Here is a 114,688-nt window from a genome sequence, read left to right on the forward strand (position 1 = left end):
GGGTCCTGGAAGTCGCCGACCCTGGGCACGATCCAGTTCCTCAAGGACGGTGCGCTCGGAGAGGTGAGCCTGCCTCCCAGCGTGTGTCACAAGGGGTCGTGGTCAGCCGACACGAAGTTCACCGGTACCTGGCGACCCTGGCATCTGGACTCCGTCGGGCCGGCTACGGAGGTCACGTTGACGGCCGCCGCCGGTGGCCCGACGTGCGACCTGTTCTTCCTGTACTCCACGGATCAAAGTCAGGCAGAGCTGGACCTGGCCTATGCCCCGGAGGGTAGCGAGCCCTTCGTCCGGCAGTAGACCAGCAGACCGGTCATCGCGGAGAACCTGAGCCTCCTTGACTCTGTCGGGGATCTTGGAGTTCCCCGGTGTGTCAGCATGATCAGCGGGCATGCTCGAGGCTGTTTCGAAGGCGGCAACGGCGAGCAGCAGTTGGGCATCGGATGTCACGGGGCTGGTCATGAACTGTGCTGGCGGTGTGTCGGTGTGGTGCTCGCGGTCCGGACCGTTACCTTTCCCTTCAGCAGGGGGCCCTGTTCCTTGAGGGCCACGCCGCACGCATGCCCCAGCCAGGCCCCGGCAGCAGAGTCCGGGGTGCGGGTCGGAAATCCGACCCGCACCCCGGACCCCCGGAAGCCCCCGGCTTACGCCCCGGCCCTCCTCAGCGCGCGGACCAGCACCCACGACAGGTCGTCGGCGTCGATGTCATCGACGTACGCCTCGGCCAGGTACCCCTCGATGGCCTGGAGCAGGACATCAGCCTTCTCGTCATCACTCACAGCCCGCATTCTGCCCGGCCCCGGCCCGGGCAATGGTCGCTTCGCGCCGGCTGCGGCGCAGTGCGGTGCAGCGGATGCCGCCTCCGGGGTGCCACTCCATCCGGGGCGCGATGCCCCCGTGTTCCGGGCACCACATCACCGGGGCGATGCCTCCGCAGTCGTGCCGCTCGCACTGGCACTCCTCCCCTGGGGCGGTGTGCGACAGGCCGTGCCGGATGACACCCTCCCCAGCCTCGGCCGTGCCCCGCACGCGGGACGGCCAGGACAACTCGACCCAGGCCCGGCCCGCCGTCGGGTTGCCCTGCTCGGATACCCGGACATCGCCCAGCACCGCAAGCGGTCCGGCCCCGGGCACCGGCGGCGCGAAGGTGTCCGACCCCACGATGCTCGCCATGGCCCTGCACCTGCCGGACGCCGAGAAGCTGAGCCTGCGGGACATCGCCCACCGGCTCGTCATCACCAGGGGCAAGAAGAAGGGGCAGCACCCCAGTCCGGCGACCGTCCTGCGGATGCTCCGGGACCACGACGAACAGATGGCCGCCGATGCCGAGATGCAGACGCAGCCGACCACGCCGTAAGCCTCCAGGCGCACATCAGCCCCTGTTAGGTCCAATGGACCTAACAGGGGCTGATGTGTGGTTCAGACGATCGGCGCGTCGGCCTCGGTGGCGTACTGGTACTGCATCCCGCGATCGCGCCACGCCCCACCGCCGACAGCAGGGCCTACGGGTGACACCGGAGGCAGTGTTGAACGCGTTCAATACCTCTGACAGTATGGCTTCCGGTGAACCTGCCGGAGCAGCGGAGTCGGATCCGCCTGCCCTCGCGACGGGTCGCCACGAGACCGGAGGTGGGCACGACATGGGCCTGATCCTGCTACTCCTCGCCCTGATAGTCGCCCTCGCCATCGCCCTTGTGGCCCTGGCCGTGATCCTCACGGCGAGCGCGGGCCTGGGCCTCGCGACCGCCGCGGTGAGCCGCAGGCTGCCGCTCTGGGCCAGGATCACGCTGCTGCTGACCCTTGCCGCCGCTCCGGCGGCGGCGCTGGTGAGCACCCTGGACGTCGCGGCCGTCTGGCAGCTGGCCGCTTGGGCGCTGCCGTTCCTCACGACGGTCGCCTCAGGAGCCGCCTGGCTCGCCTTCGAAGCCCACAGGCGCCGCGCGCCCAGGCTCCCGAAGCCGGCATGGCCGGTCCGCCACGCACCGACCGCCGGTCGCTGAGCACGCACCACTCACCCGCGGTCGTACACGGCCACTTCCACATCGCGCGCACACGACGCCCCGGTGACCGGCGGCTCGATCCGCGACCACGTACGGCCCACGAGCCCGCACCCGATGCGCGGCACCCAGCCCGAAGTCGTTCCCGCCGCACCCCCGGCGCCAGGCCCGGCACGCGGCCTCGGGCTCGCCCCACCGCCGAACACCATTCGCGAGGAACGACAGGCAGGGAGGGCGGGGGCTTCGGGAAGCGGGAACTCTGGTTGCGGGCCCGGGTGTGAGTAGTTGCGTTACAGAAAGCGCCGCTGAGATCTCTGTCGCTGCGCCATACGCATGATGAGCGGCGGCGATTCGTGGGCATGGCGCAGCCGGGTGGAATCCATAGGGCATGAGGACTACTGTGGCGCGCTGCCGACGAGGGGTGGGCAATTGCCCGTACCGCCTGGGATCTTGCTCGGCCCTCCGGGGAACGCAATGCGCAGGCGGGGTGGTTGCCGTGCGCGATGATCGGCCGGTCATTCTTGTCATGCAATCCGGTGACGCCATCTTGCGACTAGAGGCTTACGGTTCAGATTGAGGCCTGGTGCGACGGCAGTCTTGAGGCCATTGGGGTGGCTGATGTAGTTGAACTCACCAATACACTCGAAGGGGGATCTACGCCCAAGCGTCTGGTTGCCGTGGTGGCAGAGCCCGCCCTTGACGCTGACCAATGGGATGGGCTTGCCGAGTTCATTCTGGCGTTGCACCCGAAGGCGAAGCTGGAACTGCTGCCAGAGGCCGGGGCATTCAACACTGGACCGGATGAGGATATTTTCGTCGATAAGTTTGCGAAGAGAGCCTTTGAGGAGACCATTGAGCGCCTGTTCTACGAATGGGATCCGGACGATCCAGAAGTCGTGTTCAGCGGGGATCCAGAGAGCTCCTGGGCGGCGCATCTAAAGAGGTTTTTGTTCCTGCACGGGATCTCCTATCACTGGACCGACGACGGTGATGACAAGATCAAGGCTTGGCATGCGTACGACCTCGTCGTTGTGGCGGCGGGGCCGGCCGGCCTGTCCGCCGCAGTGAGTGCCGGCGCGAACGGTCTGAGCACTCTGGTGATCGAGGCCGGCAGGCCGGGTGGCAGTGCCGCGACGTCCATCAACCTCATCGAGAACTATCTCGGTTTCCCTGGAGGGGTCACTGGCACCAAGCTGCTCAAGCTGGCTGTCGAGCAAGCGAAACGGGTGAAAGAAGTCGATATCCATCCCACTATCACGGCAGAGAACCTCAGGAGGGATGACCGTCCCGGCCAAAAAGCCCGGTACATCATCGAGGTGACGGGCGCAAAAAACGGGGTGAACGAGGTGCCCGGGGGAATGGCCGCTGGCGGGACATCCAGCTCGCCGCGAACACCGGATCTGGCTCGGGAGCCGAAGAACCCTCGTGACCCGATCCGCTCCGGTCCACGATTCTCCTCGAGCGGGGCCCGGTTCCCTGTGTTCGGTGCGTCTCCGTGGCGCGGGGGGGTTCTCGGGAGAATCGTTCTGAGCGAAGGATCGAACACCCCTGCATGAACGCAGACGCCCTGAACGCGACGCCAAAACTCTGGAGCATGACGAAGGGCCGCCACCCGTCGGTGGACGCTTGATGGTGCCCATGCCCGGTCAATGCCGGGACCGCGGAAGCGGACACGGCCCTGACCCGAAACCGCCTCGGACGAGCGACCCCACGGCCCCGGGCGTCGAGCGCACGTCCCGTGCTCACGCGTCGCCGAGGAGTACGGCGGCCCGGCCGTCCAGCTCGGCGACGACGGGAGCCTTGCCGTACCGGGAGACGCGGACCCGCATGTCCGTCAGGTCGTCGGCGATCTTCACGGACTGGACACCGTCCGCGCAGTCGATGAACTCGGACCACACGGTCAGGGCGCCGTCCAGGTCGCCCTGGCGCAGGTGGACGTCCCCGAGGTCGCCGAGAACGATCGCCCGGGACCGTCGGCGGTCCAGGCCATGGACGTCGAGTGCGTGCTGGAGATGCTCGTGGGCGTCGTCCAGGTCGCCGAGACGGGCGAGGATCATCCCGGCTTTCGTCCAGGTGTCGGCGTAGTCCACGCACCGCTCGGACAGCCGCAGGGCGACGGCCCGCCCACGCGGGCCGAGGTCGATCGCCTGGGTGGCCATCCCGCGCAGGGCGGTAGCGGCCAGCTCGGCGGCGCCGGCTTCCTCGGCGAGGGCGAAGGCGTGCGCGTAGTAACGCTGTGCGAGGCCCTGGTGGTGGTCGTCGCCGCCTTCGTCCTGGGCCATCCACCCGCACAGGTGGACCAGCTCGGACGTGGCGGCGTACAGGCCCCGGCCGGTGGCCTCGGAGTACCGGCCATCCAGCCACGGCCCGACGCTGCTGGTCAGGTACCGGACGGCCAGCTGACGAACATGAGCGCCGCCATACTCGGCGGCCGCGTCGCCGAAGGTACGGGTCATGGTCCGGATCGCGGCGACCTCGCCGGCCCCGACGCGTACGGCCCCAGACGGCGCGGTGGATACCCGGCGGGTGACGGCCTCGGCGTCTGGGAGCCCCAGCGCCGACAGGGCGAACGAGGCCGTGGCAGCCAGCACCGTTCGTGGGTTTCGTGCGCGATGCGCCCAGGTGCGGTGGCCCTGAGGCTCACGATCACCGATGGGATGCGCCTCCGGCCCCGCGTGATCTCCTGTCGTGTCGGTCGTCGTGCGCACGATCCGTGTGGGCACGACGACCGCGGAAGATCCGTTCGCGGAGGGTAAGGGCCTGGGTGCCCCCTAACCCGTCCGGTCCCGATCGCCCCCCCAATTCTTCCCACTGCAGCCGCATGACCCGAGCTGGCGCCCCCACACCAAGATCCGGACCATTCCCGGACCAGCCGTCTCCAAGGAGTCGCGCGTACCATCGTTTCCCCTGGTCAACACGGGTGTCACTGCTGTACCACCAGGAGACGAAGAACCTCCTGATAGCCACGCCCTCACGGCAGGACAGGCCTGCCCGCGCTCTCTTGCGGGTTCGGGAGCGCCGTATTTGCTCGTGCCTACGACGCACTGCCGTGCCTTCGATTCAGCGTTCGGATCGCGAAGGCGCCCCCTCTGTCACAAGCGACGCTGCTTGATTATTACGGCGCGGCGAGACTCGCTCCTCGCTACAGAGCGTTACGCCGAGCAGCGTCAGGTCTCGATCGCCACTGCGACCCAGACAGCAGGACGGCAACAGAATTGACGAACCGTCACCAAAGTCAGCATTGGGTCAGCATTGGTCCTGGCAAAGCTGACCCCAGCTGGTCATACCTGGGAAACGGCGAGGGCCCGGAGAGACCCTCTCGGAGCCCCCCGTTGCTCGCCCTGCAGGAACGATCTCGGCACGGGATGCGACCTCTCCTTGGCTGATCTCGACCGCTCAGGCTGCTTCAGAAAAGCGCAGGTCAGCGCACTCGTCCGCGTGCCTTCAGGGGCACCGGCGGGAGTTGCGGAGCGGGGATCGGAGGGCCGTCGTAGCCCTTTACTTCGCCGTACCGGGTGCCCTCCATCCAGTCCTGGCGGGCCTGTACGATCTCCTCGTTGGAGCGCCCGATCCAGTTCCAGAACATGACGATCTCCTCCTCGAACGGCTCGCCGCCCAGGAGCATCAGGCTCGCGTCCGAGGCTGCCCGCAGGGGGAGTTCGGTGCGGCCGCAGCCGAGGTAGAGCATCGAGCCCGGGAGGACCGGGACGTCGTCGACGTGGGCCTCGCCCGACATCGACAGGACCGCGTACTCGAAGTCCGGGTCGAGCGGGAGCCGGGTCTCGGTGCCCGCCGCGAGGGAGAGGTCCGCGCCGACGATCGGGCTGTACGCCGTGCCCGGCGAGGTGGCCGTGTCCAGGGTGCCCAGGATGACCGTCGCGGTCAGGCCCGGCGAGGTCACCCGCGGGAGCTCCGCGTGGTGCTGGAAGTGCGGTTCCACATCGCGGTGGGCGTCCGGCAGGGCCACCCACAGCTGGGCGCCGTGCAGGAAGCGGGCGTGCGGGCGCGGGCTCTCCTCGGAGTGGCTGATGCCGCGGCCGGAGGTCATCAGGCCCAGCTCGCGCGGGCGGATCGTGGCAAGGCTGCCCACGCTGTCGCGGTGCAGCACCTCGCCCTCGTGGAGCCAGCTCACGGTCTGGAGGCCCGAGTGGGGGTGGGGGGCGACCTGCATGCCCGGCTCGTCCGCGATGTCGTCCGGGCCGTAGTGGTCGACGAAGCACCAGGCGCCCACCATGCGGCGGCCCAGGTTCGGCAGGAGTCGTCGGACCTCGGTGGACTCCCCGAGCTTGACCGTGCGGGGGCTGAGGAGCTCGCGTACCGGTTCGGCGACGACGAACCCGCGGCCGCCGCAGACGGAGAGTGCGGGCTGGCGATCGAGATTGCTCATGCGGACAACCTAACGGCGGGACGGCGGCCGCGGTCAGTGGAATGTTCCCCCGGCCTTGCGTGTTGGAGGCACCGGACAGAGACACGACAGCGGGAAAGGCGGAAGGGACGCGATGAGCACGCCGTACTTCGAGCACGGGACGGCAGCCGAGCGCTGGGCACGGGCCCGGCTCTTCTTCGACGCGAAGGAGTACGCGACGGCCGCCCGCATCCTGGACACGCTGGCGGGCGAGGCCCCGGAGCAGCTGGCGCCCCGCCTGCTGCTGGCCCGCGCCTACTACCACTCCGCCCAGCTCTCCCGCGCCGAGCGCGAGCTCCGCGCCATCCTGGAGCGCTGGCCGGTGGAGGACTACGCACAGCTGATGCTCGGTCGCACACTGGAGCGGAGCGGCCGGGCCGCCGAGGCCCGCCCGTACCTGCGGATGGCCGCCGCGATGGCCGGTGAGTTCCCGGAGTAGGGCCCGCTCGGCCCGGCGCATGCGGGGCCCGGGCTCCGGCTCGGATAGCCTGGGTCCCATATGAACCGCCTGACCACGCCTTTCGGCTCCTACGAGCTCACCCGCTTCCCCGAGGACCCGCGCGACCGGCTCCGCGCCTGGGACGCCGCCGACGAGTACCTGCTGCGCCATCTCGACGCCGGTACCGGCGAGCGCGGGCCGGTGGACCTGGCCGGCGCCGGGCAGATCACCGTGCTCGGGGACCGCTGGGGGACGCTGACGACAGCGCTCGCCGCGTACCGGCCGACGCAGATCACCGACTCCTCCCTCACCCGCTCCGCCACCGCGGCGAACCTGGACCGGAACGGGATCGGGACCTCCAAGGCGACGGTCACGCTGCTGACCACCCAGGATCCGCCGCCCGGGAAGATCGACGTACTGCTGGTGCGCGTGCCCAAGAGCCTGGCGCTGCTCGAGGACCAGCTGCACCGGCTGGCCCCGCACGTGCACGCCGGCACCGTGGTCGTCGGCACCGGCATGGTGAAGGAGATCCACACCTCCACCCTGCGGCTCTTCGAGCGGATCCTGGGCCCGACGAAGACCTCGCTCGCCGAGAAGAAGGCGCGGCTGATCTTCTGTACGCCGGGCACCCCCGGCGCCACGCGGCCCACGACCCCCGGGCCGTGGCCGCTGACGTACACGGTGGACGAGGACGCGGGGTCCGCTTCCGGGCTGACCGTCGTCAACCACGCCGGGATCTTCTGCGCCGACCGGCTCGACGTCGGCACCCGCTTCTTCCTGCAGAACCTGCCGACCAACACCGACGGCGCCCGGGTCGTGGACCTCGGCTGCGGCAACGGCGTCGTCGGCACGGCCGTGCAGGTCCACGACCCGGACGCCGAGGTCGTCTTCACCGACGAGTCCTACCAGGCGGTCGCCTCGGCGCAGGCCACGTACCGGGCGAACGTCCGCGAGGGCCGGCGGACGGCCGAGTTCCTCGTCGGGGACGGGGTCGCGATGCTGCCCCCGGCCTCCGTGGACCTGGTGCTCAGCAACCCGCCGTTCCACTCTCACCAGGCGACCACGGACGCGACGGCGCTGCGGATGTTCGCGCAGTCGCGCAAGGTGCTGCGGCCCGGCGGCGAGCTGTGGATCGTCGCCAACCGGCACATGGGCTACCACACCCACCTGCGCCGGCTGTTCGGCAACAGTGAAGTCGTCGCGAGCGAACCGAAGTTCGTGATTCTGCGGGCAGTCAAGGAGGACCGGCCGCGGCCCATGTGACCTGCCGGTATCCCCGCCGGTATCTCCTACACTCTGGCGCGTGACCAACCAGGCAGCCGGCGGCGAGGACACGGGCGGCGACGAGGCTACGGGCGGCGGGCGCTACCGCCGGGAGGACGTGGCCCGCGCGGCCGGCGTCAAGGTGCGCAACCTGCGCTACTACCAGGAGCGCGGGCTGCTGCCGCCGCCGCGCCGCGAGGGCCGGATCGCCTGGTACTCCGAGGACCACCTGATCCGGCTGCGGCTGATCAGCGACCTGCTGGGGCGCGGCTACACGGTCAACGGCATCGCCGAACTCCTGCAGGCCTGGGAGGACGGCGGCGGCCTGTCCCGACTGCTGGGCCTGGAACGGGAGATGACCCGGGACTGGGTGCGGGAGGAGCCGGTGACGATGACCCGGGCCGAGCTGCGGGAGCTGTTCGGTCCCACGGCCACCGCCGAGGACACCCGGCGGGCGGCCGAGCTGGGGTACGTCACGGTCGACGGGGACCTGGTCACCCACCCGAGCCCCCGGCTGCTGGACGCGACGCTGGCACTGGTGCGCCAGGGCGTGCCGCTCACGGAGATCCTGGACGCCGGGGAGTTCGTACAGGCGCAGGCGGCCGCCCTCGCGGACCGGTTCGTCGGACTGTTCCGGCGGCATGTGATCGGCCCGGAGGGGCTGGAGCAGCTTTCGGCCACCCAGCTCCAGCACATCACGGCGGCGGTGACGGCCCTGAGGCCGGTGGCCGGGGACGTGGTGGCCACGGAGTTCGCGCGGGCGATGGCGCGCCGGGTGGATGCGGAGGTCTCCGAACTGCTGCGTACGGAGCAGTAGGAGTCGGCCGAAAAGGTGCGCTCGCACAACCTTGCCAACCGTCATTGGCACTCTTACATTCAACTCGTCGGTAACAACGGCGCACAGCCGAAATAAGGGACGATCTCATGACGGATTCCCCGCACTTATCCGACCCATCCGACTCAGCCGGCTCATCCAGTTCAGCCGACTCAGGCGGCTCATTCGACTCATCGGGTGACGACAGCGGCTCCGGCCGTGTCCGCTGGCGGCGGTTCGCCGTCCTGACCGTACCCGCCGTGGCCGTGACCGCCGGCCTCGGCATCGCCCTCGCGCAGGGCGCGCTCGCCGCCTCCTTCGCCGTGTCGGGGCAGCAGTTCAAGGTGTCGGCGAAGAGCCTGGAGGGCGAGGGCTTCGTCCAGTACGGCAGCGTCGACGTCAACGCCCGCGAGGAGCTCATCCCGGTGGCCGTCACCGCCATCCGGGAGGCGAAGCTCAACAGCCTGTGCCAGTCGGTGGTCACCTCGCTCCCGGTGATCGGTGACATCTCGCTCAACCTGACGGCCGGCCAGAAAAGGCCCGTCGAGGCGAGCAACCTGTTCGTGGACGCGACACAGCTCTCCGGTGACGCGGTCTTCACCAACATCGAGATCGGGCGCGACGCCTCCACCCTCGACAAGGGCCCGGCCGACGCCCAGGGGATGCAGGACCTGTTCGCGCAGCAGGCCGACACGGTCAGCATCACCGATCTCCGGCAGACGGCGTGGGCGACCAACGCCGGCACCTTCAAGCTCTCCGGGCTGAGCATGGACATCAGCAAGGGCAAGAAGGAATGCTTCTGAGCCGACGGCGGTGGCGGCGGTGGCGGCGCGGCAGACCGTTCTGGGGCGGACTGTTCACGATCCTGGCCGGGGTGTGGATCTGCGTCCTGCCGCTGGCGCCGCTGAAGATCATGCTCCAGCAGGGGGTGGCGGGGATCCCGTCCGTCCTGATGGGCATCGTGATGATCGTGCTCGGCCTCACCGCCTGGTTCTCTCCCGCCCAGCGCGGTCTTGCAGGCGTCCTCACCACCCTGATCGCCACCGCGGCCCTGGTCCTGTCGAACCTCGGCGGGTTCCTGATCGGCACCTTGCTCGGCATTCTCGGCGGCGGCCTGATGTTCGCCTGGCAGCCGTACGCCGCCGCCCGCTCCGCCGCTCCTTCCACCGCACGTTCCGCCGCCCCGTCCCCCACGACATCCCCCATGGAATCCCCCACGACGCCCGCGCACCACGATCCCCAAGGAGCACAGCCATGAGCCGTACACGCACCGCGCTCGCCCTTGGAATGGCCGCCGCCGGAGCCCTCTCGCTGGCCTCGGTCACCGCCTCCGCCGCGCCGTTACCCGTGGCCGGGTCGACGACCGTCACCCCGGCCGGGCACGCCTTCAAGGCCACCCTCAGCGGGAAGGCCACCCTCAAGGCCGGTTCGGTGACGGTGACCTGCACGGTCTCCGTCGCCACCGGTACGGTGCCGGCCGCCCCCGGCAACCAGAACGCGGCCGGGCCGGTCTCCGCCCCGATCTCGGCGCCGACGTACAGCTCCTGCACCTCCAGCATGTGGGGCGTGACCCCGACGGTCACCACCAGCGGCGCCTGGACGGTGTCGATGCAGGACGGCTCCCCGATCACCGCGACCATGACCGTGCCGGTCGGCGGCCTCGTGGTCAAGACGACCGGGCTCGCCTCCTGTACCGTCACCGCCGCGCCCACGGCCGCGGCCGATGTCGGCGGCAGCTGGGCCAACGGCGCCCCGCCCAGCCTGACCTTCACCAACGCCTCCGTGCCGGTCAAGGTCACCGGCGGGTTCGGCTGCCCGACGAGCGCGACCTCGTCCACCTTCAACGCGGTCTACCTCGTCACCGACTCGACCGACCCGGCGCAGCAGATCACCGTCGGCCCCTGACCCCCCACGTGCGACAGGGCCCGCCGCCCCGGAGATCGTCCGGCGCGGCGGGCCCCTGTCGTGCCACGGCCTCAGCGGTGTGCCGGGAACTCCACCACCTGCTGGTACGTCGGCCTGTTCTGCCAGTTGATCTGCGGGTGGGACAGCCCGCCGACCGGGCGCTGGACGATCGAGTCAGCGCACCACTGGTTGCCCGCCGCGCAGGTCCCGTCGGCCGGGTACACCGCCGCCGGGGTGGCCGCTGCCGCCTGCCCGAGCGTGGCGGTCATGGCCTCGCGGCATGCGGCGAGCGAGCCGCCGCCGCAGTACACCTGGGGCGGCGGATCGGCCACCGGCCGGCCGAGGACCATGCGCAGGTCCTCATCCGCGTAGCTCCACCAGCCGTACTGGAAGGCCGACCCGGCGTGCGAACCGGTCGGCCCGTGGCCCGCGTTGGGTGCCTCGTCGACGGTCAGCGAGGCACGCAGGGCGTCGTACAGCGGGGCGCCGAGGCCCGGCTTGAACTCGGCCTCGATCAGCAGCGGCCACCAGGCGTCCATGATCCGAATCGCGTCGGCGTGCGCGTACGTCTTCGAACCCTGGGCGGTCTCCTTGCGCTTGGTACCGCTCGTCTGCCACGCGGCCAGCTTGTCGACCGCCGCAGCGACCGCCGGGTCGGCGATCGGTCCGCTGCGCAGGACGGCGAGGAGTTCGGGCAGCAGGTTCTCGGCGCGCAGGTCGGTGACGGCGGCTTCGGCCATCGCCTGCGTGAGCGTGGCGCGGGTGACCCCGCCGGCGGTGACGAGCTGCTTGACCCGGCGGTCGAGGAGGTCGCCGCGGTGGACGGCGCCCATGCCGAAGCCGGCCGCGCTGTAGTCCTTGGCCTGCTTGTTGTTCCAACTGATGTAGTAGTCCTGTCCGATGGACTGCGGGTGCTCGGCGGGCGGGGTGTAGGCGGCGGTGTTCGCGGCCGGGTCGAAGCCCTGCCACTCGTACTGCTGCCGGGCGTGCACGGGCAGGGCCGCGTCCACGCCCGCCGGACGCACGGGGTTCAACCCGCTGTTGTAGTAGGCCGCTTCGCGCGAGTCGGCGTAGAACCAGTTGAAGGCGTAGCCGATGTGCTGGGCCGCCTGCTGGAAGGTGCGGGCGTCCTTGACGTACGAGGGGTCGTTGAGCATCTGGAAGCCGATGATCGAGTCGGCTTCGTGACGGTAGGTGGAGCGCAGCGCGGTGTAGGCGACGGGCTTTCCGGCGACCGTGGCGCGGTGGGTCACGATGCCGTAGTGCGTGCGCCAGACCTGCATCCGGTAGGAGCCGTCGGGGGTGGGGTCGGCGACCGACTTCTTCCAGGCGTTGGTGTGTTCCAGCTTCTCCATGGGGGTGCAGGTGCCGCGGTAGAGGTACGAGGTGCTCGACTTGGTCGGTGTCCCGCCGCCGGGCTCGCACAGCTCGGCGGCGAAGGTGTCGGTGATGTCCTGGCCGGCGGAGGTGGCGCTCCAGGCGTAGTCCTGGCCGCGGCCCAGCTGCACGTACATGCTGACACCCGCGAACGAGGCGCCGCGGGCGCTGATGCCGGGGCCCTGGAGCTCCTGGAGCATGAGGAGCTGGGGCGCGAGGTAGCCGGTCTGCGGCCCGAAGACGGCTACGGGATGGCCGCTCGCGGTGCGGGCGCCGGAGACGAGCAGGGCGTTGGACATGCTCTGCTTGACGGGTTTGGGCGGGCTCGCGGCCTCCTTGGCGGTCGCCGCGCCCGTACGGTCGTACACGAGCTGTTCGGCAACCACGGATCCGGCGTCGGGGAGGGCGGCGCCCTGCGGGTTCGCGGGCTTCTGGGCGTACGGGAAGCTCGTGCCGTCGTGGACGGTGAGCACGGCCTCGGCGTCGTTGCGCTGGCGGAAGGACTCCCAGACCCTGGTCCCCTCCTCCAGGCCGTACTTCTGCTGCGCGGACAGCAGGGACAGCGCGGCCTGGACCTCACCGCCGCCTCCGCCGCCGAACAGGCCGCCGACGACGGAGGCGAGGGCGATCAGGTCGGTGATCTTGAAGGGCTGGATCTCGCCGGCGTTGGTGATCGAGTCGATGTGGCCGGTGAGGACGTACTCGCCGGGGAAGTACCGGCCGCTCTTGGACTGCGTGCGGTAGAGGTTGATGCCGTCGACGTAGGCCTGCGCGTCCTCCATCGCGAGCCGTCCGCGCTCGCCCTCGGTGGTGCGGATCCGGTCCACCTGGGCCTGTAAGTCGGCCTCGGTGTACGGGGCCTGCGGCCAGAACTGCTGCTCCAGGCCCTGGTTGGCGAGGGCGCCGCCCGCGAAGGGGGTCAGGTCGCCGCGTCCCACGTGCCGGAAGAGGTCCATCTGCCAGAGCCGGTCCTGGGCGGCGGCGTAGCCCGCGCCGAAGGAAGTCCCGTAGCGGGTGGTGCCCTTGATGTGAGGGACGCCGGTCTTCTTGTCGCGGGTGATGGTGACGTCGGAGCGCGGGCTGGCGGTGGATTCGACCTGGTCGGCGGGCACGCCGAAGGCCGCGTTGTTGAAGAAGTCGTTGACCTTGGCGTCGGTCAGACCCGGATACCCGGCCACCAGCGAGTCGTAGCGTGCCAGTTGGTCCGAGGTGTGGGCGGGCATCGTGCCGAACGCCTTGTGCAGCAGGATCTGCGCGAGCGTGGCGTTGCCGTTCTGGCCGGGTGGCAGGACGTCCGAACACTGGCCGCCGCAGTAGTCGGCGATCGGGAGCGGCACCGGGTCGGCGGCGCCCGCGGCAGCGGCGACGGGCGGTGTCAGCAGGGGCGCGCCGAGGGCGATCAGTGCGGCGGCGAGGGCAGTTCTCAGGCGAGCGGTGGGGCGTCGCATACGTGCTCCTCCGTGGGGGGCAGGAACCGGTCACGGGGGAGGGTACTGGCGGATCTACCGCTCAGTAAGATGAACGACCGTCACTTTTTGCGGAGGCGCCGGGCATTCGAAATTGCGTTGCCTGGCGGCGGGGGCTGAGGGAGGCTCCCTGTCATGTCACAGAGCACCGAGCATCAACAGCCCGCCGTCCGAACCCACCGGGACGTCTCCGACCTCTTCTCCGGCGGCCGCCTCACCTCGATCCCGCGCAAGGCGGCCCGGCGCGAGCAGTTGCTCGTACACCTCACGGAGACCCTCTTCACGGCGGACCGGGCGTACACCGAGCCCGAGGTGAACGACGCGCTGCGCACGGTGCACGAGGACTGCTCGGCACTGCGGCGCTATCTGATCACCTCGGGCCATCTCACCCGGACCCGGGACGGCAGCAGCTACCGGCGGGCGACGACCACCCGGTAGTGGGTCGTCAGCCGGCCATCGTCACCGATGACGTGGAAGGCGACGGCCGGCGGCTCGTCGAGGTGGACGTGTTCGGAGGTCCCGGTCGGCGCCTCCCACGGGAGCCGGACGGTGGAGACCACTCCGGGCGCGACCAGCAGCGGCCTGCCCGCGAAGGTGGTGGCCGCCGCGGTGTGGGCGTGCCCGCACAGGAACGCGGTCAGGTGCGGGTGCCGCTCGACGAGAGCGGCGAGCCGCTCCTCGCCGAACTGGCGGATCGTGTCCACGTAGGGAACGTGCAGCGGGACCGGCGGGTGGTGGAAGGCGACCAGGACCGGGGTCTCGCGCGGGGTGTCGGCGAGGACTCCGTCCAGCCAGGCCAGCGTGGACTCCTCCAGGAGGCCGTGGTCTTCACCGGGGACGGACGAGTCACACACCGCGAGCACGAATCCCTCCCCGCGCAGCACCTGGTCGACGGGCTCCGCGGAGGGGGTCTCCTCCCCCAGCAGCCCCTGCCGGAAGGCGACCCGCTCGTCGTGGTTGCCGGGACATACGACCACCGGGTGCCGCGAGCGCAGCAGCTTGGCCGCCTCCTCGTACTCGTCGGCGGCGGCGTGGTCGGCTATGTCCCCGCTCACCAGCACGGCGTCCACGTCGTGGGGCAGGGCGTCGAGGTAGTTCATGACGGCGCGGGTACGGTCGGCCGCCCGCGGGCCGCCGTCGAGATGGATGTCGCTGAGGTGGGCGATCACGATCACCGGCGATTGCTCCTTCATCTGGATGAGTCTTTGATCGGTCTTTGACGGCGTGCGCACGCCCTTGGCCGCCCTTGGCCGCCGACGTGCGCGCCGTTCCCGCTAGCCCCGGTACGTCTCCAGCAGCCTGAGCCAGATCTCGCTGATCGTCGGGAAGGCCGGGACCGCGTGCCACAGCCGCTCGACCGGGACCTCCCCCGCGACGGCGACGGTGGCCGCGTGCAGCAGCTCGGCGGCGCCCGGGCCGACGAAGGTGGCCCCCAGCAGGATCCCGCGGTCCAGGTCGACGACCATCCGGGCCCGGCCGCGGTAGCCGTCGGCGTAGAGTCCGGCGCCCGACACCTTGGACATGTCGTAGTCGACGGCGCGGACCCGGTGGCCCGCCCGTTCGGCCTCGGCCAGGCTCAGGCCGACCGCGGCGGCCTCCGGATCGGTGAAGACCACCTGCGGGACGGCCCGCGTGTCGGCGGTCGCCGCGTGCGCGCCCCAGGGTCCGGTGTCGAGCGGGGCTCCGCTGGCGGCGCGCGCGGCGATGGCGGCTCCCGCGATCCGGGCCTGGTACTTGCCCTGGTGGGTCAGGAGCGCGCGGTGGTTGACGTCCCCGACGGCGTACAGCCAGTCGTGCCCGGGCACCAGGCAGCTGTCGTCGACGCCGATCCACTGCCCCGCGGGCAGCCCGACGGTGTCCAGCCCGATGTCCTCGGTCCGCGGCGCGCGGCCGGTCGCCACCAGCAGCTCGTCGCCCTCGAGCATCTCGCCGCCCTCCAGCACCACCGTGACCGGGCCGGTGGATCCGTCGCGTACGACGGCCTCGACGGCCACGCCCGTACGGACCACCGCGCCCGCCTCACGCAGCGCCTCGGCGACCAGCTCGCCCGCGAAGGGCTCCATCCGCGGCAACAGCCCCGAGCCGCGGACGAGTACGGTGACCTGCGATCCGAGGCCCTGCCATGCCGTGGCCATCTCCGCGGCCACCACCGAACCGCCCACGATCAGCAGCCGGCCCGGCGCCGCCTGGGCAGAGGTCGCCTCCCGGCTGGTCCAGGGACCGGCCCCGGCCATCCCCGGCACGTCGGGGATCACAGCCCGGGTACCGGTGGCGACCACCACCGCGTGGCGGGCGGACAGCACGTGGTGCTGGCCCTCGGGGCTGGTGACGGCGACCTTCCGGACCCCGTACAGCCGGCCGTGGCCCCGGTACACATGGGCGCCGACCGAGTCGAGCCAGTCGATCTGGCCCTCGTCCTTCCAGTTCCCGGTCCAGTAGTCGCGGTGCGCGAACACCGCCGCCGTGTCCAGCGGTCCCTCGGCGGCGCCCGCCAGGCCCGGCACCCGGCGGGCATCGGCCCGGGCCAGCACCGGGCGCAGCAGCGCCTTGCTCGGGACGCATGCCCAGTACGAGCACTCCCCGCCCACGAGCTCGCTCTCGACCAGCGCGGTGCTCAGCCCGGCGGCGCGGGTCCGGTCGGCTACGTTCTCGCCGGCCGGTCCCCCGCCGAGCACCACTACGTCGTACTCCACGGCCTCAGTCATACGGGTCAGTGTCACCGCCCGGCGGGGGCGGCGTCACGCACTCAGGCCTCCGGCGTGCCGCCGTCCTGCGCGCGCTTCTGGTCCGCGGCGATCTTCGCGCGCACCTCGTCCATGTCGAGGGCGCGGGCCTGCCCGATGAGGTCCGTCAGTGCCGCCTCCGGCAGGGCGCCGGGCTGGGAGAAGATGGCCACCTGATCCCGGACGATCATCAGGGTCGGGATCGAGGTGATCTGGAACGCTCCCGCCAGCTCCTGCTGCGCCTCGGTGTCCACCTTGGCGAAGACCAGGTCGGGATGGGCCTCCGAGGCCTTCTCGTAGACAGGGGCGAACTGCAGGCACGGCCGGCACCAGCCCGCCCAGAAGTCGATCAGCACGAACGGGTTCTCGCTGACCGTCTGGTCGAAGTTTTCCTTGGTGAGCTCGACTGTAGCCACGGTGTCCTGACCTCCTGATTGAGCGTTCTGCTCCTTGAACGAACGACCTGTCCGCATCATTCCGCCCGCGATCATCGCGCCCGCGACCGGACGACTCCTAGAACGGATGCCCTGCGGGAGTGGAGCGGGTGGTGGTCCAGCGAAGCTCGGTGAAGGCGTCCAGGTTCGCCTCGCCGCCGAATCGGGCACCGGTGCCCGAGACGCCGACCCCGCCGAACGGGGCGACGGCCTCGTCGTTGACCGTCTGGTCGTTGACGTGCGCGATCCCGGTCGGGATCCGGTCGGCCAGGTCCAGCCCGCGCGCCGCGTCCCGGGTGACGATCCCGAGGGAGAGCCCGTACGGACCGGCCGAGGCCAGCTCCACCGCCTCCTCCTCCGTCGCGAAGGACCGTACGGGCGCGACGGGGCCGAAGACCTCCTCGGCGTAGGCGGGGGTGTCGTCGGAAACCCCCGCCAGCACGGTCGGGCGGTAGAAGAGGTCCCGGTGGGTGCCGCCCGCGACGAGCTTGGCGCCCTGTGCGGTACTGGCCTCCACCAGGGCGTGTACGCGCTCCACCTGGGCGCGGTCGATGAGCGGGCCCAGGTGGACCGGCTCGCGGTACGGGTCCCCCACCGCCAGTGCCTCGGCGCGCTCGGCGAGCCGCTCCACGTACTCGTCGTAGAGCGAGGCGTGCACGAGGTGGCGGCCGGCGGTCATGCAGATCTGGCCCTGGTGGAAGAAGGAACCCCAGGAGGCCTGCGCCACGGCGGCCTCGACGTCCGCGTCGCGGAGCACGACGAGAGCGGAGTTGCCGCCCAACTCAAGGTGGGCACGGGTGAGATGACGGCCCGCCAGCTCGCCGACGGACCGGCCGGCGGCGGTGGATCCGGTGAAGGAGACCACCCGGACCCGGGGGTCGGCGACGACCGCGGCCCCCGTCTCGGCACCGCCCGGCAGAACGTGCAGCAGCCCGCCCGGCAGTCCCGCGGCAGCGAAGACGGCGGCGAGGGCGAGGCCGCCGCAGACGGCGGTGCGCCGGTCCGGCTTGAGCAGCACCGCGTTGCCGAGGGCCAGCGCGGGCGCCACCGAGCGGATCGACAGGATCAGCGGGGCGTTGAACGGGGCCACGACCCCGACCACCCCGGCCGGCACCCGGCGGGTGAACGAGAGCCGGGGCGCCTCGCTCGGCAGCACCTGCCCGGTCGGGCGGGAGGCCAGCGCGGCGGCCTCGTAGCACTCCTGCGCGGCGACGTGCAGCTCGAAGTCGGCCTTGCCGGGTATCGAGCCGGACTCGCGCACCAGCCATTCCCGCAGCTCTTCGGCGTGCGCGGTGAACAGGTCCCCGGCGCGGCGCAGCACGGCCGCCCGCTCGAGGTGGGTGGCGTGCGCCCAGTCGCGCTGCGCGGCCAGGGCCCGTACGGCGGCCTCCGCGACATCGGCGGGCGCGGCCAGGTCGATGGTGGCGAGGGTGCGGCCGGTGGCGGGTTCGACGACCGGGGCGGCGCCGCCGGTGAGGGTGGGTCCGTCCTGCCAGAGCGTCGGATCGAGGAGCGGCATGGCGCGGGGCCTCCGGGTGGGGATGGCGGGTGCGGGGGGCGGCAGCACGCGCCATCGTGCCAGACCGAAGGCTCCACTTCTGTTCAGTTATTGGGCAGTTGACATGTGACCGTGACCGGAAACGATCGACACTCCCGAGCCAGGGGCAGGTTCAGCGTTCCAGGACGAGCGCGATGCCCTGCCCGACCCCGATGCACAGCGCCGCCATGCCGGTACCGGAGCCCGCCGCCGCCAGCTGGTGCGCGACCGAACCGGCCAGCCGGGCACCCGACGCGCCGAGCGGGTGGCCGATGGCGATGGCGCCGCCGCGCGGGTTGACCACGGCGGGGTCGAGCTCCGGCCAGGCCGCCAAGCAGCCCAACGCCTGGGCGGCGAAGGCCTCGTTGAGCTCGAAGGTGGTGAGATCGGCGAACTCGCGGCCGGCCTTGCCGAGCGCCCGCTGGACGGCGTCCACCGGGCCCAGCCCGAAGAGCTGGGGCTCGATTCCGGTGACGGCGGAGGCGCTGATCCGGGCGAGTGGCTCCCGGCCGGTGGCGGCCAGTCCCGCCTCGTCGGTCAACAGCAGTGCGGCGGCCCCGTCGTTGAGCGGGGAGGCGTTGCCGGCCGTGACCGTACCCCGGCCGTCCGTACGGAAGGCGGGCTTCAGCCGGGCCAGCGCCTCGGGCGTGGAACCCTCCCGGATGCACTCGTCCCGTACCAGGTCCACGCCCTCGTACGGCACGACCTCGTCGTCGTACAGACCGGCAGCCCAGGCGGCGGCCGCGTTGCGGTGGCTCTCGAGGGCGAAGGCGTCCTGCGCCTCGCGGGTGATGGCGTACTTGTCGGCGACGAGTTCGGCGCCCTCGCCGAGGGAGACGGTCCACTCCGCGGGCATGCGCGGGTTGGTCATCCGCCAGCCCAGGGTGGTGGACCACATCTGCTGGTGGCCGGCCGGGAAGGTGCGTTCGGGCTTCTGCACCACCCAGGGGGCGCGGGTCATCGACTCGACTCCGCCCGCGATGGCGACGGAGGCGTCGCCGAGCGCGATGGCGCGGGCGGCCTGGATCACGGCTTCGAGGCCGGATCCGCAGAGCCGGTTGACCGTGACCCCGGGGACGCTTACCGGGAGGCCGGCCAGCAGCACCGCCATGCGGGCGACGTCGCGGTTGTCCTCGCCCGCGCCGTTGGCGTCACCGAAGACGACGTCGTCGATGCGCGCCGGGTCGAGGTCGGGCGTACGGTCCACCAGCGCGCGGACCACGTGCGCGGCGAGGTCGTCCGGCCGGACTCCGGCGAAGGCCCCGCCGAACTTGCCGATCGGGGTGCGGACGGCGTCGACGACGTAGACGTCGCGGACGGTGCGGATGCTCATGGGGTCGCTCCTGGGCGGATCCGTACGGGCGGTGGCGCTTCGGTGCGTGTGTGGGCACCTCAAGACGCCGCCGGGCGCGCCCGGTGGGACGCGCCCGCAGTCTCCGTCCGCAGGTCACCGCCTGTCAACGGCCCCCCGGATTCTGTCGTGCCCCGGACTCTGTCGCGAAAGTGGTCTCGGCCGCCGGCCGTCAGGTCGACTCGCGCTGGACGGCCGCGGCCGCCATCAGGTCGTGCCGCTCCGTGGCCTCCGACGGCTCCCGCACCGCGCGGTCCACCAGCGAGGCCAGGTGGTCACCGGTCGGCAGCTCGATCTGCACCGTGCTCAGCCGGGGCCGCAGCAGCCGTCCGATGAGCAGGTCGTCGGCGCCGATGACGGCGACGTCCTCGGGGACCCGCAGCCCCTCGTCCTGCAGGGCCCGCATGAGCAGCATCGCGTACTCGTCGTTGTACGCGAAGGCAGCGTCCAGGCCGAGTCCGCGCCAGCGGGCCGCGAGCGCCGCGGCCGACTCCTCGGAATAGGCCATCGGGAGGGCCTCGATCTCCGCCCCGGCCCCCGCCGCAGCCCGCACCGCCGAGCGGGCACCGCTCAGACGGGGTACGGAGAACAGCCCCAGCCCGTCCTCCTCGGGCACGATCACGCCGATCCGGCGCCGGCCGCGCTCGACCAGGTGGGCGGCGGCCCGGGCGCCGACCTCCTCCTGGTTCATGACCAGCGCGTGCGCACCCGGCACGCTGACCGGGCCCATGGTGATCACCGCGCGGGCCCCGGCCCGCTTGAGGGTGGCGACGTTGTGCGCCGAAAGCGTGATCTCGCCCAGCGAGATCACGGCCACCGGACGCAGCTCCGCCCAGGCGCGCGCGGCCTCGTCGCCGCTGAGGCCGAGACTCCCGTACTGGACCACGGTGTAGTCGAGCCGGCGCAGCGCCCACTGGAGCTCGTTGAGGAAGGTGCTGTACAGCGGCCCGATCGGCACGTGCGAGGTGGGCAGCAGCACGATCCGGGTGTGTCCGGCGCGCAGGCTGCGGGCCGCCGCGTGCGGTACGTACCCGAGTTCCTCGGCGGCCTCGCGCACCTTGCGGCGGGTCGGCTCGCTGATGCGCACGGCTTCCGCGTTGTTCAGGACGTACGAGACCGTCGCGCGCGACACGCCCGCGAGCCGGGCCACGTCGGCGCTGGTCGGCACGGGGGGCGGCGTGGGCGGCGCCGCGGGGGGCCCGGAGGCGGGTGCCGGTGCCGGCGGCTTCGGCGATTTCGATGACTGAGACATTGCCGTGGCATCTTTCCAGACCGGTTGGGGCCGGGGGCTAGCGGATGGCCGGAAACGAATGCTACACAGTGGTTACACGATTCATTGACACGTGTAACCCAGGCGTCACATCCCCTTCACCGGGCGTGCCGCTTGACGTGTCCTGTCGTGTCGTCGCCCTGTCGCGCTCCGTCGCACCCCTGCCGTCGCGACAGGGCGGCGCGCCTCATCCCTCGTACCAGCCCAGGAGGGCACCGTGGGCCTTTCCTCCCCCGACACCGGCACCGGCACCGGCACGGCCACCGGCACGTCCGGCCCGTCCCGCCCTGGACGCGGCCTGCTCCCGCTGCTGCTGGTCGGCAACAGCGCCATGTACGCGCTGTACGTCGGCGTGGCGGGCGTCCTGCTCGCGCTCCAGGTGGAAGACATCGATCCGGCGAACAAGGTCGCGAATTTCGGCCTGATCGCAGGGGTCTCGGCGATCTTCGCCACGGTGTTCAACCCCGTCGCCGGAGCCCTGTCCGACCGCACCGGACGGCGCAACCCCTGGATCCTCGGCGGCGGACTCGCCGCCGTACCGGCGATGTTCCTGCTCGGCTTCGCCGACACGATCCTGCTGATCACGATCGCCTGGTGCCTCGGCCAGGCCGTCATGAACGTCTACCAGGCCGCCATCACCTCCGTGGTGCCCGACCGGGTGTCGGTGAACGCGCGCGGCAAGGCCTCCGCGGCCGTCGGCCTGGGCCTGCCCTTCGGCTCCACGCTCGGCGCGCTGGTCGGCGCGGCCTTCTCCGAGGACTACCGCACCGGGTACCTCGTCTTCGGCGCACTCGTGGCGGGCTCCGCGGTCCTCTTCACCGCCTGCACCCGCGAGCAGCGGCTCCCGGCCCGCGCCCCGATGCCCGTCAAGGCCCAGCTCGCCGCCTTCGTGGGCGCGCTGCGCGACCACGACTTCCGGTGGGCCTTCATCGGGCGGGCGCTGCTCGTCCTCGGATACTTCGCGGTGAGCGGCTACCAGCTCTACATCCTCCAGGACCACACGGTGCTGCCCGAGGGCATGGCGCCGGAGGCCGCGGTGGCGGTGCTGATGCCGCTGACCAGTGTGGCGATGGTCGTCTCCACGGTCCTCGGCGGCTACCTCTCCGACCGGTTCGACCGCCGCAAGCTCTTCGTGGGCGCCTCCGCGCTGCTGTCGGCGGTGGCGCTGGTGATCCCGGCCGTGTCGACCAGCTGGACCGCGATGCTGGCCTTCTCGGTCGTCAACGGGCTCGCGTTCGGCTGCTACATGGCCGTGGACACCGCGCTCGTGACGATGGTGCTTCCCAAGGCCGAGGACGCGGCCCGCGACATGGGCGTACTCAACATCGCCAACGCCGGTCCGCAGATCGTCGCGCCGTTCATCGCCTCGGTCATCGTCTCGCTCAGCGGCGGGTACACCGCCCTGTTCGTCGTCGCGGCCGTACTGGCGGTGGCGGGCGCCCTGGCCGTGAAGCCGATCCGCAGCGTGCGCTGACCTCTGCGCGCCCTCCCGTTCGCCTCCTCCCGTTCACCTCGTTCCATTCACCTCGTTCCATTCACCTCAGAAAGGCACCACCTTGCTGCTGCACACCCAGAGCTGGGGCGAGGGCGACCGCATCGCCCTCCTGATCCACGGAATCATGGCCGACCACCGGACCTGGCGCCGGGTCGGTCCCGCCCTCGCCGACCGCGGATACCGCGTCATCGCCGTGGACCTGCGCGGCCACGGGGCCAGCGGCCGTGGCGAGTACAGCCCGCAGCTCTACGCGGACGACGTGGTCGAGACCCTCCCGGCCGGCGCCGAGCTCGCCATCGGCCACTCCCTGGGCGGCCTGACCCTGTCGCTCGCGGTGGACCGGCTGAGGCCGCGGCGCGCCGTGTTCTCCGACCCGGCGTGGTACCTCGCCGCTCCGGTGGAGGGGTTCGGGCCGGAGATGCTCGCGCAGTTCAAGTCGGCGCCCAAGGAGCAGATCCGGGCGATGAACCCGCGCTGGGAGGAGGCCGATGTGGACATCGAGCGGGAGACGCTGGCGATGTGGGACGAGGCCACCGCCCTGAGCCTCGGCCCGCTGATGGGAGCCGACCTGATGCCGGCGGCGCCGGTGGTCCCCTCGCTCGTACAGCTCGCCGACCCGAGCACCCTGATCTCGGAGGAGCGCGCGGCGGTCCTCAAGAGCCGTGGTTTCGAGGTGCGTTCGGTCGCCGGGGCCGGACACACCATCCACCGCGACGACTTCGACGGGTTCATGGCGTCTCTGGAGGGCTGGATCTAGTCACCCCCGACCACTCCCCACTACCGTCTTCCTACCGATCGGTAATGGGGAGTGGTCGCGGTGTCCGATACTTCAGCGTCAACAGTCCCGGCGGCCGGCCCGGTCGCCTGCGGCTCAGGCTCAGGCACAGGCTCCGCAGGCGGGCCCTCGGGCCTGGTGGAGATGGCGGTGGCGCTCGCCGAAGGCAGCGTCTCCGCACGGCAGTTGACCGAGCGCGCGCTGGACCGGATCGCGGACGCCCAGCCGGAGCTCAACGCCTTCCGGACCGTACGCGCCGAGGCCGCCCTCCTGGAGGCGGACGCGGCGGACCGGCGGCTGGCCGCGGGCGAGCGGCTGCCGCTGCTCGGCGTCCCGCTCGCCGTCAAGGACGACATGGACGTGGCCGGCGAGCCGACCTCCTTCGGCTGCGGCGGGAACTTCCCCGCGAAGACCACCGACAGCGAGGCGGTACGCAGGCTGCGCGCGGCCGGAGCCGTGATCGTCGGCAAGACCCAGACGCCGGAGCTGGGCCAGTGGCCCTTCACCGAGGGCGAGGCCTTCGGCGAGACCCGCAATCCGTGGAACACCGCCTACACGCCCGGCGGTTCCTCGGGCGGCTCGGCGGCGGCGGTGGCGGCGGGGCTGGTCCCGGCGGCGCTCGGGTCCGACGGCGCGGGCTCGGTACGGATCCCCGCCGCCTGGACGCACCTGATAGGCGTGAAGCCGCAGCGCGGACGCATCTCCACCTGGCCGGAGCCGGAGTCCTTCCACGGGCTCACCGTCAACGGCGTACTGGCCCGCACGGTCGCCGACGCGGCGCTGCTGCTGGACGCGGCGAGCGGCCCGCACCCCGAGGACCTGCACCGCCCGGACCGCATCTCGGCCGTCGAGGCGGCCCATCGCACCCCGCGCCGGCTGCGCATCGCCCTCTCCTTCGCGATGCCTTTCACGGCGACGCCCAAGTCCCTAGATCCAGAGGTTCGTTCGGCGGTTGAGCGGCTGGCCGGGCGGCTGGAGTCGCTGGGCCACGAGGTGGTCCCCGAGGATCCCCGGTACGGACCGATCGGCCTGACCTTCGTCCCCCGTGCGACCAGCGGCGTCCGGGACTGGGCGTCGCGGGTGCCGGATCCCGGGCTGCTGGACCCCCGGACGCACGAGGCCGTACGGTCGGGCCGGATCCTGGGCGGCCTGCCCCTGCGGGTGTCCCGACGGGCGGAGTCGGTACTGGCCCGGCGGGTCGGGGAGATCTTCGGCCGCTTCGACGTGGTCCTGACCCCGACGACGGCCACCCCGCCCCTGCGGATCGGAGCACTGGCCGGCCTGGGGGCGATGGCCACGGACCGGGCGATGATCGCCGCCTGCCCGTACGCCTGGACGTGGAACGTCCTGGGCTGGCCGGGGGTCAACATCCCTGCGGGCTTCACGGAAGACGGCCTGCCGCTGGGGGCACAGCTACTGGGCCCGGCGGACTCCGAACCGACCCTGCTGGGGCTCGCGGCGCAGGTGGAGTCGGCGGAGGGGTGGGCCGAGAGGCGCCCTCAGCCCTGCTCCTGACCCGTCACCGCGTCGATCTCCACCTCGACGAGCCAGTCGGGTTCGATGAACCGGGAAACCTCCATGAACGTGCACGCAGGCCGAGTGGAGGCGAACCGCTCCCCGTGCGCCCGCGCGGCCTCCTTCCACCGCGTCACGTCGGTCAGCATGACGCGGGTCCGCACCACGTCCTCGATGGATGCCCCTGCCTCCCGCAGTGCCGTCTCGGCGATGTCCAGGCACCGCACCGTCTGCGCATAGACGTCGCCGGGCCCGACGGTGGCCCCGTCATCCCCGATCGGAGCCGTTCCCGCAACGGCGACGTACTGCCCTGCCCGCACCGCACGGGAAAACCCGACCTGCGGCTCCAACGGCGACCCTGAACTGACGATCTGACGCACATCTCCCATCTCGCCATGGCGCCAGAGCTTTCAACGGACTGTTGAAGAAAGCCGATCTGATGTAAGTTCCCTTTGGGAACTCATGGGAGCGAGAGGGGATGCCAATGGCTCAGCAGACCTGGACGGCCGTCGACGCATACTTCGACGGGCTGTTGGTCGAGGAGGACGAGGCCCTGACGGGCGCCGCGGCCGACAGCGAGGCGGCGGGGCTGCCGGCCCATCAGGTCGCTCCGAACCAGGGGAAGCTGCTCCATCTCCTCGCCCGGATCCGCGGGGCCCGCAGGATCCTGGAGATCGGCACCCTGGGGGGATACAGCACCATCTGGCTCGCCCGGGCCCTGCCTGAAGGCGGGCAGTTGGTCACGTTGGAAGTCGACGAGCGGTGCGCGGAGATCGCCGCCGCGAACATCGCCCGCGCCGGGTTGCAGGACAGCGTCGACATCCGTCACGGCAGGGCCATCGACCTCCTCCCGCAGTTCGCGGGCACCGCGCCGTTCGACTTGGTCTTCATAGACGCCGACAAGCCGTCCAATCCCGAGTACCTCGAGTGGGCGCTCAAGCTCACGCGGCCCGGCAGCGTCATCATCGGTGACAACGTCGTCCGCGACGGCGCCGTGGTCGACGCGACCAGCTCCGACCCCCGTGTGCAGGGCGTCCGCCGCTTCACCGAGCTGATCGCGGAGCACCCCCGGCTGACGGCCACCGCCCTGCAAACCGTCGGCAGCAAGGGCTACGACGGCCTCGTCATGGCCCTCGTCACGCACTGACCGCGCCACTCGGGTCCCTGCTGCCGGGCAAGCGGAATCCCGACCCGCTAACCTCACCCGGATGACGGCTATTTCCCCCCACGGCAACCACCACACCGACCAGCCCGGCCGCGACGGAGCCCCCGCCACCACCGAGGCCGATCCGCGCGCCATCGGGCCGGTGCGGACCTCCTACGCCCCGGACCCCGACGGGGATCCCGACCCCGGCGAGATCGTCTGGACCTGGGTCCCCTTCGAGGAGAACGACGGCCGCGGCAAGGACCGCCCGGTGCTGGTCGTGGCCCGGGAACCGGGCGGGCCGACGCTGCTCGCCGTACAGCTGTCCAGCAAGCGGCACGACCAGGACCGGGAGTGGGTGCCCATCGGCACCGGTCCGTGGGACAGCGCGGGGCGGGAGTCGTGGGTGGACGTCGACCGGGTGCTGCGGGTGCACGAGGCGGGGATGCGGCGCGAGGCCTGCGCGCTGGACCGGGGACGCTTCCAACTGGTGGTCGACCGGCTGCGCGAGCGCTACGGCTGGCGGTAGCCGCCCGGGGGTCCCACCCGCCCGGCTCCTTCGCCGCGACGCCCTCTAGCCTGGGCCGCGTACGTGATCAAGGGGAGCGGGAAAACAGTGCGCATGGAACGACACCGGGTGGACGAGGCCGCGTTGTCGGCGGCCCGTGAGGACTTCGCCAACCGGATCGGCGGGCAGGTCCACTCCATGGCGAAGGCCGGTCCGGTGACCGGCCACGAATGGTGGCTGATCGCGAAGGAGTTCCTCGACTACCTGGGCGCGCTCTCCGTCGAGAACCCCGACCTCGACACCCCGGAGGCGAAGGCGGCCCTCGGCGACGCCGCCGAGGCCGCCGCCGGAGCCGTGGCGTACGCCGCGTACTACCCGCACAACCCCTTCGACGTCTTCCTCACCTACGCGGACTTCGGCCTGCGTTACGACCCCGAGGCGGACGGCAGCCCGGAGCCCGTCGGCGCGGACCGCTGGATCGAGGCCTTCTGTCTCGCGGTTCTCGTTGGCAAGACCGAACACCACGGCGAGGCCTTCCACTTCGCCCGCCCGGCGCCTCAGCCGGGAAGCCCTTCGGCCGAGTTGATCAATGGTCTGCTCGCCTGCGTGAGCGGTGACATCGGGAAGGAATACCAGAGGGTCCCGCCGTCCCGCGAGGAGAAGCTCGCCGCGCTCGACGCCGCGCTCGCCCGGATCGGCAGTCGGCAGGCCGGGAGCGGGGAGGACCTCGCGGGCCACCCGCACAGCGCCGGACTCCGCGCGCTGCGCGCCCTGACCCGTGGCGACCGGGAGGCGTTCCGCGGCGAGTTGGCCGCGCTGCTGCTCCCGTACGCCTCCCTGGACGGAGGCCCCGCCGCCGCGCCCCGCACCCTGCTCCCCCTCCTGCCCCTGGCACTGACCGCGCTCGCCCGTCGCCTCGAGGGCTGGCAGCCCCCCATCGACACCGGCTACCTGCCGCGGGCGCTGGTCACCGGATTCGAGACCGCGGGACCGCGGGTGGCGGCGTACGGCCGGGCCCGCCGGCCGGATGCGGTCGCCGCGCTGGCCGCCGGTCCGCTGACGGTCGAGCGGCCCGCGCGCCCGCGGCCCGTCGACCCCGAGGCGGAGGCGCTGGTCGAGCAGTACGCCCGGGAGGCCATCACCCCGGCGCCGGGGGAAGCCTCCGCGGTCTGGAATCTGGCGCAGGCCGTCGGCTACCAGAAGCTCCTGTTCAAGGCACGCGCCGCGCAGTCCGCGGACGCCACGGACGCGCAGTGGGAGGGCCTTCGCCTCGCGGCCCGGCTGAGCTCCACGATCTTCCGTGCGGCACTCGCCGAGCCCGGCACAGAGGTCGAGGTGACGGTCGACGGGCAGCGGCTCGCGGTCCCGGCCGACCGGAGTGTGGAGACGGGCCCCGGGCCGTGGCACGAGGGGGTGATCCTCGCCCTGATCACCGGCCACCGCGAGGATCTCGCCCCGTTCGTCCTCACCGGTCCCGCGTTCCACCAGGAGGACCGTTCCGCCTACGCCTCCTACCGCCGGGCCCTGCACGCCTACCTGCGCGCCGACGATCCCGAGCCCGCCACCGGCCAGGCGCTGGCCGACGCCGTGAAGGCCAGGGATTGGGGCTTCCCCGAGCCGCCGGCCGTCCTCCTGTCGCAGTTGGTCGAGGGGGACGAGGAGAGCTTCAACCTGGCCCTGCTGGACGCCCTCGAAGCCCATCGCGACCACTACCTCGTCGGGGACCGCGCCGAGCGCCCCGACGCGGCGGTCGCCCTCGACGTCCTGGCGCTGGCCTGCCACGCCCGCCGCCGGGGCTGGAACATCAACGTCTCGTCCGCCTACCTGCCGCCGCGCCTGCTCGAGGCCGCCGAACCGATCTAGCCGACGGTCCGCTCGAAGGCCCGCTCGAAGGCCTCCCGGGTCTCCGGCTTGCGGTCAAGGATCCCGAACACCACCCGGTCGAACACACCCGCGAAGCGGTCCGCCAGCAGCCCCCGGAAGGCCTCCGCCACCACCGCGGGCTCGTTCTGGAACACCCCGCACCCCCACGCGCCGAGCACCAGGCGCCGGTAGCCGTGCAGGGCGGCCACCTCCAGGACGAGCCCGGCCCGCCGTACCAGCGCCCCCGGGATCTCGGCGGCCCGCTCCGGCTCCTGGCGGCGGATCGTGCCCGCGTTCGGCGCCGGCGAGGTCAGGAAACCGACCTGGAACGGGGTCTCCAGCAGCTCGCCTCGGTCGTCGCGGAAAACGGGGACCCCCGGCGAGTGAATCACCCGGTCGGTGTAGAAGGTGCTGCGCTCCGCGCGGTGGATCTCGTAGTACTCCGGAGCCTGAAGCAGGGTCTCGTACAGGGCCGAGGCGCGGCACAGCGCCTCCTCCTGGGCCTTGGCGCCGCGGACGTAGCCGCCCCCGGGATTCCGGGCCGAAGCGAAGTTCAGCACCGCCACCGGGGCGCCCTCCGCCGCGAGCCTGCGGGCTGCGACCGTACTGCTCTCCCCGGTGACCTCGACGGCCGTCTCACCCCCCTCACCCGCGATCTCCCCGCCTGGAATGACCCGGTTTGGTCCATATATTCTGGTTCCTGCCTTGGCTTCCGCCAGGGCGGCGGCCATTTCGACCCGCCGTCCCGACCGCGTCCGGTATCCGCCGGCCGCCACGATCTCCGCATTTTCCCGCGCGATCTCACGCAATCTGCTGCTCACACCAGCATCCTGCGCATCACGCCCCCCAGAGGTAAAAGGATTTTGCAGGCGACAGACGGGTAGGCACGGGTGATGTCACGAGCGATGTCACGACCGACGACAGGAGAAGAGGACCCGGTCATGCCCATGAACTCACCCGCTCCCCCGCCCTCGCCCATATCCGAGAGCCAGGCCGAGGATCTGATCCACGGCATCTGTTTCAAGACCGGCCCGCCCCGCCTCCTCGGTGCCGAGCTCGAATGGCTCGTCCTGGACGCCGAGCGGCCCGGTCGGCCCCCGTCCCCCGAGCGGCTGCACGCCGCGCACGCCGCCGCTCGCGCCCTGCCCCTGAACTCCCGGGTCACCGTCGAACCGGGCGGCCAGCTGGAGCTCAGCTCGGCCCCCGCCACCTCCCTCAGCGGTTGCGTGGACGGCCTCCAGGCCGATCTCACCGCCGTACGGGCCGCCCTGCTCGCCCAGGGCCTGGTCCTGGAGGGAAACGGCCGGGATCCGCGCCTCCCCCATCGCCGGCTGCTGGCCAGCCCGCGCTACGACGCGATGGAGGCCTACCTCGACCGCACCGGCCCGGCCGGGCGCACCATGATGCGCGCCTCCGCCTCCGTGCAGGTGTGCGTCGATGCCGGGTACGAGGAGCCCGGCGCGCTCGGCCACGGCCGGCGCTGGCGGCTCGCGCACCTGCTGGGCGCGGTCCTGGTGGCCGCGTTCGCCAACTCCGCCGTGTCCGAGGGTCCGTACGCCGGCTGGCGGTGTGCCCGCCAGGGGAACTGGGCGGACATCGACAGCCGACGCTCGCTCGCCCCGCCGCTGGACGTCCCGCCGCGGGACGGCTGGACCCGGCATGCGCTGGACACCGAGGTGATGTGCGTGCGGTCGTACGACGGCGAGCCGTGGACGATCCCGCAGGGCCTGACCTTCCGCGACTGGCTGCGCACGGGCGGCGATCCGGCGTACCCGGGGCTGCGGCCCCCCACCGCGGAGGACCTGGACTACCACCTGACCACGCTGTTCCCGCCGGTGCGGCCGCGCGGCCACCTGGAGCTGCGGATGATCGACGCGCAGCCCGGCGACGACGGCTGGCTGGTCCCGGTGGCCGTCGTGCACGCGCTGTTCGACGATCCGGAGGCCTCGGAGACCGCGTACCGGGTGACCAAGGCGCTGGCCGACATGTACGGCTCCGCACCCGCGCCCCGCAATCCGCTGTGGCGGTCCGCCGCCCGGCGCGGTCTGAGCGATCCGGAGCTGCGGGCCGCCGCCAAGGCCTGCTTCCGGGCCGCTTCCGAGGCGCTGCCCCGGCTCGGCGCGAGCGCCCACGTCCGGGAGACGGTCGGTGCCTTCACCGAGCGCTTCGTGCTGCGCGGCCGCTGCCCGGCCGACGACCCGCCACGGCTGCAGTCCGCCGGCGCCGGGAAGGAGGCCGGCCGATGACCACCGAATCCCACCCCGGCCTGCGGGAGCGGGCGGCCGCCGCACTGACCGCCGCGCGGGCCCGGACGGCCGCGCTCACCGACCCGGTGACCGACCAGGACCTCACCGCGCAGCACTCGCCCCTGATGTCCCCGCTGGTCTGGGACCTGGCGCACATCGGGAACCAGGAGGAGCTCTGGCTGCTGGGCCGCGTCGCCGGACGCGAGTCGCTGCACCCCGAGATCAACCCGCTCTACGACGCGTTCGAGCATCCCCGCTCCGAGCGGCCGAAACTGCCGCTGCTCGGGCCCGCGGAGGCCCGCCGGTACGCGGCCGAGGTGCGCGGCCGGGTCTTCGACCTGCTGGAGCGCACCCCGCTGGAGGGCAGCGCGCTGCTCGACGACGGTTTCGCCTTCGGGATGATCGCCCAGCACGAGCAGCAGCACGACGAGACGATGCTGATCACCCATCAGCTCCGGCGGGGCGAGCCCGTGCTGACGGCTCCGGAGCCCGAGGCCCCGTACGAGGCGCCACTGGTGGCCGAAGTCCTGGTGCCGGGCGGACCGTTCACCATGGGCACTTCCACCGAGCCGTGGTCACTGGACAACGAGCGGCCCGCGCACCCCCGGGACACGGCGCCGTTCTGGATCGACACGGTGCCGGTCACCAATGCAGCGTACGAGGCGTTCATCGCGGACGGCGGCTACCGCGAGCCCCGCTGGTGGGCCGCGGCGGGCTGGCGGCAGATCCGCGAACACCACATCGAGGCACCGCTGTTCTGGCACCGGGAGGGGCCCGGGGACGGCCAGTGGCTGCGCCGCCGCTTCGGGGTGACCGAGCCGGTGCCTGGCGACGAACCGGTGCTGCACGTCAGCTGGTACGAGGCGGACGCCTATGCCCGCTGGGCGGGGCGCCGGCTGCCCACGGAGACCGAGTGGGAGAAGGCGGCCCGGCACGATCCGGCCACCGGCCGCTCGACCCGCTATCCGTGGGGAGACGCCGATCCGACGCCCGCCCACGCCAATCTGGGCCAGCGCCATCTGCGTCCGGCCCGGGCGGGCAGCTACCCGGCCGGGGCCTCCCCGCTGGGGGTGCGCCAGCTGATCGGCGACGTGTGGGAGTGGACGGCCTCCGATTTCCTGCCCTACCCGGGGTTCCGGGCCTTCCCGTACCGCGAGTACTCGGAGGTGTTCTTCGGCCCCGAGCACAAGGTGCTGCGCGGCGGTTCCTTCGCGGTCGACCCGGTGGCCTGCCGGGGCACCTTCCGCAACTGGGACCTTCCGGTGCGCCGGCAGATCTTCTCGGGCTTCCGCACCGCGAGGGACGTCTGATGTGCCGTCATCTCGCCTACCTGGGCCCGGAGATGGCGCTCGGACGGCTGCTGTGCGACCCGGAGCACTCGCTGGTGCACCAGTCCTGGGAACCGCGCCGCCAGCGCAGCGGCACGGTCAACGCCGACGGCTTCGGCGTCGGCTGGTACGCGGAGGGCGACCCGGTGCCCGCGCGCTACCGCCGGGCCGGGCCGATCTGGTCCGATCTGACCTTCGCCGATCTCGCCCGCGTGGTGCGCAGCGGGGCCGCGCTGGCCGCCGTACGCGATGCCACCCGGCCCGGGGCCGACGGGGAGGCCGCGGCCGCTCCGTTCGCGGACGGGCGGTGGCTGTTCAGCCACAACGGCGCGATACGGGACTGGCCGGACGCGGCGGCCCCGCTCGCGCTCGGCCTGCCGCCCGAGGAGCTGCTCCAGTTGGAGTCGCGCACCGATTCGGCGCTGATCTGGGCGCTGGTCCTGCACCGGCTGCGTGCCGGGGAGGAGCTGGGCGCGGCGCTGGCCGGGACGGTCCTGGAGCTGGCCGCGGCCGCTCCCGGTTCGCGGCTGAACCTGCTGCTGACGGACGGCGCGGCCATCGCCGCGACGGCCTGGGGCGATTCGCTCTGGTACCTGGTCGACGCGGATGCGCGGCGCACGGTGGTGGCGTCCGAGCCGTACGACGACGACTCCCGCTGGTACGAGGTACCCGACCGGACCCTGCTGACCGCCACCTGTACCCGGGTCGAGCTGACCCCCCTCAAGGAAACCCCGTCGGGGGAGAAGGAGCGCCCGTGAGTGACTTCCAGATGACCCGGACCCTCGACGAGCACGCCGCCGAGGCGGCGCTGCGCGCGGACGTGCTGCACGGGCTGACGCAGAATCCGAAGGTGTTGCCGCCGAAGTGGTTCTACGACACGCGGGGCAGTGAACTCTTCGAGGAGATCACCCGGTTGCCCGAGTACTACCCGACGCGCGCGGAGCGGGAGATCCTGCTCGAGCGGGCGCAGGAGATCGCCTCGGCGAGCGGGGCGCGGACGCTGGTCGAGCTGGGCTCGGGATCCTCGGAGAAGACCCGGCACCTGATCGAGGCGATGCCCGCGCTGGACACCTACATCCCGGTGGACGTGAGCGAGAGCGCCCTGGCCGGTGCGGCCGAGACGCTGCTGGCGGCTCATCCGGGGCTGCGGGTGCACGCCCTGCTGGCAGACTTCACGAGGGCGATGCAGCTGCCCGAAACGCCCGGACCCCGGCTGGTGGTGTTCCTGGGCGGCACGATCGGGAACCTGCTGCCGCCGGACCGGGCGGTGTTCCTGGCGTCCGTACGGGCGATGCTCTCGCCCGGGGACACGCTGCTCATCGGCACGGACCTGGTCAAGGACGAGGCCGTGCTGGTGGCGGCGTACGACGACGCGCAGGGGGTGACGGCCGAGTTCAACCAGAACGTGCTGGCCGTGATCAACAGGGAGTTGGGCGCGGACTTCCACACCGCCGACTTCGCGCACGTGGCGGTGTGGAACCGGGAGCAGGAGTGGATCGAGATGCGACTGCGTGCCCGGTCGGAGCTGCTGGTGAAGATCCGGGCGCTGGATCTGGTGGTGCCCTTCGCGGCGGGTGAGGAGATCCTGACGGAGGTGTCCGCGAAGTTCCGTCAGGAGGGCGTGCGCAAGGAACTGGCATCGGCAGGGCTGGAGTTGGTCCAGTGGTGGACGGACGCGGCGGGCCGTTTCGCGCTGTCCTTGTCGGTCGCCGACGGCGCGGAGCGCTGAGTCGGGATGCCGGGAAGGGACGCGGCTGAGGTGATCGCCGTCTGAGCCGCGGCAGCGAGGTCCCGCCGGTCCGCGTACCGGCCCGGCGGGATCCGCGGCAGCAGTGTGACCTCGGCCCGCACTCCCCGGGCCCGCGCGATCCGCCAGAGCGAGGCGGTCAGCGGGTCGTCCCCGACGAAGGCGGGCTCTCCGGCCGTGTCCCCGTCGCACCGCAGGTACGCGAGGCGAATGGGGTGTACGGGGATCCGCGCGTCCAGTGCCGACTGGAAGGCCGCCCTGCGGAAGGGCCCCTGGGCGCGCCCGCACCAGGTGGAGCCCTCGGGGAAGACGGTGACCCGGTCACCGGCCAGCAGCGCGCGGGTCATGGTCTCGACGGTGGCGGGCAGGGCGCGGATGCGCTCGCGTTCGATGAACAGGGTCCCGGACTGTCCGGCGAGGCGGCCGAGGACCGGCCAGGCCCGGATGTCGCTCTTGGCGAGCATCCGGCAGGGCATGACGGCGGCGACGAGCGGGATGTCCAGCCAGGAGATGTGGTTGGCGACGATCAGGCGCCCGCCGCCCTGGCCGGGGCTTCCGTGCACGGTGATGCGTATGCCGAAGGCCCGGACCAGCGCGGCCGACCAGGCCCGCACCACCGCGTGCCGGGGCCGGGCCGGCAGCAGCCGCACCGGCGGGGCGCCGAGGATCCCGGCCAGGATCAGGAACACGGCGGCGACGAGCCGGAGCACCGCGAGCGGGACGCTCGCCGTGCGCCCCTCGTGGCCGGCGCAGGCCTCGGGGGTGCAGGGCGAGGTGGGCAGCCAGACGCTCATGCGCCCGGGACGAGCGAGAGGAAGTGCTTGAGGTAGCGCGGGTTCGTGCGGCGCAGGGAGAGCAGCACGTACAGGTCGGCGCAGCCGAACTCGGCGTCGAGGGCGGGCTCGCCGCAGACCCAGGCGCCCAGGCGCAGGTAGCCGCGCAGCAGCGGGGGCAGTTCCATGCGCGCGGGGAAGGTGATGCCCTCGGGGTTCCAGGGGAGGTGGGGGGTGACCCGGTACTCCTGGGGGGCGGAGGCGCGGGCCAGGGCGGCCTCGCGGGTGGCGGCTGCCAGGGCCCCGCCGTCGGCGAGCGGTATCGAGCAGCAGCCGGCGAGCCAGTTGTGCCCGGAGCGGTCCATGTAGCGGGCGAGGCCGGCCCAGATCAGGGCGATGACGGCGCCGTTGCGGTGGTCGGGGTGGACGCAGGAGCGGCCGACCTCCACCAGGTCGGGGCGGATGGGGGCGAGGGCGGAGAGGTCGAACTCTCCCTCGGAGTAGAGGCGCCCGGCGACGGCGGCACGCTCCGGGGGAAGCAGCCGGTAGGTGCCGACGACCTGCTCGGTCTCCTCGTCCAGGACGAGGAGGTGGTCGCAGTACGCGTCGAAGGCGTCGATGTCGAGACCGGGCTCGGGCCCGTCCAGGCGGGCGCCGAGCTCGCCGGCGAAGACCTGGTGGCGCAGCCGCTGGGCGGCGCGCACCTCGCTCTCGTTGCGGGCGAGCCGTACGGCGTAGCGGGGGCCCTGGGCGGGGGCGGGGGCACTGCCGGTGGCGGGGGCGGTGGCGGTGCCTGTCGCGGTGACTGTTGCGCTGGCTGTGGCGGTGGGGGAAAGGGGGGACGGGGACAGGGGTGCGATGGTCATGGCGGCTCCTGATCCGGGCACGGAGAGCCAGGCCGGCAGGTGTGCGACCTGGCTCCTTTACTTCTTCCGTGACCGGCTGGATTCGACATGACCGCTCAGCGGCACCCGGATGTGCGGACGCTGAACTCGGTGGTGGAGCAGGTGGCGGACTCGGTGGCTCCGGGGGTGAGCGGCGGGTCGGCGGCGGCTCAGCGGTCGGAGCTGAGCACCTTGCTGATGGTCTCGGAGGCCGTCCGGGCGGCCTGCTTCGGGTCCTGCCCGGTCAGGACGGCCGTCATGAAGGGCTTGATCGGGTTCTTCGCCTCGATCTCGGCCCAGCGGGCGGATTTCGGGGTGGCCCGGCCCTGGGCGGCGCCCACGGCCATGGTGGCGGCGCCCTCGTTGCCCTCGACCACGTGCGCGAGGGTGGTCTTGTTCGGTACGTAGCTCATCGTGCGGGCGAGCTCGGTCTGCCACCTCTCGCTGACCAGGGCCGTGATCACGTCGACCGCGTTCCTGCGCTGCTTCGTGCGCTCCGGGATGATCAGGTCCGAGCCACCGGTGAACACGGCGCCCGCCTTGTCGGAGGTCTTGCCGGGGATGGGGAAGTAGCCGAGCTTGCCCTTGAGGGCGGGGTTGGCGGCCTCGATCTCGGCGACCTGGCCGGGCGGGGCGATGATCTGGGCGACCTCCCCGCGGGCGAACACCTCCGACTGCGGGGGCGTCTCCTCGTCCGCGTCCTTGGGCCCGTCGCCGAGGGCCTGGAGCTGCTTGTAGAACTCCATGCCGGCCAGGGCCTTCTCGTCGTCGAGGCTGCCGACCCACCGGCTGCCGGTCTCGACGGCGAGGTCGCCGCCCTCGTCCCAGATGAAGCCGGCGAGGACGTACCAGTTCTGGCCGGCCAGGTAGATGCCCTGCTGCTCCGCCTTGTCGAGCTTCTGGGTGGCCTGGATCCACTCGGCGCGGTTCCTGGGGGTGTTCTTGATCCCGGAGTTCGCGAAGAGTTCCTTGTTGTAGATCACCACCCGGTTGGCGGCGTACCAGGGGACTCCGTATTGGGCGCCGTCGATGCTCCCCGGGTCGGAGAGGCCCTTGAGCCAGTCCTTGCTGCCCCATTCGCGCAGCCCTTCGAGGGTGAGCTCGGAGAGGCCGCCGGTCTCGATGTACTGGGCGACCTGGGTGTTTCCGACCTCGATGACGTCGGCGCTCTCCTTGCTCCTGCCCTCCAGCACGGCGTTGACCTTCTCGCCGATGCCCGTCCACTCCTGGATCCTGACGTCCAGGTCGACGCCGGGGTGCTCCTGCTCGAAGGACGCCGTGAACTTCCCGATGAAGTCGTCCGAGGCGCTGCCCTTCATCAGCCAGAGGGTCACCTTCTGCGCACCTCCGGCCGGGTCACCCGACTGGCCGCAGCCCGTCAGGGCGGTCACGGCGGCAAGGGCGGTACACACGGCAAGGAAGCGCATCTTCACGAAAGGTCACCTTCTGGGGACGGATCTCGGATGGCTTGAAATTGGCATAGACCAATAGGCGGGTCAAGGGCCTTTCGCTCGGGACTGTTCACGCAAAGTTCGCGGAGCCGGACTTACTGGGGCACCGTAGAACGAGGCAAAAGCCACCCAGCGTCGGGAGACCCCCATGTCCAATCACACGTACCGGGTGACCGAAATCGTCGGCACCTCCCACGAGGGCATCGATCAGGCCATCCGCAACGGGATCGCCCGTGCGGGCCAGACCGTGCGCAACCTCGACTGGTTCGAGGTCGTCCAGGTGCGCGGGCACCTCGAGAACGGCGAGATCGCCCACTACCAGGTGGGGCTCAAGGTCGGCTTCCGCCTCGACGGCGAGGACTGACCCGGGCGTTCACCCGGGGCGCGCTCGCCCCGGGCCTTCCCGGCCGTGCTCAGGTCCGCCCTTCGCCCTCCTGGGCGGCCTTGAGCTCCGGTGCCTCGGCCGCCCAGTCGGCGAGGACCACCCGGAAACCGGCGGCGCGGGCGGCCTGGCAGACCAGTTCGTCGTCGTCCACGAGCATGCGCACCTCCCGGCCCCGGGCGATCCGCTTCAGCACCTCCAGCTTGGTCGTCCGGGCCGGGCGCCGGTCCTGGTTCCCGCGCATCCACACCCGGCCCTCGGGCAGCCCGTGCCGGGTGAGCCAGTCCACGGTGTCCGCCCGGCACCGCTCCGGGCGCCCGGTCAGGTAGACCACCTCGCAGTCGGCCGCGCTCTCCACCGCCAGGGTCACCCCGCGCCCCAGCGGCGGATCGGCCGGCGCCGCACCGAAGAAGCCGCTCCAGTCGCGGGGACGGCGCTCCAGGAAGTGCTGGCGGTGGCCGGTGTCCGCCAGGGTGTTGTCGATGTCGAAGACGGCCAGCGGCCGGTGGGTGTTCTCAGTCATCCCGCAACCCTAGGGAATCCTCGCGGGCCCCCGGCGTTGAGACCTGTGTGATCCGAAAACTCTTCCGACTCTCCATACTCGACCGCTCCCGCACCCGCGAGGGCCACCCGGCCCCCGAGGCCCTGCGGGACACCGTGGACCTGGCCCGGACGGCCGAGGAGCTCGGCTACCACCGCTTCTGGGTTTCGGAGCACCACAGCGTGCCCGGCGTCGCCGGATCCGCGCCGGCCGTGCTGGCCGCGGCCGTGGCCGGAGCCACCCGGCGGATCCGGGTCGGCACGGGCGGGGTCATGCTGCCAAACCACCAGCCGCTGGTGGTCGCGGAGCAGTTCGGGGTCCTGGAGGCGCTGTTCCCCGGCCGGATCGACATGGGGCTCGGCCGTTCGGTCGGCTTCACCAACGGCATCCGGCGGGCCCTGGGCCACGACACCGGGGACGCCGACCGGTTCGAGGAGCAGCTGGCCGAGCTGCTGGGCTGGCTCGACGGCAGCCAGCAGGCCCATCCGGAGGTGCACGCGTACCCCGCCGAGGGGCTGCGGATCCCGGCGTACGTGCTCGCCACCGGCGAAGGGGCCGGGATCGCCGCCCGGGCCGGGCTGCCGATGGTGGTGGGAGACCTGCGGGCGCGCGGCCGGGTCACGGACATCATCGAGACGTACCGCAAGGAGTTCCGGGCCTCCGCGTGGGGCGCGGAGCCGTACGTGGTGGTCTCGGGGACGGTGGCGGTCGCCGCCACCACCGCGGAAGCCCGGCGGATGCTGGTCCCCGAGGCCTGGTCCCTCGCGTACTCCCGCACCCGGGGCAGCTTCCCGCCGCTGAGGCCGGCCGAGGAGGCCGAGGCCCTGTCCATGACCCCGAAGGAGCGGGAGCTGTACGAGGGCGCGCTGGCCGGGCACATCCACGGCACGGAGGAGCAGGTCGCGGCGGAGCTGGCCGAGGTCGCCGCGCTGACCGGCGCCGACGAGCTGCTGGTCACCACCTCCACCTACGACCGGGCGGCGCTGCTGGACTCCTACCGCAGACTGGCCCGGATCGCGGGCCTCTGAAGGGCCTCTAAAGTAGGACGAATGCACCAGTCTCCGGATCCCCGTTCCGCCCGTGATTCCCGCGTACGCGTCCGGGGCGCCAGGGAGCACAACCTGCGCGGTGTCGACGTGGACATTCCGCGCGACGCGCTGACCGTGTTCACCGGGGTCTCCGGATCCGGGAAGAGCTCGCTCGCGTTCGGCACGATCTACGCCGAGGCCCAGCGCCGGTACTTCGAGTCCGTGGCCCCGTACGCCCGCCGGCTCATCCACCAGATCGGCGCCCCGAATGTGGACTCCATCACCGGGCTGCCGCCCGCCGTCTCCCTGGAGCAGCGCCGTTCCTCGCCGGGATCGCGGTCCTCGGTCGGCACGGTGACCCTGCTGTCCAACTCCCTGCGGATGCTGTACTCCCGGGCCGGCAGCTATCCGCCGGGGGCCGAGCGGCTCGACTCCGACGCCTTCTCCCCCAACACCGCTGCCGGGGCCTGCCCTTCGTGCCACGGGCTCGGCCGGATCCACCGCACCACCGAGGAACTCCTCGTCCCCGACCCGGAACTGTCGATCCGTCAAGGTGCCATCGCCGCCTGGCCCGGCGCCTGGCAGGGCAAGAACCTGCGGGACATCCTCGAGGTGCTGGGGCACGATGTCGACCGGCCGTGGCGGGAGCTGCCGGCCAAGGACCGCGAGTGGATCCTGTTCACCGAGGAGCAGCCGGTGGTGACCGTGCACCCGGTGCGGGACGCGGACCGGATCCAACGGCCCTACCAGGGCACGTACATGAGCGCCCACCGCTATGTGATGCGGACCTTCTCCGACACCAAGAGCGCCACCCTGCGGGCCCGCGCGGAGGGCTTCCTCACCGACTCCCCCTGCCCGGTGTGCGAGGGGCGTCGGCTGCGCCCCGAGGCCCTGGCCGTGACCTTCGCGGGGTACGGGATCGCCGAGCTGGCGGCCATGGCACTGACCGGCCTGGACGGCGTACTCGCCGCCGCGCCCGTGGAGGGCGAGGCGGCGCGGGTGCTCGCGCAGGACCTGCGCTCGCGGATCGGGCCCGTCGTCGAGCTCGGGCTCGGCTATCTGAGCCTGGACCGCGCCGCGCCGACCCTGTCCGCGGGCGAACTCCAGCGGCTGCGGCTGGCGACGCAGCTGCGGTCGGGGCTGTTCGGGGTGGTGTACGTACTGGACGAGCCGTCGGCGGGGCTGCACCCGGCCGACACCGAGGCGCTGCTCGGCGTACTGGACCGGCTGAAGGAGGCCGGGAACACGGTGTTCGTCGTGGAACACGACATGGCGGTGGTGCGGCACGCGGACTGGCTGGTGGACGTGGGGCCGCTGGCCGGGGAGCACGGCGGGCAGGTCCTGTACAGCGGGCCGCCGCGGGAGCTGGCCGGCGTCGCGGAGTCGGCGACGGCCCGGCACCTGTTCGCGGCGCCGGTGCCGGCCGGGGCGCGGCGCCCGGTGCGCGAGGCCACCGGGCAGGTGCGCTTGAACGGGGCCGACCGGCACAACCTGCGCGACGTACACGTGCCGTTCCCGCTCGGCGTGTTCACCGCCGTGACCGGGGTGTCGGGGTCGGGGAAGTCCACGCTGGTGGGCCAGGTGCTGGCCCGGGAGGTCGCCGGGCGGCTGGCGGAGCCGGACTTTCCGGTACGGCGGCTGGTGGAGGTGGACCAGAAGCCGATCGGCCGCACCCCGCGGTCCAACCTGGCCACCTACACCGGGTTGTTCGACGTGGTGCGCAAGCTGTTCACGGCGGCGCCGGAGGCGCGGGCGCGCGGCTGGAAGGCGGGCCGGTTCTCCTTCAACGTGCCGGGCGGCCGGTGCGAGACCTGTCAGGGCGAGGGCTTCGTCTCGGTGGAGCTGCTCTTCCTGCCGAGTACGTACGCCCCCTGCCCTGAGTGCGGGGGTGCGCGGTACAACGCCGAGACCCTGGAGGTCCGGTACGCGGGGCTGGACATCGCGGAGGTGCTGGGGCTGACGGTGGAGTCGGCGGCCGCGTTCTTCGCGGAGGTTCCGGCGGCGGCCCGCAGCCTGCGGGCGCTGGAGGACATCGGGCTGGGCTACCTGCGGCTGGGGCAGCCGGCCACCGAGCTGTCGGGCGGCGAGGCGCAGCGGATCAAGCTGGCCACGGAGCTGCAGAGGCTGCGCCGGGACCACACCCTGTACCTGCTGGACGAGCCGACGACCGGCCTGCATCCGGCCGATGTACGGGTGCTGCTGCGGCAGTTGCACGGGCTGGTGGACGCCGGGCACTCGGTGGTGGTCGTGGAGCACGACATGGAGACGGTGGCGGGCGCGGACTGGGTCATCGACCTGGGTCCGGGCGGGGGAACGGAGGGCGGCCGGATCGTCGCCTCGGGGACCCCGGCGCAGGTGGCCGCGTCGGGGACGGGCCGCACGGCGCCGTACCTGGCGCGGGCGATCGGGGGCCGGACGGGTCGTTAGGGGGTCTCCGCCCCCGGGCCCGGTCACCCCATGGTCACGCGTCGCCGGCAAGCAGGTGCTGCGGCAGTTCGCGGAAGCTCCACTGCCCCTGGCGGCGGGTGAACATCCAGACGAGGTCGTGGCGGTCTGGCCAGGTGGCCGGGACACCGAGGACCCGGTCGGCGCCGAGGGCGCGGACCAGCCGGGGGATGCCGCTGTGCTCCCAGCAGACCAGCACGGGCATCGGGGCGAGCAGCGCGGCGCGGACGAGGGCCGGTTCGGCGCCGACGGCGAACTCGGTGCGGACGGGGGTGCGCAGGGCGGTGGCCAGTGCCGCCACGGTCTGCTTGCAGCGGGCGGGGGCGGCGGCCTTCCCGCCGGCCGCGAAGACGGCGGCGGGGCGGGGCAGCGAGGAACCGCGGGCGGGCGGGAAGAGCCGGGTGAGCTCCTCGGCCCGGCGCCAGCCGCGGCCGGCCAGCGAGCCGGGGTCGTCCTCGCCCTCCTCGTCCCAGCCCGAGTCGCCGGCGTACGGCTTCTCGGCGTGCCGGATCACCATGACCAGGGCGTCCTTGGCCCCGGCCTGGGGGCCGGGGGCGGGGCCGCCGGGGTGGTCGTCCGTGGAGCAGCCGGCCACCGCGAGCGGGGCGAGGGCGGCGGCCAGCAGGCTGCGGCGGCACGGTCCGGACCCGGCGGGGGCTTCTGGCATGGGGCCACTGTCCGCCATGGGCCGTGCGCCGCCGGGACGCGGCGCGGCGTACGGCCCGTACGAGCGCCCGGTCGGCGCATCGGGTCAGCCGATCGGCCCAGACCGGGACCCGGTCAGCCCTTGCGGACCGCCCGCAGCCACTCCTTGTTCATGGCGGCGATGGACGGGAGCGGGATGCCCTTCGGACAGGCCGTGGCGCATTCTCCGGTGAGGGTGCAGCCGCCGAAGCCCTCCTCGTCCATCGCGGCCACCATGTCCAGCACGCGGGTCTCGCGCTCGGGCGAGCCCTGCGGGAGGACGTTGAGGTGGTTGATCTTGGCGGAGGTGAAGAGCATCGCGGAGCCGTTGGGGCAGGCCGCCACACAGGCGCCGCAGCCGATGCACTCGGCGTGCTCGAAGGCGAAGTCGGCGTCGGCCTTGGGCACGGCGGTGGCGTGCGCCTCGGGGGCGGCGCCGGTGGGGGCGGTGATGTAGCCGCCGGCCTGGATGATGCTGTCGAAGGCGCCGCGGTCGACGACGAGGTCCTTGACCACCGGGAAGGCCGCGGCCCGCCAGGGCTCGACGTCGATGGTGTCTCCGTCGGCGAAGGACCGCATGTGGAGCTGACAGGTGGTGGTGCGTTCCGGTCCGTGGGCGTCGCCGTTGATGACGAGGCTGCACGCACCGCAGATGCCCTCGCGGCAGTCGTGGTCGAAGGCGACCGGGTCCTCGCCGCGCAGGATGAGGTCCTCGTTGAGGGTGTCGAGCATCTCCAGGAAGGACATGTCCTTCGAGATGCCGTCGACCTCGTAGGAGGCCATGGCGCCGGGGGCGTCGGGGTTCCGCTGGCGCCAGACGCGCAGGGTGAGCTTCATGCGTAGCTCCGCTGGGTGGGGTGGACGTACTCGAAGACCAGGTCTTCCTTGTGCAGGACGGGGGCGGCGCCGGTGCCCTGGTACTGCCAGGCGGCCGCGTAGCCGAATTCCTCGTCGCGGCGGGCCGCTTCGCCGTCCGGGGTCTGGGACTCCTCGCGGAAGTGGCCGCCGCAGGATTCGGCGCGGTGGAGCGCGTCGAGGCACATCAGCTCGGCGAGTTCCAGGTAGTCGACGATGCGGTTGGCCTTCTCGAGCGACTGGTTGAACTCCTGGCCGGTACCGGGGACCTTGATCCGCTGCCAGAACTCCGCGCGGATCTCCGGGATCCGGTCGAGCGCCTTGCGCAGACCCTCCTCGGTGCGGGCCATCCCGCAGTACTCCCACATGAGTTCGCCGATCTCGCGGTGGAAGGAGTCGGGGGTGCGGTCGCCGTCGACGGAGAGCAGCCTCTCGAGGCAGGCGCGGGTCTCCCGGACGGCGGCCGCGGCCTCGGGATGACTGTCGTCGATCTCCTCCTGGTGCGGGTGGCGGGCCAGGTAGTCGTTGATGGTGGAGGGCAGGACGAAGTAGCCGTCGGCGAGGCCCTGCATGAGGGCGGAGGCGCCGAGGCGGTTCGCGCCGTGGTCGGAGAAGTTGGCCTCGCCGATCGCGAAGAGGCCGGGGACGGTGGTCTGGAGGTCGTAGTCGACCCACAGGCCGCCCATCGTGTAATGCACGGCGGGGTAGATCCGCATCGGGACCTCGTACGGGTTCTCGGCGGTGATCCGCTCGTACATCTCGAAGAGGTTGCCGTACTGCTCGGCGACCCTGTCGCGGCCCAGCCGGCGGATGGCGTCGGCGAAGTCGAGGTAGACGCCCTGGCCGCCGGGGCCGACGCCGCGGCCCTCGTCGCAGACGTTCTTGGCGGCGCGGGAGGCGATGTCGCGGGGCACGAGGTTGCCGAAGGAGGGGTAGATCCGCTCCAGGTAGTAGTCGCGCTCCGCCTCGGGGATGTCGGCGGCGGGGCGGGTGTCGCCCTTGGCCTTGGGGACCCAGATGCGGCCGTCGTTGCGCAGGGACTCGCTCATCAGGGTGAGCTTGGACTGGTGGTCGCCGGTGCGCGGGATGCAGGTGGGGTGGATCTGGGTGAAGCAGGGGTTCGCGAAGTACGCGCCGCGCCGGTGCGCCCGCCAGACGGCGGTCGCGTTGGAGTTCATGGCGTTGGTGGAGAGGTAGAAGACGTTGCCGTAGCCGCCGCTCGCCAGCACCACCGCGTCGGCGTAGTGGGTGGAGATCTCACCGGTGATCAGGTCGCGGGCCACGATGCCGCGGGCCACACCGTCGACCGTGATCAGGTCGAGCATCTCGGTGCGCGCGTGCATCTCGACGTTGCCGGCGGCGATCTGTCGGGAGAGTGCCTGGTAGGCGCCGAGGAGGAGCTGCTGGCCCGTCTGGCCGCGGGCGTAGAAGGTGCGGGAGACCTGGACTCCGCCGAAGGAGCGGGTGTCGAGGAGGCCGCCGTACTCACGGGCGAACGGGACGCCCTGGGCAACGCACTGGTCGATGATCTCGACGGAGATCTGGGCGAGGCGGTGGACGTTGGACTCGCGGGCGCGGAAGTCCCCGCCCTTGACGGTGTCGTAGAAGAGGCGGTGCACCGAATCGCCGTCGTTGCGGTAGTTCTTGGCGGCGTTGATGCCGCCCTGGGCGGCGATGGAGTGCGCACGGCGCGGGGAGTCGGAGAAGCAGAACTGGACGACGTGGTAGCCCTGTTCGGCGAGGGTGGCGCCGGCGGAGCCGCCGGCCAGGCCGGTGCCGACGACGATGACGGTGTGCTTGCGGCGGTTGGCCGGGTTGACGAGCTTGGCCTCGAAGCGGCGGCGGTCCCAGCGGTCCGCGATCGGGCCTTCGGGGGCCTTGGTGTCGGCGAGGGGCTCGCCGGTGGTGTAGCGGGCGTAGTCGTTTCCGAGGTCGCTCATGGTCAGTTCACCACTCCGGTCATGACGGCCACGGGGACGGAGACGAAACCCGCGAAGAGGACGAGGGCCAGGGCGTTGGCCAGGAACTTCAGCGCCCGCTCGCGGCGGGCGTTGCCCGCGCCGAGGGTCTGGGCGGCGCTCCAGAAGCCGTGCCGGACGTGCAGGCCGAGGGCGGCCATCGCCACGATGTAGATCGTGTTGCCGTACCAGGTGGAGAAGGTGGCGAGGACGTTCTCGTACGGGTGGCCGGCCCAGGCGCGCTCGTTGACGGTGAGCGTGGTGAGGTCGAGTACGTGCCAGACGATGAACAGGCCGAGGATGACCCCGCCCCAGCGCATCGTGCGGGTGGCGTAGCTCGCGCGGCGGCGCTTGTGGGCGTACTTCACCGGGCGGGCCTGGATGCCGCGGCGGCTGAGCTGGTACGCGGACACGGCGTGCGCGACGACCGCGGCGAGCAGCACCACGCGGACGATCCACAGGGCCCACTCGTGGTGGAGGAAGGGCGAGCCGAGGGTGCGCAGCCAGTGGGCGTAGCCGTTGAACTCCCCCGCCCCGAAGAAGATCTTGAGGTTGCCGAGCATGTGCACGACGAGGTAGCCGAGCATGATCAGGCCGGAGACGGCCATCACGGACTTCTTGCCGACGGATGAGTCCCAGATCGTGCGCGTGGTGGACGGCCGTCGACCCGTCCGCGTTGCCAGAGCCATGCCATTGACCGTAAGGACTAAGGTCCCGAAAGGTCCAAGACATGATGAGGCTGATCTCGATAGCCGTTGCCTATGAAGGGCGTATCCTGGGCCCATGCAGTTCCAGCAGCTTCTGTACTTCGTCGCCGTCGCCGAGACCCGGCACTTCACGCGGGCCGCGGAGCAGGTGCATGTGGCGCAGCCCTCGCTGTCCCAGCAGATCAGGGCGCTGGAGCGGGAGCTGGGTGCCGAGCTGTTCAGCCGGGCGCGGGGCAACATCGCATTGACGGACGCGGGCGAGGCGCTGCTGCCGCTGGCCCGGCGGATCCTCGCGGACGCGGACACCGCACGGCTGGAGGTCCAGGAACTGGCGCAGCTGCGGCGCGGGCGGGTCCGGCTGGGCGCCACACCGAGCGTCTGCACGGGCCTGCTGCCGGACGTGCTGCGCGCCTTCCACCGAGCGCATCCGGGGATCGAGCTGCTGATCGAGGAGAGCGGTTCGCTCGATCTCGTACGGGAACTGGCGCGCGGGGCCCTGGACCTGGCCCTGATCGCGCTGCCACTGCCGCCCTCGGCTCCGGCGCTGACCACGGTGGAGCTGCTGACGGAGGATCTGGTGGTGGTCTCCTCCGCGGAGTTGCCGGCGCCCGGCGGGGGCGGGGCGCTGACGATCTCCGGGTTGCGCGACGAGCCGATGGTGATGTTCCGGCACGGGTACGACCTACGGGAGCTGACGGTGGCGGCCTGCCGGGCGGAGGGCTTCGAGCCGGTGTTCACGGTGGAGGGCGGCGAGATGGACGCGGTCCTGGGCTTCGTACGCGCGGGGCTGGGCGTCGCGGTGGTCCCGGCGATGGTGGTGGACCGCGCGGGTTCCGGCCTGCGGGCGACCCCGTTGGCGGGCTCCCCGCTGCGCCGCACGATCGCGCTGGCCCACCGCACCGACGTGGCTCCCCCGCGCGCGGCCCGCGAACTGAAGCGGATCCTGCTGGGCTGACCGGACAGGGCGGCCGGCCGGCCCGGGCCTAAGCCTGGGCCTGGGCCTGGGCGGGGCGTATGGGCAACACCTGGTCGAGCCCTCCGGCCAGCATGCCGAACGCGGCCTCCGCGTCGGCGACGGCTGCCGGATGGGCTTCGTCGGCGCTACGACCGGCTTCGATCCGGCGCCAGTTCTCCCGGCCCAGCTCCTGGCGGGCGGTCACCAGGTGCAGCGCCGCCAGCCGGGCGGTGAGCGGCGGGGCGGACTCGGCTTCGAGGGCGGCGGCGAGCAGTTCCACCTCGCGGGCGGTGTAGAGGGCGAGGCGGGAATCCAGGCTGGCGGTGGAGAAGACCAGTCGCTCGAAGGCGAGGACGGCGGGGTGGTCACAGAGCCCGGTGATCGGGTCCCGCCGGTCGAGGGCTGCCAGGAAGTGCTCCCGCACGGCGCCGACGGGGCCCTGCCCGGCCGGCCGCTCGCGCACGATGCGCGCCGCCTCGTCCTGATGGTCGGCGAAGCTGTCCAGCACCAGGTCCTCCTTGCTCGGGAAGTACCGGAACAGCGTGGGTTTGGAAACCTCGGCCGCAGCGGCGATATCCGCCACGGAGACGGCATCGAAGCCCCGTTCCAGGAAGAGTTCAAGCGCCGTGGCCGCCAGCCGGCGGCGCGTACGGAGCTTCTTGTTCTCGCGCAGACCCGTCGTGTTGTCCATGCCTCACACCCTACCACGGATTCGTTACCGAGTTATTTTTTGTACCGAGTTATTTTTTTGACCGGGTTGCTTTTTTGCCGGGGAGCCGCTTTCCTTGAGTCATCGACGCGACGAGAGGACTTCCGATGACCGACGTACTGATCGCGGGCTCCGGCCCCACCGGACTCACCCTGGCCTGTGAACTGGCCTTGCGAGGCGTCCCCGTCCGGATCCTCGAGCGGCGTTCCCGACCCCACCGCGAGTCCCGGGGCAAAGGCCTCACCCCGAGCAGCCTGGGGGTCTTCGCACGGCTCGGTGTCGCCGAGCGGCTCTCCACGATCGGCACCCCCGACCTGGTCCTGCGCAAGTACTTCGACGGCGCTCACATCAACGACACGCCGGCCGGCAACGGCGGCCTCCTGATCGGCCAGTGGCAGGTCGAGGAGGTACTCCGCGAGCGGCTCGCCGGCCTCGGTGTCCGGGTCGAGTACGAGGCCCAGGTCGTCGGGATCGCCCAGGACTCCGCCGGGGTCACCGCGCGGCTGGCCGACGGCCGCTCGGTCCGCGCCGGGTACGCCGCGGGGTGCGACGGCGGCCACAGCCCGACCCGGGAGCTCCTCGCGATCCCCTTCGAGGGACACACGGAGGAGGCGCCGTCGATGGTGCTCGGGGACGTGACCGCGCCGGGGCTGAGCCGGGACTACTGGCACCAGTGGTTCACCTCGGACGGCGGCGGAATCCTGCTCTGTCCGATACCGGGCACGCAGACCTTCCAGCTTCAGGCCTCGCCCGAGCCGGACCGGCGAGGAGAGCCGCTGCCGCCGTCACTGGAGAGCTTCCAGCGGCTCTTCGACCGGCACGCCCGGGTGCCGGGGATCCGGCTGGCGGATCCCACCTGGCTCTCGTCGTGGCGGGCCAATGTCCGCATGGCTGCCCGGATGCGCGAGGGCCGGGTCTTCCTCGCCGGGGACGCGGCGCACGTCCACCCGATAGCCGGCGGGCTGGGCATGAACACCGGGATCCAGGACGCGGCCGCCCTCGCCCGGACCCTGGCCGCCGCCCTCACCGGCCCGGCTCCGGACGGCGTGCTCGACATGTACGAGGCCGAGCGGCTGCCGGTGGCGGCCGAGGTGCTGGCCGACACCACCCGGCGGATGGAGCGGGTGACGGCGGCGGTCCGCGAACCGGGGCGCGGGACGGAGGCGGGCATGAACTGACCGGCGGGCCCGCTCGCCACCCCCATCCCGGGCGGGCGAGCGGCCGGTGTCAGGACGGCGTGGGCACGGCGTCGCAGAGGGAGAGGGTGTGGATGCGGTCGGGGGCTCCGGGGCGGGCGTAGTACCAGCCCTGGGCGGTGTCGCAGCCGAGGGCGCGCAGCTGGGCGGCCTGGGCTCCGGTCTCCACCCCCTCGACGGTGACGGCGAGTTCGAGGCTGTGGGCCAGGGCGACGATCCCCTCCACGATCTTGACGTCGACCGGGTTGGCCGGGCTCTGCTGCATCCCCTGGGTGAAGGAGCGGTCCAGCTTCAGGACGCTGACCGGGAGGCGGCGCAGGTTGGCCAGGTTCGAGTAGCCGGTGCCGAAGTCGTCGAGCGCGATGTCGACACCGAGAGCGGCGAGCCGGCGCAGTGGTTCCAGGAGCTCGTCATCGGCGCCGATCAGAGCCGACTCGGTGACCTCCAGGCACAGCGCACCCGGGGCGAGGCCCGACTTCTCCAGCACGGCGACGGTATCGGCGACCAGGCCGGGGTGGTGCAGCTGGGTCGGCGAGAGGTTGACGTTGATGCGCAGGGACGAGCCACCGAGCTGGCGCTGCCAGTTGCGGGCCTGGCGGACGGCCTCCTCCAGGACCCAGCGGCCGAGCGGCACGATCAGTCCGGTCCGTTCGGCGAGCGGGATGAAGCGGTCCGGGCCGAGCACCCCGTACTGCGGGTGCGACCAGCGCACCAGCGCCTCCGCGCCGTGCACGCTGCCGTCGTGCATGTGGACCAGCGGCTGGTACTCGATGAAGAACTCGCCGCGCTCCAGCGCCGCCGGCAGGGCGTTGGTCAGTCCGTGGCGGGTGATGGCCCGGGCGTCTGCCTCGGCGTCGGCGAACTCGAAGCGGTTGCCGCCGGCCGCCTTGGCCCGGTACATCGTGATGTCCGCGCTGCGCAGCACCTCCGCGGGGGTGCGCTCGCGGGCCGGGCCCTCGACGATGCCGATGCTGCCCCGGACCGTCAGCTCGCGGCCCTCGATCCGGATCGGCGTCGACAGGGCGGACAGGATGCGGACCGCGAGGTCGGTCACCTCCTGCTCGGTGTCGGGGCCGGTGGTCAGGGCGACGAACTCGTCTCCGCCGAGCCGGGCGACCACCTCGCCGGGGCCGGTCGCGCAGCTCTGCAGCCGGTCGGCGACCTCCACCAGGAGCCGGTCGCCCGCCGAGTGGCCGAGGCTGTCGTTGACCGTCTTGAACCCGTCGAGATCCAGGTAGCACAGGCCGAAGCGGCTGCCCCCGGCCCCGCTCAGGGCCTTCTCCAGCCGTTCGAAGAACAGCGTGCGGTTGGGCAGCCCGGTCAGGGCGTCGTGGGTCGCCTCGTAGCGCAGGCGCAGGTTCAGCAGCCGGCGTTCGGTGGTGTCCTCCATCAGCGCCAGCTGGTAGCGCGGCACCCCGTCGGCGTCACGCAGCAGGGACACCGTCAGGTTGGTCCAGAGCACGGTGCCGTCGTGCCGGTAGTACGGCTTCTCCACGCGGAAGTTCTCACGCTCGCCGCGCACCAGCTCACCGTGCATCCGCCAGACGTGCGGGGTGTCGTCGGGGTGTCCCCACTCGCTGACCTTGCGGCCCCTGACGTGCCCTTCCAGGCCGCCGAACATCTGCAGCAGTGCGTCGTTGACCTCGAGGATGTTGCCGTCCAGGTCGGCGATGCCGATCCCGACGGCCGCCCCCTCGAAGACCGCCCGGAAACGCGACTCGCTCGCGTGCAGGGCCTCCTGCGCGTCGGCGCGGGCGGTCAGCGCCGAGCGGGCGATGGCCTCCTGCTCCTTGAGGGTGCGCTCGCGCAGGGCGCGGGCGAAACCCGCCGCGATCCCGTGCTGGAGGCGGGCACAGCGGGCCCGGTACTCCTCGGTGTCCTCCGCCCCGGAGCCACCGGAGCCCGTGGGCCCGCAGTAGAGCACCAGGTACGACTCGATCACCCCGAGGGTGCCCGACAGCGCCTCGGGGTCGGTGCAGTGCACGGCGACGAGCTCCGCGCCGACCCGCTGGGCGACGCCGGCGTCGAAGGGCCGGGCGTGCAGGGCCTCGGCAAGCGTCCGGGTGAGGGGGAGGAGGTGCCGTTCGAACTCGACGCGGGTCAGCGAGGTCGCCGTGACCGGAAAGATCGCCCGCCCCCAGATGGTCGCGAAGCGGGCGATCCGGTCCTCGATACCGCCTTTGGGAGCCGCCGGTGGCTCCGCCGCCGCGGATGGCGCTGCCCCGGGCCCGGGGGCCGGGGCTCCGGCGGGCGCCGCGGCGGCGTCCGGCGCGCCCGCCGTCTGTGCCGGGAGTCTCACGCCTTGCGTCCCACGCCGCCGTAGCCCGAGAAGGCGTACGGGTCCTCTTGAACTCCGCCGTCCTCCGCCGCCTCGGCGCCGTCCGGCCGCCACTCGGGCATGGACACCAGCCCGGGCTCCACCATCTCGAACCCGTCGAAGAAGCCGCGGATCTGCTCCCCGCCGCGCATGACGAGGGGGTTGCGGATGTCCCGGTAGACGCCGACGGCCCCGCCCGCGACCTCCTCCGAGAGCGGGATCCCCTCGAACGAGGCGTGCGTGAGGATCAGCAGACTGCCGGGGGCCAGCGCGTCGCGCAGCTCGGCCACGGCCGCGTACGGATCGTCCGCGTCCTCCAGGAAGTGCAGGACGGCTACGAGCAGGAGCGCGACCGGCCGGTCGAAGTCGAGCAGCCGGGTGACCTCCGGGGCGGCCAGGATCTCCCGCGGCTTGCGGAGGTCGGCGGCGACGACACCGCTGCGCTCGTCGCCGGCCAGGACGGCCTGGCTGTGCGCTACGGCCACCGGGTCGTGGTCGACGTAGACCACGCGCGCCTCGGGGCTGGCGGCCTGGGCGACCTCGTGGACATTGCCGAAGGTGGGGATGCCGGAGCCGATGTCGAGGAACTGCGTGATGCCCTGGGCGACAGCGTGCCGCACGGCGCGGCGCATGAATGCCCGGTTGGCCTGCATGATCTTGGGCAGGCCCGGCATGAATTCCATGGCACGGCGGGCCGCCTGGCGGTCGACCTCGAAATTGTGGGAGCCGCCCAGGTAGTAATCGTAGATGCGGGACACGCTCGGCACCGATATGTCGATGCCTGGCGGGGCCCAGGCGGGGCGCTCCATCGGGGTCTCCAAGCGTTGTTCCTGCTGTGGTCCGTCCACGGTCGGACTCCTGTCCGAGCCGAATGTACTGATCATTGCCCAACGGGGCGAGCAAAAGCGGAAATTGGCGATCCGTTCTTCGTCACACACCAAACACACCTGCCGCACCCCTCGGGCACATTGATCGATACCGACAAATCCCTTTTGGGAATTGCGCGGTGAGCGTCCGAACCTGCCCGCCGAGCGACCCATGATTGGCTCAAACCTTTCCAGTCGGCACTCCACCCGATCAGGCGAACCGAGGCGGACCCGCGCCTGCGCGGGCGCACGCGGGCCCATGCTCCCCGGGTGAACAAAGCCTGTGCCAGGCGCCTGCTGGTGGTCCCGGTCCTGCTGTGGGCGGCCCTCTCCGTCACGCCGGCCGTGGCTGATAGCTGCGCCTACGCGACGACCGACTCCGGCGACGGCGCTGCCGCCGTCACCCTGGTCGCGTCGGCCTCCGGCGGTGGCCGCGGAGGCGGCCCGGGTGGCGGACATCACGGCGGACATCACGGCGGCGGCCACCACGGCGGCAAGCCCGGCGGACACGGCGGGCACGGCGGGCACCACTGCCCGCCACCGCCACCGCCGCCCTGCCCGCCGAAGCCGTCGCCGCCTCCGAAGCCCACGCCGAAACCCACGCCGCCGCCGACGCCGACCCCACCGCCCAAACCCACGCCGCCACCCCCGCCCCCGCCCCCGCCCAAACCGGCGCCGAAGCCCGTACCCAAGCCGGTGCCGAAGCCCGTCGCGCCGAAACCTGCGCCGCCCCGGCCCGCCCCGCCCCGGGTGTTCACGACCCCCGCCCCGCCCGAGCCCACCCCCGTGACGCCACCGCCTGTGACCAGGCCGGCGGTAGCCCGCCCCGCCTATCACGCACCGGCCCGCAACCCGGTCGAACACCACGTCTCACCGGTGACCTTCACCCTGCTGACCGCGGCTCCCGCGGTCCTGGCGATCGTCGCGCTGCGCCCCCGGTAGCCCTTCTGCCCCACCTGTACCCGATTGGGAGTCATCTTGTCGGAATGGCTCGTCCTGACCATCGCGATGGCGGCGGCCTGCGCCGTGGTGCTGTCCATCGCCTTCTTCAACCACCGCAGGATCGGCGAGGACGACGATCCGAACGAAACCCCGGACGTCATCGAGTACATGACGATGATGATCGGGGTGATCTACGCGATCGTCCTGGGCCTGGCCATCGCCGGTGTCTGGGAGGGCCGCGGAGCCTCCCAGGAGTACGTGCGCCAGGAGGCGCAGGCCCTCCACGAGATCAGCGTCCGCTCCGAGGTCTATCCGGCAGAGGTCCGCAAGACGATCCGGTCCGACGTCGACGCGTACGTGACCTACGTGGTGGACACGGAGTGGAGGGAGATGGCCGACCACGGCAGGCTCACAGACCGCGGCGGCGAACTGCTGGAACGCATCCGCCGGGACGTCACCGACTACGAGCCGAAGACCGACCACGAGGGGCAGGCGTACCAGCCGCTGGTCGACCAGGTCGCCATGGTGGACGACGCCCGCAGTGCGCGCGGCCAGGGCGCCGGAGCCACGATGCCGGGGGTCGTGTGGTTCGGGCTCATTGCCGGGGCCCTGGTGACGGTCGGTCTGATCTTCACCCTGCAGATCCGGCGCTCGTTCCGGGAGCTGCTGCTGGCCGGTCTGTTCAGCGCGCTGATCGCCTTCCTGCTGTTCCTGATCTGGGACTTCGACGCGCCCTTCGGGAGGGGCATCTCGGCCACCGCCGAACCGTTCCTCGCGCAGTTCCCGCATCTGGGTCTCGGGGACTGACAGCCCTGCCGGAAGCCGGCGGCAGCTGTCGGCGGACGGCGTCCGGCAAACCGGGGACGGGCCTCCCGTCCCCGGTTCGGCCTAAGGTCATGCCCCATTCGCCCGTTCCTGATCGCGGGTCAAGGCACCGGGACCTAGCGTGGCGGACATCGAGGCGCACGACCCCCCACGTGCGGAAACCCCTTCCGCGGCTGCTCCTCGGGGATCCGGAGAATCAACCATGGGTGCGATACGTACCTCCGCCACAGCCCTGCTGAGCGCCGGCGCCACGGGCGCCGTACTCGTGCTCGGCGCCCTCGGCGCGACCCCCGCGACCTCCGCGACCGCCGCCGAGGCAGCCCGGCAGATCACCTCGTTCGGTTTCTCACTCACCCCGTCCACGGTCGCTCCCGGCGGCCAGACGGTCCTCTCGGTCACCGGATGCAACGCCGCCTACGCCACCGCCTCCTCCGGGGTCTTCGACACCGTGAGCATCGCCCGTGGCCAGACCGTACGGGTCACGGTGGACCGGGACGCCCGGCGCGGAGCCGTGTACTCCGTCTCGTTCACCTGCAACGGGGAGACCGGCTCGGCCGATCTGACGATCGCGGGCGGCACCACCAGGCCGACCACCAGTTCCACGCGGACCGCCACCATCGCCGCGACCGGCGCCATCACCTCCTCCGCCCGGGGCGTTCAGGGAGGCGTGGGCGGCAGTGTGGCCGGCATGGACCCCGTGGAGCTCGGCGCGGGCGCGGGCCTCCTGCTCGCCGCCGCGGCCGGCACCGCGTACACCCTGCGCCGCCGCCGCAGCGGCCGCGGCCACTGAAGCCCCCGCCATGCCTCGTCATGCCCCGCCGTGCCCCCGTTCCCGGACGGCACATGACCGGTCGCCGGTCGCCCCGGGTCCTGGCCAGGACCCGGGGCGACCGGCGGCGGGGGTGCGTTCCCGGAAGACACCCCCGAGGGGGGGACTGACCGGGGAGGTCGGCCGGTCAGGCCCGGCCGCGGATCGGGCGGCGACGGCGCAGCACGTGCGCTCCGGCGCCGAGGGCCGCCGCGCCGACGAGACCCGCACCCATGGCGGTCTCGGCGGTGGACGGGCCGATGGAGCCGCCGATGCCGCCCTGCGAGGGGTTGCCCTCGAGGATCCTGAAGCGGGCCGTGGCGACCAGGCTGTTGTCGTTGCACTTGACCGACAGGGTGTGGGTGCCCGGAGAGGCGTGGTTGAAGATCCGGACGGTGGCGAAGCCGATCGAACCCGCGGACAGGTTGGCCGGCGGAAAGTTGCCGTGCGAGGCGACGGTACCGCCGTGTCCGCAGCCCGACGCGCTCACCTGCATCGTGGATCCCTGGTGCACGGCGAAGGGGTTGACCGAAACATTGCTCGGGCCGCGACCGCCGTCCCCGCCGCGACCGCCATCCCCGCCGCGGCCGCCGTCCCCGCCACGGCCGCCCTCCCCGCCACGGCCGACGTCCCCGCCGAGCGGGGAGACGTTCGCAGCGGCGATTGGAGTACTGAGGCCGATCGCGGCGCAGGTTGCCGCCGCCACAATGAGAGCGCGCATAACACGCATGATGGAACCTCCAGCGGAAAGCGCCCCGGAGCGTCGGCCCCGGATGATCGACGAGAACGCCTCCCATCTCGAACCCTCGGGGCGGCCCGCAAGCTCCGCATTTCCGCCTTTGGGCCGCCCGGTTGAGCGACACGCCGAAGCGCGGGCCACGCAACTGACGGATCCGCAGGTCACGACCCGTCAGGCATTTATGTGACGATTACCTGGATGGGCGCACCCCTTCCGGCCCCCTTCCGGCGGCGCCACCCGTTCGCCCCTCCCCTCTCGCCGTCCTGCCCGGGCGGCCTTAGCGTGCGTGAAGTAGGGCGTACACGGGGTGGGACAGGATCGCGGGTCGGGACCCCCGCGTCGGGAAGGGAGAACGATGGGCGAGGACGAGACCGGGAAGTCACGCAAGTTCTCACCGTGGGGCGTACTCGCCCTGGTCATGCTGAGCGGCCTCGCCATGGTGCGCAACGGTGTGGGCATCGACGACGGGCCGCCCCAGCCCACCGCGGCCTCGGCCGTCGCGGTGACGGCCGACCAGTTGCCGGCGAATCCTCCGCAGGCGCCGACGGATCTGGAGGTGCTGGAGCACTCGTCGGTGCAGCGCATCCGGATCCCCACGATCAGCGTGGACGCTCCGGTGATGACGGTCGGGCTGGACGCGGAGGGCTGGATCGACGCCCCGCCGCCGCAGGACCGCAATCTGGCCGGCTGGTACCTGAACGGCATCTCGCCGGGCCAGCGGGGCTCCGCGGTGATCGTGGGGCACGTGGACAACGCGCAGGGCCCGGCGGTCTTCTACGGCCTGGGTTCGGTCAAGCCGGGCAACCAGATCGAGGTGGAGCGGTACGACGGGCGCACGGCGGTGTTCGAGGTGTACGGCGTGGAGGTGTTCTCCAAGGACGCCTTCCCCGGAGCCCGGGTGTACGGGGACACCGGGCACGCGGAACTCCGGGTGATCACGTGTGGCGGCGGCTACTCGAAGTCCCGGGGCTACGAGGGCAACGTGGTCGTCTTCGCCCGGATGGTGGAGGCCCGCTGAGCGGCGGCCGCGGCCGGCCGGCCTGAGCCGCCTCGCCGGGGAGAATCCTCCTCAGCGGGGCGGCAGCGTCGGCAGGGTCATCCGGTAGCCGCGCGCGAGCAGTTGGGGCAGGTACGAGGTGATGGCCCGGACGCTCTGCGACCGGTCGCCGCCCGCGTCGTGCGACAGCACGATCACGCCGGGCCCGGCGCCCGCCAGGACCCGGGAGACGATCGTGCCGGTCCCCGGCTCCTTCCAGTCCAGGGTGTCCACGGTCCAGGCGAGCGGCTCCATGCCGAGTTCGGCCCCGATCTCGAAGGCGGCCCGGTTCCACGCCCCGAACGGCGCGCGGAACCACACGGGCGCCTCGCCCACCGTCTGCTGTACGACCTCGCTGGTGCGGCCGATCTCGGAGACCAGGGCGGGCCGGCTGAGCTTGGGAATGAGCGGGTGGGTCCAGGTGTGGTTGCCGATGACGTGGCCCTCGGCGGCCATCCGGCGCAGCAGGTCGCGGTTCTCGGTGGCCATCTCCCCGCAGACGAAGAACATGGCGCGCACCCCGTACCGGGCGAGGGTGTCGAGGATCCCGGGGGTGTAGCGGGGGTCTGGCCCGTCGTCGAAGGTGAGCACCATGGAGCTGCCCGTTGCGGTGCCGGGCGGGAGTTCGAGGATGGGGCGGGTCCGTACGGCCGGTTTCGCGACGGGCGGCCGGGCAGGGGCCTCGGCGGTCATCGGCCTCAGCCGGTAGGACTTCTCGAGTCTCCCGTCCGGGAGCACTCCGGGGGGTCCCGCCGCCGGATGCGGCCCCGGCCCGGCCGCAGGAGCGGGCCCGGGCCCGGGCCCGGGCGTACCGCCCTCGCCGCCCGCGTCGATCAGCCCGGCGGCGGCCGCGACTCCGAGGAAGACGGCGGTACGCAGGAGCGCGCGCCGCCCTACTGTCGGCTCGTCATTTTTCATTATTACTACGTATCAACGACATCGCCGCGGATGTCGAGAGGCGCGGACGCGCCTCCTCCCCCTCACCCGATCAGCCGCGCCGTACCAGGGGGAACGGGAGGGTCTCGCGGATCGTGAGCCCCGTGAGGAACATGACGAGGCGGTCCACACCGATGCCCAGGCCGCCGGTCGGCGGCATCGCGTACTCCAGGGCGTCCAGGAAGTCGTTGTCGAGTTCCATCGCCTCCGGGTCGCCGCCCGCCGCCAGCAGGGACTGGGCGGTGAGGCGGCGGCGCTGCTCGACCGGGTCGGTCAGCTCCGAGTAGGCGGTGCCCAGTTCGGTGCCGAACGCCACCAGGTCCCAGCGCTCGGCGAGCCGCGGGTCCTTGCGGTGCTGGCGGGTGAGCGGGGAAACGTCGGTCGGAAAGTCCTTGTAGAAGGTGGGCATCTTGGTCCGCTCCTCCACCAGCCGCTCGTACATCTCCAGGACCACGTCGCCGCGGGTGTCGTCGGGGGCGTGCGGAACGGCCGCCCGGTCGCACAGCCTGCGCAGGACGTGCTCCTCGGTGTCGGCGTCGACCTCCTCGCCGAGTGCCTCGCTGATCGCCCCGTACATCGTCTTGACCGGCCAGGGTCCGGAGATGTCGTGGACGACGAGCTTCCCGTCCGGTCCCGCCTTGTGGGCGACGGGCGAACCGAAGGCGGCGGTGGCGGCGCCCTGGATCAGCTCGCGGGTGAGGTCGAGCATCACGTCGTAGTCGGCGAAGGCCTGGTAGGCCTCGAGCATCGTGAACTCGGGGTTGTGCTTGTAGGAGACGCCCTCGTTGCGGAAGGTGCGGCCCATCTCGAAGACCTTCTCCATGCCGCCGACGCACAGCCGCTTGAGGTACAGCTCGGGCGCGATGCGCAGGTACAGGTCCAGGTCGTAGGCGTTGATGTGGGTGCGGAAGGGGCGGGCGTTGGCGCCGCCGTGGATCTGCTGGAGCATCGGGGTCTCGACCTCCAGGTACCCGCGCTCCAGCAGCCCCTGGCGCAGGGCCTGGACCGCGCTGGAGCGGGCCCGTACGACGTCCCGGGCCTCGGGGCTGGCGACGAGGTCGAGGTAGCGGCGCCGGACGCGGGCCTCCGGGTCGGCGAGGCCCTTGCGCTTGTCGGGGAGGGGGCGCAGGCACTTGCCGGTGAGCTGCCAGGAGCGGACGACGAGGGACGGTTCGCCGGACTTGCTGGTGCCGGTCTCGCCGCTGGCGACCACGTGGTCGCCGAAGTCGACCTGGGAGGTGAAGGAGTCCAGTACGCCGGCCCCGGCCTCGTCGCGGGTGAACATCAGCTGCACGTCCCCGGACCAGTCGCGCAGGACCGCGAAGACCACGCCGCCGAGGTCGCGTACGACCATCACGCGTCCGGCGAGGGTGGCCTGTTCCCCGGAGCGGGCGCCGGGCGGGTGGTCGGGGAAGGCCTTCTTCAGCTCGGCCACGGTGTGGGTCCGCTGACGGATGCCCACCGGGTAGGGGTCGGTGCCGGCGGCCCGGATGCGCTCCATCTTGTCGTGGCGCACGCGCACCTGCTCCGGCAGCCGCTCGGCCTTCGCGGCCTCGGCCTCCTCCCCCACGGCCTGCAGGTTCAGGGAGGCGATGGAGGGCAGGCCCTCGGTGGTGGCGGGGTTGGTGAGGCCCTTGGGGTGACCGTTGCCCCACAGGGTGCGCAGGCTCGGTACCGAGACGAAGCCCTCGGCGATGCCGGAGGCGAGGCTGACGCGGGCGAGCGAGCCGGCGTCCTGGTAGCAGAGGAAGCGCGGGTACCACTCGGGGCCGTACTTGACGTTCGAGCGGTAGAGGGCCTCCAGCTGCCACCAGCGGGAGAAGAAGAGCAGCAGTCTGCGCCACAGCTTGAGGACGGGGCCGGCGCCGATCCGGCCGCCTTCCTCGAAGGCGGAGCGGAAGACGGCGAAGTTGAGGGAGATCCTGCGCACGCCCAGGCCGGGTGCGGCGGCGCACAGCTGGGCGACCATGAACTCCATGACCCCGTTGGGGGCGGTGCGGTCGCGGCGCATCAGGTCGAGGGAGATGCCGTCCTTGCCCCAGGGGACGAAGGAGAGCAGGGCGATCAGGTCTCCCTCGGCGTCGAAGGCCTCGACCAGCAGGCAGTCTCCGTCGGCGGCGTCGCCGAGCCGGTCCAGGGCCATGGAGAAGCCCCGCTCGGTCTCGGTGTCGCGCCACTTGTCGGCCCGGTCCACGATCGTCTGCATCTCGTCCTCGGAGAGGGCGGAGTGGCGGCGGATGAGGGTGGTGGCGCCGGTGCGCTTGACGCGGTTGACGGCCTGGCGGGTGACGCGCATGTCGCGGCCGTCGAGGTCGAAGTGGGCGACCTGCAGGATGGCCTCGTCGCCGAGCTGGAGGGCGCTGAGCCCGGAGCGGGCGTAGGCGGTCGCGCCCTCTTCGGAGGCGCCCATGACGGCGGGCTGCCAGCCGTAGCGGCCGGCCACGGCCAGCCAGCCGTCGATGGCCGGGGTCCAGGCGGCGGGGTCGCCCACCGGGTCGCCGCTGGCGAGGCAGACTCCGGCTTCGACCCGGTAGGTGACGGCGGCCATGCCGTTGGGGGCGAAGACGACGGCCTTGTCACGCCGGGTGGCGAAGTAGCCGAGGGAGTCGGCGCGCCCGAAGGCGCCGAGGAGGGCCCGGATGCGGGGCTCCTCGTCCCCGTGCAGGGCCGCGGTCAGGCGCTGGGAGCGGAAGAGCGTCGCGGCGGCGTTCAGCAGGGCGAGGGCGCCGAACAGGCCGAGCAGGAAGTACAGCGGGCGGGGCGGGTGGCCGTCGAACTGACGGGCGGAGAAGAGACCGCCGAAGACCTGCTTGGCGGCCCAGTCCAGCCACTGGCCCTTGGGCAGGGTGCCGGGGAAGAGCGCGACGAGCCCCCAGCCGACGAGGACGGCCGCGAGCAGGCCGAGACCGAGCACCATCAGGGCGCGCCACAGCGCCCCGGGCCGGGAGGCGGCGTAGAACTCGTCGCGGGCGGCGATCAGCAGTCCCATGGCGGCGACGGCCAGCGCCATGGACGAGAAGCCGACCCAGTAGTCGCCGACGGCGATGTCGATCACGTCGTCGAGGATCAGCAGGGCCAGATAGGTGACGACGATCCACCAGGCGACCTTCTTGCGGGTGCCGAGGGCCGCGGCGAGCAGGAAGAGGAAGACGGCGTAGGCGAGGTTGGCGCTGACCGGGACGACGACGAGGTCGATGAAGCGGACGACGTGCCTCAACAGGCGCCGCAGCGTCGGGGAGAGCGCCAGCAGGGCGCACAGCAGACCGAGCGCGCCGAAGAACGCGCCGAAGCCGTCCGGTACCCGGTTGAGGAAGCGGTTCCGGGTTCCGCGCGTCTGCTCCACGGTGACACTCATGGTTCGCACTGTAGGGAGGCCGACGGCGCTCCGCGCGCCGAGCCCGGTGTACGTCCAGCCGGTGCGCCTCGGAACAGGCGGGCCACCGCTTCGTGGGTTCGTTGGCGATCCGCCTGGTCAGGGCCTGCCGCCGGCCCGTGACCGCCGTCCCCTGAGGGACCCGGTCCGCTACTTCGCCATGGTGAGGCCGTCCTTGGCCGCGCCGCGGCTGAGGACGGCCTCGGTGATGGCGTCCTGGGCGGTCTCGTAGTCGCTCTGGTCGGGGTCCTTGGCCAGAGCGGCGGGGAGGTTGACGACCCGGCCGATGGAGAGGTCCATCATCTGCGGGACGAACTCGGCCTTGGTCACCTGCCAGCGCTGTCCTGCGGCGGCCGGCGGGGCGAAGGTGAAGCGGCCGATCGATCCGTAGTTGCCGCGCATGTCCCGCGCACCCGAGTAGTTGAACATCTCACCCGCGACCTGGTCTCCCATGCCGTAGATGATCCATGTCCCGTTGACCTTCTCGTACGGCTGCGGGATGTGCGCGTGGGTGCCCAGGATCATGTCGATGTCCGGACGCCCGCCCGTCTGCGAGGCGGTCAGCGCCTTGCCGAGGGAGAGCTGCTTCTCGTCCGGTTCGGTCTGCCACTCGGTGCCCCAGTGGAGGCTGACCAGCACCACGTCCGCGCCCGCCTTCCGGGCCGCCCGCGCGTCCGCGACGATCTTGTCCTGTTCCATCAGGTTGACCGCCCACGGCTGTCCCGGCGGCAGCGGGTAGCCGTTGGTGTCGTAGGTGTACGCGAGGTGCGCGACCTTGGCGGAACCGGCCGTGTACGTGGTCACCGTGGCCGCCTCCGCCGCCGTACGGGCCGAGCCGGCGTGCTTCAGGCCGACCTTGTCGAACCGGTCCAGCGTGCGGCGCAGCCCGTCGGCCCCGTCGTCCAGGGTGTGGTTGGAGGCCGTGGAGCAGCCGTCGTATCCGGTCTCCTTCAGCGCGTCGGCGACGCTCGGCGGGGAGACGAAGGCCGGGTAGCCGGAGAAGGGCCCGCCCTCTTCCCCGTAGATGGTCTCCATGTGGCAGAGGGCCAGGTCGGCCCCGGATACCACGGGCTTGACGCCGGAGAACATCGGCCGGAAGTCGTGCCCGTCGCCGTCCGCGTCGTTGGCCGCCCGCTGGATGACCGAGGTGTGGGGCAGTACGTCGCCGCTCGCGACCAGCGTGAACCCCTTGGCCGCGGGAGACCCGGCGGCACTGGAGGCAACCGGTCCGCCGGAGTCACCCAGGCGTGCCGGTGCCGATTCCCCCGCGGCCGAACAGCCGGCGGCCGCCGACAGCAGGAGGGCCGACAGGAGCGCGGCAGCCTGTCGGGTGCGCTTGGCCATCTTCCCCAGCTCTCATTAGTACGACTATCCGATCTCTCGTAATCCATATAACAAGACGTCAATAGTCAAGGAACGGCTCCGTCCACTTGAGGTGCGACCACTCCGATGGCCGCCGCAGGGCACCCGCCCGGGCGCCCTGCCGTTCGCCGCGCCGTTCGACCGTTCACCGCCCGGCCCGGCCGCCCACCGGATGACCCGGGTGCTTGGGCGCACCGGCCGGACCGGACGGTTCCCGTCGGGGCTCCGTGCAGGTCAGGGTGAATGCGTCGACTCCCCGCACGGACATCCACGCACCCCGGAAGGAGCCCCTCGTGCCGCTCTCCCCCGCCCTCCGGCGTACCGACCCCGAGGCGCTGGCCGAACTCCAGCGCGACCACGGTCGGGCCCTGTTCGGTTTCCTGGTCGGGCTCACCGCCGGGGACGCCCAGCGCGCGGAGGACCTCGTGCAGGAGACCCTCGTACGGGTCTGGCAGCACCCGGAGGTCCTGTCGAGCGAGCACGAATCCATGCGGCCCTGGCTGTTCACGGTGGCCAGGCGGCTCGCCATCGACGCCCGGCGCGCCCGCCTGTCACGGCCGCAGGAGGTGGACCCGGAGGGGCTGGAGCAGGCACCCGCTCCCGAGGACGCGGTGGCCGGGTCGGTCACGGCGATCGACGTCCGGCGGGCCGTCGGTTCCCTGGGCCCGGAGCACCGCGAGGTGCTGATGCAGGTCTACTTCCAGGACCGCTCGGTGGCCGAGGCCGCCGCCGAGCTCGGAATCCCGGCCGGGACCGTCAAGTCCCGTACGTACTACGCCCTGCGCGCCCTGCGCAAAGACCTCCAGGGGTACGGGTACGGCCTCGGCGCCTGAGCCGGCCGGCTGCACGGGCCCCTGCCAAGAGGGCTGCCAAGAAGACGGCGAAGACGACGAGGACCGCCTCGAATACATGCGAACCGGACACAAACCGCATGGAATGAGGCATCAGACCGTTCAAGTTGAGTAAACATCCCCCGCCCGGCGAGCCGCTCGGTGAAGGCTCAGGGCTGACGGCGGGACGCTGAACGCGCGGGAGAAGGTGGAACGGTGCAGCCCGAGGGTATGAACGGCACCAGTGACGGCGGGCTCGCGGTGCCCATGGCTTGGCTTTACGCCGAGTACATCGCAGACGAACTGCTGCGCACGGGCCGGCTGATCCCGGTCAGCACCCTGGAGTTCCGGGCCGGGCGGGACACGCTCGCGCTGACGATCTACCTCTCGGACGCGGCCGGGGAACTCTCCGGGATCCGCGTGGTCTCCCAGCTCGACGAGTGGCTCTCGCTGACGGCGTACGGTCACCCCTGGCGCGACTGGGTGCACACCCGGTTCCTCGCGCTGGGCGAGGAGGCCCGGGAGCGCGGCCGTGCCGAGGAACCGGACCTGGAACTGGCCCGGGCGGCCTGGCGCTGGCTGGACCGCACGGAGCTGTTCGCCACCAACCTCGACCCCGGACGGCACGGCCACGCCGACACCCCTGCGGGACTGGACGAGAACGCCCGCGTGTGGACCCCGGCCTGGCAACTCGGCCTGCCGCTGGGCCACTTGGCGATGCACCTGTTCTGAGGACCCGCCGGGGCCACACGGGACGGCCCGGGCTACACGGGACGACTCGGAGCCACACGGGACGGCCCGGGGCTACACAGGCCGGCGGGGGCCCGGGGCCTCCGCCGGGTCCATCACCAGGCCGGTGAAATCAGCCTCGTTGCGCTCGGCGCACATGACGTACCAGCGGGCGATCAGCCACATCACCGGATACACCAGCAGGCCCAGCGCCAGCCACACCAGCGGCCCGGACGCCGCGCGCGGCAGCAGCAGCACCAGCGGCAGCGCCCCGACCGTCAGCACGAGTGCGGCCAGCGCCCAGATCCCCGCGCGCAGCTGGCTGCGCATGAGGGCCCGTACGTAGGTGGCGCCCAGGGTGGTCTGCTCGGAGATCTCCGAGCGGGCCGGGGTGTGCGCGGGCGGCCGGCGGCGGGTGCCCCGGGGCACCCCGGTGACGATCTCGCGCCGGGGCGGCGACTGCTGGTCCTCGGCCATGGTGCCGGAGTCTACGCAGCGCCCCGCTATTTGAGGAGGCGCGAAAGCCGCCGGTCGGCGAGCGGCTTCCCGCCGGTCTGGCAGGTGGGGCAGTACTCGAGCGAGGAGTCGGCGAAGGAGACCGAGCGGACGGTGTCCCCGCACACCGGGCACGGCTCCCCGGTCCGGCCGTGTACCCGCAGCCCGCTCTTCTTCTCGGCCTTGAGCTTCCCGGCGGCCACTCCGTGCGCCCGGCCGACGGCCTCCCGCAGGGTGTCCTGGACGGCCGCGTAGAGCCGGGTGGTCTGCTCTTCGTCGAAGGACGCGGCCAGTTTGAAGGGGGAGACCTTGGCGCGGTGCAGGATCTCGTCGCTGTAGGCGTTGCCGATACCGGCGATGACGCTCTGGTCGCGCAGCACGCCTTTGATCTGGCGCCGCTCACCCGCGAGCAGGGCCGCGAACGCGTCCCGGTCGAAGGCACCGTCGAGCGGATCGGGGCCGAGGCGGGCGATGCCGGGCACGTCCTGGGGATCGCGTACGACGTACACCGCGAGGCGCTTTTGGGTGCCGGCCTCGGTGAGGTCGAAGCCTCCGCCGCCCGCCAGGACCACGCGCAGCGCGAGCGGCCCCTTGCCGGGGCGCGGCGGCTGGGCGGGCAGGGTGTCCTGCCAGCGCAGCCAGCCGGCCCGGGCCAGGTGGGTGACGAGGTGGAGCTCGCCGATCCGCAGGGCCAGGAACTTGCCGTGCCGGGCGGTGGCGCCGGCCGTCTGCCCTTCGAGGGCGGTCATCGGCGGGTCGTACGTCTTGAGCACGCTCACCGCGAGCGGGAGGACGCGTTCCACCACCCGCCCGGTGAGGTGCTCGTCGAGGTACTCCCGCAGGGCCTCGACCTCGGGCAGCTCCGGCATGGTCCCAGCCTGCCCCCGGCCCGGGGGAAACGCGAGCCGTGCCCGGGCGGCGGCTTCCCGGAACCGGGGTCCGCCGCCCCGCACCCCGCCGCCGTCGGGGCGTCAGCCCACCACGAACTCGCACCACACGCACTTGCCGCTCCCCCGCGGCTCCACGCCCCACACGTCCGCCAGCCGGTCCACCAGCATCAGGCCCCGTCCCGACACCCCCGACTCTCCGGCCTCGCGACGCCTCGGCAGCGCGCTGGAGCGGTCCTCGACCTCCACCCGCAGCCGCCGTTCGAGACCGTTCAGGACCCGCAGGGTCACGATCGCCGGGCCGTCCGTGTGCATCAGGGCGTTCACGATCAGCTCGTCCGCGACGAGCTCGATCTCGTCGGCCCGTTCCCGCGCGCCCCACGCCCGCACCGCCGCCCCGATCATGTGGCGCGCCGCCACCAGGGCCTCCGGGTCCCCCGGCGCCACGTGCTGCTGTAGCCGGCCGCCGCCCTGCGGGGCGTCCTGCACCTGACGGCGCAGCAGGAGCAGCGCCATGTCGTCGTCGCCGCCCCGCTCGTCGACGACCCCGCACAGCCGGTCGGCGAGCAGCTGCAGGTCCGCCGGTCCGCCGCGGACCAGCGAAGTGAGCAGCTGGATCCCGTCGTCCAGATCGGCGCCGGGCTGCTCCACCAGGCCGTCCGTACACAGCAGAATCGTTTCCCCCGGATCCAGCTCCACCGTGGTCACCGGGTACTCCAGGCGGCCGAACTCCGCCGAGAGGCCCAGCGGCATCCCGCCCCCCACCGGGAGTCTGCGGCAGTCCCCGCTCCGGGTGCGCAGCAGCGGGTCGATGTGGCCCGCGCGGACCAGCTGGAGCACCCCCGTCGACAGGTCGGCCTCCACGTACGTACAAGTCGCGAAGCGTTCGGTGTCCAGTTCGTGCAGGAAGACGGAGGCCCGGGCCATCACCGTGGCCGGCGCGTGGCCCTCGGCGGCGTACGCGCGCAGCACGATCCGCAGCTGGCCCATGACCGCCGCCGCGTGCGTGTCGTGGCCCTGGACGTCGCCGATGACGGCGCCGACCCGGCCTCCCGGCAGCGGGATGACGTCGTACCAGTCGCCGCCGATGTCCTGGCCCATCCGGGCGGAGCGGTACCGTACGGCGATCTCCGCGCCCGGCACCGACGGGATCCGCCGCGGCAGCATCGCCTGCTGGAGCCCCTCGGCGAGGTCGTGCTCCTGCTCCAGCAGCATGGCCCGCTGGAGGCTCTGCGCGATGCTGCTGCCCAGGGCGACGAGCAGGTTCCGCTCGTCCTGGGTGAAGCCGTCCTTGTCCTGGTAGAGCAGGCCGATCGCGCCGATCGGGCGGGCCTGGGCGATGAGCGGCAGATAGGCGGCCGCCGAGATGTGCATGTACTCGATCTTCGACCAGAGCCCGGGATAGCCCGTGGCGAACTCCTGCGCCGAGTCGAGGAACCGCGGCTGGAGCGAGCGGACGACCTCGCTCATCGGGTAGTGCTCGTCGATGCGGGTGTAGCGCGTCCCGGGTACGAAGCTGCCCTCCGGGCCCTCGGCGACGAGGTGGATCCTTCCGGCCTCGACGAGGCCCATCACCATGCCCATCGAGCCGAGGCGTTCCAGGCCGTGGGCGTCGCCGAGCGCGTCGATGACGTCCTGGACGGTCCGGGCGTGCGCGAGGGCGGCGGTGGTGCTCTCGACCACGGACGTCTGGCGGCGCCGCGCCTCGTCCAGGCCGAGGCGTTCCGCCGAGTGGCTGAGCTCCTCGGTGGCGTCGCGGACGATGCCGATGATCCGGTACGGGCGCCCGTCCGGGCCGCGCATGACGCGGCCCTGGGTGTGCGTCCAGCGCAGCCGGCCGTCGTGGCAGCGGATGCGGAAGTAGGCGCCGTAGCTGTCTTCCTTGCTCTTGAGGGCGCTGGAGACGAGGGCGTCGAGCCGGGCGGCCTCGGCGGGCGGCACGCGCGCGCCCAGGGACTCGGGCCGGCCGTCGTACTCGTGGGGCGCCGTGTCGAAGACGTCGAGGGCTGCCGCGTCCAGGTGCATGAGCCCGGTAACCAGGTCCCAGTCGAAGCTGCCCATGCGGTTCAGTGCCAGCGACCGGTCCGGGTGCGCGGGCCAGTCGTCCGGCAGCGATACGGAGCTCGGCACCGGTCCACCATGACACACGGGCCGGTCAGGCGCTCTCCAGCGAGAAGCCGGGGTCGGAGGGCGACTGCTGCTGCCCGTCCGGGACGCCATTGGGGTCGGAGGGGTCAGAGGGGTTGGTGGGGCCGAAGGGGTCGTACGGCTCGCCCGGGAACTCCGACCCGTCGGTAGGAACGTCCGACGGGATGTCGGAGGGGAAGTCGGAGGGGAAATCCGATCCGTCGGACGGCACGTCGGAGGGCAGGTCCGACGGCGGCTGCTGGGGGGTGGCCGGATCCGACGGCAGGCCCGGACTCTGCTGCCTGCCCCCGCCCGGCGAGGACGGAGCGGACGGGGTCCTCGGCGAATCCGGCGGGCAGTCCGTGGCCGCGGGAGCCGGCACTCTCGGGCTGCCGCCGGGCGGAGCCGGCGGCGCCGTGCGGGCGAGGCTGTTGCGGGTGGGGCTCGGGCAGGGGTCGGCCGGCACGGTCCCGGGCGGGTCGACGGGCCCGTCGGGAATGCCGTCGGCCGGATCGAACTGGGGCACCACTTCCGGGGTCCGGTCCTGGGCGCCGTCGTCGCCCACCTTGCGCTCGATCCAGGTGTTGTCGGCGATGTTGACGATGACCAGGTTGTTGATCGCGTGGGTGGTGGGTTCGATGACCACGACCTGGTTGGGCTGGTAGCCGTTCCACGGGTCGCCCTTGTGCACCGGGGAGCCCTTGGGGGCGCGCGGGGACTGCAGCGGATTGCCGCAGGCGCAGCGGACCCGGGGCATCCCGTGCTCGTCGACGAGGACGGCGGTGCCGGCCTGGAGTACGGACTGGAAGCTGTCGGCGGCGCCGTCGCGGAAGCCGTGGCTGGTGACTCGGGTGTCTGCGCGGAGCACGACGGGGGTGAGGCCGCGGAGGAAATCGGGGATCTTCGCCTGTTCGATGTCGGAGGCCTCGGCGAATGCGCGCGCCTTGGCGGCGTCGGCGGTCAGGTAGCGGACCTGCTGTTCCACGTCGCAGCTGCCGAACCGCTGGGTGCCGCCGTACAGGCCGGGGGTGGCCGCGTTCACCGTGCGGATGCCCTGTCCGGTCTGGTTGGGCAGCGGGGGCTGCACGGGGGCGGACTCGGCGGTGGCCGAGGAGGCCGTGAAGGGGGCCGGGCCCGCGGAAGCCACGGGCTGGAGGTGGACTTCCTGGCTCTCGGATCCCGCGGTTCCGCGCTTCTCCTCGGAGCCGCCGCAGCCCGCCGCAAACAGGCAGAGGGCGGCCAACAGCGCGGCGCCGGCCGGTGTGTGACGACGCGGCGCCTGACGAGGTGTCGGAGGTGTCGGTGCGTGCACGTGGATCTCCCTTTTCGCCCCGGTTACTCCCTCTTGTCTGCCGTATCCGCACGAGGGCCGCAACCGGAGCGCTTCTTGAACATGTTCAAGGAAGGTCATAGAGTCACGGCCATGAGTTGAACGCGTTCAATGCATTCGGCTCATCCGATCGCACTCGGGAGGGGAGTCCGTCGTGACGGTACTGGTGAACGTGATCGTCACCCTGGGCATGCTCTACGTGGTCCCGGCCGGCCTGCGCCTGATCGACCCGGTCGGGCTCCGCCGGACCGCCCGCCTGTGGCCGCTGCCCGCGGCCCTCGGGGCGGTGTGCCTGTGGCTGCCGCGCGGCGGGCTCGCCACCGCGCTGGCCGCGCTCTACGCGGCGGCCTGTCTGGCCCTTGCGGTGAGGGGGTGTCTTGTCGGTCGGGCCGGCCGCGAGCCCGGCCTGACCGGCAAGACACCCCCTAATGCCCCGGCCGCATTCCGCCGCGGCCGCCCGGCGGACATCGCCGTGGCCACCGCGCTGGCCTCGCCCTCGATCGCCGGGACCGCCCTGGTCGCAGAGCGCGCCGGTTACCGGCTCTTCGGATTCGACCTCGACATCCTGGCGCTCACCGTGCCCCACTTCCACTTCGCCGGATTCACGGCCGCCCTGGTCGCCGGGCTGGTGTGCCGGGCCGCGGCACCCGGACCGGGCGCGCGCTGGGCCGCGTACAGCGTCCCCGCGGGCACCCTGCTCGTGCTCCTCGGCTACTTCGTCGACGACTGGGCCGAGCTGGCGGGCGCGGTGGTCCTGACCGGCGGGATGTGGGCCGTGGCGCTGGCGACCTGGCGGGAGATCCGGCCCGCCGCAGGCGACCGGACCACGCGGGCGCTGCTCGCGACCTCGGCCGTGGTCCTGGTGGCCACCATGCTGCTCGCGCTGTGGTGGGCGGCCGGTGAGGCCGCCGGGATCACCCACCCCACCCTGACCTGGATGGCCGCGACCCACGGCCTCGGAAACGCCCTCGGATTCGCCCTGTGCTCGGTGCTGGCCTGGCGCCGGCTGACCGCAGCCCACCCGCAGACCGCCCGACAGGAGAGCACGCCATGACCCGCCTCATCAGCACCGGCCGGGACACCCTCAGCTACCCCGACCGGGGCGCGACGGCCCGCCGCCCACTGCCCGCCGGCTACCACCACCTGCACCACCGCACCCGGATCGGCCAGGGGCGGACCGCCTTCGAGGCCGCCGGGGTCGCGGTGACCACCTTCCACGCCCACCGGACCTCGGGAATGCGGGTGCGGGCGGACGCCGGGGCCGTCCGCCCCGGCAGCCGCGCGGTGGTCGGGATCGGCCTCGGCCCGCTGCGGATCAGCGCTCCGTGCGAGGTGATCTGGACGGCGTACGAGCCCACGCGCGCCGGTTTCGCGTACGGGACCCTGACCGGCCACCCCGAGAGCGGGGAGGAGTCCTTCGTCGTGGACATGGACGCCGAAGGCACGGTGTGGTTCACCGTGACCGCCTTCAGCCGCCCGGACAGCTGGTACACCCGGCTCGCGGGCCCGGTGATCCCCCTCCTCCAGCGCAGCTACGCGATATGGCTGGGCCGCCACGTGCGCAAGCTGGCCGCCGCCGCCTGAACGGCCCGATACTGGAAGCGATGGACTGGTTCACGGCGCCCGGGTACTGGCTGGGCCGGCTGGTCTTCCAGCGGGCCCTCGCCGGTGTCTACCTCTTCGCCTTCATCGGGGCCGCCCTGCAGTTCCGGGCCCTGATCGGGGCGCAGGGCATGCTGCCCGTGCCGCGCTACGTGCGGTACGTGCCCTTCCGGCGCGCCCCGAGCCTGTTCCAACTGCGCTACTCCGACCGGCTCTTCGCCGGGTGCGCCTGGACCGGGGCGCTGGTGGCCGCGGCGCTGGCAGCGGGGGCCGGGGACGAGGTGCCGCTGGCCGCCGCCATGGGGATGTGGGCGCTGCTGTGGCTGCTCTACCTCTCCATCGTGAACGTGGGACAGACCTGGTACTCCTTCGGCTGGGAGTCGCTGCTGCTGGAGGTGGGCTTCCTCGCCGTCTTCCTCGGCAACGCGCGGACCGGGCCGCCGGTGCTGATGCTCTGGCTGCTGCGCTGGGTGCTCTTCCGGGTGGAGTTCGGGGCCGGGCTGATCAAGATCCGCGGGGACTCCTGCTGGCGCAAGCTCACCTGCCTCTACTACCACCACGAGACGCAGCCGATGCCCGGGCCGCTGAGCTGGTTCTTCCACCGTCTGCCCAGGCCGCTGCACCGGGTGGAGTGCGCGGCCAACCACGTGACCCAACTGCTGGTCCCCGTTCTGCTGTTCACGCCGCAGCCGGTGGCCTCGTACGCCGCGGGGATCATCGTGGCGACGCAGTTGTGGCTGGTGCTGTCCGGCAACTTCGCCTGGCTGAACTGGCTGACGATCACCCTGGCCCTGTCGGCCGTGGACTTCACCGGGCTCGCGGGCGCTCCCCCGGCCGCCGCATCCCGGTCGGCGCCGGTGTGGTTCGTGGTCCTGGTCTGCGCCGTGACCGTGCTGGTGCTCGTGCTGAGCCGCCATCCGGTGCTCAACATGATCTCGCGCCGCCAGGTGATGAACCGCTCCTTCGACTCGGTCCACCTGGTCAACACGTACGGGGCGTTCGGCACGGTGGGCCGGATCCGCGAGGAGGTGGTGGTCGAGGGCACCACCGACCGGGTGCCGCACGCTGACGGGGCCTGGCGCGAGTACGGCTTCAAGGGGAAACCGGGGGATCCGCGCGGGATTCCGCGCCAGTTCGCCCCGTACCACCTGCGCCTCGACTGGCTGATGTGGTTCGCGGCGCTCTCCCCCGGCTATGCGCGGGACTGGTTCGGGCCGTTCGTGGAGCGGCTGCTGGCGGGCGACCGGGACACGCTGCGGCTGCTGCGGCACAACCCCTTCCCGGACGCCCCGCCGCGCTATGTCCGCGCCCTGCTGTACCGCTACCGGTTCACCACCTGGCGGGAGCTGCGCGAGACGGGCGCGTGGTGGCACCGCACGCTGGTGCGCGAGTACCTGCCGCCCACCCGCCTCGCCGACGCAGCCTGGTCAGAGCCCGAGTAGCGCCGCCTCCCGCTCCGCGTCGATGCCGGGCGCCGGGCGGTCGGAGCGCTGCGGGGCGACTCCGCCGAGGCTCTGGAGCCAGGCCCAGGTGTCGGCCACGGTCTCCTCGACCGGGCGGCAGGTCAGGCCGACGGCCAGGGCCTTGGACACGTCGCCGCCGGCCATGTAGTCGTGGGCCTCGCCCGCCGGTATCCAGATCGGGAGCTCGGTCCAGGGCTGTACGCCGGCCTGCTGGATCAGATCCGGATCGGTCCAGCGCAGTTCGGCGCGGCCGCCGGTGGTGGCGGCGCAGGCGTCCAGGAGGCTTCCCATCGTGGCGTGCCCGGCCGGGGAGGCCATGTTGTACGCGCCGCTGTGCCCGGCGGCGGCCGCGTCGAGGGTCCAGCGGGCGAGGTCGCGTACGTCGATGTACTGGAGCGGGAGTTCCCGCGGGCCGGGGGCGAGGACCGGGCCGCCGCGGGCGGTGCGGTTCAGCCACCAGGGCAGTCGGCCGACGTTCTCGTACGGGCCGAGGATCAGCCCGGCGCGCACCAGCAGGGCGCGGTCGCCGAAGGCGTCGAGGGCGGCGAGTTCACCGCCGCGCTTGTCCTCGGCGTAGGCGATGGACCCGGCATCGGGCGAGCCCTCCACCAGGGGGCCCTGCTCGTCGAGTCCGGCCGGCGCGGGATAGGCGTACACGGAGCGGCTGGAGACGTACGCGTACCGCCCGACCCGGTCGCGCAGCAGGCGGGCACTGTCGCGCACGGCGGTGGGGGCACCGCCCCAGGTGTCGACGACGAGGTCCCACTCCCCCTCGGCCAGGGCGTCCAGGCCGCCGGGGGCGGTGCGGTCCCCGTGCAGGGCGGAGGTGCCCGGCGGGGGCGCGTGGTGGCCTCGGTGGAAGACGGTCACCTCCCAGCCCCGGTCGAGGGCCTCCTCGGTGATCGCGCGTCCGACGAATTCGGTTCCACCCAGCATCAGCAGTTTCATGTCCCTCAGCCTGTCCGGCGTTCCGGGGCGGCGGAAGTCATGATCGCTCTGAGCGATGACGCTCACGGCGTAGGCGGTTCGGGAACCCGTCCGGGCGCGGCAGCGCCCCCGGTGCGGGTGAGCACGGGGGCGCGCGTACCGCTCTGCGGACTAGTCGATGCCGGGCAGGATGTGCGATTCCGCCAGGTCGTCCTCGTACCCCGCCAGCCGGATCGGGGCGGACCGCGCCCAGACCTCAAGGCTTCCGAGCTCGTCGGTTCGCGGCTTGGTCCGCTTCCCCGTCCGCTCCAGCAACTTCGGTTCGGGCTTCGTCATTTCTGTCACCGCGCACTCCTTCGTGTCGCGTACCCGGCAGGCGTGCCGCGCCGGGTTGGGAGGAAAGGGTTTCCGGACGCGGTGGCGCCTTGGTGGAGCGTGGCCCGGATGGGGCCGTCTGATGCCCCAGACTACACATATGAGCGGGCCTCCGCTCGATCGAAAGGCAAAAACCACGTCGCCCTTTTGTTTTCGCCGCGAGTTCAGGAAGTCGTCGGCCCGCGGGTGCGACAAGCATGGTCCGCTCGACGCCGGATGCGCGCGGGGGCGACGGAGGGAGCGGCGGTGGCGAGGTCCGGAGTACGGGGGTTCGAAGTGCCCCACGTCTCAAGCGTTCCGGAGCTGATGGATCTTCTGCACGCCTGCCGCGGAGGCCGTGGAATGCGGACGGCGGCCGTGCTGCGCCGCGCTCACCCGTTCGACAAGGAGCTCCAGATCGCGGGCCTGGTACTGGATCTCGGCGAACTGCTCCGTCCGGGTGACGCAGCGTCCCCGCGCGATCACGATGTGGCGGAGGCGGTGCGTCCGCTGCTGGGTGAGCGGGTGGCCCGGCTGATCCGGCTGCACGCGCGGGCCGGGGACGAGGCCGGGTTCGGCGCCCTGGCGGCGGCCGGCCCGGACGGCGAGGCGGCGGCGACCCTGCGCCAGACCCACGACGGTGCCGATGCGGCGGGCCTGGAAGCGGGCGTCCTGGAGGACTGGCAGCCGGTGCTGGAACTGGTCGCGGCGGGGGCCTACCGGGCGGTGGCCGGCAGGCCGTTCCTGCCGAAAAGCTGAACGACCCCTTCGGCACGCCGAAGGGGTCGCGGGCGGGGCCGGAGCCGGGTCCTACCAGTTCGCGGGCGCGTAGTCCTTCAGGAAGACGCCGAACAGGTCCTCGCCCGCCTCGCCGCGGACGACGGGGTCGTAGACCCGGGCCGCGCCGTCGATCAGGTCGAGGGGGGCGTGGAAGCCCTCCTCGGCGAGGCGCAGCTTGTCGAAGTGCGGCCGCTCGTCGGTGATCCAGCCGGTGTCGACCGAGGTCATCAGGATGCGGTCGGTCTGGAACATCTCCTGGCCGCTGGTCCGGGTCACCATGTTCATCGCGGCCTTGGCGGCATTGGTGTTCGGGTGGCCCGCACCCTTGTAGCCACGGCTGAAGACGCCCTCCATCGCGGAGACGTTCACGACGTACGCACGCCCGCTGGACGCCTTCCGGGCGGCCTCGGCCATGGCCGGCCGGAGCGCGCTGATCAGGATGAAGGGCGACGTGTAGTTACACAGCTGGGTCTCGAGCAGCTCGACCGGGGAGATCTGGTCGATGGTCTGCACCCAGGTGTTGCTGTCGACGACGTCGGGCAGCAGGCCGCCCGCATCGATGGCGGTTCCGGCGAGGTGCCGCTCCAGGCTGGCGTTGCCCGCCACCAGGGCGAGGTCGGCGACCTTCTGCGCCTCGAGCCCGCTCACGCCGACGGGCAGCGCCGCCAGGCCGTCGACCGCTCCGGAGTTGAAGGCGCCGATGACGTGGTGGGCGGGGAGCTCACCGGCGGGCAGCGGGGCGCCCTCCCCCTCGACCAGCGCCGCGTAGGCGCTGGGCAGGCGGCGCACGGTCTGCGTCGCGTTGTTGATCAGGATGTCGAGCGGACCGGCTCCGGCCACCTGCTCGGCGAGGGCCACGGACTGGGCCGGGTCGCGCAGGTCTATGCCGACGACCTCCAGGCGGTGCATCCAGTCCGCGGAGTCCTCCATCGCCTTGAAGCGGCGGATGGCGTCCTTGGGGAAGCGGGTGGTGATCGTGGTGTGGGCGCCGTCGCGCAGCAGCCGCAGCGCGATGTACATGCCGATCTTGGCCCGGCCACCGGTGAGCAGCGCGCGCTTGCCGGTGAGGTCGGCGCGGGCCTCCCGCCTGGCCCGGTTCTCGGCGGCGCACTTCGGGCAGAGCTGGTGATAGAAGTAGTCGACCTCGACGTACCGCGTCTTGCAGATGTAGCAGGAGCGCGGGCGCTGGAGTATCCCGGCGATCCGGCCGGCCTCCGTGACCGAGGAGGGCAGGAGGCCCTCGGTCTCGTCGTCGATGCGCTCGGCCGAGCCGGTGGCGGTGGCCTCGGTGACGGCCTTGTCGTTGGCGGTCTTGGCGGCGCGGCGCTCCTGGCGGCGGCGCTGCTTGACCGTGCGGTAGAGACCGGCGGTGGCACGGCGTACGGTGATCGCGTCGGGGTGGTCGACGTCGAGCTTGTCCAGCTCGTCGAGCACGCTGAGGCAGAGAGCCAGTCGCTCGGGGTCGATGCCCGGCCCGTAGGCCTGCCCGTGGTCGTGGCTTTCTTCGGTCACCGTCATGGCCGCTGCTGTTCCTTGATCATTCGTCCGCATCCGCCTGCTGCGGAAGTCCTCAAAAGAGGAACTGTACGGATCGGACACGCCCCGAACCAAACCCGGCGCCGCGGACCTCACTCACCGCGATCGTTCCACCACTTTCCGCATCCGGATCGCTGTCCCGGGAGCGTCGGCTCGAGTACTCCTGTACTACGCCAGGAGTATGACTCGTGACCCCCTGTGGGCGGAGGAATAGCGAAGTCAGGTCGGGCATTGTGGAGTTCATGAGTGCACTGGCGCTGTCGGTCCTGCTCTGTCTCGTGTCCGCCCTGGCGTACGCGGGTGGCGCGATCGTCCAGGAACGGGTCGCGGCGAGCACGCCGGACCGACCGTACGCACCGCTGCGGCGGGGCGTTTGGTGGGTCGCGGTGGGGCTGAACGGCCTCGGCGCCCTGCTGCACGTGGTGGCCCTCGCGTACGGACCGCTGAGTCTGGTCCAGCCGCTCGGCGCGCTCACCATCGTCTTCGCCCTCCCGATGGCGGCCGTGTTCGTACGCCGCCGGGCGGGCGCGGCAGCCTGGCGCGGGGCGGTACTGGCCACCCTCGGCCTGGCCGGTCTGCTGGCCCTGACCGGCGGGGACGGGCGGGCGGAGCAGCCCCTCGCGGACGGCGAACGGAGCCTGCTGCTCATCGTGACCGCGGCCGGCGTGACGGCGCTGTTCCTGGCGTCGCACCGGATGCACCGGGCGGTGCTGCGCAGCGTGCTGATGGCCGCGGCGGCCGGTACGGCCTTCGGCATGGCCTCGGTGTTCACCAAGTCCGTGGCGGAGAGCTTCACGCAAGGCTCGCCGGACTCCCTGTGGCCCGATGTCGCGGCGGTAGCGCTGCTCGCCTCCTTCGGGCTCCTGCTGTCGCAGGCGGCCTACCGGGGTGCCGGGCTGACCGCGCCGCTGGCCACGGTGACCGTGATCAATCCCGTGGTCGCGGCGACGGTCGGCATCTCCCTCTTCGACGAGGGCTTCCGGTACGGGGCGGCCGGCACGGCGGCGGCCCTGGCCAGCGCCCTGGTCGCGGCGGGCGGACTGATCCTGCTCACCGCCGTGCCCTCGCGGGTACGGGGGTCAGATGTCGACTCCGTGGGCGCGGAGGTACTTCAACGGGTCGATGTCGGTGCCGTAGCCGGGTCCCGTGCGCATCTCGAAGTGCAGGTGCGGACCGCTGGAGTTGCCGGTCGAGCCGGAACGGCCGATCCGCTGGCCTCCGGAGACCTGCTGGCCGGCCTTGATGCCGAGCGCCGACAGGTGGGCGTACTGGGAGAACCGGCCGTCGGTGTGCTTGATGACGACCTGGTAGCCGTACGCACCGGCCCAGCCCGCGGAGACGACCTGTCCGGGACCGACGGACTTGACGGAGGTTCCGGTCGCCACCGGGAAGTCGACGCCCGTGTGGTAGCCGCTGGACCAGGAGGAACCCGCGACGCGGTAGGCGGTGCCGAGGGAGGCGTCGACGGGGGCGGAGAAGCCGCCCGAGGGGGGCTTCTGCTGCGCTGAGGCAGGCTGCTGCGCCGGCTTCTCGGCGGGTTTGGCGGCAGGCTTTTCCGCCTGCCTTTCGGCCGGTTTCTCCGCGGGTTTGGCGGCCGGTTCGGCTGCGGGCTTCTTCGCCGCCGGCTCCACGGGCTTGACGGGCTCGGCCGTGCGCGGCGGCTTCTCCGGGTTCTGCGCGGGCGGCGCCGCGGTGATCCGCAGGGTGAGCCGCTGGCCCGGGAAGATCAGGTTCGGGTTGCCGCCCACGGTGGCGCGGTTGGTCTCGTACAGCGCCTGCCAGCCGCCCTCGACGTGCTGGTCGGTGGCGATGGCCGAGAGCGAGTCGCCGGGCGCGACCACGTACGGGTTCGGCAGGACGGAGGTCCCGGTCGGGCGGGGCGTGCTGCCCTGCTGCCCAGTGGCCGCCTTGGTCTGCTGCGGCTGAATCTGCGTCTGCTTCTGTGCCTGCGCCTGTGGCACTACGGCCGGCGCCGGGCCGCTGCGGCTGAGCCCGGCCTGCTTGCCGCACTGGGGCCAGGCCTGCGGCCCCTGGCCCTTCAGGACCTTCTCGGCGACCGCGATCTGCTGGTCCTTGGTGGCCAGGTCGGCACGGGGGGCATAGGCGGTGCCGCCGAAGGCCCGCCAGGTGCTCTGGCTGAACTGGAGGCCGCCGTAATAGCCGTTGCCGGTGTTGATCCGCCAGTTGTTCGTCGACTCACAGGCGGCGACCTTGTTCCAGGTGTCCACGGAGGCGGCGTGCGCGGCTCCGGCGCCGATGAGCGGGAGCGCGATCCCGGCGCCACCGGCGGTGACGGCGAGCGAGGCCCGGTTGATGCTGCTCGGCTGATACCGGCGGTGCCGGCCCCGTACACCCATGGGAGCCCCCATCGAAGACATCAGGAACCGCACAACTTAACGTCCCGATCAGAGCATGACAAGGGGCGCAACAGGGCGCTCTCCAGGGGAATTTGACGTTAACTCGGCTTGCGTGACGCCGCTGGACACCCGCCTGGATGTAGCGTCGGTCATCCCCGCACACCGAAGCACGCAGGAGCGCACGCATGAGCACGAGCACAGCCCAGATCGGCGTCACCGGGCTCGCGGTGATGGGCAGCAACCTCGCCCGGAACTTCGCCCGCAACGGTTTCACCGTGGCCGTCCACAACCGCACCGCCGCGAAGACCAGGGCGCTGGTGGAGGAGTTCGGGGACGAGGGCGCCTTCGTGGCGGCCGAGTCCGCGAAGGAGTTCGTCGATGCGCTGGAGCGCCCCCGCCGCATCGTCATCATGGTGAAGGCCGGGGAGCCGACCGATGCCGTGATCCACGAGTTCGCCCCGCTCCTGGAGGAGGGCGACGTCATCATCGACGGCGGCAACGCGCACTTCCAGGACACCCGGCGCCGCGAGAAGGAGCTGCGCGAGCAGGGCATCCACTTCGTGGGCGTGGGCATCTCGGGCGGCGAGGAGGGCGCGCTGCTCGGCCCGAGCATCATGCCCGGCGGCTCGGAGGAGTCGTACGCGTCGCTCGGCCCGCTGCTGGAGAAGATCGCCGCGAAGGCCGCCGACGGCACGCCGTGCACCTCCCACATGGGCCCCGACGGCGCCGGACACTTCGTCAAGATGGTGCACAACGGCATCGAGTACGCCGACATGCAGCTCATCGCCGAGGCCTACCACCTGCTGCGCGAGGTCGCGGGCTACTCCCCCGCGAAGATCGCGGAGACCTTCCGGACCTGGAACCGGGGGCGCCTGGACTCGTACCTGATCGAGATCACGGCGGAGGTGCTCGCGCACACGGACGCCGCGACGGGCCGCCCGTTCGTGGACGTGGTGGCCGACGCCGCCGAGCAGAAGGGCACCGGCCGCTGGACCGTGCAGATCGCCCTGGACCTCGGCGTTCCGGTGTCGGGGATCGCGGAGGCCGTCTTCGCCCGTGCCGTCTCCGGCCACGCCGACCTGCGCAAGGCCGCAGTCGGACTCGCGGGCCCGACGGCCGCCGCGCTCTCCCCGCAGGAGGCGGACGCGTTCGCCGCTCAGGTGGAGCAGGCGCTGTACGCATCGAAGATCGTCTCGTACACCCAGGGCTTCCACCAGATCCGGGCCGGCAGCGAGGAGTACGGCTGGGGCGTGGACCTGGGCGCGGTGGCCTCGCTGTGGCGCGGCGGCTGCATCATCCGGGCGGCGTTCCTGGACCGGATCCTGGCCGCGTACGACGCTCAGCCCGCACTGCCGAGCCTGCTGGCGGACGCGCACTTCGCCGAGGAGATCGCGGCGGCCCAGGACGGCTGGCGCTCCGTGCTGGTGGCGGCGGTCCGGCAGGGCATCCCGGTGCCCGCCTTCGCGGCTTCGCTGGCGTACTACGACGCCCTGCGCACGGAGCGGCTGCCCGCGGCCCTCACCCAGGGACAGCGCGACTTCTTCGGGGCACACACCTACCGTCGCACCGACCGCGCGGGCTCGTTCCACACCCTCTGGAGCGGTGACCGCTCCGAGGTCCAGACGGGCTGACCTGCGCTAGCTGAGGGGCCCGGGCTGCGGAATCGGCGCGGGTCCCGGCGGCGCGGGGATCGGGTCGGGCTCGGGCACCGGCCCGGGTACGGGCGGTACGGGGCGCGGGACGGGCTCGGGATCCGGGAACGGGTTGGGTGCCGGGACCGGGTCAGGTTCGGGGACCGGCGGCTGCGTCGGTTCGATGTTTCGCCACATGTGTCACACCTTCCCCCGATCCGGGCCGGTACGCCCGCTCAGCCGCAGCCCGGCGGCCAGGCCCGGAGCCGGGCTGGACAGGACCGGGATCCGGGTCGTGGCCTCCTCCGTGGCTCCCGCCATGGAGGCCTGGGCCAGCACGATGACGTCGGCGCCGGTGACGGCGTCGGCGGCCGCGGCGACGCGGGCCAGGTACCCGGCGCCGTCCCCCGCCTCGAAGCGCTCCCAGGCCCCGGCGACCAGGTGCGTACGGATCGACACCGGCCGGTCGCCGGCCTCCTCGGCCAGCAGCTCCCCGGTCGGCGCGAAGGTCGACTCCAGGGCCGCGAGTACGACGATCCCCGGACCGGTGCGCACCGCCGCGGCGGCCATCGGCCGGTCCACGCGCAGCACCGGGGCGCCGAGCTCCGGAGCCAGGGACTCCGCGGTCGCCCCGATGGTCGAGCAGGTGACCAGGACCGGGCCCGGCGGCCCGGCCTCGGCGAGCAGCCGCAGCAGGGCCGGGGCCACCGCCTGCGGCCCCTCGGCGCGGGCCCGGTCCAGCAGCTCCGGAGCCACCAGGTGGCGCAGTACGGCCCCCGGGTGGTTCCGGTCCCGCAGCGCGTCGAAGACGGGGACGTGCACGGGCGAGGTGTGCAGCAGGGTGAGTCCGGGTCCCGTCACCACAGGTCGGAATCGCCGTCCAGCTGCGCCTTGGCCGCCGCCACGACCTCGGCCGGGGCCTCGGGCGCCTGGTCGGGGTGCTTGGCGGCCCAGCTCGCCGCGTACGGGCAGAGCGGAACCACGGGCACCCCCTCGGCGGCGGCGATCCCGTAGAAGGTCTTCACCAGCGCCCCGGCGATGCCGCGGCCCTCGTGGCCCGGTTCGACGACGGTGTGCACCGCCACCAGGGCGTGCGGCGACTCGGCGAGCACGAAGTAGGCGATGAAGCCGACCACCGCCCCGCTCTCGACGGCCAGCAGCCTGCCGGCCTTCCGCTCGTCCTGAAACTCGATCGCCGTGCTCGGGCTCTGCGCCATGGTCCCCGACTCCCCTCAGACAGCCACCGCGTGGGGGCTGCGCTCCTGATCCGTACCGGGCACCGGGGCGGAGGCGTCCGCGCCCAGCTCCACGATCCGATTGTCCGCGTCGACGTGCACGACGCGGGGCTTCAACACCCGGGCCTCGGCGTCCTCGACCTGCGCGTAGCTGATGAGGATGACCAGGTCCCCGGGGTGCACCAGATGGGCGGCGGCGCCGTTGATCCCGATGACCCCGGACCCGCGCTCCCCCTCGATGACGTAGGTCTCCAGCCGGGCCCCGTTGGTGATGTCCACGATGTGGACGAGCTCCCCGGGCAACAGATCGGCCGCGTCCAGCAGATCGGCGTCGATGGTCACGGACCCGACGTAGTGCAGGTCGGCCTGGGTGACCGTGGCCCGGTGGATCTTGGACTTGAACATGGTGCGAAACATGAAGAAGCTCCCGAATTGTCTGCTCCCTGCCTGCTTCACACAGGTCAAGGGCGGTCTTCGGAGCCTACAACGATTCGCATGTTCGGTCAGCTCTCCCCAGGTCTTTCAGGACTCATGCTGACCGGAGGCTGATTTCTCCGACACCCCATTAGACCGGTTTGAGCCCCGGACACTCGCACGGCACCGGGACATCAGCCGGAACTGTCGATGCCAGGCATGAGACAGACAATTCAACGTCTCGCGCCGAAATAGCCACGCATTCTCGCTGGTAAGCGTTGCCAGGAGTGAACCACTGCAGTCCAGCCATGGAACGTCGCGGATCAACCCGTCAGCAGCGGGATTCCTGCTCGCTCGTCCAGGGTGCGGTGCGCCGTGTTTCGGCCCCGACAACGTCCTCGGCATGTCCGGCTGATCCGGCCGGACGGGCCGAGGGCACGCCGGTCTCTGCTCGACGCCATCAGCATGTGTCCTGCAGGCCCTGCACCATGGCCGAATCCGAGACTCGCTGCTGGGCGTTGAAGCCAGCTCGTGGTGTCGCCGTCATGAGGAGCCTCTTCGGCCGGGTGACCACGCCCGCCACGGCTTTCACCGGACGGTCGGGGTGGGCCGGCCTCAGTTCGAACCGTGCCGCCAGGGCTGCCAGGGCTACGGGTGCGCTGATGGCGGCGAAGGGGGCACCGACGCAGCGGTGCGCACCGGCGCTGAAGGGGAGGTAGGCGTTGCCGCGGGTCGTGAGCGCTTCGTCGCCCGTCCAGCGGTGGGGGTCGAAGGTGTCGGGGCGCGGGTAGATAGCGGGGTCGCGGTGAATTCCGTAGAGGTTGAGCAGGACCTCCGCTCGGGGCGGAAGGCGGAATCCGCCGACGGTCACCTCACGGACGGTGTTACGCGCGACGACGGGGATGGGGTAGAGGCGCATCACCTCTTTGATGACCCGGCTGGTGAGGGGAAGGTGTTCGACGACCTTGTCGGGCAGGGGCCGACCGCTGTTGAACAGGGCATCGGCCTCGCTTTGCACGGCTTGTTCCAGGTCACGGTTGCGGGCCAGTTCGTGCCAGGCCCACGCGAGTGTCATGGCGGTGGCGTCGCTGTTGGCGGCCAGGAAGGTGATCAGTTCATCGATGACCGCGGTCCGGGTGATGTTCGGTTCGCCCTGGACGGGGCAGGCGGCTTCGTCCAAGAGGCTCAAGACATCGTTTCCGCAGCCGGCTGGGACGTGCCGTGCGGACAGGGTCTCGGCGACTTCTCGCAGGGTGCGTGTCGCCCGCAAGCCGCTGGGCGTGCGCACGGGAGGCAGCCAGAGGGGCGCCGTCATCCGCAGCAGGATTCCCCTCGACAGCGTGAATGCCTTGGTGGCCAGCCAGGAGACGGTGTCGACGGGTGCTTCGGAGCGGAACAGGCAGCGGACCGCGATGTCGACGCTGAGTTTGAGCATCTCGTGGTCGAGCTCGAGTACGGTACGCGGCGGCAGGCGTTTGGCGAAGTCCGAGGTGACCTGGCAGATCAGGGGCGTGGTGGCGGTGAGGGGGGTGCGGGTGAAGGCGGGAGTGACGATCTTGCGGCGCTCGCGGTGTGCGGTCCCGTCGAGGGTGAACAGGCCGTCACCTGTGACGGGACGAAAGCCTCGGGCCATCCGTTCGCGGCCGAATGCGCTGGTCTTGTCAGCCAGGATTTCGTGGGCCAGCTCCCCGTCGCTGATCACGTATTTGGTTCCGGGGCCGAGCTGCAGCTTCACCACGGGGCCGGCCTCGCCCAGTTCGCGGAGCATGGGCAGCATTCCGTGCCGCATGAGCGGAAGGTGGCCCAGCAGCCTGCGGTGTCCGGGGGCGTTGGGGACGTCTCGTCCCGCGACGGGGACCGCTGCTGCTGCTTCCGGGTTCTCCTCGCCCGTTCGTCCCGCTTCGGTTGCCGCACCGTCGGTTGCGTCGGTTGCTGACCGTTCCATGAGCATGCCTTTCTGATCTTGTGAAGACAGCCGGGGCCAAGCCGTCGCGGACGCGTGGTCCGTCGGCCGTCGTACGGCTGTCCAGGGACTTCAGGTGACCGGCGGGCGCCGTCAGGGGGTACGGAAGGCCAGGACGACGTTGTGGCCGCCAAAACCGACGGAGTTGCTCAGTGCCACGCCCAGGTGTTCGTTCGCGGCGACTTTGACGACGAGGTTGAGGTCGAAGGCCGGGTCGAGGCTCTCAAGGTTGGCGGTAGGCGGGATCAGTCCGTGCTGGAGGCTCAGTACGGTCAAGGCTGCATCGACCGCGCCGGTGGCTCCGAGGGAGTGGCCGAGGGCGCCCTTGGTGGAGGTGCCGAACGGGCCGTCGGGCAGCACGGTGCTGATCGCCTGCGCTTCGACGGCGTCGTTGAGGACAGTGGAGCTGCCGTGGGCGTTGACGTGGTCCACGTTGCGGGGGGTGAGTGCCGCGTCGGCCAGAGCGGCCCGCATGGCTTGCTTGAGCCCGCGGCCGTCGGGGTGGGGAGCGGTGGGGTGGTGGGCGTCGGTCGTGGACGCGCACCCGGCCAGGAGGGCTCGGGGCGTGTGGCTGCGGGCGGCGGCGTGCTCCGCCCGCTCCAGGATGAGGACGGCCGCTGCTTCGCCCCGCCCCCGCGGCAGACGCCTTCGCCGGCACGTTCGATGCCAGCCCGGCGGCAGCCGGTGACCCGATCTTCACCTTCGAAGGACACGGCGAGATCACCAACCCCATCGGCAGCTTCCCCAAGCGATAGCCAACCGCTCCGGTCCCCGGCGCCCGCGGCTTCACGGCCCGCAGCCCGCTGAGCGCCTTCGACAGCAGCCGACTGCACCGAGGGGCGCCGGGGAGGCGGACTCCTACCCATCTGCCTGTCCAGCGGCCGGACCCGGTACCAGCAGCCATGCCCGTACCGGGACGGCGGCAATTACCTGCTCGAACTCCACGGCGAGACCTATCTGGTGACCGCCCTCCGTACGGGAGACGATCTCCGATGCGGATCTCGCGCCCTCCCCAGAGAAGCTCGTTGTCGTCCCCGAACGCGTTCCTCTACGCAGCTTCCAGAAGCTGCGCACCCTTCCCACAGCCTCACGCGAGGCCGCCTTCACCTCCCGGACCGCAGCACCCGGCTCACGGACGCATCGGCCTGCGCCTGGAGGGCGGCGTGGACCACGGCATTGTTCATCGGCCGGAACCAGCGCAGATCGTTGGCATCCTGCACCAGTTCCGGAGCCAGGACCAGTCCGTCGCCTACGACCGCGAGTTGGGCGATATATCCCTGGACCCGCCCACAGGCGGTCGGACATCAACCTGCTGTCCGGATCGGTCCCGTTGGAGGCCCCGGCCGTCGACGCCCCGGCGGCGCCCGGGTCCGCGCCCCGGCCGTTGGGCTGAGCGCGGCAGCTCGCGGCCACCGGCCTGTACCCCGGGCCCCGTCCGCGGACAATGGGTATTGTCCGCAGCTGAACTGGGCTTTCTCGCCTCCTTGTTGCAGGACAATCCACGGCGCCGGAGTGTGGGACCGCCAACGGCCCCGCCCGACAGGGGTACGGAGGTCCAGTGACGCCACCGTCCGCGCCCGGGCCCTGTCGCGTCCACGGCGTGACGCGGCAGGACACAGCACACAGCAGTGACGGATACGTAGGGGGCGCCCGCCGGTACCGAACCGCTGGGGTCGGCGTCGGTCAGCCATGGAGAGAAGAGGAAAACAGTGAGGAACAAAGCAGCTCTCGCGGCTTGCGCCGCAACTGTAGTCGCACTCATCCCGATCGGTTCGGCTTCCGCGAACAGTGCGCAAGAAAAGACCAAGGAAAGCGCCGCGGCCACCGGCTGGTCCAACATAGCCAACCGCTACTCCGGTAAATGCCTGGACTGGGACGGGTCGGAACCCTGGAACGGAGGCACCGTCTATCTGACGAACTGCAACAACAGCGGAGGGCAGCGCTGGTACCAGGGAACGTACGGTGACCGGAGGGTCTTCACGTCGGTCTACGACGGAAAGGTCATCGACGCAGTGCCGGAGAACACCAACGGCAGCCGCATTACCCGATACCGCTGGCTGGAGTGGGAGCACCAACCGAGGAACCAGCAGTGGATCTGGACCAGCGCTGGTGAGATAAAGAGTGCCTGGAACGGGAAATGCCTCGACGCCGACCCCGGGCAGAAGGACTGGAGCATTCAGCGTGTCTATCTTTGGGACTGCAATGGCAGTGCCTGGCAGAAATGGCGCAACGTCTGAGCTCGTCCTACCTTCCAAGCATGGGCGGGGAAGCGGACATTCGGAAGGACTGTCCTCTCTCCCCGCCCGCGCATGCTGGCCCCCGCCGCCTGTCCGCGGCGGCGCTCGCGTCGAGGAACGCGCGCTCGCGCGAGGTGAGCCGGCCGGCCCAGTCGGCCGTCCGGCCGCGGTGAGTCGCGTACCCCGGCACCGGGAACCCCGCGTTGCCCCCGTGCCTCCCGCATCCGGGCGGCTTTCGTGGGACGGCGGTGCGTACACGGAGCCTTGCGGTTCTCGGTGAGAAGCTGTGTCACATCGGACCCTGACCCCAAGTCCTGGACACGGGTCTATGCGGCTCGCGACATCGTAGTTGACGGTTCGTTGAAGAGCTGGTCGTAGGTGAGCGGTGTCCGAGGCGGAGTGGCGGCGGACGCCCTGCTCCGGGTTGCGCGCCGTGGTCGGTGTGCAGAATGGCGCCGTTCAGGCTGCCGTGGGTCCGCTTGGCAGCATGAAGCGCGTCGATAACGAGCTCGGTGTGCATGTGGTCGGCCAGAGCCCAGCCGGCCAGGCGGTGCGAGGCGGGGTCGATCGCGGGCGCGAGGTAGCGGAACCTCCCGTCGCCAACGGCGAGGTAGGCGATGTCGCCGGGACGTACTTGTGCGTTCGGCGTGTTCGCGGTGAAGTTGGGGCCCATCAGGTCCGGGTCCTTGGCAGCGTCCGCGATGGTGGTGCGGTGCCTGCGCCGCAGCCGGAACCCCGTGACGCCGATGGCTTGCGTGAGGCGGGCGATGCCCAGGATGGTGCACAGCCGCTTCACGCCGTGGCGACGCTGGTGGTCGACAACGAACTGGAAGCGGGTCACCAGCCCGTCTCCCGAGGCGAAATAGCGGGCCACCGTCCGCAGATGGCGCGTTCCTCCTCCGGCTCGCGGATCCTCTTGCGCGCGGCAGGGAGTTCAGTCGCCACCGTTGTCCGCGGCTCCGGGACCGCGGCAGATGCGCGTGGGAGCCGGAGCGGCGGCCGTCCCCGCAGCCAGTATCCAGTCCCGCAGCGTCTCCGTGTTGACGCCGAGATTTGATTGTCGCCCCGGGCGCGAACCGGTACAGGGCGACCGCGTCCGCCTTGAACTCGGCGGGATAGTGCTTCACGCGCACGACATGTCCGTCTCTCAGACCCTCGAGATCAGTGTTTCGAGGATCACCCTGGCCGCGGTGGAGACCGACCCGGAACGCCACCAGGACATCGGGGACACGGGCAACTGTCTGATGATGGAGACGCAGTTCAGCTGCGGACAATGAGACGTTATCCGGCGCACAGAGAACACTCCGACGCCGGTCTCACCTGTGGAATCTCGCCATCGGCTGGCCATGTTGTCCGACAAGTGCTGGAAAGGCCGCCGTACCACCTGGTCTCCTGGGGCATCGCACTGGACAAGGCGGGCGAAAGGACGGTGCCCGCGGAGGCTGAGGAGTTTTCGGATGGGCAGGGCGGGACGTCTGCAAGGGGACCCCAGAGGTGAAACCGCCCAGGCAAATGCGCTGGCGGTATTCCTGCGGACCATGACGGAAGGGCGTACGGTCCGTGAGCTGGCAAGGTCGTACGGGGCCGGCAAGACCAGCTGGAGTGACTACCGCTCGGGGGTGAAAATCATCCCATTGGACCTTTTGAAGCGGGTGATATCGGGCCGGGCACGCGATGACAGGAGCCGCGCCGAACTCTGGAGCCGGGCGAGGAAGTTGCATGCTGCGGCCTGCGCGGCAGAGGAAGGCAGAGCCCTCCCGGACGCCAGCAGGGCGCCTGCACCGGAGACGTGGGAGGTGCTTCGCAGGGCCCAGCAGCGGGCCAACGCCGAACTCGCCCAGTCGGAAGAGGCGGTACGCACCCTGCTCGGGCTGACGAACAGACTCCAGAAGGAACTGGACGACGCTCTCGAGCGGACGGGCGGACGGCCTGCCGCGGCGCAGGAGCCACTGCTCGAGGACCGGCCCTCCGACGACGGGCATCCGCACACCAAGGAACCGCACATCGGGGCGCCGCACACCATGGGACCCCACCATGAGGAGCCCCATGGCGCGCACGCGCCGGGTTCGGCGCTCGTCCTGTGGGTGCCGCGCCGTCCCGCCTCTCGCGACACCGGAGAGGCAGCGGCCCGGATCGGCGCCGAAGTGGTACTCCGGCGGCCCCGGTACCCCGACCGCCTGCGCGACATGGTCCAAGAAGCCCGGGAACCACAACCGGTTACCACCCGCAGCAAGGAGCTGGTCCAGGCATCCCATGTCCTGGAACGCCGGGAGGGCCGGGGCCTGCCGGTCCGTGCCGCGCTCCGCACCATCCACCGCACCGCGCACGGCACGCGGCGGCTGCGCCACATACTGCTGTTCGCCGCCGTCATACTGGCCTGCGGGGTGACGGCCACCTCGCTGGAGCCGCCCCTGCAGCCGTCCCCTCCCGCCGCGGCCGGGTCTCCTCCGACTCCCGTGCCGGGAGCAGTCCCGCAAGAACACGCGACGAGTGCCCCGCCCGTAACCCGGCCGCCAGCGCCGGGAAGCCTGTCACCCCTCCGCACCCCCGCCAATGGTTCCGCCGGCCCCGCCTCCGCCTCGCCGAGCGCCGGAGTCCCCGAGGTAGCCCCCTCCGAGCCCGCCGAGGTAGCCCCCTCCGGACCCGTCGAGGTGGCCGCCCTCGAGGGCAGCGGCGTCTACGCCATAGCGGCCGAGGGCGCCTCGGTCGTCGAGTGGAGCGGAGCAGGCTCGCAGTGGTCGACGATCGGCGGCCCGGCGAAAGAGCTCTACGCCGGTCCGGCCGGGGTGTTCGCCACTGACCCGGAGACGGGCGAGCTGCGCGGATACAGCGGCGCGCCCGGCCGCTGGCAGACCGTCAGCGGACGCGCCGCCAGCTTCGCGATCAGCGGCCCGTACCTGTACCGGCTGGCACAGGACCACAGTGCCGTCCACCGGTGGGACAAGCAGCGCGCGACCTGGACCCAGGTCGGTGGACCGGCAGGGCGCCTCTACGGCGGCGGTGCGGGACTGTTCGCCACCGACCCCGTCGACGGCCGGCTCTTCGCATACGGGGGGAAAGGCATTGTCTGGACATACGCCGGGGGCGCCGGCGCCGACTTCGTGGTGAGCGACGACCACTTGTACGGCCTCAACCCCGAGCGCAGCGCGGTGTTCCGCTGGAGCGGCGAAGCAGGTGTCTGGAGCGCGGTCGGCGGACCTGCCGGCGCCCTCTACGCGGGCCCTACGGATCTGTACGCCACCAACGAGGCCGACGGTGGACTGTGGCGCTACCGGCAAGGAGCCTGGGCGCGGATCGGTGAGGCCGGAGCGGGGTTCGGAGCCCGCGGGGACCGCTTGTACCAGCTGGACCGGCAGGGCACGGCCGTCTGGGAACTGCAGGGCACGGTCTGGCGGCGCATCGGGGGGCCCGTCCGCTCGCTGGTGGTCGCCAGGTGACTCCACCGGCCGCCACATCGCGCGGGGCCGGCTGAGCATCGACCGCGCGCTGAGCACCGGGCCCGTGTCTTCCGCTCTCTCCGATCCCCGTTGTCCGCGGACAACGGGGATTGTCCGTTCCCGAGCTGGTCGTTCGCCGCGCTCTGTTGACGGACAATCGGCGGCACTTCAGCGTGAGGTCTTCCTCACCTCACGGACCGGAGGCCATCCATGCGTATGCGCGTCGTCGCGCTGTTCCTGTCGAGTACGGCCCTGTGCACGGTCGCCGCCCCCCAGGCCCTCGCCGATTCCGCACCTGCTACCGCGTTCGCCGGGTGCGGAGGTGTGCCCGAAGACCTCGATGGTGGCGGGTGGTACGCCACCGCTGGCGGGGCCGTGAACATGCGGTCCGGTGCCAGCACGGGGTGCCCCGTCAAGGGCGTCACCTACCAGGGCCAGGCCCTCGACTACCACTGCTTCGCCAATCCTCTGGCCGACGACGACTGGAACTGGACGTACGCGCGGAATGTGAGCACCGGCTTCGAGGGGTGGATCCGCAACGATCTGCTCAGCGACCACGGCAGCAAGGTGAAGTGCCGGTGACATCGTCACCGCCCCGCTTGTGACCTGGTGGCGATGGAAAGAGGAGTTCTGATGGCAGACGAAATGGTCATGCGCGCACAGCGTTTCGTGAACACCACGTATGGCGATCGCATCGGGATGACCGTGGACGAGGACGGGCGCGTGGGCTGGAACACGATGTACGCCCTCACCCGCGCCCTCCAGGTAGAGCTGAGGATCCCGACGCTGTCGAACAGCTTTGGTCCCACCACCTTGGCCACCCTGGCAGCCAAGTACCCCAGCCTCAACGCCTCCACTGTGCCGTCGCAGGACTTCTGCCGCATCGTCCAAGCCGCCATGTACTGCAAGGGATATGACGGCGGCGGCATCGACGGGAAGTACAACACGCGGGTCGAGGCGGGGATATCCAAACTGAAGGCCGACATGGGGGTCGAGGGGGCCCTTCCCGGCAGCGACGTGACACCGAAGGTCTTCAAGGCCTTGCTGAACATGGACGCCTATGTCACCGTCAACTCCGGTTCCGACATGATCCGCATCGTCCAGCGCTGGCTGAACAGCCGCCATGTGAACCGGCAGGACTTCTTCATCATCCCGTGCGACGGCCACAACTCGCGCGACGTGTCCCGGTCCATGCTCTACGCGATCCAGTACGAACTGGGGATGGCGGACGGGACGGCGAACGGCGTCTTCGGCTCCGCCACGCAGGCGGGACTCCGGTCCCGCTCTGTATCCGCGGGATCGCAAGGGACGTGGGTTTCCCTGTTCAGCGCGGGAATGGTCCTCAACCAGCGGCCCGCGGCCTTCTCCAGCTCGTTCGACTCCACTCTCGCCGACGCCGTCGCCTCCTTCCAGTCGTTCGCCAAGCTCCCGGTCACGGGTATGGGCGACTTCCCGACCTGGGCCTCGCTCCTGGTTTCGTACGGAGACCAGTCCCGCAAGGGGCAGGCCTGCGACGGCGTCACGAACATCACCGCCGCCCGGGCGGCGGCGCTGAAGGCCGATGGCATCACGTACGTGGGCCGCTACCTCACCAACCCCAGCACCACCTCGCTGCCGGAAAAGGCCATCCAGCCCGGCGAACTCCAGACCCTCGCCGACAACGGACTGAGGTGCTTCCCGATCTATCAGACCTACGGTCGCGACGCCGGCGGCTTCAACTACATCGCCGGACGGACAGCAGGACAGGCCGCCGTCAACGCCGCGCTCGACCACGGATTCCAGTCAGGCACCCGGATCTTCTTCGCCGTCGACTTCGACGCCGTGGACGACGACGTCACCACCAGCGTCCTGCCGCATTTCAAGGGCATCCAGGACGCGATCACCGACGACGGCGGCCGGTTCCAGATAGGTGTGTACGGTCCACGCAACGTGTGCACCCGTGTGTCGAGAGCCGGACACTCCTCAGCTTCCTTCGTCTCTGACATGTCCTCCGGCTTCTCCGGAAACTTCGGATACCCGCTGCCCGCCGACTGGGCCTACGACCAGATCGTCACGCGCACCGTCGGCTCCGGCGACGGATGGATTGAGATCGACAACAACGTCGCCTCCGGCCGCGACATCGGGCAGAACTCGTTCGACAAGCCCCGCGGTGTCAAACCCGACACCCGCCTCAACTCCTCGGTGACCAAGGCGATGATGGACGACGTCGGAAGGTACATGGAATCCCTCGGCTACCCGTCCGACGGCGGTACGCGGTCTTATCAGCACTGGAAGTGCTTCCAGAGCACCGTCCTGGATCACGATGACGTCATCACCGAACTGTCCCACGCACACGCCATGCGCAAGGCCCTGATCCAGACGTCGGCGTACTGGGAGATGCGGCACATCACTCCGGAAGACGAGTTGGCCTGGGAGGCCGTGATCCTCGCGTACAAGACGACAGGCATATACATCCGGGACACGTCCACGGGAATCGCGAAACAGCGCGCCCAGACACTCGTCGGGGCCTGGAACCACTGCCTCAGCAAGGGATACGTCACAGGCCGGCCGATCCTTGACGCGTCCAAGGACGACGACAAGTACTCAATCTGGAAAAAGGCGCATGATGACGAGGAGTTCGCCCTCACCAGCGTCAGCGTGATCCACATGTGGGACATCGACGGCAAGCCCGGCGGGGACGACAAATCACCTGCGATGAGGGCTCGCAACCTGGAGTACACCGACTCCGAGATCTACGACGTCCTGCGCCGCTACCAGGGCCCTGCCGAGCCCGCGTTCACCGAGGCCAAGAAGCGGCTGGGGCTTTACTACGTGATGGAGAAGTACAACTCGATCTCCCGCAACCGGTGACAAGAGCCCCCAGGTACTGGGAGATGGCCCGTACGCGCCCCACGACGCCGCTGCCCCGTTCTTGCTGTGTTCATCCCCACATACCTCAATCCGAAGGTGGCTGTGCTGAGCGTGTGCGCAGCAGTACTCACCGGACTCGCCATCGCACAACGCCAGGAGGAAAAGAGATGACAACCCCCCTGTCGCGACGCGCCGTTCTGCGTCGTGCCACCTTCATCACCGCCGGGGCCGCCATCGGATCGTCCTTGCTCGCCACGCCCGGACACGCGGCGGTCAAGCACGCTGATCCAGACGGAGTCCGCAAGGCAACGCAGAGGGCACGGCAGCGCAGGGACCGCGTGCTGACCGGCATCCCGTCCAAGAACGGATGGGAGATGGAGAAGGTGGCGGACGACCACGGCACCATCTACACCCGCCCCGTGCCGGGCACTCCGCTGGAGGGGGTGACGGTACGCATGGGTGAGGTGGAAACCGTTCTCGTCCATCTCATCCGCCGTTTCCACTACGAGATAGGTGAACTGCGCAGAGGCGACGTGGTCGGCTGGCGCTCCCCGGGGACCGTGAGGAAGGGACTGCCGGAGTCCAACCAGGCGTCCGGGACGGCGGTGCAGATTCGGCCCGATCACTACCCGGCTGGTGCACGTGGCGGGTTCTTCCCCCAGCAGCAGCTGGTGATCCGGGACATCCTCGCCGAGCTCGACGGTGTCGTCCGCTGGGGCGGGGACGAAGGCCGCTGGACGGACGAGGCCCTGTTCTCCATCGACGTGAAGCCCGGCGACATTCGGTTGGCGGACGTAGTGAACACAATCCGTGGCTGGCAGGACCAGTCGGGCCAAGGCGCCGGTTCGCCCGTAGATGTCGCTTCACGCCCCCGTCGCGAAGCGGCGGCGGCGCTGGAACTGCGACAGAGGAAGTCCGGGTAGCGGCCGTCGGCCACCACTTGGTGCGACTGCCCGTACGGGCAGGGGGGCAACTTCTGCAAGCACTGCGTGGCAGTCGGCCTGGCAGTCCTCGGACAGGCGGAGTCGGTGCCACGGCAGCGGGCGTCCGCCACCGGCCGCACCCGTGTGCTGGCCGCTTGGCTGGCGTCCCGGACCCGTGAGGAGCTCCTCGCGCTGCTGCAGGAGCACTTGGCCGACGACCGTGATCTGCGCCGCCGCCTGGAACTGCGAGCGGCAACCGCCGGGAAGGACACCGGCATCGTCCGAGAACGGATCCTGAGCCTGCTCGACACCCGCCCCTTCGCCCGCTACGGCTACGTCGAGTACGCCGACGCCGGAGCCTACGGGCAGCAGGCCGCCGAGGCAGTGACCGCCTTGCGCGCGCTGACGGCGAGCCGCCGGGCGGCGGACGCGGTGGAGGTGGCGCGGGAGGCCCTCTCCGCCCTGGGCCGGACGTACGGGGAGATCGACGACTCGGACGGCCTGATCGGGGACGTGGCGGCCGGGCTGGCCGAAGCCCATCTGGAGGCCTGCCGGGCCGCCCGTCCGGACCCGGTCCAGACGGCCGACTGGCTGGTGACCCACCTTCTCGACGGCCTGAACGACGCCACCGAAATCGACCTCTTCGACTACCACGCGGTACTGGGTGAGCCTGGCCTTGCCCACACCCGGGAACTGGTGGTCGCCGCCTGGCGGGCCAACCCCAAAGGGTGGGCGGAGAAGTACCTGATGGAACGTCTCCTCAAGGCCGACGGAGGCAGCTTGGACGCGCTGATCGCCGTCCACGCGGCGGACCTCGCCCCGAACGGCCACACCCATCTGGTGATCGCGAAGGAACTGGAGACGGCGGGCCGCTCCGCCGAGGCGCTGGAATGGGCCGAACGCGGCGTGCGTGAGACCGAGTCGGAGTGGGGCCCGGACGGCGAACTGGTTGCCTTCGTCTGCGAACGCTATGCACGGACCGGCCGCCTTGCCGACGTGGTCACGATCCGCCGAGACCTGCCGCGGGCCCGCCCCACGCTGGCCGCGTACCAGGAGCTGCGTACGGCGGCCCGCACGGCCGGAACCTGGAAGGCATCCGAACGCACGCGTGCACGGAAGGTGCTGCGGTCGGCCGACAGGCTCAAGACAGAGTGCTGGTACGGCGGTTCCGTGCTGGTCGACGCTCTCATGGACGACGGCGACCTCGACCCCGCATGGCAGGCCGCCGCCGACGGGTACGCCGACCAGCGGCAGTGGCTCGCCCTTGCCGACCGGATCCGCGCCCAGAGGCCTGCCGACGCACTGACCGTCTACCTGCGTTGGATCGAGCCGCTGCGCAAGCAGACCGGCAACGGCGCTTACGAGCGCATGACCGAGCTCCTGCTCAGCGCCCGCGCCTGTCACCTCTCGCTCGGCACGGAGACGGAGTTCACTTCCTACCTGGCCACGCTGCGCGCCGACCAGAAGCGCAAGCGAAACCTGATGGCGATGCTCGACCAGCATGGGCTCTGAGGGAGTTGCCGCACCGGGGATGGCGCAGCCAAGGGCATGGGTTGACGCTCAGAATGCGCGTAGAGGTGACACGCGTAGAGCACCTAACGCAGCTGGAGCAGCATGCCCTCGATGCGCAGGATGACCATGCCTGCGCCGGCAGCCTATATCACAGCGCCTGACCAGACCCTGGACGCACCCGGCATGGATCCGTGCGACGACCGCGAAGTCAGCTCACGGCTGGTTCCCGCCCACATGGCGGCGCCCCAGGTGCGACCGCCGCTGGTCAAGGCTCCCATGGGAGTATGAGCAGGGACGAGGCCAACGAGCAGCGTGCGAACACTCACGAACGGTCCGAGCTGCGCCTGGCTGCCACTTTCACGGGCGGGGTGAGCCTGGCGGTGTGGATGGGCGGCGTCGCTCGGGAGATGAATCTCCTGGCCGGGGCGGGCAGGCCGGAAGTGCAAGCACCCACCACACCCGCGGACCAGCAGGTAAGGGCGAAGTACCAGCAGCTTCTCGACCTCCTGAGACTGGACGTCAGCATCGACGTGCTTTCCGGTACCAGTGCGGGTGGCATCAACGCAGCCTTCCTCGGACTGGCAAACGTCCGGAAGCGGGACATTGGCGGGCTGCGCAACCTCTGGCTCGACAAGGGCTCGCTGAGCGCCCTGCTGCGTGATCCCTCCGAGCCGGCCCCACCGTCCCTGCTGCACGGCGACGATGTTCTACTCCAGGGCCTTCGCGACGCGCTGGGGGGAATCGTCAACGGAGCTCCAGCCGCCCCGGACGCCGCGCAGGAAGACCCTACGCGTGCGACGCGCGTCTTCATCACAACCACGCTCCTCGCCGGCCTGGAGAGCATGTTCAGGGACGACTACGGCACGGCTATCCGCGACACCACCCATCAGGGCCTGTTCACCTTCAATGCCCAGCAGCTCGACGCCGACGCTGCGGTGGACGCCCTCGCGCTCGCGGCCCGCAGCAGCGCGTCCTTCCCCGGCGCGTTCGAGCCGGCTTTCGTGCCTGTCGGCGAGCCAGGCACGGACGGCCATCCGGACATGGCCCCCTACATGAGCACCGATACCCGGACTCAGTTCTGCGCTGACGGCGGACTCCTGGCGAACCGCCCGCTGGGCCCGGCGCTGCAGGCCGTGTTCGAGCGGCCCGCGGACCAGGAAGTGCGCAGGGTCCTGGCATACGTGGTGCCGTCCCCTGGTCTGGCGGACCCCTCGACGGCCCCGCTTCCCCGCCAGGACGACATCCCGGCCATCGGCCCCGCACTCGTCGCGGACCTCAACGCCCTCCAGTCACAAACCATCACCGCCGAACTCAACGCCCTCACAGCACACAACGAGCGCGCCCGCACACGGAAGCGTGCCGAGAGCCGCCTGGCCCTTCTTGCTGGCCCGGACGGGAATCTGGCCGCAGGGGGACTCGACACCGAGTACCGCACCGTCCATACCCAGACACTCGCCCGTGCCGCCGCGAACGAGACACTGCGCCAACTAGCCGCGAGCGGCCGCCTCGCGGCGGACGGCCGCCCTGTCGGATTCGGCGGCGACCTCGACACGCTCACTGCTGCGGCTGCCGAGGCGATGACCGGGAGGCCGTGGGCAGATCTCACGGGCGGCGACCCCCTCAACCCGCTGGCCCGGTTTGGTCGACCGGCGCTCGACGGGGCCAAGGCCACCGTGCTGAGGCTGGTGCGCGGCGGCTTCGCGGCGGCCCCTCCGCCTGACGCCCGCGGGTTGTTGGGAGCGTTCATTGCGCAGGTACACGACGTGATGAGGCCCGTGCACGAAGCGATGCCCGCAGACCCGGCGGAAAACCTGCGCGAACAGCTCGGGTCGGTCCTCGCGAGGACACTGCCAGCCGACATGACGCTTTCGGCAACCGTGATCTCCCAGCTGGTGGCGTCGGCCGACTGGCGGAATGCTGTATCCAGCCAGCTGCCGTCGGAAGCTGAGCAGATGGCCCTCGCGGACGCGTGGCGGGCTCTCGCTCGTGTCGTCCTGGAGGCACGTGAACTTCTCCTGCAAGTCCTGCCACCGGGCGGCGCGGGCGCCGCAGACATCACCGGAGTCCTTGTCTACCTGACCGGCGTGGCCCCCGAGGCCTCGCTGTCAGACGAGACCGTGATCCGGGTAGCCAAACGACTGTTCGATCTTCAGGCAGCGCAACAAGTTATGTACCCAGACGAACCGGCTGCCCGGCAGGAGGTAGAACTACTCCAAATGAGCGCCGACACCAGGACCCTGCTCGATACTCGCAGCCTGGCCGAAGAGAAGCTCACCGGGCTACAGCTTCACCACTTCGGCGCCTTCTACAAGGGGTCATGGCGCGCCAACGACTGGATGTGGGGGCGCCTGGACGGAGCTGGCTGGCTCGTTCACATGATGCTGTCCCCGCGGCTGCTGGCGCGGCTCGCCAACGACCTAGGGGACGCCTTCAGAAGGACCCTTAAGGAAATCCTGCGGGACATCGCGGGCAGCGAGCCCCCCGTCGGCGTGCTCACTCCCTTCCCCGACGGGAAGCCGGCTGAACTGGCCTTCCTCGCTCCGGCCCCCGACAGCCCCTCAGACCTTCCGGCCAGCCTCCCCGTCACCTCCATGTGGGTGGCGAGCGGATTGCAGCGACTCATCGCCGCAGAGGAACTGCGCTGCGTGGCAAGGCAAGCCGAGCTCGACAGGAAGCTGGGGACCGCCGACACCGCCGTGGCCTTTCTCTCCGCATACGAAGAGGCGACCAACGGCCCGCCGGGCCATGCACGGGTTCCGCCGGACCGCGCCGCTGGCCTACTCGGCGCCTGCCGGATCTCGAGTGAGACGTTCGCCGACGAGCGCGGTACCAAGCCACTCACCCGCACCATCGTGCACAGCGCGGCAGTGGCCTCAAACGCCGTCGAAGCCGGGACTGCCCAGTGGAAGTCGCTTCGCCCACTGTTCGGCACGGCCAGCAGATCCCTGCGCCTCACACATCACGTACTCCGCCCCGAAGCCATCGGCGGCAAACCATTGGCCGCTGGACTGCTTCTCACCGCCACCGGCGCGATCGCCACCACCAGCACGGTCACGCTGATCGGCGTCCTTGGACTCGCGGCAGTGCTGGGGGGCGTCTTCCTTCTCTCCGTCGCCGCCACCTCCAAACGCATCAAAACCTTTGTCGCCGGCGTGGCCGTCGCGGCGGTCGTTGTGCTCGCACTGGCCGGATTCATCCGGCCAGTACGGGACTCTCTCTTCCCCTGGCTCGGCGACACAGCCGTCCCGTACCTGAGTGACCACGCATGGTTGTGGACTGCGGTTGTCATTCTCCTTCTACTCCCGCCCGTGTGGATGCTGGCCGATTCGTTCCGAGCGGCGCGAGCGCGGCGCGACCAGTGAGCCGCCGCTGCGCAGATGTACGCCTCCCTTCGATGGGCTGGCGATTGTCAACGGAAAGGCTGCAGTTGATTCCTGGCGGCGGACCGTCCCCAGACGCAATGCCGCGGTGTTCCCGGCGGCCGCGATTGCGGCCCCCTGCCCCCGCACGGGGCGGGGACAAGGGGCCGGTGTCACACGCGAGTCGCTGCTCAGCGTTCCTGGACGAACGTACGACCCTTGAGGGACCCCTCGGAGCAGGAACGCTTCTCCGCGGCGGTCATCTTCCGGCTCTTCACCACCACGGCATTGCTCTTGCCGTCGGTGCCGTTCTTGGCCGGGCTGGTGATGGTGTCCTGGAAGAACCAGTAGTAGTGACCCCACTTGGGGCTGTCGTAGTGGGTCTGCCAGGTACCGGAGACCTTCTGCATCACCTGGGCACGTGAGATCCAGCCCACCTCGCCGGGCTTCACCGTCATGTTGAGCGAGCTGCTCTCCGAGTGAGTACTCGACCAACTGTGGCTGTAACTCGCCGTTATGCTGAGGTCCACGATGCCCGCGATCTTGCCGCCGGCGGTGACGGAAACGCCCAACGAGTCGCTGGATCCCACCGTGTCGTCCCACGTCATCGCCTGAGTGGCGTCGGACGTACTGCAGTTGAACAGTGAGTTCGACACCTGACGGAACTCACCCAGGTATGCCTCCCCGAGCTTGGGCGAGTTGAACGTGCACTTGCCTTCGCCCGAGCCACAGTCCGTCATGAGCTGCGGCCGTGTCGGCTGGTCGGCAGCGGACGCCGGAAGGGTGCTTGCCACCGCAACTGCGCATGCCGCCGCCGTCATCGTCAGCGCGCGGGCTGCGTAGCGCTTGACGCGGTTTGTTGTCATCGTGGTACCTCTCACCATGCTGGGGGGGTCGGTTAACCGCCGTACGTCGGGGGCGAATTCAAGCGCCCACCGGCAGCACGTTCGATCACCGCCTGTTGCAATCCGAGATTCTCCCGACCGGTCAGAGGGGTACGGTGCGAATGAGACAACGTGCTGCGCGCCCTTCGTGAGGGCTTCCACGAGCGACGCACGGCGCGGCGGGCAGGCCGCGAGGGGCTCACACAACCGGCCACCTCGCGGCAGAGGCACCTCCCGGCTCCTGCTGATCGCCCTACTGACGCTCGGCGTCGACCACTTCGGCTCCTTCTGCGCGTTCGGCCGCATCCAGCACAGCCTGGACGCCTTCGAGGGTCTTCTGCTCGAGCAGAACCGTTACGACGTGCACTTCCTCGACGACAAGGCCTGGCGGTCCCTGCGAGTGGCCTGCTGCCGGGCACCGCTCGGACTGTGCGGGGGCCCGAACCGCGTCGCACGCAGTGCCTGAGGTGTAGTCGAGCTCGGGCAGCTCGAAGCCCTGCCAGTACCGGCAGATGCGTCCGTCGGTGCGCAACCGCGCCATGCCGCTCGCAGAAGGAGACAGCCTCGCTGGGGCGCGGAGCACCTTCACTGCGGCGTCCCCTCCGGAGTACTCGACGACGGCCCGGACGAGCGCGTGCCGCGGCAGGCGCTCCCCGGTGTCGCGACCGGGCCAGCCCGGCCACGCATACAAGGTTGTCCAGGAGGAGCCAGCCGTTTCCGCGGGGGACGAAGCACGCGAACCCGTCGAGCTGGCTCCCGTCGACGGCCATGACCGAGCCCGCTGCGGGATGCGGTTCGAGGAACTGTTCCGGCCAGGGTGCGGGACGATCCTCCGCCAGCGATCCGCCCACGAAGGCGGACGGCGTGATCTCGTCGTACGCGGTGCGCCGGCCGTCGGCGTGGACTGCGACAAGCTCCGCGACGGAGCGCGTACCCGCTCTGAATCATCATGACGCCGGGCTCGCCCATGACCCCCGGCCTTTGTCACCCGTGTATCAGTCAGCCGGGGTTCGCCGTGTGCGATCGCCGCGCCGGCCGGTCAGTGAATCGGCGACACAAGGCCAGACGGGCGCAGCTCGCAGGCGGCCGACCTGGATGCCCCGAATCCGCGCAGGCAGGAGGACTTACGTCATGGCACGCCCTGATGGGAGCGCCACGAACGCCGCCGTGGCTGCATCCCACGGTGGCGGGAGTCAGGACTCGATCCCCAGTTCGAGGTGGCTGCGGCCGGAGGCGATGGCGTCCCGCATGACGTCGGCGAACACGGTGCAGAACGGGCTGAAGCCGGGTGCCGCCGCGTAGTCCACGCCCACGCACCAGAAGTGGTACCGGTGCTGGTCTGGCTGCCGGCTTCGGTCACCAGCGCCTTGAGAAGCAGCCGCGCAGCCTTGCCATCGGACCTGACGAAAATCGGCCCCGTACCTCTCGGCCACGGACCGCCAAGGCACCGGGCAGGTACGAAGCACCCAAGGCCCGGACCATTATCGGGGCTGATGCTGATCACACGCTGACCTGAACCCTGAAAGCACGGCGCTGACCTGCGGAAATATCGAGATGCTAGATGTCGGACTTGAACATGGTGCGAAGCATGGACTAACTCCCGGAATGTCTGCTCCCTGCCCACTTGCCGCAGGTCAAGGGCGGTCTCCGCAGGCTACAACGATTCGCCTGTCCGGTCAGCTGTCCCCGGGTTTTCAGGACTCTCGCCGACTTCCTGCCGGTCGACGACGATGATCGCCACATCGTCCGCCAGGCGGCTCTTGGTGTGGCGGAGCAGTGCCTGGCGCAGCCCCTCCAAGAACGCCTGCCGGGTGTGGTCGCGCATGGTCACCATGGCCTCGGGCAGGTCGAAGAAGGTGTTGTCCCGGTCGCGGGCCTCGATGACGCCGTCGGTGTACAACAGCAGCCGGTCCCCCGGTGCGAACGGATGGCTGTCCGTCCGCCCGCGAGGACCGCTCATGAATTCCTCGAGCCCGAGCGGCGGCAGGGGGGCGGTGGGCATCAGGGACCGGACCGCGCCGTCGCGCAGCAGCAGCGGCGGCGGATGGCCCCGGTTGACCACCTCCACGTGATGGCTGTCCGGGATCTGGGCCACGAGCGCGGTGACGAATCCCTCCAGGAGGGTGTCGTCACCGTCGGCCGCGCCCACGCCCGCGACGACGGCGTCCCGCCGCAGGGCCGCTCCGCAGTGGTTGATGACCTCCACCAGGTCGCCCTCGTAGTGGACGGACTCGCGAAATGCGCCCAGCACGACCGCGGCGGCCCGTACGGCGGGCAGTCCCTTGCCCCGGACATCCCCGACGATCATGCGGACCCCGTACCGGGTCTGGACCACGTCGTACAGATCGCCGCCGATCTGCGCGCCCGTCTCGGCCGCCAGGTACATGCTGGCCGCCCGTACGGGGCCCAGCCGGTCCGGCACCGGCCGCAGCAGGACCTCCTGGGCGGCCGTGGCGATCCGGCGGACCTGGTTGAGCTCGTTCTCCCGGCGCGTGCGCGCGGCGCGGCTCGTCATGAAGCTCGCCACCGAGACCAGCAGCAGGGCGAGGAAGTTCGTGTAGACCTGCTGGCCGCCCCAGGCCTGGTTGTGGGTGGCGGTGGTCACGCTGACGCCGACGGCCACCCCCGCCGCCGCGAGCACGCCCTTGGGACCCATCGTCACCGCCGCCAGAGCGGGTGTCGCGACCAGCATGGGGCCGGTGTACACCACGTGCGCGGGCGTCAGCTCGATGAGGAGCACCAGCAGGGCGATCGCGAAGGGCACGCACTCCGCAAAGGCGAAAAGGAATTGGTGGTGCCGGCCGGCTCCCGGTCCCGGGGGCGAGCGCAAAGGCGCTCTCATGAATACAGCCTGCCTCGCCCGGGCGCATGGCTGCCACTCCGGATCAGCGTTTCGCTCCCCGCTGCCGACGGCCCACAGAGGTTGGAAGATGGAATATGAGCGACTTCCTGGAACCTCTCCGGCGTCGGCTGCTCGGCTCAACCATGACCTCTTCCTCTTCCTCTCCCCGGCTCTCAGGACACGGCCAGGAGCATTCGGAGCACGCCCAGCCCCCCGGGGGTAGGGCGCGGCGGCCGCAGCGCCTGTCCTCGCTTCTGAGCGTGCGCAGCGTGGCCGGCGAGGTGTTCCTCGTGCAGCTGGTCGTCGTGGTGCTTCTCGTCGCCGCCGCGGTGGTGGCACTCGTGGTGCAGGCCAAGAGCGCCGCCATGCTGGACGCCCGGCACCGTACGCTCGCCGCCGCCGGAACGTTCGCGGAATCTCCGGGAATCGTCGCGGCCCTGCGCAGCCCCCATCCGAGCGCGGTGCTGCAGCCGAGCGCGGAGGCGGCCCGGAAGATCGCCGGGGTCGACGGCATCAACGTGTACACGCTCGACGGGGTCACCCTCACCCACAGCGACCCGGAGCAGATCGGGAAGCACGTCGTCGGCCCCTTCTCCAAGGCCGCGGCCGGCAAATCGTTCACCGAGACCTTCGACGGGTCCCTGGGGCGGTCCGTGGTCTCGGTGGTTCCCGTCAAAGACCCCGAGGGTTCCGTCATCGCCGTCGTCTCCTCGCCGGTCACGGTCGAGAACGTCCAGAGCATGGTGAACCGGCAGCTGCCGGTCGTCCTCGGCAGCGCGGCCGCGGTGCTCGCCCTGTCCGCGGGCGGGACGGCTCTGGTGAGCCGTCGGCTGCTGCGCCGGACCCACGGCCTGGGGCCAGCCGAGATGACGAGGATGTACGAGCACCACGACGCGGTGCTGCACGCGGTGCGCGAGGGCGTACTGATCATCGGCGGCGGCGGACGGCTGCTGCTGGCCAATGACGAGGCGCGGCGGCTGCTGGATCTGCCGGCGGACGCGGAAGGGCTCCCCGTCACCGACCTGGGTCTGGAGGAGGGGATCGCCCGTCCGATCGCATCGGGCCGTTCCGCGACCGACGAGCTGCACATGGCGGCCGATCGGCTGCTGGCGGTGAACATCCGGCCCACCGCCCCCTACGGGCAGGCCGGGACCGTCGTCACGCTGCGGGACACCACCGAGCTGCGGGCACTGTCCGGCAGGGCCGAGGTGGCCCGCGAGCGGCTGAAGCTGCTCTACGACGCGGGTGTGCAGGTCGGAACGACGCTGAACGTGGAGCGCACCGCCGAGGAACTGGCGGAGGTGGCGGTCCCGCGGTTCGCCGACGTGGTCACGGTGGACCTGCTGGATCCGGTGCTGAGCGGCGAGGAGCCGCCCGAAGCGATCACCGAGATGCGCCGTACCGCCGTCGCCGGCCTTCAGGGCGACCACCCGCTCTCCCCCGTCGGCCAGCTGATCCGGTTCGCTCCCACCGGTCCCATGGCCGCCGGGCTGGCCGGCGGCCATGCGGTACTGGAGGCGGACCTGCACGCCACGCACCGCTGGCGGGCCCAGGACCAGGCCAACTCCCTGCAGATCCTGGACCGCGGGATCCACTCCCTGATCGTCGTGCCCCTGCGGGCCCGGGGCGTGGTGCTGGGGATGGCCGGCTACTGGCGGGGGCAGGACTCCCCGCCGTTCGACGAGGAGGACGTGTCCTTCGCCGAGGAGCTGACCGCCCGGGCGGCACTGTCCGTCGACAATGCCCGCCGCTACACGCGCGAGCACAACATGGCCGTCACCCTGCAGCGCAGCCTGCTGCCCCGGGGCGTACCGGAGCAGTCCGCCGTCGAGGTCGCGCACCGCTATCTGGCCGCCCAGGCCGGGGTGGGCGGTGACTGGTTCGATGTCATCCCGCTGCCCGGCGCCCGGGTGGCCCTGGTGGTCGGCGACGTCGTCGGCCACGGTCTCCACGCCGCCGCCACCATGGGCCGCCTGCGCACCGCCGTGTACAACTTCTCCACCCTCGACCTGCCCCCGGACGAACTCCTGAGCCACCTGGACGAGCTGGTCACCCACATCGACACCGACGATCAGGAGTGGCAGGGGATCACCGGAGCCACCTGTCTGTGCGCCATCTACGATCCCGTCTCGGGGCAGGTGACCGCCGCCACCGCCGGGCATCCGGGGCCCGCTCTGGTCCGCCCCGACGGAACCGTGTCCTTCCCCGAGGTGCCGGTCTCCCCGCCGCTGGGCCTGGGCGAGGGTCTGCCCATGGAGACCATGACGCTCACCCTGCCCGAAGGCTCCCGGCTGGCACTCTTCACCGACGGGCTGATCGAGAACCGCGACCGCGATCCGGACGCCGGCCTGGCAGCGCTGCGCGCCGCCCTGGCCGGGCCCGCCCGCACCCCGGAGGAAACCTGCACCGCGGTGATCGAGGCGATGCTGCCCGCCAGGCCCAGCGACGACGTCGCGCTGCTGGTGGCCCGCACCCGCCGGCTGGACCCCGAGCGGATCGCCGAGTGGGACGTGCCCCCCGACCCCGCGGCGGTTTCCCCGCTGCGGGCCGCCTGCGCCCGCCGACTGGCGGACTGGGGCCTGGAGGACATCGTCTTCACCACGGAACTCATCCTCAGCGAGCTGATCACCAACGCCATCCGCTACGGCACCGAGCCCATCCGGGTGAGGCTGCTGTACGACCGCAGCCTGGTCTGCGAGGTCTCCGACGGATCCAGCACCTCCCCGCACGTGCGCCGGGCCGAGGCCACCGACGAGGGCGGCCGCGGCCTGTTCCTCGTCGCGCAGTTCGCCGAGCGCTGGGGCACCCGCTACACCGCCCGCGGCAAGATCATCTGGAGCGAGCAGGCCCTCCACGACGGGGGCGCACCGCCCGCGACGGATCTCGGGGAGGCCCTCCTGGCCGGGTGGGACGACGAAGGGCTCTGAACGCGCGCCGGTGCGGCAGTCGCGCGGAAGACGGCGGACACCACCGTCTGGGACTGCGCCGCCGAGGCCACCGACCGTACGCTGGCCTCGATCGGTACGCGACCTCCCGATATGGAGCCTTTGTGCCCGCACCCCGCCTCCGGACAGCCTCCGTCGCCGCCTGCCTGGCCCTCGCGGCGGCGGCCCTCGGCGCCTGCGGGGAAGAGCCCGCCGCCGCCCCCGTAGCACCCGCGGTGGCCACCTCCGCCGCGGACGCCGGTGGCATGGCGGCACTGACCGCGGCGGCGAAGAAGGAGGGCTCGCTCAACGCGATCGCGCTCCCGCGCGACTGGGCCAACTACGGCGCACTGATCGACGGCTTCGAGAAGAAGTACGGGATCAAGGTCATGGTGGAGGACCCGGAAGGCACCAGCCAGGACGAGATCAACGCCCTGAAGGAGCACCGGGGCGCAGGCCGCGCCCCCGACGTGGTCGACGTGGGGGGCTCGTTCGCTCAGTCCGCGGCCCGGCAGGGCCTGCTCGCTCCGTACGAGGTCGCCCCGTTCGACCAGATCCCCAAGGAACAGAAGGACCCCCACGCCCGCTGGTACAACGACTACGGCGGTTACATCTCGATCGGCTGTGACGCCAAGCGGGTCAAGACCTGCCCCTCGACCTTCGCCGATCTGCGCAAGCCCGAGTACAAGGGCCAGGTCTCGCTCAACGGCGACCCCACCAAGTCCGGCTCCGCCTTCGCCGGCGTGTATGCGGCGGCCCTGGCGAACGGCGGTTCCTTCGACAACATCCAGCCCGGCATCGACTTCTTCGCCGAGCTCCGCAAGAACGGAAACTTCATCCCCGTCGAATCCACCCCGGCCACGATCGCGAAGGGCCAGACCCCGATCAGCATCGACTGGGACTTCCTCAACCTCGGATACGCCGACGATTTCCGCAAAAAGGGCGGGAACGTCGACTGGCGGACCGCCATCCCCTTCGACGGCAGCTTCGCCGAGTACTACGCGAACGCGGTGAACAAGGACGCCCCGCATCCCGCGGCGGCACGTCTGTGGCAGGAGTACTCCTTCAGCCCGGAGGGCCAGAACATCCGGCTCGGTGCCTACGCACGCCCCGTCCTCATGGACGCCATGGAGAAGGACGGCACCCTCGACAAGGCCGCCGCAGCGAAACTTCCGACCGTCGAGGGCACGCCGACGTTTCCGACGGAGGCACAGACGGAGAAGGCGAGAGAGACCGTCAACCGCGGCTGGGCCGAGGCCGTCTCGGGCTGAGGACCGGGGCTGCTCCCTGCGAACGTGCTCCGCAAGCCCGGCAGGCCCGGCAAGCCCGGCAACTCATCGGGAGGGCTCGCTCCGGGGACGCCGCTCACCGCCGATGCCCTGCCGGTCGGCCGTCTGCGCGCTGGCGCGCCGGGCGGGGTCGGTGAACGCCCGCCGGACGGCTTCCTCGAGGAGGGCGAGCTCCGCGCGCACCGCCGGCAGACGCTCGGCCGGCTGGGTTTCGAGCAGGTCCTCCAGCAGCGCGCGGAGCCGCCTGCACACCTGGAGGGACGTGGACCCGTACTCACGGATTTCGGTGACGCCGAGCTGCAGGTAGTCATCCCAGCCCCGGCCCGACACCACCAGCCGGGGCCGGCCCTGATCGTCGGCGAGCACGTACCGGCCGCGGAGCCGGGCCCGGCCGACCACGTGCAGGAACGTGTTGATGTGGTTGAGCACCTGCACGGCGGTCGTGGGGTCGTTCACGGCGGGCGAGAGGGCACGGATGGCGATGTCGACGAGGATGCGCAGGGAGAAGGCGGGGTCCTGCTCGATGGTGCGCTCGGTTCCGAGGGCGACGAGCCCGGTCACCCGCCGCGGGTCGGGCGTCCGCGCGGCCCCGTGGGCCTCGACGAGAGTGGTGCCGGGCGGTACGAAGTCGCCCACCTGGTGGGCCAGTACGAGGACGCAGTCGTGGCGGACGGCGGCGGCGATCAGCCCCTTCGCGTCGAACGCCTGGATGACTCCGCCCCGTTCGGACCGGATGTGGGTCACCGGACCGGCAGGCGGCAGGGAATCGTCGCGTGCCGAGGAGTGGTGGACCCGTTCCGTCGCGCGCAAGAGCACCTTCTCGCCCAAGCGCCCCACCAGGTCGGCGATGGCCACGGGCCGGAGGTTGTGGGTGAACCGGTTGAGGTAGATCAGCAGGAGCATGAGGCTGACGGAGACGGCCACGCCGGAGAGGGTCACCCCCAGGTCGGGGACGGTGTCCGACTCGATTTTGCGCAACAGGGAAAAGGCGTACGCGAACGTTCCGGTGAACGTGGCGAGCACGGCCTTCTGCAGCCGGTCGCGGTACCACAGGCGCATGTAGCGCGGGGACAGCGTTCCCGTGGCCTGCTGGACGACGAGTACACCGATGGTCACCACGAACCCCAGCAGCGCGACCATGGATCCGACGACCGAGCTGAGCACGGTGCTCGCGGTCGTCGCGGAGTACTGCCAGTTGTCCGGCAGCCAGCCCGCTTTATGCACACCGGCAACCCACTCGGCGAACACCGCGCCCAGCAGGAGTCCGATCAGGGGGATGATCCACAGACTCGCCTTGGCGTACTGCCGCAACCGGAAGCGCGCCGCCCAGGACATCATCGTCCGCTCCCGCGCGGTCCGCACCGCGGACCGCCGTGGGTTTCGGGAGCCGGCGCAAGGTTCGACAGCACGGGCAGCCTCCGGATTCGGCGGTGCGATGCGGCCTGAACATCCACTTCGTGCGTTCTCATGCTAAAGGCGATTCCCGGCAGACGCAGAGGCAGCCCGCTCGGCAGGCTGGCCGCGAATTCCGCGCCTAAGCTGACTGGGTGGCGTCGGAAGGGGTCCTCCCATGGCTGACTACCCGCTGATCGAAAACCATGGCCTGATCGGTGATCTGCAGACCGCGGCATTGGTGACCACTGAAGGAACAATCGACTGGTTCTGCTGCCCGCGTTTCGATTCGCCCAGCGTGTTCGGCGCGCTTCTCGACTGGGAGAAGGGCGGGCATTTCACGGTCAAACCGACGGACGAGACGTACACCACGAAGCAGTTGTACCTGCCGGACACCGCGATTCTCGTGACGCGGTTCATGACCGAGGCCGGTGCGGGCGAGGTGGTCGACTTCATGCCCGTGACCGGAACGACGGCCACGGACCGCCACTGCCTGGTCCGGATGCTCCGGTGCGTACGCGGCAGCATGACGTTCCAAGTCGACATCGCCCCACGGTTCGACTACGGCCGGGGGTCCCACACCCTGCACCTCACCGAGAACGGGGCGGTGTTCGCCTCGGAGGACCTGGAACTCACCCTCAGCGTGGTGCGGGAGCCGGAGGACGAACGGGTGGTGCACACCCTCACCGGCGAACACGACCTGCGCGTCACGCTTCCGCTCGAGGCCGGACAACAGCGGGGTCTGGTCATGGAGTCGGCCGCGCAGGGGCCGCCCCGCGAGATCCGCGTCGCCGAGTTCCAGGAGCTCTTCGACGACACCAGGCAGTACTGGCGGTCGTGGCTCCATCAGTCCCGCTACTCGGGCCGCTGGCGCGAGATGGTGGAGCGCTCCGCCGTGACGCTGAAGCTGATGACGTACGCACCCAGCGGGGCCCTGGTTGCGGCCCCCACGGCAGGTCTGCCGGAGCAATTGGGCGGCGAACGCAACTGGGACTACCGGTTCACCTGGATCCGTGACGCGTCCTTCTCCGTGTACGCCCTGCTGGGACTGGGGTTCACGGAGGAGGCGAGGGCATTCATCGGCTGGCTGAGCGACCGGGTGAAGGAGAAGGCCGGCAGCGACACCGGCACGGGACCGCTGAACATCATGTACCGGGTGGACGGTTCCTCCGATCTCTACGAAGAGACCCTGGACCACTGGGAGGGATACCAGGGATCCTCCCCGGTGCGCATAGGCAACGGCGCGGCGACCCAGTTGCAGCTGGACATCTACGGCGAGGCACTCGACAGCATCTCTTTCGCCCACCAGCACGGCATCCACCTGGACATCCGGGGCTGGACTTCGCTGCGCACCCTGCTGGACTGGCTCGTGGACCACTGGGACCAGGCCGGTGAGGGGCTGTGGGAAACCCGCGGCGGGCGCAAGCACTTCACCTACGGCCGGGTCATGTCCTGGGTCGCGTTCGACCGCGCGCTGCGGCTGGCGGTCGCCCACGGCCGACCGGCCGAGAGCGGCCGCTGGGCCGCCGAGCGCGACAACATCTACGAGCAGATCCTGGCGAAGGGCTGGGACCCGGAGCGCAGGGCGTTCGTCCAGCACTACGGCAGCGATGTGCTCGACTCGTCGCTGCTGCGGATGCCGACGGTGGGTTTCATCACGCCGGACGACCCGATGTGGACGTCCACCCTGGACGCGATGGACCGGGAGCTGGTGACCGACAGCCTGGTCTACCGCTACAACCCCGAGGCCTCGCCGGACGGTCTGCGCGGCTCCGAGGGAACCTTCTCCCTGTGCACGTTCATGTACGTCGACGCCCTGGCGCGGGCCGGGCGGACCGATCAGGCCAGGCTCGTGCTCGAGAAGATGATGACGTACGCCAACCACCTGGGCCTGTACTCCGAGGAGATCGCCCTGACGGGCCGGCAGCTCGGCAACTTCCCGCAGGCGTTCACCCATCTGGCGCTCATCGATGCGGCCATCACCCTGGACGAGACCCTGAACCGGGTGGGGCAGGGCGGGCGTTAGGCCATGGGAGGCGGTACGGGGCCGAGCAGAACGACAACGTCGCCTTCTTCCGGGGTGACGGCCTGCGTCTCGTCGACCGGCTCCAGCCGGCCGTCGGCACGGACGACGAACAGCATTTCGTGCCCCGGCGGGGGCGGATCGGAGGCGGGCTGCACCAGGAACCGGGCGCCCTGCTCGTACCGTGCCGCCAGGACGTGCCTGACGAGTGAACCGCCGAAGAGGACGGCGCCGCCCGTATAGGGCGCGACGACACCGTGGCTCTCGTGGGGCGGTCCCACCCGGTAGACGGGGCCCTCGACGTTGTCCTCGACCAGCACCGAGGCGAGCGCGTTGAAGTCGTCGTCATCGGTGAGCAGGAGGACGGCGTTGACTCCCTCCAGCCGCGCCCTCGGGTTGGTGGCCGTCGCCAGCAGGTCCCCTCTGGCGAGTTTGATCCCGGCGTCCTTGATCCGGGCGCGCTCCTCCTCCAGTCCCGCCCACATCTGTACGTCGAGCCCCGCCGACCGCAGGGCTCTTCCGAGTGCGATCACCCACGGTGCGCCGCCCACCAGGAGGGGCCGCGTGCGGTTCGGCCGGGCGACGCCGAGCCGCCGGGCCACGGGTCCGGCGGTCAGGGCGTACAGCACGACCGTCGAGACGATCACCAGGAAGGTGATGGGCAGGATTTTGGAAGCCCCGCGCAGCCCCAGTTCGACGAGGCTCGCGGCGAAGGCCGCCGCGGTCGAGGCCGCGACGATGCCGCGCGGGGCCATCCATCCCGCGAACGCCCGTTCCCCCAAGGTCATGTCCTTGCCCATGGTGGCGGTGAAGGCCACGAGCGGCCGCACGATGAGGACGAGGAACGCGACGAGGACGAGCGTGGGAAGGAGCACGGGCGTCAGGGAGGCCGGGGTGACGCTCGCCGAGATGGAGATGAACAGCAGCCCGATGATCAGCTGGACCAGTGTCTCGAAGAAGGGCCGGCGGGCGGGCATATCGAAGCCCCGGATGTTGGCCGCGGCCATGCCGATGACGATCGCGGCGATGAGCCCCGTGTCGTCGCGCACGATGTCGCACCCTGCCGACACGGCGATCACCGTGGCCAGTTGCGCCAGCGTACCGAGGGCCTCGCCGAGCCGGAGCACGCGCAGGGTCAGCCACAGCAGCGCCACCCCCACGGCCCCGCCGACGAGGCCGACGGCCATGCTGATGAGGAACTGGCCGATCTGGTACCCCCGGCCGATGTCGATCTGGTGCGTCGTGGCGATGGCGTGGAAGACCAGTGCGCCGAGGATGGCGCCGATCGGGTCGGTCAGCGTCCCTTCCCAGATCAGCAGGCGCCGGACCTTGTCCGTCGGCCGCACGTACTGGAGCAGGGGCCCCACGACCGTGGGCCCCGACACGACGAGGATCATGCCCACCATCGCCGACACCCTGAGCGACATGCTGAACAGGGCCGGGGCGACGGCGCAGACGGCCAGGAAGGTGAAGGCCACTCCGAAGAGCAGCAGCCTGCCCACGACCGCGCGGGTGTGGCCGGTGAGGTTGCGCAGGTCCAGGCCGAGCCCGGCGTCGTAGAGGATCACTGCCACGGACAGGGACACCAGGGCGGAGAAGTCCTCCCCGATCAGCTGGTCCGGATGGACGACGTCGGTCATGGCGCCCGCGGCGAAGCCCGCCGGCAGCAGCAGGATCAGCGCGGGGACGCGCAGTTTGCTCGCGAGGATCTGGCAGGCGGTGGCCAGGGCCACGACCAGGGCGATGCCGAGGAGGATGTCGTCCTCGCTCACAGCGGTTTCCTTCCTCGCCGCACGGGCGCGATGGGGGACTCGACGGGGCGGTGCGCGGCCCCGCCCGCGCGCTCAGTCGCCGTCGATCACGTCACCCCGGGTGGGGCCGGTGCGCCGCAGGTCGGATTCGGTGAGGGGTTCCAGCTCGCCGTGGGTGTCCAGCCAGTAGAGGAAAAAGACGGCCGGGGCGACGAGCAGCAGGGCAACGAGGCTGACCACCGACAGCCAGACCAGCGTCTGGGAGTCGCCTGCGGCATCCGCCACCGTCAGGGACGTGGGGATGAGGTAGGGATGTTGTGCGATCCCCCAGGCGAAGACGGCCGCGCCGACGACACCGACGGCGCTGAAGCGGGCCCAGTGCCTCTGCCCCCGCAGCACGAGCAGTCCCGTGCCGGCGAAGCACACCACGGACACGATCGCGAGGGCGAGCCCCGCACCGTGGGTCAGTCCGTGCCAGACATGGGGTGCATCGCCGCGGGTGACGAGGAGCACGCCCACAGCGAGCAGGGCGACCGCGACGAGACTGACGAGGGCGCGCAGCCGGAAGTAGCCGACGAGGTCGGGTGCGTCGAAGCGCGCGGCGTCGGCGGTCAGGAACACGGCGCCGAGGAGTGCGGTCCCGGCGACCGTGAGCAGCCCGAACAGGAGGGACGCGGGGTTGGCCCACGCGTCCGCCGAGGCCTCGGTACCCGGCGCGATCCGGCCGGTGGCGACGGCGCCGACGGCCGCCCCGAGGAAGAACGGGGTGAGCAGGGAGGCGATGGCGAACAAGGCGCCGTAGAGGCGCCGCCGGGCCAGCCGACTGCTGGGCTTGCGCAGGGCGAACCCGGCGCCGCGCAGGACCGTGCCGAGGACGGCCAGTGCCAGGGGGAGCCACAGCGCGGTGAACACCGTCTGGAACAGCACGGGGAACCCAGTCCACATGAGGACGAGGACGAAGATCAGCCAGACGTTGTTGACCTCCCACACCGGCGCCATGGCGTGGTCGATCAGCCATCGCGGGCGCTTGCCGCGCTCGGCCCCGCCGGCCGTCAGGTCCCAGAAGCCCGCCCCGTAGTCGGTCCCGCCGGCGCAGGCGTACGCGGCCACTGCGAGCAGCATCACGAAAGCGACGAGGTCGGCCATCACATTCCACCGCCCCCGGAAGGAGTCGAGCCGCTGTCGCCCGAGGAGGCGTCGCCGGCCGGGACGGGAGGGCGCGGACCGTAGGGGGTGACCGCCTCCGGTGCCTCCGCCATCCGCCCGTCCGCCTCGTCCGCCAGGCGCCAGCGGTCGCGCATCTTCAGCAGGACGGTCAGGAATGCCCCGAAGATAAACAGGTACACCACGATCACCAGGCCGAACATGATCCAGAGGGTGGTGGAGCGGGTGGATGTCACGGCCTCGGCGACGCGCATGTTCTGGTAGACGATCCAGGGCTGGCGCCCCACCTCGGTCGTGATCCAGCCGCATTCGACCGCGACGACGGAGCCGACGCCGGCGCAGGCGGCGCCGCGGTAGAACCACTTGGAGTCGGGCAGCCGGCGACGGCGCAGCCAGACCAGGCCGTACACGAGGGCGAGGAGCAGGAGCAGGGAGCCGATTCCGACCATGGTGTCGAAGGCCCAGTGGGCGATCGTGGCCTGAGTGGCGTTCGGCCGGTCGTTCGCCGGTACGGAGGCCAGCCCGGTCACCGTGGTGTCTGGGCTGAACCCGGCCAGGATGGAGTCGAGCTGGGGGATCTTGATGCCGCCGGAGACGGTGCCGTCCGGATGGAGCCGGCCGTAGAGGTACTCCGGAACGTGGGTGTCGGTCTCCCAGACGATCTCCATAGCCGCGAATTTCACGGGCTGCTTCTGGAACACCTGCCGGGCGATCGAGTCCCCCAGCATGAACTGCACCGGAGTGGCCACCGCGGCGATGGTGAAGGGGACCGCGAAGCCGAGCCGGTGGTAGCGGTCCCGGCGGCCGCGCAGCCATCCGACGGCGTAGACGCCCGCCACGACGTAGCCCGCCGTCACCAGCATCGCCACCACGAAGTGCCAGTACTCGGGCCCGAACATCGGGGTGAAGATGGCCTTCCAGACGTCCACGTCCACCGGGTTGCCCTCGGAGTCGAGTGTGAACCCCTGTGGGGTGTTCATCCACGAGTTGGCGGCCAGGATGCCGAAGGCCCCGAGCAGCGCGGTGGCCGGCAGCGGCAGCCCGAGCAGGAAGTGGGTGCGTGGCTTCAGCCTGCGCCAGCCGTACAGGTAGATGGCGATGAGCACCGCTTCGAGGAAGAACGCCCAGGCCTCGACGCCGAACCCGATGCCGAAGACATCGCCCCACTTGCCCATCAGTCCCGGCCAGAGCAGGCCGAACTCGAACGACAGCACGGTGCCGGTGACGACTCCGATCGCGAACTGCACGGCCATCACGGCCGACCAGCGCCGGGCCAGCAGCAGGGCCGTGGCGTCGTTCCGGCGCAGGCCGCGGTAGTGCATGACGAGGGTGATGAACGGCAGTGCCACTCCCATCGGCACCAGGATGATGTGGGAGGCGAGGGTGAACGCCATGAGCTCCCTGGCCGGGAGCAGCTGGGCGGGGGCGTCTGCCGCCAGCAGTTGGACCGTGGTGTGCATGCGTTCCTTTGCCGCTCGGGATGACTGGCCGGACGGGGGTCAGCCGCCGGTGGCGAAGCCGGGGAAGAGGGTCATCCCGCCGTCCACGTAGAGCGTGGTGCCCACCACGTAGTCCATGAGGTCGGAGGCGAGGGCCACCGCGGCGTAGGCGATGTCCTCGGGCTCGCCGATGCGCTCGTACGGGATCAGCCGGAGCAGATCCGTCCGCGCCTGTTCCGTCTCCCACGCGCCCCGGTTGATCGGTGTCTTGATGGCTCCGGGAGCGATGGCGTTCACGCGGATCTTCTTGGGCGCGAGTTCCTGGGCCAGGGTCGCCATCATCATCTGCACGCCCCCCTTGGAGGAGGCGTAGTTCACGTGCCCCGCCCAGGGGATGATCTGGTGGACGGAGCTCATGCAGATGATCTTTCCGGCGGCACGGGACACCTCCGGGACGACGCCGCGGCGCAGGAACTCCTTGGTCGCCTCCCGCGCGCACAGGAACTGGCCCGTGAGGTTGACGTCGAGCACCTTCTGCCACTGGGCGAGCGTCATCTCCTCGAAGGGGGCGTCGCGCTGCAGTCCGGCGTTGGCGACCAGGATGTCGATCGTGCCGAACTCCTGGACCATCCGGTCCATCATGGCCACGACCTGGTCCTCCTGGGACACGTCCGCCTCGTACGCGGCAGCGCGCACGCCGAACGAGGCGATCTCCGCGACCACCTTCTCGGCCTCTTCCTTGCCGGCCACGTAGTTCACGACCACGTCGGCGCCGGCCCGGCCCAGGCCGATGGCCGTTGCCTTGCCGATTCCGCTGTTGGCGCCGGTGACCAGTGCTTTCTGGCCCTTGAGCAGGTGGGCGGGGATCACTGCCCGCGATGCACCCTCGGTGGAACTCACGATCGACTGCCTCCTCGACTGCCCGATCCGGTCCGCCGGACCGCGGCCCGACAGGGTCCGAAAGCCACCGAATCACCCTCTTCGGAGATCGGCGGCCCGGGAGGGGTGCTCTTGGGCCACGCGGCCGAGCATCACCCCCCGGTCGGAGGAAGCTGCGGGGTCAGCCCAGCCGTTCCAGCAGGTGGTCGCCCACCCGCAGGGCGTTCGCGATCGCCGTGAGGGACGGATTGACCGCGCCGATGCTCGGGAAGAAGCTCGTGTCGACCACGTACAGGTTGTCGAGATCGTGGGCCTTGCAGTTCACGTCCAGCGCGGACGTGGCCGGGTCGTCGCCGAACCGGACGGTGCCGGCCTGGTGCGCCGTGGCGCCGATCGGCATGCCCTTGTGGAGGTAGATGCTGCGCGACAGGAGGTGGTGCTCGTGCATCCCCAGATGACCGAGCATGCCCTGGAGCTTGTGCCGCAGGCGTTTCAGCCCCGCCGTGTTGTTCTTCTCGTCGAGCACGAGACGGATGGTGCCTTCCGCGTCGACGGTGACCCGGTTGTCGGGGAGGGGAAGGTCCTCGCCGCACAGCCAGAAGTCGACCGCGTGGTGGGCCATGACTTCGAAGGGCATGTCGGGGGTCACGGCGCCCGCCCAGCGGGGCGCCTCACCGTGGATCTGGTCGGAGTCCGACTTGCCGAGCATCTGGATGCCGCCCAGCGGGTAGTCCCAGTCGTCGGCACCGAGGTACCAGTCGTGCAGGGCCAGGGTCTTCTGGAACCTGGTGTCGTTGGGCTCCTTCGAAATGGCCATCAGGGCAAGGTTGTTGTGGCGCATGTAGTGTCGGCCGACCACGTCGGAGCTGTTGGCCAGGCCCTGGGGGTGGCGGTCGTTGGCCGAGGACAGGAGGAGTACCGCCGAGTTGACCGCCCCGCAGGCGACGACCACGATGTCTGCGGTGTAGGAGGCCTCGAGCCCGTCCTCGCTCCGGGTGACGACGCTGCTGACACTGCGTCCGGTCGGGTCGGTCTCCAGCCGCACCACCCGCGCATTGGTGATCATCTCGACGTTCGGGTGCCGCAGGGCCGGATCCACGCAGATCACCTGGGCGTCCGACTTGCCGCGCACCAGGCAGGGGAAGCCGTCCACGCGATCGCAGCGGATGCAGACGCTGGATTCGGTCGCCCGCCCGTTCTGGTCCTGGCTCAGGTTGACGCCGATGGGCAGGTGGAAGGGGTGCAGGCCCCGCTTCTCCAGGTCGTCGCTGAGCTGCTGGATCCGTGGCTCGTGTTCGACCGGCGGGTAGGCGTACTGGGCGCTGTACGACCCTTCCCACGGGTCCTCTCCGTGGCGTCCGTGGACCAGGTAGAGGTGCTCGGCCTCGGTGTAGTAGGGCTCCAGGTCCTCGTACCGGATCGGCCAGGCCGGCGACAGCCCGTCGTGGTGGCGGAGTTCCCCGAAGTCCTCGGGCCGCAGCCGGAAGAGGGCGGCGCCGTAGAACTTGGTGTTTCCCCCGACGTAGTAGTTGACCTCGGGCGGGAATTCGTCGCCGTGCTTGTCCAGCCAGAACTCCGGGGCACGGTACTTGCCCTTCACGAACACGGCGGTGGAGTCCCAGTTGTCCCGCTCGCGGGGGAGGTAGTCACCGCGTTCGAGGATGAGGACCCGTTTGCCGGACGGGGCGAGCCGGTGGGCGAGCGTACCGCCGCCGGCGCCTGAACCGATGATGACGACGTCGTAGTGCG

Annotated in this window: 98 protein-coding genes and 3 pseudogenes (2 of these 101 running past the window's edge); 51 read left to right on the forward strand and 50 right to left on the reverse strand. The window is 71.3% G+C overall.

The genetic code is table 11. From position 1 onward, the window contains the following. On the forward strand, positions 1-300 hold the 3' portion of the coding sequence (locus tag OHA89_RS06100; RefSeq protein WP_266613362.1) for a hypothetical protein. The gene continues 102 nt to the left of window position 1, outside the view; the window shows 300 of its 402 coding nt (coding positions 103-402); the start codon falls outside the window, past its left edge; it ends in the stop codon at positions 298-300. A gap of 344 nt (positions 301-644) precedes the next feature. On the opposite strand, the gene OHA89_RS06105 is transcribed toward OHA89_RS06100, so the two are convergent. Both OHA89_RS06105 and OHA89_RS06110 read right to left on the reverse strand, forming a co-directional pair. Then, positions 645-779: a hypothetical protein gene (locus OHA89_RS06105; protein ID WP_266613363.1), complete on the reverse strand. Its 135-nt coding sequence runs from the start codon at positions 777-779 to the stop codon at positions 645-647. Further along, positions 772-1,173, reverse strand: coding sequence for a hypothetical protein (locus OHA89_RS06110; protein WP_266613364.1), 402 nt, complete (start codon positions 1,171-1,173; stop codon positions 772-774). Before OHA89_RS06110 ends, OHA89_RS06105 begins: the two co-directional genes overlap by 8 nt. Here OHA89_RS06110 and OHA89_RS06115 point away from each other — a divergent pair. The 3 genes from OHA89_RS06115 to OHA89_RS06125 all read left to right on the forward strand — a co-directional run bounded on the left by OHA89_RS06115 (position 1,172) and on the right by OHA89_RS06125 (position 3,553). After that, positions 1,172-1,357 (forward strand): hypothetical protein, encoded by a 186-nt coding sequence (locus OHA89_RS06115; protein ID WP_266613366.1) that lies wholly within the window; start codon positions 1,172-1,174, stop codon positions 1,355-1,357. The two genes, OHA89_RS06110 and OHA89_RS06115, sit on opposite strands and share 2 nt — an antisense overlap. Positions 1,358-1,640: 283 nt before the next feature. After that, positions 1,641-2,000, forward strand: a complete 360-nt coding sequence (locus OHA89_RS06120; protein ID WP_266613367.1) for a hypothetical protein — start codon at positions 1,641-1,643, stop codon at positions 1,998-2,000. A gap of 608 nt (positions 2,001-2,608) precedes the next feature. Next, complete coding sequence (locus OHA89_RS06125; protein WP_406365567.1) at positions 2,609-3,553, forward strand: NAD(P)/FAD-dependent oxidoreductase; 945 nt, start codon at positions 2,609-2,611, stop codon at positions 3,551-3,553. 186 nt (positions 3,554-3,739) lie between these two features. Here the strand turns inward: OHA89_RS06125 and OHA89_RS06130 are convergent, their stop codons facing one another. Further along, positions 3,740-4,588 (reverse strand): tetratricopeptide repeat protein, encoded by an 849-nt coding sequence (locus tag OHA89_RS06130; RefSeq protein WP_406365569.1) that lies wholly within the window; start codon positions 4,586-4,588, stop codon positions 3,740-3,742. Between the two features lie 830 nt (positions 4,589-5,418). Beyond that, positions 5,419-6,384: a pirin family protein gene (locus OHA89_RS06135; protein ID WP_266613371.1), complete on the reverse strand. Its 966-nt coding sequence runs from the start codon at positions 6,382-6,384 to the stop codon at positions 5,419-5,421. A gap of 112 nt (positions 6,385-6,496) precedes the next feature. Here OHA89_RS06135 and OHA89_RS06140 point away from each other — a divergent pair, with 112 nt between their 5' ends. The 6 genes from OHA89_RS06140 to OHA89_RS06165 all read left to right on the forward strand — a co-directional run bounded on the left by OHA89_RS06140 (position 6,497) and on the right by OHA89_RS06165 (position 10,823). Next, the gene (locus OHA89_RS06140) at positions 6,497-6,841 is read left to right on the forward strand and encodes a tetratricopeptide repeat protein (protein ID WP_215140118.1); all 345 of its coding nucleotides are present in this window, start codon (positions 6,497-6,499) and stop codon (positions 6,839-6,841) included. Positions 6,842-6,910: 69 nt separating this feature from the next. Then, positions 6,911-8,104 (forward strand): methyltransferase, encoded by a 1,194-nt coding sequence (locus OHA89_RS06145; RefSeq protein ID WP_266615291.1) that lies wholly within the window; start codon positions 6,911-6,913, stop codon positions 8,102-8,104. Between the two features lie 40 nt (positions 8,105-8,144). Further along, positions 8,145-8,921, forward strand: a complete 777-nt coding sequence (locus tag OHA89_RS06150) for a MerR family transcriptional regulator (protein WP_266613372.1) — start codon at positions 8,145-8,147, stop codon at positions 8,919-8,921. A gap of 242 nt (positions 8,922-9,163) precedes the next feature. Beyond that, entirely contained in the window at positions 9,164-9,721 is a 558-nt protein-coding gene (locus tag OHA89_RS06155; protein WP_406368409.1) for a DUF6230 family protein, read from the forward strand. Continuing rightward, complete coding sequence (locus OHA89_RS06160) at positions 9,712-10,176, forward strand: DUF6114 domain-containing protein (protein ID WP_406365572.1); 465 nt, start codon at positions 9,712-9,714, stop codon at positions 10,174-10,176. Before OHA89_RS06155 ends, OHA89_RS06160 begins: the two co-directional genes overlap by 10 nt. Continuing rightward, positions 10,173-10,823, forward strand: coding sequence for a hypothetical protein (locus tag OHA89_RS06165; RefSeq protein WP_257553144.1), 651 nt, complete (start codon positions 10,173-10,175; stop codon positions 10,821-10,823). The genes OHA89_RS06160 and OHA89_RS06165 overlap by 4 nt, the downstream gene beginning before the upstream one ends. A 71-nt stretch (positions 10,824-10,894) precedes the next feature. Here the strand turns inward: OHA89_RS06165 and OHA89_RS06170 are convergent, their stop codons facing one another. Further along, positions 10,895-13,648 (reverse strand): penicillin acylase family protein, encoded by a 2,754-nt coding sequence (locus OHA89_RS06170; RefSeq protein ID WP_406365574.1) that lies wholly within the window; start codon positions 13,646-13,648, stop codon positions 10,895-10,897. A 153-nt stretch (positions 13,649-13,801) separates the two neighbouring features. On the opposite strand from OHA89_RS06170, the gene OHA89_RS06175 reads away from it, so the two are divergent. Next, positions 13,802-14,104, forward strand: a complete 303-nt coding sequence (locus tag OHA89_RS06175) for a DUF2087 domain-containing protein (protein WP_266613379.1) — start codon at positions 13,802-13,804, stop codon at positions 14,102-14,104. Here OHA89_RS06175 and OHA89_RS06180 read toward each other — a convergent pair. The 6 genes from OHA89_RS06180 to OHA89_RS06205 form a co-directional block, all read right to left on the reverse strand. Then, complete coding sequence (locus tag OHA89_RS06180) at positions 14,077-14,859, reverse strand: metallophosphoesterase (protein WP_266613381.1); 783 nt, start codon at positions 14,857-14,859, stop codon at positions 14,077-14,079. The two genes, OHA89_RS06175 and OHA89_RS06180, sit on opposite strands and share 28 nt — an antisense overlap. Before the next feature lie 81 nt (positions 14,860-14,940). Beyond that, complete coding sequence (locus OHA89_RS06185) at positions 14,941-16,371, reverse strand: NAD(P)/FAD-dependent oxidoreductase (RefSeq protein WP_266613383.1); 1,431 nt, start codon at positions 16,369-16,371, stop codon at positions 14,941-14,943. A gap of 41 nt (positions 16,372-16,412) precedes the next feature. Further along, the gene (locus tag OHA89_RS06190; RefSeq protein ID WP_257553149.1) at positions 16,413-16,805 is read right to left on the reverse strand and encodes a co-chaperone YbbN; all 393 of its coding nucleotides are present in this window, start codon (positions 16,803-16,805) and stop codon (positions 16,413-16,415) included. Between the two features lie 97 nt (positions 16,806-16,902). After that, entirely contained in the window at positions 16,903-18,342 is a 1,440-nt protein-coding gene (locus tag OHA89_RS06195; RefSeq protein WP_266613387.1) for an aldehyde dehydrogenase family protein, read from the reverse strand. Between the two features lie 151 nt (positions 18,343-18,493). Further along, positions 18,494-19,693: a thiolase family protein gene (locus OHA89_RS06200; protein ID WP_257553151.1), complete on the reverse strand. Its 1,200-nt coding sequence runs from the start codon at positions 19,691-19,693 to the stop codon at positions 18,494-18,496. Positions 19,694-19,883: 190 nt separating this feature from the next. After that, positions 19,884-20,963: a LacI family DNA-binding transcriptional regulator gene (locus OHA89_RS06205; RefSeq protein WP_406365578.1), complete on the reverse strand. Its 1,080-nt coding sequence runs from the start codon at positions 20,961-20,963 to the stop codon at positions 19,884-19,886. 235 nt (positions 20,964-21,198) lie between these two features. Between OHA89_RS06205 and OHA89_RS06210 the strand changes: the two genes are divergently transcribed. From OHA89_RS06210 to OHA89_RS06220, 3 genes are all read left to right on the forward strand, one after another. Continuing rightward, the gene (locus tag OHA89_RS06210) at positions 21,199-22,455 is read left to right on the forward strand and encodes an MFS transporter (protein ID WP_406365580.1); all 1,257 of its coding nucleotides are present in this window, start codon (positions 21,199-21,201) and stop codon (positions 22,453-22,455) included. 82 nt (positions 22,456-22,537) lie between these two features. Next, positions 22,538-23,233 (forward strand): alpha/beta fold hydrolase, encoded by a 696-nt coding sequence (locus OHA89_RS06215; protein ID WP_406365582.1) that lies wholly within the window; start codon positions 22,538-22,540, stop codon positions 23,231-23,233. A gap of 162 nt (positions 23,234-23,395) precedes the next feature. Then, positions 23,396-24,766, forward strand: a complete 1,371-nt coding sequence (locus tag OHA89_RS06220) for an amidase (RefSeq protein WP_266615293.1) — start codon at positions 23,396-23,398, stop codon at positions 24,764-24,766. Here the strand turns inward: OHA89_RS06220 and OHA89_RS06225 are convergent. After that, positions 24,751-25,155 (reverse strand): RidA family protein, encoded by a 405-nt coding sequence (locus OHA89_RS06225; protein ID WP_257553155.1) that lies wholly within the window; start codon positions 25,153-25,155, stop codon positions 24,751-24,753. The two genes, OHA89_RS06220 and OHA89_RS06225, sit on opposite strands and share 16 nt — an antisense overlap. Before the next feature lie 95 nt (positions 25,156-25,250). On the opposite strand from OHA89_RS06225, the gene OHA89_RS06230 reads away from it, so the two are divergent. From OHA89_RS06230 to OHA89_RS06240, 3 genes are all read left to right on the forward strand, one after another. Further along, a complete protein-coding gene (locus OHA89_RS06230) occupies positions 25,251-25,913 on the forward strand; it encodes an O-methyltransferase (RefSeq protein WP_266613395.1) in 663 nt (220 codons plus the stop codon). Positions 25,914-25,974: 61 nt separating this feature from the next. Next, a complete protein-coding gene (locus OHA89_RS06235) occupies positions 25,975-26,439 on the forward strand; it encodes a type II toxin-antitoxin system PemK/MazF family toxin (protein WP_266613396.1) in 465 nt (154 codons plus the stop codon). A gap of 93 nt (positions 26,440-26,532) precedes the next feature. Continuing rightward, entirely contained in the window at positions 26,533-28,281 is a 1,749-nt protein-coding gene (locus OHA89_RS06240) for an immunity 49 family protein (RefSeq protein WP_266613398.1), read from the forward strand. Here OHA89_RS06240 and OHA89_RS06245 read toward each other — a convergent pair. Continuing rightward, the gene (locus tag OHA89_RS06245; RefSeq protein WP_266613399.1) at positions 28,278-29,102 is read right to left on the reverse strand and encodes a TIGR02452 family protein; all 825 of its coding nucleotides are present in this window, start codon (positions 29,100-29,102) and stop codon (positions 28,278-28,280) included. The genes OHA89_RS06240 and OHA89_RS06245 overlap by 4 nt on opposite strands. A gap of 120 nt (positions 29,103-29,222) precedes the next feature. On the opposite strand from OHA89_RS06245, the gene egtA reads away from it, so the two are divergent. Genes egtA through egtD form a run of 4 tightly spaced genes read left to right on the forward strand, consistent with a single transcriptional unit; the run spans position 29,223 to position 33,584 of the window. Further along, entirely contained in the window at positions 29,223-30,527 is a 1,305-nt protein-coding gene (egtA, locus tag OHA89_RS06250; RefSeq protein ID WP_406365586.1) for an ergothioneine biosynthesis glutamate--cysteine ligase EgtA, read from the forward strand. Next, complete coding sequence (gene egtB, locus OHA89_RS06255) at positions 30,524-31,837, forward strand: ergothioneine biosynthesis protein EgtB (RefSeq protein WP_406365588.1); 1,314 nt, start codon at positions 30,524-30,526, stop codon at positions 31,835-31,837. The genes egtA and egtB overlap by 4 nt, the downstream gene beginning before the upstream one ends. Next, positions 31,837-32,613, forward strand: a complete 777-nt coding sequence (gene egtC, locus OHA89_RS06260) for an ergothioneine biosynthesis protein EgtC (protein WP_266613404.1) — start codon at positions 31,837-31,839, stop codon at positions 32,611-32,613. Before egtB ends, egtC begins: the two co-directional genes overlap by 1 nt. After that, positions 32,610-33,584, forward strand: coding sequence for an L-histidine N(alpha)-methyltransferase (gene egtD, locus OHA89_RS06265; RefSeq protein WP_266613405.1), 975 nt, complete (start codon positions 32,610-32,612; stop codon positions 33,582-33,584). Before egtC ends, egtD begins: the two co-directional genes overlap by 4 nt. Here the strand turns inward: egtD and OHA89_RS06270 are convergent. From OHA89_RS06270 to OHA89_RS06280, 3 genes are all read right to left on the reverse strand, one after another. Then, positions 33,467-34,396: a lysophospholipid acyltransferase family protein gene (locus OHA89_RS06270; protein ID WP_406365590.1), complete on the reverse strand. Its 930-nt coding sequence runs from the start codon at positions 34,394-34,396 to the stop codon at positions 33,467-33,469. The genes egtD and OHA89_RS06270 overlap by 118 nt on opposite strands. Continuing rightward, on the reverse strand, positions 34,393-35,241 hold the full coding sequence (locus OHA89_RS06275) for a GNAT family N-acetyltransferase (RefSeq protein ID WP_406365592.1): 849 nt from the start codon (positions 35,239-35,241) through the stop codon (positions 34,393-34,395). Before OHA89_RS06275 ends, OHA89_RS06270 begins: the two co-directional genes overlap by 4 nt. Before the next feature lie 188 nt (positions 35,242-35,429). After that, the gene (locus OHA89_RS06280) at positions 35,430-36,692 is read right to left on the reverse strand and encodes an extracellular solute-binding protein (protein WP_406365594.1); all 1,263 of its coding nucleotides are present in this window, start codon (positions 36,690-36,692) and stop codon (positions 35,430-35,432) included. Positions 36,693-36,858: 166 nt separating this feature from the next. On the opposite strand from OHA89_RS06280, the gene OHA89_RS06285 reads away from it, so the two are divergent. Further along, positions 36,859-37,074: a dodecin gene (locus OHA89_RS06285; protein ID WP_215149263.1), complete on the forward strand. Its 216-nt coding sequence runs from the start codon at positions 36,859-36,861 to the stop codon at positions 37,072-37,074. Positions 37,075-37,123: 49 nt separating this feature from the next. On the opposite strand, the gene OHA89_RS06290 is transcribed toward OHA89_RS06285, so the two are convergent. Then, positions 37,124-37,615 (reverse strand): hypothetical protein, encoded by a 492-nt coding sequence (locus OHA89_RS06290; protein WP_257553162.1) that lies wholly within the window; start codon positions 37,613-37,615, stop codon positions 37,124-37,126. 47 nt (positions 37,616-37,662) lie between these two features. Between OHA89_RS06290 and OHA89_RS06295 the strand changes: the two genes are divergently transcribed. Next, the gene (locus OHA89_RS06295) at positions 37,663-38,661 is read left to right on the forward strand and encodes an MsnO8 family LLM class oxidoreductase (protein WP_406365596.1); all 999 of its coding nucleotides are present in this window, start codon (positions 37,663-37,665) and stop codon (positions 38,659-38,661) included. A 21-nt stretch (positions 38,662-38,682) separates the two neighbouring features. Beyond that, positions 38,683-41,088, forward strand: a complete 2,406-nt coding sequence (locus OHA89_RS06300) for an ABC transporter (protein WP_406365598.1) — start codon at positions 38,683-38,685, stop codon at positions 41,086-41,088. Between the two features lie 34 nt (positions 41,089-41,122). On the opposite strand, the gene OHA89_RS06305 is transcribed toward OHA89_RS06300, so the two are convergent. From OHA89_RS06305 to OHA89_RS06320, 4 genes are all read right to left on the reverse strand, one after another. After that, positions 41,123-41,773 (reverse strand): hypothetical protein, encoded by a 651-nt coding sequence (locus OHA89_RS06305; protein WP_257553165.1) that lies wholly within the window; start codon positions 41,771-41,773, stop codon positions 41,123-41,125. A 113-nt stretch (positions 41,774-41,886) separates the two neighbouring features. After that, positions 41,887-42,627: a succinate dehydrogenase/fumarate reductase iron-sulfur subunit gene (locus OHA89_RS06310; RefSeq protein ID WP_266613415.1), complete on the reverse strand. Its 741-nt coding sequence runs from the start codon at positions 42,625-42,627 to the stop codon at positions 41,887-41,889. Continuing rightward, positions 42,624-44,585, reverse strand: a complete 1,962-nt coding sequence (locus OHA89_RS06315) for a fumarate reductase/succinate dehydrogenase flavoprotein subunit (RefSeq protein ID WP_406365601.1) — start codon at positions 44,583-44,585, stop codon at positions 42,624-42,626. The genes OHA89_RS06310 and OHA89_RS06315 overlap by 4 nt, the downstream gene beginning before the upstream one ends. Before the next feature lie 2 nt (positions 44,586-44,587). Continuing rightward, the gene (locus OHA89_RS06320) at positions 44,588-45,292 is read right to left on the reverse strand and encodes a succinate dehydrogenase (RefSeq protein WP_215149268.1); all 705 of its coding nucleotides are present in this window, start codon (positions 45,290-45,292) and stop codon (positions 44,588-44,590) included. 94 nt (positions 45,293-45,386) lie between these two features. Here OHA89_RS06320 and OHA89_RS06325 point away from each other — a divergent pair, with 94 nt between their 5' ends. Next, positions 45,387-46,265 carry a LysR family transcriptional regulator gene (locus OHA89_RS06325; protein ID WP_406365603.1) on the forward strand — a complete coding sequence of 293 codons (879 nt, stop codon included), beginning with the start codon at positions 45,387-45,389 and terminating at the stop codon, positions 46,263-46,265. A gap of 28 nt (positions 46,266-46,293) precedes the next feature. On the opposite strand, the gene OHA89_RS06330 is transcribed toward OHA89_RS06325, so the two are convergent. Beyond that, on the reverse strand, positions 46,294-46,956 hold the full coding sequence (locus OHA89_RS06330) for a TetR family transcriptional regulator (protein WP_406365605.1): 663 nt from the start codon (positions 46,954-46,956) through the stop codon (positions 46,294-46,296). 125 nt (positions 46,957-47,081) lie between these two features. Between OHA89_RS06330 and OHA89_RS06335 the strand changes: the two genes are divergently transcribed. After that, positions 47,082-48,152 carry an FAD-dependent monooxygenase gene (locus tag OHA89_RS06335; protein ID WP_266613420.1) on the forward strand — a complete coding sequence of 357 codons (1,071 nt, stop codon included), beginning with the start codon at positions 47,082-47,084 and terminating at the stop codon, positions 48,150-48,152. 49 nt (positions 48,153-48,201) lie between these two features. Here OHA89_RS06335 and OHA89_RS06340 read toward each other — a convergent pair whose 3' ends face one another. Beyond that, positions 48,202-50,343, reverse strand: coding sequence for a bifunctional diguanylate cyclase/phosphodiesterase (locus OHA89_RS06340; protein ID WP_215149322.1), 2,142 nt, complete (start codon positions 50,341-50,343; stop codon positions 48,202-48,204). A gap of 122 nt (positions 50,344-50,465) precedes the next feature. Next, a complete protein-coding gene (locus OHA89_RS06345; protein ID WP_257559251.1) occupies positions 50,466-51,296 on the reverse strand; it encodes an SAM-dependent methyltransferase in 831 nt (276 codons plus the stop codon). Positions 51,297-52,154: 858 nt separating this feature from the next. Here OHA89_RS06345 and OHA89_RS06350 point away from each other — a divergent pair. The 3 genes from OHA89_RS06350 (at position 52,155) to OHA89_RS06360 (ending at position 53,910) form a co-directional block, all read left to right on the forward strand. Beyond that, positions 52,155-52,295, forward strand: a complete 141-nt coding sequence (locus OHA89_RS06350; RefSeq protein ID WP_406365607.1) for a hypothetical protein — start codon at positions 52,155-52,157, stop codon at positions 52,293-52,295. 36 nt (positions 52,296-52,331) lie between these two features. Beyond that, positions 52,332-53,102 carry a DUF4239 domain-containing protein gene (locus OHA89_RS06355; protein ID WP_215149273.1) on the forward strand — a complete coding sequence of 257 codons (771 nt, stop codon included), beginning with the start codon at positions 52,332-52,334 and terminating at the stop codon, positions 53,100-53,102. 220 nt (positions 53,103-53,322) lie between these two features. Further along, on the forward strand, positions 53,323-53,910 hold the full coding sequence (locus tag OHA89_RS06360; protein ID WP_266613424.1) for a hypothetical protein: 588 nt from the start codon (positions 53,323-53,325) through the stop codon (positions 53,908-53,910). Between the two features lie 166 nt (positions 53,911-54,076). On the opposite strand, the gene OHA89_RS06365 is transcribed toward OHA89_RS06360, so the two are convergent. Continuing rightward, positions 54,077-54,649: a hypothetical protein gene (locus tag OHA89_RS06365; RefSeq protein WP_266613425.1), complete on the reverse strand. Its 573-nt coding sequence runs from the start codon at positions 54,647-54,649 to the stop codon at positions 54,077-54,079. A 373-nt stretch (positions 54,650-55,022) separates the two neighbouring features. On the opposite strand from OHA89_RS06365, the gene OHA89_RS06370 reads away from it, so the two are divergent. Continuing rightward, complete coding sequence (locus tag OHA89_RS06370) at positions 55,023-55,685, forward strand: class F sortase (RefSeq protein WP_215149276.1); 663 nt, start codon at positions 55,023-55,025, stop codon at positions 55,683-55,685. 51 nt (positions 55,686-55,736) lie between these two features. On the opposite strand, the gene OHA89_RS06375 is transcribed toward OHA89_RS06370, so the two are convergent. Together OHA89_RS06375 and lysX are read right to left on the reverse strand one after the other, a co-directional pair. Then, positions 55,737-56,621 carry a polysaccharide deacetylase family protein gene (locus tag OHA89_RS06375; protein WP_406365610.1) on the reverse strand — a complete coding sequence of 295 codons (885 nt, stop codon included), beginning with the start codon at positions 56,619-56,621 and terminating at the stop codon, positions 55,737-55,739. A 70-nt stretch (positions 56,622-56,691) separates the two neighbouring features. Next, entirely contained in the window at positions 56,692-59,994 is a 3,303-nt protein-coding gene (gene lysX / locus OHA89_RS06380) for a bifunctional lysylphosphatidylglycerol synthetase/lysine--tRNA ligase LysX (protein WP_406365612.1), read from the reverse strand. Between the two features lie 65 nt (positions 59,995-60,059). On the opposite strand from lysX, the pseudogene OHA89_RS06385 reads away from it, so the two are divergent. Next, positions 60,060-60,149 (forward strand): annotated as a pseudogene (locus OHA89_RS06385) (universal stress protein); the annotation flags it as partial. Positions 60,150-60,162: 13 nt separating this feature from the next. On the opposite strand, the gene OHA89_RS06390 reads toward OHA89_RS06385, so the two are convergent. Further along, positions 60,163-61,356, reverse strand: coding sequence for a CapA family protein (locus tag OHA89_RS06390; protein ID WP_266613431.1), 1,194 nt, complete (start codon positions 61,354-61,356; stop codon positions 60,163-60,165). A 311-nt stretch (positions 61,357-61,667) separates the two neighbouring features. On the opposite strand from OHA89_RS06390, the gene OHA89_RS06395 reads away from it, so the two are divergent. Together OHA89_RS06395 and OHA89_RS06400 are read left to right on the forward strand one after the other, a co-directional pair. After that, positions 61,668-62,207 carry a sigma-70 family RNA polymerase sigma factor gene (locus tag OHA89_RS06395; RefSeq protein WP_215149280.1) on the forward strand — a complete coding sequence of 180 codons (540 nt, stop codon included), beginning with the start codon at positions 61,668-61,670 and terminating at the stop codon, positions 62,205-62,207. Between the two features lie 228 nt (positions 62,208-62,435). Then, the gene (locus tag OHA89_RS06400; protein ID WP_257553179.1) at positions 62,436-62,936 is read left to right on the forward strand and encodes a hypothetical protein; all 501 of its coding nucleotides are present in this window, start codon (positions 62,436-62,438) and stop codon (positions 62,934-62,936) included. 72 nt (positions 62,937-63,008) lie between these two features. Here the strand turns inward: OHA89_RS06400 and OHA89_RS06405 are convergent, their stop codons facing one another. The 4 genes from OHA89_RS06405 to OHA89_RS06420 all read right to left on the reverse strand — a co-directional run bounded on the left by OHA89_RS06405 (position 63,009) and on the right by OHA89_RS06420 (position 67,754). Then, positions 63,009-63,410, reverse strand: coding sequence for a hypothetical protein (locus tag OHA89_RS06405; RefSeq protein WP_266613433.1), 402 nt, complete (start codon positions 63,408-63,410; stop codon positions 63,009-63,011). Between the two features lie 26 nt (positions 63,411-63,436). Then, positions 63,437-64,297 (reverse strand): Fpg/Nei family DNA glycosylase, encoded by an 861-nt coding sequence (locus tag OHA89_RS06410; RefSeq protein WP_406365615.1) that lies wholly within the window; start codon positions 64,295-64,297, stop codon positions 63,437-63,439. A 102-nt stretch (positions 64,298-64,399) separates the two neighbouring features. Beyond that, a complete protein-coding gene (locus tag OHA89_RS06415; RefSeq protein WP_266613437.1) occupies positions 64,400-66,463 on the reverse strand; it encodes a SpoIIE family protein phosphatase in 2,064 nt (687 codons plus the stop codon). Between the two features lie 7 nt (positions 66,464-66,470). Beyond that, complete coding sequence (locus OHA89_RS06420) at positions 66,471-67,754, reverse strand: DUF6777 domain-containing protein (RefSeq protein ID WP_406365617.1); 1,284 nt, start codon at positions 67,752-67,754, stop codon at positions 66,471-66,473. Between the two features lie 172 nt (positions 67,755-67,926). Between OHA89_RS06420 and OHA89_RS06425 the strand changes: the two genes are divergently transcribed. Genes OHA89_RS06425 through OHA89_RS06435 form a run of 3 tightly spaced genes read left to right on the forward strand, consistent with a single transcriptional unit; the run spans position 67,927 to position 70,816 of the window. Further along, positions 67,927-68,826 carry a YndJ family protein gene (locus OHA89_RS06425; protein ID WP_266613441.1) on the forward strand — a complete coding sequence of 300 codons (900 nt, stop codon included), beginning with the start codon at positions 67,927-67,929 and terminating at the stop codon, positions 68,824-68,826. Next, the gene (locus tag OHA89_RS06430) at positions 68,823-69,356 is read left to right on the forward strand and encodes a DUF1990 family protein (RefSeq protein ID WP_406365620.1); all 534 of its coding nucleotides are present in this window, start codon (positions 68,823-68,825) and stop codon (positions 69,354-69,356) included. The genes OHA89_RS06425 and OHA89_RS06430 overlap by 4 nt, the downstream gene beginning before the upstream one ends. A 20-nt stretch (positions 69,357-69,376) precedes the next feature. Then, positions 69,377-70,816 (forward strand): lipase maturation factor family protein, encoded by a 1,440-nt coding sequence (locus OHA89_RS06435; RefSeq protein WP_266613445.1) that lies wholly within the window; start codon positions 69,377-69,379, stop codon positions 70,814-70,816. On the opposite strand, the gene OHA89_RS06440 is transcribed toward OHA89_RS06435, so the two are convergent. Both OHA89_RS06440 and OHA89_RS06445 read right to left on the reverse strand, forming a co-directional pair. Next, positions 70,802-71,785 carry an NAD-dependent epimerase/dehydratase family protein gene (locus OHA89_RS06440; RefSeq protein ID WP_406365622.1) on the reverse strand — a complete coding sequence of 328 codons (984 nt, stop codon included), beginning with the start codon at positions 71,783-71,785 and terminating at the stop codon, positions 70,802-70,804. The genes OHA89_RS06435 and OHA89_RS06440 overlap by 15 nt on opposite strands. Before the next feature lie 150 nt (positions 71,786-71,935). Continuing rightward, positions 71,936-72,109 carry a hypothetical protein gene (locus OHA89_RS06445; protein ID WP_215149328.1) on the reverse strand — a complete coding sequence of 58 codons (174 nt, stop codon included), beginning with the start codon at positions 72,107-72,109 and terminating at the stop codon, positions 71,936-71,938. Positions 72,110-72,481: 372 nt separating this feature from the next. Here OHA89_RS06445 and OHA89_RS06450 point away from each other — a divergent pair, with 372 nt between their 5' ends. After that, on the forward strand, positions 72,482-72,877 hold the full coding sequence (locus OHA89_RS06450; RefSeq protein WP_406365624.1) for a hypothetical protein: 396 nt from the start codon (positions 72,482-72,484) through the stop codon (positions 72,875-72,877). 51 nt (positions 72,878-72,928) lie between these two features. Here OHA89_RS06450 and OHA89_RS06455 read toward each other — a convergent pair whose 3' ends face one another. Further along, complete coding sequence (locus OHA89_RS06455) at positions 72,929-74,416, reverse strand: SDR family NAD(P)-dependent oxidoreductase (protein ID WP_266613449.1); 1,488 nt, start codon at positions 74,414-74,416, stop codon at positions 72,929-72,931. A 260-nt stretch (positions 74,417-74,676) separates the two neighbouring features. Between OHA89_RS06455 and OHA89_RS06460 the strand changes: the two are divergent. Next, positions 74,677-75,489, forward strand: a pseudogene (locus OHA89_RS06460) (DMT family transporter); the annotation flags it as partial. A gap of 24 nt (positions 75,490-75,513) precedes the next feature. Here OHA89_RS06460 and OHA89_RS06465 read toward each other — a convergent pair. After that, positions 75,514-76,791, reverse strand: coding sequence for a transglycosylase family protein (locus tag OHA89_RS06465; protein ID WP_406365626.1), 1,278 nt, complete (start codon positions 76,789-76,791; stop codon positions 75,514-75,516). A 185-nt stretch (positions 76,792-76,976) separates the two neighbouring features. Here OHA89_RS06465 and gndA point away from each other — a divergent pair, with 185 nt between their 5' ends. Next, positions 76,977-78,422, forward strand: coding sequence for an NADP-dependent phosphogluconate dehydrogenase (gene gndA / locus OHA89_RS06470; protein ID WP_266613451.1), 1,446 nt, complete (start codon positions 76,977-76,979; stop codon positions 78,420-78,422). Between the two features lie 201 nt (positions 78,423-78,623). Here the strand turns inward: gndA and OHA89_RS06475 are convergent, their stop codons facing one another. The 5 genes from OHA89_RS06475 to OHA89_RS06495 all read right to left on the reverse strand — a co-directional run bounded on the left by OHA89_RS06475 (position 78,624) and on the right by OHA89_RS06495 (position 82,715). Next, complete coding sequence (locus OHA89_RS06475) at positions 78,624-79,283, reverse strand: arylsulfatase (protein ID WP_406365628.1); 660 nt, start codon at positions 79,281-79,283, stop codon at positions 78,624-78,626. Beyond that, complete coding sequence (locus OHA89_RS06480) at positions 79,280-79,639, reverse strand: GNAT family N-acetyltransferase (RefSeq protein WP_266613453.1); 360 nt, start codon at positions 79,637-79,639, stop codon at positions 79,280-79,282. The genes OHA89_RS06475 and OHA89_RS06480 overlap by 4 nt, the downstream gene beginning before the upstream one ends. Positions 79,640-79,654: 15 nt before the next feature. Further along, entirely contained in the window at positions 79,655-80,074 is a 420-nt protein-coding gene (gene panD / locus OHA89_RS06485; protein WP_215149296.1) for an aspartate 1-decarboxylase, read from the reverse strand. Positions 80,075-80,531: 457 nt separating this feature from the next. Beyond that, positions 80,532-82,016: a cytochrome P450 gene (locus tag OHA89_RS06490; RefSeq protein ID WP_266613454.1), complete on the reverse strand. Its 1,485-nt coding sequence runs from the start codon at positions 82,014-82,016 to the stop codon at positions 80,532-80,534. A 111-nt stretch (positions 82,017-82,127) separates the two neighbouring features. After that, entirely contained in the window at positions 82,128-82,715 is a 588-nt protein-coding gene (locus tag OHA89_RS06495; protein WP_406368412.1) for a hypothetical protein, read from the reverse strand. A 1,028-nt stretch (positions 82,716-83,743) separates the two neighbouring features. On the opposite strand from OHA89_RS06495, the gene OHA89_RS06500 reads away from it, so the two are divergent. Further along, positions 83,744-84,271: an RICIN domain-containing protein gene (locus OHA89_RS06500; RefSeq protein WP_406365631.1), complete on the forward strand. Its 528-nt coding sequence runs from the start codon at positions 83,744-83,746 to the stop codon at positions 84,269-84,271. 289 nt (positions 84,272-84,560) lie between these two features. Here the strand turns inward: OHA89_RS06500 and OHA89_RS06505 are convergent, their stop codons facing one another. After that, a complete protein-coding gene (locus tag OHA89_RS06505; protein WP_406365633.1) occupies positions 84,561-85,112 on the reverse strand; it encodes a DDE-type integrase/transposase/recombinase in 552 nt (183 codons plus the stop codon). A 295-nt stretch (positions 85,113-85,407) separates the two neighbouring features. Here OHA89_RS06505 and OHA89_RS06510 point away from each other — a divergent pair, with 295 nt between their 5' ends. From OHA89_RS06510 to OHA89_RS06540, 7 genes and pseudogenes are all read left to right on the forward strand, one after another. Further along, positions 85,408-85,548, forward strand: a complete 141-nt coding sequence (locus OHA89_RS06510; RefSeq protein ID WP_266613458.1) for a hypothetical protein — start codon at positions 85,408-85,410, stop codon at positions 85,546-85,548. 519 nt (positions 85,549-86,067) lie between these two features. Further along, the gene (locus tag OHA89_RS06515; RefSeq protein ID WP_406365635.1) at positions 86,068-87,708 is read left to right on the forward strand and encodes a hypothetical protein; all 1,641 of its coding nucleotides are present in this window, start codon (positions 86,068-86,070) and stop codon (positions 87,706-87,708) included. A 210-nt stretch (positions 87,709-87,918) separates the two neighbouring features. Further along, positions 87,919-88,290 carry an SH3 domain-containing protein gene (locus OHA89_RS06520; RefSeq protein WP_266613461.1) on the forward strand — a complete coding sequence of 124 codons (372 nt, stop codon included), beginning with the start codon at positions 87,919-87,921 and terminating at the stop codon, positions 88,288-88,290. Positions 88,291-88,341: 51 nt separating this feature from the next. After that, a complete protein-coding gene (locus tag OHA89_RS06525) occupies positions 88,342-90,558 on the forward strand; it encodes a glycoside hydrolase domain-containing protein (protein WP_266613463.1) in 2,217 nt (738 codons plus the stop codon). A gap of 167 nt (positions 90,559-90,725) precedes the next feature. Beyond that, on the forward strand, positions 90,726-91,481 hold the full coding sequence (locus tag OHA89_RS06530) for a hypothetical protein (protein WP_266613465.1): 756 nt from the start codon (positions 90,726-90,728) through the stop codon (positions 91,479-91,481). A 15-nt stretch (positions 91,482-91,496) separates the two neighbouring features. Then, positions 91,497-92,993: pseudogene (locus OHA89_RS06535) on the forward strand (SWIM zinc finger domain-containing protein); the annotation flags it as partial. Positions 92,994-93,277: 284 nt separating this feature from the next. After that, a complete protein-coding gene (locus OHA89_RS06540) occupies positions 93,278-96,355 on the forward strand; it encodes a patatin-like protein (protein ID WP_406365638.1) in 3,078 nt (1,025 codons plus the stop codon). Positions 96,356-96,543: 188 nt separating this feature from the next. Here OHA89_RS06540 and OHA89_RS06545 read toward each other — a convergent pair whose 3' ends face one another. After that, positions 96,544-97,218 (reverse strand): hypothetical protein, encoded by a 675-nt coding sequence (locus OHA89_RS06545; protein ID WP_266613470.1) that lies wholly within the window; start codon positions 97,216-97,218, stop codon positions 96,544-96,546. Between the two features lie 166 nt (positions 97,219-97,384). On the opposite strand from OHA89_RS06545, the gene OHA89_RS06550 reads away from it, so the two are divergent. Further along, on the forward strand, positions 97,385-97,702 hold the full coding sequence (locus OHA89_RS06550; RefSeq protein WP_406365640.1) for a hypothetical protein: 318 nt from the start codon (positions 97,385-97,387) through the stop codon (positions 97,700-97,702). Positions 97,703-98,890: 1,188 nt separating this feature from the next. Here the strand turns inward: OHA89_RS06550 and OHA89_RS06555 are convergent. Beyond that, positions 98,891-100,000 (reverse strand): PP2C family protein-serine/threonine phosphatase, encoded by a 1,110-nt coding sequence (locus OHA89_RS06555; RefSeq protein ID WP_406365642.1) that lies wholly within the window; start codon positions 99,998-100,000, stop codon positions 98,891-98,893. A 338-nt stretch (positions 100,001-100,338) separates the two neighbouring features. On the opposite strand from OHA89_RS06555, the gene OHA89_RS06560 reads away from it, so the two are divergent. Next, the gene (locus OHA89_RS06560) at positions 100,339-103,005 is read left to right on the forward strand and encodes a SpoIIE family protein phosphatase/ATP-binding protein (protein ID WP_266613476.1); all 2,667 of its coding nucleotides are present in this window, start codon (positions 100,339-100,341) and stop codon (positions 103,003-103,005) included. 233 nt (positions 103,006-103,238) lie between these two features. Next, positions 103,239-104,273 (forward strand): ABC transporter substrate-binding protein, encoded by a 1,035-nt coding sequence (locus OHA89_RS06565; RefSeq protein WP_406368414.1) that lies wholly within the window; start codon positions 103,239-103,241, stop codon positions 104,271-104,273. 63 nt (positions 104,274-104,336) lie between these two features. Here the strand turns inward: OHA89_RS06565 and OHA89_RS06570 are convergent, their stop codons facing one another. Beyond that, entirely contained in the window at positions 104,337-105,629 is a 1,293-nt protein-coding gene (locus OHA89_RS06570) for a DUF2254 domain-containing protein (RefSeq protein WP_266613478.1), read from the reverse strand. A gap of 232 nt (positions 105,630-105,861) precedes the next feature. On the opposite strand from OHA89_RS06570, the gene OHA89_RS06575 reads away from it, so the two are divergent. Continuing rightward, entirely contained in the window at positions 105,862-107,709 is a 1,848-nt protein-coding gene (locus OHA89_RS06575; RefSeq protein WP_266613480.1) for a glycoside hydrolase family 15 protein, read from the forward strand. Here the strand turns inward: OHA89_RS06575 and OHA89_RS06580 are convergent. The 5 genes from OHA89_RS06580 to OHA89_RS06600 form a co-directional block, all read right to left on the reverse strand. Continuing rightward, positions 107,706-109,478: a sodium:proton antiporter gene (locus tag OHA89_RS06580; protein ID WP_266613481.1), complete on the reverse strand. Its 1,773-nt coding sequence runs from the start codon at positions 109,476-109,478 to the stop codon at positions 107,706-107,708. The genes OHA89_RS06575 and OHA89_RS06580 overlap by 4 nt on opposite strands. Positions 109,479-109,550: 72 nt before the next feature. Next, on the reverse strand, positions 109,551-110,603 hold the full coding sequence (locus OHA89_RS06585; protein WP_406365643.1) for a cytochrome d ubiquinol oxidase subunit II: 1,053 nt from the start codon (positions 110,601-110,603) through the stop codon (positions 109,551-109,553). Then, the gene (locus tag OHA89_RS06590; RefSeq protein WP_266613485.1) at positions 110,603-112,081 is read right to left on the reverse strand and encodes a cytochrome ubiquinol oxidase subunit I; all 1,479 of its coding nucleotides are present in this window, start codon (positions 112,079-112,081) and stop codon (positions 110,603-110,605) included. Before OHA89_RS06590 ends, OHA89_RS06585 begins: the two co-directional genes overlap by 1 nt. Before the next feature lie 39 nt (positions 112,082-112,120). After that, positions 112,121-112,915, reverse strand: a complete 795-nt coding sequence (locus OHA89_RS06595; protein WP_406368416.1) for an SDR family oxidoreductase — start codon at positions 112,913-112,915, stop codon at positions 112,121-112,123. A 205-nt stretch (positions 112,916-113,120) separates the two neighbouring features. Then, a protein-coding gene (locus OHA89_RS06600; RefSeq protein ID WP_266613488.1) for a GMC oxidoreductase crosses the window boundary here: on the reverse strand, positions 113,121-114,688 show its 3' portion. 13 nt of this gene lie beyond the right edge of the window; 1,568 of the gene's 1,581 nt are visible here — the last part of the coding sequence; its start codon lies beyond the right edge, outside the window; it ends in the stop codon at positions 113,121-113,123.

The organism is Streptomyces sp. NBC_01546 (assembly GCF_045208355.1).
In the GTDB taxonomy this organism is placed as follows: Bacteria; Actinomycetota; Actinomycetes; order Streptomycetales; family Streptomycetaceae; genus Streptomyces.

Bases quoted from the DNA above. Each gene is read 5' to 3' on its own strand.
- OHA89_RS06360 (WP_266613424.1), top strand. From the start codon at position 53,323: ATGGGTGCGATACGTACCTCCGCCACAGCCCTGCTGAGCGCCGGCGCC.
- OHA89_RS06235 (WP_266613396.1), top strand. From the start codon at position 25,975: ATGACGGCTATTTCCCCCCACGGCAACCACCACACCGACCAGCCCGGC.
- OHA89_RS06570 (WP_266613478.1), bottom strand. From the start codon at position 105,629: ATGATGTCCTGGGCGGCGCGCTTCCGGTTGCGGCAGTACGCCAAGGCG.
- OHA89_RS06180 (WP_266613381.1), bottom strand. From the start codon at position 14,859: ATGAAGGAGCAATCGCCGGTGATCGTGATCGCCCACCTCAGCGACATC.
- OHA89_RS06320 (WP_215149268.1), bottom strand. From the start codon at position 45,292: ATGGCTCTGGCAACGCGGACGGGTCGACGGCCGTCCACCACGCGCACG.
- OHA89_RS06450 (WP_406365624.1), top strand. From the start codon at position 72,482: ATGCGGACGGCGGCCGTGCTGCGCCGCGCTCACCCGTTCGACAAGGAG.
- egtB (WP_406365588.1), top strand. From the start codon at position 30,524: ATGACCACCGAATCCCACCCCGGCCTGCGGGAGCGGGCGGCCGCCGCA.
- OHA89_RS06175 (WP_266613379.1), top strand. From the start codon at position 13,802: ATGTCACAGAGCACCGAGCATCAACAGCCCGCCGTCCGAACCCACCGG.
- OHA89_RS06240 (WP_266613398.1), top strand. From the start codon at position 26,533: ATGGAACGACACCGGGTGGACGAGGCCGCGTTGTCGGCGGCCCGTGAG.
- egtA (WP_406365586.1), top strand. From the start codon at position 29,223: ATGCCCATGAACTCACCCGCTCCCCCGCCCTCGCCCATATCCGAGAGC.
- OHA89_RS06170 (WP_406365574.1), bottom strand. From the start codon at position 13,648: ATGCGACGCCCCACCGCTCGCCTGAGAACTGCCCTCGCCGCCGCACTG.
- OHA89_RS06480 (WP_266613453.1), bottom strand. From the start codon at position 79,639: ATGGCGCAGAGCCCGAGCACGGCGATCGAGTTTCAGGACGAGCGGAAG.
- OHA89_RS06465 (WP_406365626.1), bottom strand. From the start codon at position 76,791: ATGGGTGTACGGGGCCGGCACCGCCGGTATCAGCCGAGCAGCATCAAC.
- OHA89_RS06435 (WP_266613445.1), top strand. From the start codon at position 69,377: ATGGACTGGTTCACGGCGCCCGGGTACTGGCTGGGCCGGCTGGTCTTC.
- OHA89_RS06530 (WP_266613465.1), top strand. From the start codon at position 90,726: ATGACAACCCCCCTGTCGCGACGCGCCGTTCTGCGTCGTGCCACCTTC.
- OHA89_RS06520 (WP_266613461.1), top strand. From the start codon at position 87,919: ATGCGTATGCGCGTCGTCGCGCTGTTCCTGTCGAGTACGGCCCTGTGC.
- OHA89_RS06490 (WP_266613454.1), bottom strand. From the start codon at position 82,016: ATGGAACGGTCAGCAACCGACGCAACCGACGGTGCGGCAACCGAAGCG.
- gndA (WP_266613451.1), top strand. From the start codon at position 76,977: ATGAGCACGAGCACAGCCCAGATCGGCGTCACCGGGCTCGCGGTGATG.
- OHA89_RS06455 (WP_266613449.1), bottom strand. From the start codon at position 74,416: ATGACGGTGACCGAAGAAAGCCACGACCACGGGCAGGCCTACGGGCCG.
- OHA89_RS06315 (WP_406365601.1), bottom strand. From the start codon at position 44,585: ATGAGCGACCTCGGAAACGACTACGCCCGCTACACCACCGGCGAGCCC.
- OHA89_RS06325 (WP_406365603.1), top strand. From the start codon at position 45,387: ATGCAGTTCCAGCAGCTTCTGTACTTCGTCGCCGTCGCCGAGACCCGG.
- OHA89_RS06440 (WP_406365622.1), bottom strand. From the start codon at position 71,785: ATGAAACTGCTGATGCTGGGTGGAACCGAATTCGTCGGACGCGCGATC.
- OHA89_RS06120 (WP_266613367.1), top strand. From the start codon at position 1,641: ATGGGCCTGATCCTGCTACTCCTCGCCCTGATAGTCGCCCTCGCCATC.
- OHA89_RS06400 (WP_257553179.1), top strand. From the start codon at position 62,436: ATGAACGGCACCAGTGACGGCGGGCTCGCGGTGCCCATGGCTTGGCTT.
- OHA89_RS06335 (WP_266613420.1), top strand. From the start codon at position 47,082: ATGACCGACGTACTGATCGCGGGCTCCGGCCCCACCGGACTCACCCTG.
- OHA89_RS06195 (WP_266613387.1), bottom strand. From the start codon at position 18,342: ATGCCGCTCCTCGATCCGACGCTCTGGCAGGACGGACCCACCCTCACC.
- OHA89_RS06590 (WP_266613485.1), bottom strand. From the start codon at position 112,081: ATGCACACCACGGTCCAACTGCTGGCGGCAGACGCCCCCGCCCAGCTG.
- OHA89_RS06140 (WP_215140118.1), top strand. From the start codon at position 6,497: ATGAGCACGCCGTACTTCGAGCACGGGACGGCAGCCGAGCGCTGGGCA.
- OHA89_RS06135 (WP_266613371.1), bottom strand. From the start codon at position 6,384: ATGAGCAATCTCGATCGCCAGCCCGCACTCTCCGTCTGCGGCGGCCGC.
- OHA89_RS06270 (WP_406365590.1), bottom strand. From the start codon at position 34,396: ATGAGCGTCTGGCTGCCCACCTCGCCCTGCACCCCCGAGGCCTGCGCC.
- OHA89_RS06300 (WP_406365598.1), top strand. From the start codon at position 38,683: ATGCACCAGTCTCCGGATCCCCGTTCCGCCCGTGATTCCCGCGTACGC.
- OHA89_RS06160 (WP_406365572.1), top strand. From the start codon at position 9,712: ATGCTTCTGAGCCGACGGCGGTGGCGGCGGTGGCGGCGCGGCAGACCG.
- OHA89_RS06330 (WP_406365605.1), bottom strand. From the start codon at position 46,956: ATGGACAACACGACGGGTCTGCGCGAGAACAAGAAGCTCCGTACGCGC.
- OHA89_RS06275 (WP_406365592.1), bottom strand. From the start codon at position 35,241: ATGACCATCGCACCCCTGTCCCCGTCCCCCCTTTCCCCCACCGCCACA.
- OHA89_RS06510 (WP_266613458.1), top strand. From the start codon at position 85,408: ATGTCCGTCTCTCAGACCCTCGAGATCAGTGTTTCGAGGATCACCCTG.
- OHA89_RS06405 (WP_266613433.1), bottom strand. From the start codon at position 63,410: ATGGCCGAGGACCAGCAGTCGCCGCCCCGGCGCGAGATCGTCACCGGG.
- OHA89_RS06540 (WP_406365638.1), top strand. From the start codon at position 93,278: ATGAGCAGGGACGAGGCCAACGAGCAGCGTGCGAACACTCACGAACGG.
- OHA89_RS06200 (WP_257553151.1), bottom strand. From the start codon at position 19,693: ATGAGCATCCGCACCGTCCGCGACGTCTACGTCGTCGACGCCGTCCGC.
- panD (WP_215149296.1), bottom strand. From the start codon at position 80,074: ATGTTTCGCACCATGTTCAAGTCCAAGATCCACCGGGCCACGGTCACC.
- OHA89_RS06185 (WP_266613383.1), bottom strand. From the start codon at position 16,371: ATGACTGAGGCCGTGGAGTACGACGTAGTGGTGCTCGGCGGGGGACCG.
- OHA89_RS06290 (WP_257553162.1), bottom strand. From the start codon at position 37,615: ATGACTGAGAACACCCACCGGCCGCTGGCCGTCTTCGACATCGACAAC.
- OHA89_RS06545 (WP_266613470.1), bottom strand. From the start codon at position 97,218: ATGACAACAAACCGCGTCAAGCGCTACGCAGCCCGCGCGCTGACGATG.
- OHA89_RS06115 (WP_266613366.1), top strand. From the start codon at position 1,172: ATGGCCCTGCACCTGCCGGACGCCGAGAAGCTGAGCCTGCGGGACATC.
- OHA89_RS06575 (WP_266613480.1), top strand. From the start codon at position 105,862: ATGGCTGACTACCCGCTGATCGAAAACCATGGCCTGATCGGTGATCTG.
- OHA89_RS06375 (WP_406365610.1), bottom strand. From the start codon at position 56,621: ATGAAAAATGACGAGCCGACAGTAGGGCGGCGCGCGCTCCTGCGTACC.
- egtC (WP_266613404.1), top strand. From the start codon at position 31,837: ATGTGCCGTCATCTCGCCTACCTGGGCCCGGAGATGGCGCTCGGACGG.
- OHA89_RS06310 (WP_266613415.1), bottom strand. From the start codon at position 42,627: ATGAAGCTCACCCTGCGCGTCTGGCGCCAGCGGAACCCCGACGCCCCC.
- OHA89_RS06285 (WP_215149263.1), top strand. From the start codon at position 36,859: ATGTCCAATCACACGTACCGGGTGACCGAAATCGTCGGCACCTCCCAC.
- OHA89_RS06230 (WP_266613395.1), top strand. From the start codon at position 25,251: ATGGCTCAGCAGACCTGGACGGCCGTCGACGCATACTTCGACGGGCTG.
- OHA89_RS06410 (WP_406365615.1), bottom strand. From the start codon at position 64,297: ATGCCGGAGCTGCCCGAGGTCGAGGCCCTGCGGGAGTACCTCGACGAG.
- OHA89_RS06390 (WP_266613431.1), bottom strand. From the start codon at position 61,356: ATGGCCAAGCGCACCCGACAGGCTGCCGCGCTCCTGTCGGCCCTCCTG.
- OHA89_RS06365 (WP_266613425.1), bottom strand. From the start codon at position 54,649: ATGCGCGCTCTCATTGTGGCGGCGGCAACCTGCGCCGCGATCGGCCTC.
- lysX (WP_406365612.1), bottom strand. From the start codon at position 59,994: ATGAGTGTCACCGTGGAGCAGACGCGCGGAACCCGGAACCGCTTCCTC.
- OHA89_RS06370 (WP_215149276.1), top strand. From the start codon at position 55,023: ATGGGCGAGGACGAGACCGGGAAGTCACGCAAGTTCTCACCGTGGGGC.
- OHA89_RS06165 (WP_257553144.1), top strand. From the start codon at position 10,173: ATGAGCCGTACACGCACCGCGCTCGCCCTTGGAATGGCCGCCGCCGGA.
- OHA89_RS06205 (WP_406365578.1), bottom strand. From the start codon at position 20,963: ATGTCTCAGTCATCGAAATCGCCGAAGCCGCCGGCACCGGCACCCGCC.
- OHA89_RS06585 (WP_406365643.1), bottom strand. From the start codon at position 110,603: ATGGCCGACCTCGTCGCTTTCGTGATGCTGCTCGCAGTGGCCGCGTAC.
- OHA89_RS06220 (WP_266615293.1), top strand. From the start codon at position 23,396: ATGGCGGTGGCGCTCGCCGAAGGCAGCGTCTCCGCACGGCAGTTGACC.
- OHA89_RS06430 (WP_406365620.1), top strand. From the start codon at position 68,823: ATGACCCGCCTCATCAGCACCGGCCGGGACACCCTCAGCTACCCCGAC.
- OHA89_RS06525 (WP_266613463.1), top strand. From the start codon at position 88,342: ATGGCAGACGAAATGGTCATGCGCGCACAGCGTTTCGTGAACACCACG.
- OHA89_RS06305 (WP_257553165.1), bottom strand. From the start codon at position 41,773: ATGCCAGAAGCCCCCGCCGGGTCCGGACCGTGCCGCCGCAGCCTGCTG.
- OHA89_RS06225 (WP_257553155.1), bottom strand. From the start codon at position 25,155: ATGGGAGATGTGCGTCAGATCGTCAGTTCAGGGTCGCCGTTGGAGCCG.
- OHA89_RS06110 (WP_266613364.1), bottom strand. From the start codon at position 1,173: ATGGCGAGCATCGTGGGGTCGGACACCTTCGCGCCGCCGGTGCCCGGG.
- OHA89_RS06345 (WP_257559251.1), bottom strand. From the start codon at position 51,296: ATGGAGCGCCCCGCCTGGGCCCCGCCAGGCATCGACATATCGGTGCCG.